This is a genomic window from Agromyces mediolanus (assembly GCF_044917495.1).
Taxonomy (GTDB): domain Bacteria; phylum Actinomycetota; class Actinomycetes; order Actinomycetales; family Microbacteriaceae; genus Agromyces; species Agromyces mediolanus_B.
Genome location: NZ_JAVSSI010000003.1, coordinates 1 through 114,012, shown reverse-complemented (window position 1 = coordinate 114,012; position 114,012 = coordinate 1). Strand labels below are relative to the sequence as shown.

The 114,012-nt window shown below is 71.8% G+C and carries 102 protein-coding genes, 1 tRNA gene and 1 rRNA gene (1 of these 104 only partly in view); 32 read left to right on the top strand and 72 right to left on the bottom strand.

The window, feature by feature from the left end:
• Nucleotides 1–12, top strand: the 3' end of a protein-coding gene (locus ROT00_RS05860; protein WP_404773113.1) for an App1 family protein. It extends 1,074 nt beyond the left edge of the window; 12 of the gene's 1,086 nt are visible here — the last part of the coding sequence; its start codon lies off the left edge, out of view; its stop codon occupies nt 10–12.
• 30 nt (nt 13–42) lie between these two features.
• Here ROT00_RS05860 and ROT00_RS05855 read toward each other — a convergent pair whose 3' ends face one another.
• From ROT00_RS05855 to ROT00_RS05740, 24 genes are all read right to left on the bottom strand, one after another.
• Nucleotides 43–1,101 (bottom strand): quinone-dependent dihydroorotate dehydrogenase, encoded by a 1,059-nt coding sequence (locus ROT00_RS05855; RefSeq protein WP_404773112.1) that lies wholly within the window; start codon nt 1,099–1,101, stop codon nt 43–45.
• Nucleotides 1,102–1,169: 68 nt separating this feature from the next.
• Nucleotides 1,170–1,643 carry a transcriptional regulator NrdR gene (gene nrdR, locus ROT00_RS05850; protein WP_189086504.1) on the bottom strand — a complete coding sequence of 158 codons (474 nt, stop codon included), beginning with the start codon at nt 1,641–1,643 and terminating at the stop codon, nt 1,170–1,172.
• A 75-nt stretch (nt 1,644–1,718) separates the two neighbouring features.
• Nucleotides 1,719–3,032, bottom strand: coding sequence for a histidinol dehydrogenase (gene hisD, locus ROT00_RS05845; RefSeq protein ID WP_404773110.1), 1,314 nt, complete (start codon nt 3,030–3,032; stop codon nt 1,719–1,721).
• 55 nt (nt 3,033–3,087) lie between these two features.
• On the bottom strand, nt 3,088–6,558 hold the full coding sequence (gene dnaE / locus ROT00_RS05840; protein ID WP_404773496.1) for a DNA polymerase III subunit alpha: 3,471 nt from the start codon (nt 6,556–6,558) through the stop codon (nt 3,088–3,090).
• A gap of 146 nt (nt 6,559–6,704) precedes the next feature.
• Nucleotides 6,705–7,625: an RluA family pseudouridine synthase gene (locus tag ROT00_RS05835; protein WP_404773109.1), complete on the bottom strand. Its 921-nt coding sequence runs from the start codon at nt 7,623–7,625 to the stop codon at nt 6,705–6,707.
• Nucleotides 7,625–8,278 carry a signal peptidase II gene (lspA, locus tag ROT00_RS05830; protein ID WP_404773107.1) on the bottom strand — a complete coding sequence of 218 codons (654 nt, stop codon included), beginning with the start codon at nt 8,276–8,278 and terminating at the stop codon, nt 7,625–7,627. Before lspA ends, ROT00_RS05835 begins: the two co-directional genes overlap by 1 nt.
• On the bottom strand, nt 8,268–8,954 hold the full coding sequence (locus ROT00_RS05825; protein ID WP_404773105.1) for a DivIVA domain-containing protein: 687 nt from the start codon (nt 8,952–8,954) through the stop codon (nt 8,268–8,270). The genes lspA and ROT00_RS05825 overlap by 11 nt, the downstream gene beginning before the upstream one ends.
• A 124-nt stretch (nt 8,955–9,078) precedes the next feature.
• A complete protein-coding gene (locus tag ROT00_RS05820; protein ID WP_404773104.1) occupies nt 9,079–9,396 on the bottom strand; it encodes a YggT family protein in 318 nt (105 codons plus the stop codon).
• Nucleotides 9,397–9,402: 6 nt separating this feature from the next.
• On the bottom strand, nt 9,403–9,885 hold the full coding sequence (locus ROT00_RS05815; RefSeq protein WP_404773102.1) for a cell division protein SepF: 483 nt from the start codon (nt 9,883–9,885) through the stop codon (nt 9,403–9,405).
• Nucleotides 9,886–9,918: 33 nt separating this feature from the next.
• Nucleotides 9,919–10,590 (bottom strand): YggS family pyridoxal phosphate-dependent enzyme, encoded by a 672-nt coding sequence (locus ROT00_RS05810; RefSeq protein WP_404773100.1) that lies wholly within the window; start codon nt 10,588–10,590, stop codon nt 9,919–9,921.
• Nucleotides 10,587–11,795 carry a cell division protein FtsZ gene (gene ftsZ / locus ROT00_RS05805; RefSeq protein WP_404773099.1) on the bottom strand — a complete coding sequence of 403 codons (1,209 nt, stop codon included), beginning with the start codon at nt 11,793–11,795 and terminating at the stop codon, nt 10,587–10,589. Before ftsZ ends, ROT00_RS05810 begins: the two co-directional genes overlap by 4 nt.
• 194 nt (nt 11,796–11,989) lie before the next feature.
• The gene (locus tag ROT00_RS05800) at nt 11,990–12,934 is read right to left on the bottom strand and encodes a cell division protein FtsQ/DivIB (protein WP_404773098.1); all 945 of its coding nucleotides are present in this window, start codon (nt 12,932–12,934) and stop codon (nt 11,990–11,992) included.
• A 163-nt stretch (nt 12,935–13,097) separates the two neighbouring features.
• Complete coding sequence (gene murC / locus ROT00_RS05795) at nt 13,098–14,495, bottom strand: UDP-N-acetylmuramate--L-alanine ligase (RefSeq protein WP_404773494.1); 1,398 nt, start codon at nt 14,493–14,495, stop codon at nt 13,098–13,100.
• A gap of 93 nt (nt 14,496–14,588) precedes the next feature.
• Nucleotides 14,589–15,671: a UDP-N-acetylglucosamine--N-acetylmuramyl-(pentapeptide) pyrophosphoryl-undecaprenol N-acetylglucosamine transferase gene (locus tag ROT00_RS05790; protein WP_404773096.1), complete on the bottom strand. Its 1,083-nt coding sequence runs from the start codon at nt 15,669–15,671 to the stop codon at nt 14,589–14,591.
• Nucleotides 15,668–16,927 carry a putative lipid II flippase FtsW gene (gene ftsW / locus ROT00_RS05785; RefSeq protein ID WP_404773094.1) on the bottom strand — a complete coding sequence of 420 codons (1,260 nt, stop codon included), beginning with the start codon at nt 16,925–16,927 and terminating at the stop codon, nt 15,668–15,670. Before ftsW ends, ROT00_RS05790 begins: the two co-directional genes overlap by 4 nt.
• Nucleotides 16,890–18,425: a UDP-N-acetylmuramoyl-L-alanine--D-glutamate ligase gene (murD, locus tag ROT00_RS05780; RefSeq protein WP_404773092.1), complete on the bottom strand. Its 1,536-nt coding sequence runs from the start codon at nt 18,423–18,425 to the stop codon at nt 16,890–16,892. The genes ftsW and murD overlap by 38 nt, the downstream gene beginning before the upstream one ends.
• Nucleotides 18,425–19,519, bottom strand: a complete 1,095-nt coding sequence (mraY, locus tag ROT00_RS05775) for a phospho-N-acetylmuramoyl-pentapeptide-transferase (protein WP_404773090.1) — start codon at nt 19,517–19,519, stop codon at nt 18,425–18,427. Before mraY ends, murD begins: the two co-directional genes overlap by 1 nt.
• Nucleotides 19,516–20,922: a UDP-N-acetylmuramoyl-tripeptide--D-alanyl-D-alanine ligase gene (locus ROT00_RS05770; RefSeq protein WP_404773088.1), complete on the bottom strand. Its 1,407-nt coding sequence runs from the start codon at nt 20,920–20,922 to the stop codon at nt 19,516–19,518. Before ROT00_RS05770 ends, mraY begins: the two co-directional genes overlap by 4 nt.
• Nucleotides 20,919–22,463 carry a Mur ligase family protein gene (locus ROT00_RS05765; protein WP_404773086.1) on the bottom strand — a complete coding sequence of 515 codons (1,545 nt, stop codon included), beginning with the start codon at nt 22,461–22,463 and terminating at the stop codon, nt 20,919–20,921. The genes ROT00_RS05770 and ROT00_RS05765 overlap by 4 nt, the downstream gene beginning before the upstream one ends.
• A 13-nt stretch (nt 22,464–22,476) precedes the next feature.
• Nucleotides 22,477–24,246: a peptidoglycan D,D-transpeptidase FtsI family protein gene (locus ROT00_RS05760; RefSeq protein WP_404773084.1), complete on the bottom strand. Its 1,770-nt coding sequence runs from the start codon at nt 24,244–24,246 to the stop codon at nt 22,477–22,479.
• Between the two features lie 22 nt (nt 24,247–24,268).
• Nucleotides 24,269–24,844: a cell division protein FtsL gene (gene ftsL, locus ROT00_RS05755; protein WP_404773083.1), complete on the bottom strand. Its 576-nt coding sequence runs from the start codon at nt 24,842–24,844 to the stop codon at nt 24,269–24,271.
• Nucleotides 24,841–25,794 carry a 16S rRNA (cytosine(1402)-N(4))-methyltransferase RsmH gene (gene rsmH / locus ROT00_RS05750; protein ID WP_404773081.1) on the bottom strand — a complete coding sequence of 318 codons (954 nt, stop codon included), beginning with the start codon at nt 25,792–25,794 and terminating at the stop codon, nt 24,841–24,843. Before rsmH ends, ftsL begins: the two co-directional genes overlap by 4 nt.
• 104 nt (nt 25,795–25,898) lie before the next feature.
• Nucleotides 25,899–26,330: a division/cell wall cluster transcriptional repressor MraZ gene (mraZ, locus tag ROT00_RS05745; protein WP_404773079.1), complete on the bottom strand. Its 432-nt coding sequence runs from the start codon at nt 26,328–26,330 to the stop codon at nt 25,899–25,901.
• A gap of 355 nt (nt 26,331–26,685) precedes the next feature.
• Nucleotides 26,686–27,075: a DUF3040 domain-containing protein gene (locus ROT00_RS05740; RefSeq protein WP_404773492.1), complete on the bottom strand. Its 390-nt coding sequence runs from the start codon at nt 27,073–27,075 to the stop codon at nt 26,686–26,688.
• A gap of 73 nt (nt 27,076–27,148) precedes the next feature.
• Between ROT00_RS05740 and ROT00_RS05735 the strand changes: the two genes are divergently transcribed.
• On the top strand, nt 27,149–28,261 hold the full coding sequence (locus ROT00_RS05735; RefSeq protein ID WP_404773078.1) for a polyprenyl synthetase family protein: 1,113 nt from the start codon (nt 27,149–27,151) through the stop codon (nt 28,259–28,261).
• A 56-nt stretch (nt 28,262–28,317) separates the two neighbouring features.
• On the opposite strand, the gene ROT00_RS05730 is transcribed toward ROT00_RS05735, so the two are convergent.
• The gene (locus tag ROT00_RS05730) at nt 28,318–28,656 is read right to left on the bottom strand and encodes an Rv2175c family DNA-binding protein (RefSeq protein WP_404773077.1); all 339 of its coding nucleotides are present in this window, start codon (nt 28,654–28,656) and stop codon (nt 28,318–28,320) included.
• 242 nt (nt 28,657–28,898) lie between these two features.
• On the opposite strand from ROT00_RS05730, the gene ROT00_RS05725 reads away from it, so the two are divergent.
• Together ROT00_RS05725 and pknB are read left to right on the top strand one after the other, a co-directional pair.
• Nucleotides 28,899–30,017 carry a LysM peptidoglycan-binding domain-containing protein gene (locus ROT00_RS05725; protein WP_404773075.1) on the top strand — a complete coding sequence of 373 codons (1,119 nt, stop codon included), beginning with the start codon at nt 28,899–28,901 and terminating at the stop codon, nt 30,015–30,017.
• Nucleotides 30,018–30,106: 89 nt separating this feature from the next.
• On the top strand, nt 30,107–32,011 hold the full coding sequence (gene pknB, locus ROT00_RS05720; protein WP_404773073.1) for a Stk1 family PASTA domain-containing Ser/Thr kinase: 1,905 nt from the start codon (nt 30,107–30,109) through the stop codon (nt 32,009–32,011).
• Nucleotides 32,012–32,281: 270 nt separating this feature from the next.
• On the opposite strand, the gene ROT00_RS05715 is transcribed toward pknB, so the two are convergent.
• The 3 genes from ROT00_RS05715 to ROT00_RS05705 form a co-directional block, all read right to left on the bottom strand.
• Entirely contained in the window at nt 32,282–33,610 is a 1,329-nt protein-coding gene (locus ROT00_RS05715; protein ID WP_404773490.1) for a class II 3-deoxy-7-phosphoheptulonate synthase, read from the bottom strand.
• A 121-nt stretch (nt 33,611–33,731) separates the two neighbouring features.
• A complete protein-coding gene (locus ROT00_RS05710) occupies nt 33,732–34,421 on the bottom strand; it encodes a lysophospholipid acyltransferase family protein (RefSeq protein ID WP_404773072.1) in 690 nt (229 codons plus the stop codon).
• A 55-nt stretch (nt 34,422–34,476) separates the two neighbouring features.
• Nucleotides 34,477–35,442 carry an ROK family glucokinase gene (locus ROT00_RS05705; RefSeq protein ID WP_404773070.1) on the bottom strand — a complete coding sequence of 322 codons (966 nt, stop codon included), beginning with the start codon at nt 35,440–35,442 and terminating at the stop codon, nt 34,477–34,479.
• Between the two features lie 149 nt (nt 35,443–35,591).
• Here ROT00_RS05705 and ROT00_RS05700 point away from each other — a divergent pair, with 149 nt between their 5' ends.
• Entirely contained in the window at nt 35,592–37,424 is a 1,833-nt protein-coding gene (locus ROT00_RS05700) for an AMP-dependent synthetase/ligase (protein WP_404773069.1), read from the top strand.
• 79 nt (nt 37,425–37,503) lie between these two features.
• Here ROT00_RS05700 and def read toward each other — a convergent pair whose 3' ends face one another.
• Both def and ROT00_RS05690 read right to left on the bottom strand, forming a co-directional pair.
• A complete protein-coding gene (gene def, locus ROT00_RS05695; protein WP_404773067.1) occupies nt 37,504–37,995 on the bottom strand; it encodes a peptide deformylase in 492 nt (163 codons plus the stop codon).
• Between the two features lie 73 nt (nt 37,996–38,068).
• Nucleotides 38,069–41,473, bottom strand: a complete 3,405-nt coding sequence (locus ROT00_RS05690; protein WP_404773065.1) for a pyruvate carboxylase — start codon at nt 41,471–41,473, stop codon at nt 38,069–38,071.
• 83 nt (nt 41,474–41,556) lie between these two features.
• Between ROT00_RS05690 and ROT00_RS05685 the strand changes: the two genes are divergently transcribed.
• Complete coding sequence (locus tag ROT00_RS05685) at nt 41,557–42,429, top strand: ParA family protein (protein ID WP_404773063.1); 873 nt, start codon at nt 41,557–41,559, stop codon at nt 42,427–42,429.
• A 111-nt stretch (nt 42,430–42,540) separates the two neighbouring features.
• Here the strand turns inward: ROT00_RS05685 and ROT00_RS05680 are convergent, their stop codons facing one another.
• The 5 genes from ROT00_RS05680 to ROT00_RS05660 all read right to left on the bottom strand — a co-directional run bounded on the left by ROT00_RS05680 (nt 42,541) and on the right by ROT00_RS05660 (nt 45,535).
• Nucleotides 42,541–43,095 carry a MerR family transcriptional regulator gene (locus ROT00_RS05680; RefSeq protein ID WP_404773061.1) on the bottom strand — a complete coding sequence of 185 codons (555 nt, stop codon included), beginning with the start codon at nt 43,093–43,095 and terminating at the stop codon, nt 42,541–42,543.
• Between the two features lie 109 nt (nt 43,096–43,204).
• On the bottom strand, nt 43,205–43,897 hold the full coding sequence (ftsR, locus tag ROT00_RS05675) for a transcriptional regulator FtsR (RefSeq protein ID WP_404773060.1): 693 nt from the start codon (nt 43,895–43,897) through the stop codon (nt 43,205–43,207).
• Complete coding sequence (locus ROT00_RS05670) at nt 43,894–44,307, bottom strand: FHA domain-containing protein (RefSeq protein ID WP_404773488.1); 414 nt, start codon at nt 44,305–44,307, stop codon at nt 43,894–43,896. The genes ftsR and ROT00_RS05670 overlap by 4 nt, the downstream gene beginning before the upstream one ends.
• Nucleotides 44,308–44,420: 113 nt before the next feature.
• The gene (locus ROT00_RS05665) at nt 44,421–45,017 is read right to left on the bottom strand and encodes a CDP-alcohol phosphatidyltransferase family protein (RefSeq protein ID WP_404773059.1); all 597 of its coding nucleotides are present in this window, start codon (nt 45,015–45,017) and stop codon (nt 44,421–44,423) included.
• Nucleotides 45,018–45,085: 68 nt separating this feature from the next.
• Nucleotides 45,086–45,535, bottom strand: a complete 450-nt coding sequence (locus ROT00_RS05660; RefSeq protein ID WP_404773058.1) for an NUDIX domain-containing protein — start codon at nt 45,533–45,535, stop codon at nt 45,086–45,088.
• 49 nt (nt 45,536–45,584) lie between these two features.
• Here ROT00_RS05660 and ROT00_RS05655 point away from each other — a divergent pair, with 49 nt between their 5' ends.
• A complete protein-coding gene (locus ROT00_RS05655; RefSeq protein ID WP_404773056.1) occupies nt 45,585–45,968 on the top strand; it encodes an RNA-binding S4 domain-containing protein in 384 nt (127 codons plus the stop codon).
• Nucleotides 45,969–46,020: 52 nt separating this feature from the next.
• A complete protein-coding gene (locus ROT00_RS05650; protein WP_404773055.1) occupies nt 46,021–46,314 on the top strand; it encodes a GNAT family N-acetyltransferase in 294 nt (97 codons plus the stop codon).
• A 58-nt stretch (nt 46,315–46,372) separates the two neighbouring features.
• On the opposite strand, the gene ROT00_RS05645 is transcribed toward ROT00_RS05650, so the two are convergent.
• Nucleotides 46,373–47,206, bottom strand: a complete 834-nt coding sequence (locus tag ROT00_RS05645; protein WP_404773054.1) for an aggregation-promoting factor C-terminal-like domain-containing protein — start codon at nt 47,204–47,206, stop codon at nt 46,373–46,375.
• 140 nt (nt 47,207–47,346) lie between these two features.
• On the opposite strand from ROT00_RS05645, the gene ROT00_RS05640 reads away from it, so the two are divergent.
• Both ROT00_RS05640 and ROT00_RS05635 read left to right on the top strand, forming a co-directional pair.
• Nucleotides 47,347–47,757 carry a YchJ family protein gene (locus ROT00_RS05640; protein WP_404773052.1) on the top strand — a complete coding sequence of 137 codons (411 nt, stop codon included), beginning with the start codon at nt 47,347–47,349 and terminating at the stop codon, nt 47,755–47,757.
• Nucleotides 47,758–48,000: 243 nt separating this feature from the next.
• A complete protein-coding gene (locus tag ROT00_RS05635) occupies nt 48,001–48,648 on the top strand; it encodes a GTP pyrophosphokinase (protein ID WP_404773486.1) in 648 nt (215 codons plus the stop codon).
• Between the two features lie 7 nt (nt 48,649–48,655).
• On the opposite strand, the gene ligD is transcribed toward ROT00_RS05635, so the two are convergent.
• From ligD to ROT00_RS05620, 3 genes are all read right to left on the bottom strand, one after another.
• Complete coding sequence (ligD, locus tag ROT00_RS05630) at nt 48,656–49,687, bottom strand: non-homologous end-joining DNA ligase (RefSeq protein ID WP_404773051.1); 1,032 nt, start codon at nt 49,685–49,687, stop codon at nt 48,656–48,658.
• Nucleotides 49,688–49,697: 10 nt separating this feature from the next.
• Complete coding sequence (locus tag ROT00_RS05625) at nt 49,698–50,183, bottom strand: nitroreductase/quinone reductase family protein (protein WP_404773049.1); 486 nt, start codon at nt 50,181–50,183, stop codon at nt 49,698–49,700.
• Between the two features lie 73 nt (nt 50,184–50,256).
• Nucleotides 50,257–51,165, bottom strand: coding sequence for an aggregation-promoting factor C-terminal-like domain-containing protein (locus tag ROT00_RS05620; RefSeq protein WP_404773048.1), 909 nt, complete (start codon nt 51,163–51,165; stop codon nt 50,257–50,259).
• 276 nt (nt 51,166–51,441) lie between these two features.
• Between ROT00_RS05620 and ROT00_RS05615 the strand changes: the two genes are divergently transcribed.
• The 6 genes from ROT00_RS05615 to ROT00_RS05590 are packed head-to-tail and all read left to right on the top strand — an operon-like array spanning nt 51,442 to nt 59,142.
• Nucleotides 51,442–52,779, top strand: a complete 1,338-nt coding sequence (locus ROT00_RS05615; RefSeq protein ID WP_404773046.1) for a purine-cytosine permease family protein — start codon at nt 51,442–51,444, stop codon at nt 52,777–52,779.
• 43 nt (nt 52,780–52,822) lie between these two features.
• A complete protein-coding gene (locus ROT00_RS05610; RefSeq protein ID WP_404773044.1) occupies nt 52,823–54,370 on the top strand; it encodes a hydantoinase/oxoprolinase N-terminal domain-containing protein in 1,548 nt (515 codons plus the stop codon).
• A gap of 1 nt (nt 54,371) precedes the next feature.
• Nucleotides 54,372–55,487, top strand: a complete 1,116-nt coding sequence (locus ROT00_RS05605; protein ID WP_404773043.1) for a DUF917 domain-containing protein — start codon at nt 54,372–54,374, stop codon at nt 55,485–55,487.
• Nucleotides 55,484–56,590 (top strand): DUF917 domain-containing protein, encoded by a 1,107-nt coding sequence (locus ROT00_RS05600; RefSeq protein WP_404773042.1) that lies wholly within the window; start codon nt 55,484–55,486, stop codon nt 56,588–56,590. The genes ROT00_RS05605 and ROT00_RS05600 overlap by 4 nt, the downstream gene beginning before the upstream one ends.
• 9 nt (nt 56,591–56,599) lie before the next feature.
• The gene (locus ROT00_RS05595) at nt 56,600–57,634 is read left to right on the top strand and encodes an S-methyl thiohydantoin desulfurase domain-containing protein (protein WP_404773040.1); all 1,035 of its coding nucleotides are present in this window, start codon (nt 56,600–56,602) and stop codon (nt 57,632–57,634) included.
• Nucleotides 57,631–59,142, top strand: coding sequence for a PucR family transcriptional regulator (locus ROT00_RS05590; RefSeq protein WP_404773039.1), 1,512 nt, complete (start codon nt 57,631–57,633; stop codon nt 59,140–59,142). Before ROT00_RS05595 ends, ROT00_RS05590 begins: the two co-directional genes overlap by 4 nt.
• Before the next feature lie 67 nt (nt 59,143–59,209).
• On the opposite strand, the gene soxR is transcribed toward ROT00_RS05590, so the two are convergent.
• Nucleotides 59,210–59,746, bottom strand: a complete 537-nt coding sequence (gene soxR, locus ROT00_RS05585) for a redox-sensitive transcriptional activator SoxR (RefSeq protein ID WP_404773037.1) — start codon at nt 59,744–59,746, stop codon at nt 59,210–59,212.
• Nucleotides 59,747–59,803: 57 nt separating this feature from the next.
• Between soxR and fdxA the strand changes: the two genes are divergently transcribed.
• Together fdxA and ROT00_RS05575 are read left to right on the top strand one after the other, a co-directional pair.
• Nucleotides 59,804–60,127, top strand: coding sequence for a ferredoxin (gene fdxA / locus ROT00_RS05580; RefSeq protein WP_189086672.1), 324 nt, complete (start codon nt 59,804–59,806; stop codon nt 60,125–60,127).
• Nucleotides 60,124–60,627: a flavin reductase family protein gene (locus tag ROT00_RS05575; protein ID WP_404773035.1), complete on the top strand. Its 504-nt coding sequence runs from the start codon at nt 60,124–60,126 to the stop codon at nt 60,625–60,627. The genes fdxA and ROT00_RS05575 overlap by 4 nt, the downstream gene beginning before the upstream one ends.
• A 165-nt stretch (nt 60,628–60,792) precedes the next feature.
• Here the strand turns inward: ROT00_RS05575 and rlmN are convergent, their stop codons facing one another.
• The gene (gene rlmN, locus ROT00_RS05570; RefSeq protein ID WP_404773484.1) at nt 60,793–61,986 is read right to left on the bottom strand and encodes a dual-specificity RNA methyltransferase RlmN; all 1,194 of its coding nucleotides are present in this window, start codon (nt 61,984–61,986) and stop codon (nt 60,793–60,795) included.
• 230 nt (nt 61,987–62,216) lie between these two features.
• Between rlmN and cofG the strand changes: the two genes are divergently transcribed.
• Together cofG and ROT00_RS05560 are read left to right on the top strand one after the other, a co-directional pair.
• The gene (gene cofG, locus ROT00_RS05565; protein ID WP_404773033.1) at nt 62,217–64,487 is read left to right on the top strand and encodes a 7,8-didemethyl-8-hydroxy-5-deazariboflavin synthase CofG; all 2,271 of its coding nucleotides are present in this window, start codon (nt 62,217–62,219) and stop codon (nt 64,485–64,487) included.
• Nucleotides 64,484–65,929, top strand: coding sequence for a flavin-containing monooxygenase (locus ROT00_RS05560; RefSeq protein WP_404773032.1), 1,446 nt, complete (start codon nt 64,484–64,486; stop codon nt 65,927–65,929). The genes cofG and ROT00_RS05560 overlap by 4 nt, the downstream gene beginning before the upstream one ends.
• 25 nt (nt 65,930–65,954) lie before the next feature.
• On the opposite strand, the gene ROT00_RS05555 is transcribed toward ROT00_RS05560, so the two are convergent.
• Nucleotides 65,955–66,746, bottom strand: coding sequence for an ABC transporter ATP-binding protein (locus ROT00_RS05555; protein ID WP_404773031.1), 792 nt, complete (start codon nt 66,744–66,746; stop codon nt 65,955–65,957).
• On the bottom strand, nt 66,743–67,411 hold the full coding sequence (locus tag ROT00_RS05550; protein ID WP_404773029.1) for a FadR/GntR family transcriptional regulator: 669 nt from the start codon (nt 67,409–67,411) through the stop codon (nt 66,743–66,745). The genes ROT00_RS05555 and ROT00_RS05550 overlap by 4 nt, the downstream gene beginning before the upstream one ends.
• 161 nt (nt 67,412–67,572) lie before the next feature.
• Here ROT00_RS05550 and ROT00_RS05545 point away from each other — a divergent pair, with 161 nt between their 5' ends.
• Nucleotides 67,573–69,147 carry a 2-isopropylmalate synthase gene (locus ROT00_RS05545; protein WP_404773028.1) on the top strand — a complete coding sequence of 525 codons (1,575 nt, stop codon included), beginning with the start codon at nt 67,573–67,575 and terminating at the stop codon, nt 69,145–69,147.
• Nucleotides 69,148–69,239: 92 nt separating this feature from the next.
• Here the strand turns inward: ROT00_RS05545 and ROT00_RS05540 are convergent, their stop codons facing one another.
• From ROT00_RS05540 to ROT00_RS05530, 3 genes are all read right to left on the bottom strand, one after another.
• Complete coding sequence (locus ROT00_RS05540) at nt 69,240–70,013, bottom strand: SDR family oxidoreductase (protein WP_404773026.1); 774 nt, start codon at nt 70,011–70,013, stop codon at nt 69,240–69,242.
• A 129-nt stretch (nt 70,014–70,142) separates the two neighbouring features.
• Entirely contained in the window at nt 70,143–70,601 is a 459-nt protein-coding gene (locus tag ROT00_RS05535) for a DoxX family protein (RefSeq protein ID WP_404773025.1), read from the bottom strand.
• A gap of 178 nt (nt 70,602–70,779) precedes the next feature.
• The gene (locus ROT00_RS05530; RefSeq protein ID WP_404773023.1) at nt 70,780–72,273 is read right to left on the bottom strand and encodes an MDR family MFS transporter; all 1,494 of its coding nucleotides are present in this window, start codon (nt 72,271–72,273) and stop codon (nt 70,780–70,782) included.
• Between the two features lie 76 nt (nt 72,274–72,349).
• On the opposite strand from ROT00_RS05530, the gene ROT00_RS05525 reads away from it, so the two are divergent.
• On the top strand, nt 72,350–72,982 hold the full coding sequence (locus tag ROT00_RS05525) for a TetR family transcriptional regulator (protein WP_404773022.1): 633 nt from the start codon (nt 72,350–72,352) through the stop codon (nt 72,980–72,982).
• A gap of 27 nt (nt 72,983–73,009) precedes the next feature.
• Here ROT00_RS05525 and ROT00_RS05520 read toward each other — a convergent pair whose 3' ends face one another.
• Nucleotides 73,010–73,654, bottom strand: a complete 645-nt coding sequence (locus ROT00_RS05520; RefSeq protein ID WP_404773020.1) for a CueP family metal-binding protein — start codon at nt 73,652–73,654, stop codon at nt 73,010–73,012.
• A 225-nt stretch (nt 73,655–73,879) separates the two neighbouring features.
• Here ROT00_RS05520 and ROT00_RS05515 point away from each other — a divergent pair, with 225 nt between their 5' ends.
• Both ROT00_RS05515 and ROT00_RS05510 read left to right on the top strand, forming a co-directional pair.
• Nucleotides 73,880–81,892 carry a DUF7927 domain-containing protein gene (locus ROT00_RS05515; protein ID WP_404773019.1) on the top strand — a complete coding sequence of 2,671 codons (8,013 nt, stop codon included), beginning with the start codon at nt 73,880–73,882 and terminating at the stop codon, nt 81,890–81,892.
• A gap of 62 nt (nt 81,893–81,954) precedes the next feature.
• On the top strand, nt 81,955–83,280 hold the full coding sequence (locus tag ROT00_RS05510) for a flavin monoamine oxidase family protein (RefSeq protein WP_404773483.1): 1,326 nt from the start codon (nt 81,955–81,957) through the stop codon (nt 83,278–83,280).
• Nucleotides 83,281–83,289: 9 nt separating this feature from the next.
• On the opposite strand, the gene ROT00_RS05505 is transcribed toward ROT00_RS05510, so the two are convergent.
• A complete protein-coding gene (locus ROT00_RS05505) occupies nt 83,290–83,712 on the bottom strand; it encodes a winged helix-turn-helix transcriptional regulator (protein WP_404773017.1) in 423 nt (140 codons plus the stop codon).
• Nucleotides 83,713–83,854: 142 nt separating this feature from the next.
• Here ROT00_RS05505 and ROT00_RS05500 point away from each other — a divergent pair, with 142 nt between their 5' ends.
• Nucleotides 83,855–84,214: a DoxX family protein gene (locus ROT00_RS05500; protein WP_404773015.1), complete on the top strand. Its 360-nt coding sequence runs from the start codon at nt 83,855–83,857 to the stop codon at nt 84,212–84,214.
• A gap of 170 nt (nt 84,215–84,384) precedes the next feature.
• Entirely contained in the window at nt 84,385–84,933 is a 549-nt protein-coding gene (locus ROT00_RS05495; RefSeq protein WP_404773014.1) for a type 1 glutamine amidotransferase domain-containing protein, read from the top strand.
• A 52-nt stretch (nt 84,934–84,985) separates the two neighbouring features.
• Here ROT00_RS05495 and ROT00_RS05490 read toward each other — a convergent pair whose 3' ends face one another.
• Entirely contained in the window at nt 84,986–85,468 is a 483-nt protein-coding gene (locus tag ROT00_RS05490; RefSeq protein ID WP_404773012.1) for an SRPBCC domain-containing protein, read from the bottom strand.
• Nucleotides 85,469–85,484: 16 nt separating this feature from the next.
• On the opposite strand from ROT00_RS05490, the gene ROT00_RS05485 reads away from it, so the two are divergent.
• The 3 genes from ROT00_RS05485 to ROT00_RS05475 all read left to right on the top strand — a co-directional run bounded on the left by ROT00_RS05485 (nt 85,485) and on the right by ROT00_RS05475 (nt 87,358).
• On the top strand, nt 85,485–85,847 hold the full coding sequence (locus ROT00_RS05485) for an ArsR/SmtB family transcription factor (RefSeq protein WP_404773010.1): 363 nt from the start codon (nt 85,485–85,487) through the stop codon (nt 85,845–85,847).
• The gene (locus ROT00_RS05480; protein ID WP_404773009.1) at nt 85,840–86,379 is read left to right on the top strand and encodes an AAA family ATPase; all 540 of its coding nucleotides are present in this window, start codon (nt 85,840–85,842) and stop codon (nt 86,377–86,379) included. Before ROT00_RS05485 ends, ROT00_RS05480 begins: the two co-directional genes overlap by 8 nt.
• Before the next feature lie 169 nt (nt 86,380–86,548).
• On the top strand, nt 86,549–87,358 hold the full coding sequence (locus tag ROT00_RS05475) for a TrmH family RNA methyltransferase (protein WP_404773008.1): 810 nt from the start codon (nt 86,549–86,551) through the stop codon (nt 87,356–87,358).
• Here the strand turns inward: ROT00_RS05475 and ROT00_RS05470 are convergent.
• Both ROT00_RS05470 and ROT00_RS05465 read right to left on the bottom strand, forming a co-directional pair.
• A complete protein-coding gene (locus ROT00_RS05470; RefSeq protein WP_404773006.1) occupies nt 87,355–87,954 on the bottom strand; it encodes a class I SAM-dependent methyltransferase in 600 nt (199 codons plus the stop codon). The genes ROT00_RS05475 and ROT00_RS05470 overlap by 4 nt on opposite strands.
• A gap of 276 nt (nt 87,955–88,230) precedes the next feature.
• Nucleotides 88,231–91,827, bottom strand: coding sequence for a hypothetical protein (locus ROT00_RS05465; RefSeq protein WP_404773004.1), 3,597 nt, complete (start codon nt 91,825–91,827; stop codon nt 88,231–88,233).
• A gap of 311 nt (nt 91,828–92,138) precedes the next feature.
• On the opposite strand from ROT00_RS05465, the gene ROT00_RS05460 reads away from it, so the two are divergent.
• Nucleotides 92,139–92,657, top strand: coding sequence for a tyrosine-type recombinase/integrase (locus ROT00_RS05460; RefSeq protein ID WP_404773481.1), 519 nt, complete (start codon nt 92,139–92,141; stop codon nt 92,655–92,657).
• Between the two features lie 178 nt (nt 92,658–92,835).
• On the opposite strand, the gene ROT00_RS05455 is transcribed toward ROT00_RS05460, so the two are convergent.
• Nucleotides 92,836–92,912, bottom strand: a tRNA-Pro gene (locus ROT00_RS05455).
• 134 nt (nt 92,913–93,046) lie between these two features.
• Between ROT00_RS05455 and ROT00_RS05450 the strand changes: the two genes are divergently transcribed.
• Nucleotides 93,047–93,658 (top strand): GNAT family N-acetyltransferase, encoded by a 612-nt coding sequence (locus ROT00_RS05450; protein ID WP_404773003.1) that lies wholly within the window; start codon nt 93,047–93,049, stop codon nt 93,656–93,658.
• Between the two features lie 99 nt (nt 93,659–93,757).
• On the opposite strand, the gene ROT00_RS05445 is transcribed toward ROT00_RS05450, so the two are convergent.
• From ROT00_RS05445 to ROT00_RS05430, 4 genes are all read right to left on the bottom strand, one after another.
• Nucleotides 93,758–93,994, bottom strand: a complete 237-nt coding sequence (locus tag ROT00_RS05445; protein ID WP_404773001.1) for a DUF167 domain-containing protein — start codon at nt 93,992–93,994, stop codon at nt 93,758–93,760.
• A 52-nt stretch (nt 93,995–94,046) separates the two neighbouring features.
• A complete protein-coding gene (gene der / locus ROT00_RS05440) occupies nt 94,047–95,558 on the bottom strand; it encodes a ribosome biogenesis GTPase Der (protein ID WP_404773000.1) in 1,512 nt (503 codons plus the stop codon).
• Nucleotides 95,559–95,662: 104 nt separating this feature from the next.
• Complete coding sequence (locus ROT00_RS05435; protein WP_404772999.1) at nt 95,663–96,370, bottom strand: response regulator transcription factor; 708 nt, start codon at nt 96,368–96,370, stop codon at nt 95,663–95,665.
• Nucleotides 96,367–97,560 (bottom strand): sensor histidine kinase, encoded by a 1,194-nt coding sequence (locus ROT00_RS05430; RefSeq protein ID WP_404772998.1) that lies wholly within the window; start codon nt 97,558–97,560, stop codon nt 96,367–96,369. Before ROT00_RS05430 ends, ROT00_RS05435 begins: the two co-directional genes overlap by 4 nt.
• Before the next feature lie 118 nt (nt 97,561–97,678).
• Here ROT00_RS05430 and ROT00_RS05425 point away from each other — a divergent pair, with 118 nt between their 5' ends.
• The gene (locus ROT00_RS05425; RefSeq protein ID WP_404772996.1) at nt 97,679–98,518 is read left to right on the top strand and encodes a GAP family protein; all 840 of its coding nucleotides are present in this window, start codon (nt 97,679–97,681) and stop codon (nt 98,516–98,518) included.
• Nucleotides 98,519–98,566: 48 nt separating this feature from the next.
• On the opposite strand, the gene cmk is transcribed toward ROT00_RS05425, so the two are convergent.
• From cmk to rrf, 16 genes are all read right to left on the bottom strand, one after another.
• On the bottom strand, nt 98,567–99,232 hold the full coding sequence (gene cmk, locus ROT00_RS05420; protein ID WP_404772995.1) for a (d)CMP kinase: 666 nt from the start codon (nt 99,230–99,232) through the stop codon (nt 98,567–98,569).
• 50 nt (nt 99,233–99,282) lie between these two features.
• Nucleotides 99,283–100,365: a prephenate dehydrogenase gene (locus ROT00_RS05415; protein ID WP_404772994.1), complete on the bottom strand. Its 1,083-nt coding sequence runs from the start codon at nt 100,363–100,365 to the stop codon at nt 99,283–99,285.
• A 1-nt stretch (nt 100,366) separates the two neighbouring features.
• The gene (locus tag ROT00_RS05410; RefSeq protein ID WP_404772992.1) at nt 100,367–101,173 is read right to left on the bottom strand and encodes a pseudouridine synthase; all 807 of its coding nucleotides are present in this window, start codon (nt 101,171–101,173) and stop codon (nt 100,367–100,369) included.
• A complete protein-coding gene (scpB, locus tag ROT00_RS05405) occupies nt 101,166–101,927 on the bottom strand; it encodes an SMC-Scp complex subunit ScpB (protein ID WP_404772990.1) in 762 nt (253 codons plus the stop codon). The genes ROT00_RS05410 and scpB overlap by 8 nt, the downstream gene beginning before the upstream one ends.
• Nucleotides 101,917–102,768 (bottom strand): segregation and condensation protein A, encoded by an 852-nt coding sequence (locus ROT00_RS05400; RefSeq protein ID WP_404772988.1) that lies wholly within the window; start codon nt 102,766–102,768, stop codon nt 101,917–101,919. The genes scpB and ROT00_RS05400 overlap by 11 nt, the downstream gene beginning before the upstream one ends.
• Nucleotides 102,752–103,639 carry a ParA family protein gene (locus ROT00_RS05395; RefSeq protein ID WP_404772986.1) on the bottom strand — a complete coding sequence of 296 codons (888 nt, stop codon included), beginning with the start codon at nt 103,637–103,639 and terminating at the stop codon, nt 102,752–102,754. The genes ROT00_RS05400 and ROT00_RS05395 overlap by 17 nt, the downstream gene beginning before the upstream one ends.
• Before the next feature lie 53 nt (nt 103,640–103,692).
• Entirely contained in the window at nt 103,693–104,595 is a 903-nt protein-coding gene (gene xerD / locus ROT00_RS05390; protein ID WP_404772984.1) for a site-specific tyrosine recombinase XerD, read from the bottom strand.
• Complete coding sequence (locus tag ROT00_RS05385) at nt 104,592–105,269, bottom strand: NUDIX domain-containing protein (protein WP_404772983.1); 678 nt, start codon at nt 105,267–105,269, stop codon at nt 104,592–104,594. The genes xerD and ROT00_RS05385 overlap by 4 nt, the downstream gene beginning before the upstream one ends.
• Entirely contained in the window at nt 105,262–107,031 is a 1,770-nt protein-coding gene (locus ROT00_RS05380; protein WP_404772982.1) for a CTP synthase, read from the bottom strand. Before ROT00_RS05380 ends, ROT00_RS05385 begins: the two co-directional genes overlap by 8 nt.
• A gap of 17 nt (nt 107,032–107,048) precedes the next feature.
• The gene (gene recN / locus ROT00_RS05375) at nt 107,049–108,746 is read right to left on the bottom strand and encodes a DNA repair protein RecN (protein ID WP_404772980.1); all 1,698 of its coding nucleotides are present in this window, start codon (nt 108,744–108,746) and stop codon (nt 107,049–107,051) included.
• An 18-nt stretch (nt 108,747–108,764) separates the two neighbouring features.
• Nucleotides 108,765–109,679 carry an NAD kinase gene (locus tag ROT00_RS05370; protein WP_404772978.1) on the bottom strand — a complete coding sequence of 305 codons (915 nt, stop codon included), beginning with the start codon at nt 109,677–109,679 and terminating at the stop codon, nt 108,765–108,767.
• A complete protein-coding gene (locus ROT00_RS05365; RefSeq protein WP_404772977.1) occupies nt 109,676–110,485 on the bottom strand; it encodes a TlyA family RNA methyltransferase in 810 nt (269 codons plus the stop codon). Before ROT00_RS05365 ends, ROT00_RS05370 begins: the two co-directional genes overlap by 4 nt.
• A gap of 2 nt (nt 110,486–110,487) precedes the next feature.
• Nucleotides 110,488–110,658 (bottom strand): hypothetical protein, encoded by a 171-nt coding sequence (locus ROT00_RS05360; RefSeq protein ID WP_404772976.1) that lies wholly within the window; start codon nt 110,656–110,658, stop codon nt 110,488–110,490.
• Between the two features lie 81 nt (nt 110,659–110,739).
• Nucleotides 110,740–111,771 (bottom strand): HAD-IIA family hydrolase, encoded by a 1,032-nt coding sequence (locus tag ROT00_RS05355; RefSeq protein WP_404772974.1) that lies wholly within the window; start codon nt 111,769–111,771, stop codon nt 110,740–110,742.
• Nucleotides 111,746–113,572, bottom strand: coding sequence for a primosomal protein (locus ROT00_RS05350; protein ID WP_404772973.1), 1,827 nt, complete (start codon nt 113,570–113,572; stop codon nt 111,746–111,748). Before ROT00_RS05350 ends, ROT00_RS05355 begins: the two co-directional genes overlap by 26 nt.
• Nucleotides 113,573–113,688: 116 nt before the next feature.
• Nucleotides 113,689–113,805: ribosomal RNA gene (rrf, locus tag ROT00_RS05345) — 5S ribosomal RNA — on the bottom strand.
• Nucleotides 113,806–114,012 lie beyond the last annotated feature (207 nt).

Below are 114,012 nucleotides of genomic sequence, written 5' to 3'. Positions count from 1 at the left end.
TCCGCCGACTGAGCGAGCGCAGTGCGGCCGCGGCGCCGCGCCTCAGCCGCGCCGCGCGCCGGACTGCGCGCGCGAGCGCCGGAATCGCAGCAGCCCGCGGTTGACCTGCCGGGCCCAGAACGGACCGCGATAGATGAACGCCGAGTAGCCCTGCACGAGGGTCGCCCCCGCGTCGAGGCGATCCTGCACGTCGGCGGCGGTCTCGACCCCGCCCACGGACACCACGCAGAGCTCGGCCGGCACCTCGGCGCGGATGATCCGCAGCACCTCGAGCGAGCGAGCGGCGAGCGGCGCGCCGGACAGTCCGCCGGCACCCTTGGCCTCGACCTCGTCGGCGGGCGTCTTCAGGCCCTGCCGGGAGATCGTCGTGTTCGTCGCGATGATGCCGTCGAGGCCGAGTCGCAGCACGAGCGCGCAGATGCGGCGCACCTCCTCGTCGGCGAGGTCGGGCGCGATCTTCACGAGGAGCGGGGTCGAGCCCGCAGCCGCGCGCACGGCCTCGAGGAGCGGCGCGAGCGCGTCGAGCTCCTGGAGACCGCGGAGCCCCGGGGTGTTCGGCGAGCTGACGTTCACGACGAGGTAGTCGGCGAAGGGGGCGAGCACGCTCGCGCTCCGCTCGTAGTCGGCGACCGCGTCCTCGACCGCCGTGACGCGGCTCTTGCCGATGTTGACCCCGAGCACCGGGCGGTGCGTGCGCCGGGAGAGGCGGGAGAGGCGACCGGCCGCGGCATCCGCCCCGCCGTTGTTGAAGCCCATCCGGTTGATCAGCGCACGGTCGGCGACCAACCGGAACAGTCGGGGCCGCTCGTTGCCGGGCTGGGCGATCGCCGTGATGGTGCCGACCTCCACGTGGCCGAAGCCGAGGTTGCCGAGGCCGCGCACCGCGTAGCCGTCCTTGTCGAACCCGGCCGCGACGCCGAACGGCGAGGGGAAGCGCAGCCCGAGCGCCTCCACCGCGAGCGAGGGGTCGGGGCCCGTGAAGCGTTCGACGAGCCGTCCGACGCCGAGCGTCGGGAGCGCGCGGATCACGCGGAAGGCGAGGTGGTGCGCGTCTTCGGGGTCGAGCTTCGACAGGAAGAGCGAGAAGAGGAGTCGATACATGCCGGAGCCAGGCTACCGGAGGCGGCGCGCCGGCACGTGCCGTCGGCGGCGCACGCCCGCCGCGCGCCTCACTCCACCGGGCGGGCGGGCAGGCGCCCGTGCTCCTCGCGGAGCTGCGCGATCGCGGCGTCGAAGTCGTCGAGCGACTCGAACGCCTGGTAGACGCTCGCGAAGCGCAGGTACGCGACCTCGTCGAGCTCGCGGAGCGGCGGCAGGATGGCGAGGCCGATGTCGTTCGCCTCGATCTGCGAGGCGCCCGTGGACCGGATCGTCTCCTCGACCTTCTGCGCGAGCACGGCGAGGTCCGAGTCGGTCACCGGTCGGCCCTGGCAGGCCTTCCGCACGCCGAGGACGACCTTCTCGCGGCTGAACGGCTCGACGACGCCGGAGCGCTTGATGACGACGAGGCTCGCCGTCTCCGTGGTGGAGAAGCGTCGCCCGCACTCGGGGCACTGCCGACGGCGTCGGATGGACAGGCCGTCGTCGCTCGTACGGGAGTCGATGACGCGCGAATCTGGGTGGCGGCAGAACGGGCAGTACATGGTGTGCCCAGCCTACCCTCCGCTTCAGGACCGGATGCGGCACGGGCGCGTCGCCCGGCAGGCGCCGGCGGCCGCTCAGCCCTCGCCGGGGAAGCGCGCCGTGACGGCCTCGCCGTGGGCGGGGAGGTCCTCCTCGGCGGAGAGCGCCGCGATCACCGGGGCGACCTCGCGCAGGGCCGCCTCGTCGTAGCGCACGAGCTGCTGGGGGCGGAGGAACGTCGCCGCAGAGAGCCCCGAGGAGTGGCGCGCCTGTCCCCCGGTCGGCAGCACGTGGTTCGAGCCGGCCGCGTAGTCGCCGAGGCTCACCGGCGAGTACGGGCCGAGGAAGATCGCCCCGGCGTTCTCGATCCCGGCGAGCACGGCGTCGGCGTCGCGCACCTGGATCTCGAGGTGCTCGGGCCCGAAGGCGTTCGCGAAGACGGCGGCCTGCGCGAGGTCGTCGACGAGCACGACGGCGGACTGGGCGCCGCCGAGCGCGGCCCGCACGCGCTCGCGGTGCTTCGTGGCCTCGGCCCGGACCCCGAGCCGCTCGAGCACCCGCCCGGCGAACTCCTCGGAATCGGTGACGAGCACCGAGGCGGCGAGTTCGTCGTGCTCGGCCTGGCTGATGAGGTCGGCGGCGACGAAGTCGGCGTCGGCCGCGTCGTCGGCGATCACGAGGATGTCGGTGGGCCCCGCTTCCGCGTCGATGCCGGTCACGGCGGCGACGACCCGCTTCGCGGCGGCGACGTAGACGTTGCCGGGACCGGTGACCCGCTGCACCGGGTCGAGGCCGAGTTCGTCGACCCCGTACGCGAAGGCGCCGATCGCGCCGGCGCCGCCCATCGCGTAGACCTCGGTGACGCCGAGGAGCGCCGCGACGGCGGCGACCGTCGGGTGGATCCGCCCGCCGTGGGCGGCCTGGGGCGGGGAGGCGAGCGCGATCGACGCGACACCGGCGGCCTGCGCGGGAACGACGTTCATCACGACGCTCGAGGGGTAGACGGCCTTGCCGCCGGGCACGTACAGGCCGACCCGGGCGACCGGCTGCCAGCGCTGCTCGACCACCGCGCCGTCGCCGAGCACCGTGCGAGTGGGCGCCGGCACCTGGGCGGCGCTCGCGGCCCGCACCCGCTCGATCGTCGACTCCACCGCGCGACGGACCTCGGGATCGAGCGCGTCGAGCGCCTCGCGGAGCTCGGCCTCGGGCACGCGGATGGCCGGCGGGCGCACCCGGTCGAGCCGCTCCGCCTGCTCGAGGAGCGCCGTCGCACCGTGCTCGCGGACCTCCTCCACGAGCGCCCGAGCCGTGTCGAGCGCCGCCGACACGTCGGTGCCGGCGCGGGGAACGAGCGCGAGCAGCTCGCGCTGGGTCGGACGGGTTCCGCGGAGATCGATCGTTCGCAGCATCAGGGCTCCAGCCTAGCGAGGCCGGGGCGCGCGCCGCGCCGGCAGGACGGGCGGCTCAGCTCAAGCAGTTGGGGCCGAGCAGGCTCTTCAGCTCGCCGTAGAAGTCCGCGGTCACCCGCACCGGGTGCGGCACCTCGAACACGCGCGCGGTGCCGCCCTTCACGAGCCGGAGCCGCACCTCGGTGTCGCCGCGATGCCGCGCGAGCACTTCGCCGAGGGCGGTGATCGTGTCGGTCGTCGCCCGCACGTCCTGGAGGGAGATCATGACGGGACCGCTCTCGTCGCCCTGGCCGAGGTCGGGCGTGAACACGCTGAACGCGTGCAGGTTCATGCCGTCGTCGCGCATGCTCACCCGGCCCCGGACGACCGCGATCGAGTCGGCCTGCAGCCCGGGCGCGAACTCCTGGTACGCCTTTCCCATGAACATGACCGTGATCTCGCCCGAGAAGTCCTCGACCTGGATCATGCCGTACTGGTTGCCCGAGGACTTCGCGATGCGGTGCTGCACGCTCGTGACGAGGCCCGCGACCACGACGGTGTCGCCGTCCTGCGTGTGCTCCGAGCTCGTGAGATCTGCGATCGACGTGGAGGCGTGCTTCGCGAGCGGCACCTCGAGGCCGGCGAGCGGATGGTCGGAGACGTAGAGCCCGAGCATCTCGCGCTCGAAGGCGAGCTTCGTGCTCTTCGGCCACTCGGGACGGGGCGGCACCTGCGAGGTCACCTCCGACTGCTCGCCCTCGTCGAAGAGGTCGTCGAAGTTGAAGCCCGCCTGACCGGTCGCCTCGACCCGCTTGGTCGCCACCGCGCCGTCGACGGCGGATTCGTGGGTCTCCACCAGCGCTCGCCTGGTGTCGCCGAGCGAGTCGAACGCACCGGCCTTGATCAACGACTCGACGGTGCGCTTGTTGGCGACCTGCAGCGGCGACTTCTTCAGGAAGTCGTGGAACGACTCGAAGCGTCCCTTCTCGTCTCGTGCGGCGCGGATCGCGTCGACCACGTTGAAGCCGACGTTGCGGACAGCGCCGAGACCGAAGCGGATGTCGTCGCCGACGGCGGCGAAGAAGCCGATCGACTCGTTGACGTCGGGCGGGAGCACCTTGATGCCCATGCGTCGGCACTCGTTCAGGTAGAGGGCGAGCTTGTCGCGCGCATCGCCGACGCTCGTGAGGAGCGCCGCCATGTACTCGGCCGGGTAGTGGGCCTTCAGGTACGCGGTCCAGTAGCTGAGCACGCCGTAGGCGGCCGAGTGCGCTTTGTTGAAGGCGTAGTCGGAGAAGGGCAGCAGGATGTCCCAGAGCATCTTGATCGCGCCCTCGGAGTAGCCGTTGTCGATCATGCCCTGCGAGAAGCCCTCGTACTGCTTGTCGAGCTCCGACTTCTTCTTCTTGCCCATCGCGCGGCGGAGGATGTCGGCCTGACCGAGCGAGAAGCCGGCCACCCGCTGCGCGATCGCCATCACCTGCTCCTGGTAGATGATGAGACCGTAGCTCGTGTCGAGGATGTCCTTCAGCGGCTCGGCGAGCTCGGGGTGGATCGGCGTGATCTCCTGCAGCCCGTTCTTGCGCAGCGCGTAGTTCGTGTGCGAGTTCGCACCCATCGGGCCCGGACGGTACAGGGCGATGACGGCCGAGATGTCCTCGAAATTGTCGGGCTTCATGAGCCGGAGCAGCGACCGCATCGGCCCGCCGTCGAGCTGGAACACGCCGAGCGTGTCGCCGCGCGACAGCAGGTCGTAGGCCGGCTGGTCGTCGAGCGCGAGCTCCTCGAGCACCGGGCGGAACCCGCGGTTCGCCTCGATGTTGTCGAGCGCGTCGTCGATGATCGTGAGGTTGCGCAGCCCGAGGAAGTCCATCTTGATGAGCCCGAGGGACTCGCACGCGGGATAGTCGAACTGCGTGACGATCTGGCCGTCCTGCTCCCGCTTCATGATCGGGATGATGTCGATGAGCGGATCGCTCGACATGATCACGCCGGCGGCGTGCACGCCCCACTGGCGCTTCAGGTTCTCCAGGCCGAGCGCCGTGTCGAAGACCGTGCGGGCTTCGGCATCCGTCTCGATGATCGCCCGGATGTCGCCCGCCTCCTTGTAGCGGGGGTGGTCCTTGTCGACGATGCCCGAGAGCGGGATGTCCTTGCCCATGACCGCGGGCGGCATCGCCTTCGTCAGCTTCTCGCCCATCGAGAAGGGGAACCCGAGCACGCGGCCCGAGTCCTTCAGCGCCTGCTTGGCCTTGATCGTGCCGTAGGTGACGATCTGCGCGACGCGCTCCTCGCCGTACTTCTCGGTGACGTACTTGATCACCTCGCCGCGCCGGCGCTCGTCGAAGTCGACGTCGAAGTCGGGCATGGAGACGCGGTCGGGGTTCAGGAAGCGCTCGAAGATGAGCCCGTGCTGCAGGGGGTCGAGGTCGGTGATCTTCATCGCGTAGGCCGCCATCGAGCCTGCGCCGGAGCCACGGCCCGGCCCGACCCGGATGCCGTTCTCCTTCGACCAGTTGATGAAGTCGGCGACGACGAGGAAGTAGCCGGGGAAGCCCATCTGGCTGATCACGCCGACCTCGTAGTCGGCCTGCTTGCGGACGTCTTCGGGGATGCCGCCCGGGTACCGGAGGTGCAGCCCCTTCTCGACCTCCTTCACGAACCAGCTCTCCTCGTTCTCCCCCGCCGGGACGGGGAAGCGCGGCATGTAGTTCGCGCTGGTGTTGAACTGGACGTCGCAGCGCTCGGCGATCGCGAGCGTGTTGTCGCAGGCCTCGGGGTGATCGCGGAAGAGGTGCCGCATCTCGGCGGCGGACTTCAGGTAGAACTCGTCGGCGTCGAACTTGAAGCGGTTCGGGTCGTCGAGCGTGGAGCCGGACTGCACGCAGAGGAGGGCGGCGTGGCTCTTCGCGTCGTGCGCGTGCGTGTAGTGCAGGTCGTTGGTCGCGACGAGCGGCAGCCCGAGGTCCTTCGCGAGACGGAACAGGTCGTCCATGATGCGCTTCTCGATGCCGAGACCGTGGTCCATGATCTCGCAGAAGAAGTTCTCGCGGCCGAAGATGTCGCGGAACTCCGCCGCGGCCTTCACCGCCTCGTCGTACTGGCCGAGCCGCAGGCGCGTCTGCACCTCGCCCGAGGGGCAGCCGGTGGTCGCGATGAGCCCCTTCGAGTAGGTCTGCAGGAGCTCGCGGTCCATGCGGGGCTTGAAGTAGTAGCCCTCGATGGAGGCGCGACTCGAGAGTCGGAAGAGGTTGTGCATGCCCTCCGTCGTCTCGGAGAGGAGCGTCATGTGCGTGTAGGCGCCCGAGCCCGAGACGTCGTCGCCGCCGCCGTCGCCCCACCGCACGCGGGTCTTGTCGCGCCGATCGGTGCGCGGAGTGAGGTACGCCTCGGTGCCGATGATGGGCTTGATGCCGGCGTCGGTCGCCTGCTTCCAGAAGTCGTAGGCGCCGAACACGTTGCCGTGGTCGGTGACCGCGACGGCCGGCATCTCCTGGCCTTGCGCGGCCTTGATGAGCTCCCCGATTCTCGCGGCGCCGTCGAGCATCGAGTACTCGGAGTGCACGTGCAGATGAACGAAGGAATCGGCGGCCACGGGGCTCCTCTTCGGATGGTGCTGGTGGTGGATCTGGGGTGTCTGAGAGTCTACGGCGAGCCGCCCACACTCGGCCCGGCCGCACGCCGCGGCGGGCGTCAGTCGGCCCGCAGCACCTCGAGGGCGTGCGCGAGATCCGCCGGATACTCCGACTGGTAGGTGGCCCACTCCCCCGAACCCGGGTGCACGAAGGCCAGCTGCTTCGCGTGCAGCCACTGGCGCTCGAGCCCGAGCCGGGCCGAGATGGTCGGGTCGGCCCCGTACATCGCGTCGCCCACGCACGGATGCCGCTGCGCCGCCATGTGGACGCGGATCTGGTGCGTCCGGCCGGTCTCGAGGTGGACCTCGAGCAGGGAGGCCGACGGGAACGCCTCGATCGTCTCGTAGTGGGTGACGGCGTGCTTGCCGTCGGCGACGACGGCGAACTTCCACTCGGACCGCGGATGGCGTCCGACCGGCGCGTCGATCGTGCCCGCGAGCGGATCCGGATGCCCCTGCACGACCGTGTGATAGATCTTCTCGACCTCGCGGTCGTGGAAGGCGCGCTTCAGCGCGGTGTACGCGCGCTCCGACTTCGCGACGACCATCAGGCCGCTCGTGCCCGCGTCGAGCCGGTGCACGACGCCCTGACGCTCGGGGGCGCCCGAGGTGGAGATGCGGAACCCGGCCGCCGCGAGCGCGCCGACCACCGTGGGGCCGTGCCAGCCGAGCGAGGGATGCGCGGCGACCCCGGCGGGCTTGTCGACGACGACGATCTCGTCGCCGTCGTGGACGATGCCGAGGTCGGGCACCTCGATGGCCTCGACCTCGAGGGTGCGCGGCGGCTCCCAGCTCACCTCGAGCCAGGCGCCCGCCCGGAGCCGGTCGGACTTGCCGGCGGGCGATCCGTCGAGGAGCACTCCACCTGCGGCGGCGACATCGGCCGCCTGGGTGCGCGAGAAGCCGAGGAGCTTCGCGAGGCCCTGGTCGACGCGGACGCCCTCGAGCCCGTCGGGGACGGGCAGGGAGCGGTGCTCCATCAGGACTCGCTCGGCCGCGGCGACGCCGTGCTCGCGCGGGAGCCGGTCTCGGCGTCGCCGCCCGCGGACTCCGACCCGGCCGGCGTCTGCGCCTCGGCATCCGCCGCCTCGCCGGCCTCGGACTGCTTGGTCGGACGGACCTCGCGCGAGCCGTCCAGGCCGATACCGCGGATCGTCAGGATCATGAACAGGGCCATGCTCGACACGATCGAGATGTCGGCGACGTTGTAGATCGCCGGCAGCATCCAGGGCGTCGAGATGAAGTCGATCACGTGCCCGAGCCCGAAGCTCGGCTCGCGGAACAGCCGATCGGTCAGATTGCCGAGGACGCCGCCGAGGAGCAGACCGAACACCATGGCCCACGCGACGGACTTGATGCGCCGGGCGAACCAGATGATGAAGGTGATGACGCCGGCCGCGAGGATCGTGAAGATCCAGGTCATCCCGCTCGCGAGCGAGAACGCCGCACCTGGGTTCCGGACGAACTGGAACTCGAGCACCTGCCCGAGCACCTGGACCGTCTCGCCCTCGGTGAGGTTCGAGACGACCAGGTACTTGGTCAGCTGGTCGAGACCGTACGCCACCACGGCGGCGCCGGCGAGAACCAGAAGTGCGGTGGTGGTGCCGACCTTCGCGCTGCGCTCAGGCGCCAAAGCCCTGGAAGGTGGGCGTCGACTGCTCACCCTGCGCCGAGGCGCTCACGGGGGCCGAGAACCCCTGGTTGCCCGAGACCTGCACCGGCGTCGCGGTGTCGAGCTCGCGCAGCTGGCCCTCGATGTAGCTCTTCAGCTTCTGGCGGTACTCCCGCTCGAAGACCCGCAGCTCGTCGACCCGCTTCTCGAGCGCGACGCGCTCCTGGTCGAGGATGCCGATCTGCTGACGCTGCTTGGCTTCCGCCTCGGCGACGAGGCGGGCCGCGGTCGCGTGACCCTCGGCGATCAGCGCGTCGCGCTTCTCGACGCCCTCGCGGACGTGCTCCTCGTGGAGGCGGCGCGCGAGCTGGAGGAGGTTCGTCGTGGAGGCCTGCTCGTCGAGCTCCGACTGGGGCGTCGGCTGCTGCGTCGGCACGGCGACCGTGGCCGGCTGCGCGGCCGGCTCGGTGAACGCGGCGGGCGCCGGCGCGGCCGGGGCCGCGGCGACGGGCTGGTCGCCGGAGCGGGCCTCCGCGGCGGCGAGGCGCTGACGCAGCTCCTCGTTCTCCTGGTTCAGTCGGCGCAGCTCGACGACGACCTCGTCGAGGAAGTCGTCGACCTCGTCCTGGTCATAGCCCTCACGGAACTTCGTCGCCTGGAAGCGCTTGTTGACCACATCTTCCGGAGTTAGCGCCATGGCTGCTCACCCTCAAATCTGTCGAAACTATCGAACTGTCGGATCACGTTCAGGTTACGGTACCACCCGGGTTCGGGCGACCGCAGGGCCGATCGTCTCGGCCCGCAATGCTCGCAGGAGATCGTCAGCCTGCGAGCGCGGTGACCTGCGAGAGCCAGGACACCACCGTCATCGCGACGATGACGACGAGCATGGCCAGGCTCCACGCGAGATCGAGCGCCACGGGACCGAGGCGCAACGGCGGCACGAGCCGCCGGAAGAACTTGATGAGCGGATCGGTGATCGTGTACACGACCTCCACCACCACGAGCCAGCCGCCGCGCGGCCGCCAGCTGCGGTTGAAGGTGCGCACGAGATCGAGGACGAACCGCCCCCACATCACGAAGAAGTAGATGAGCAGCAGCGTCGAGAGGATGCTCCAGACGACGGAGAGAGCGCCCACCGCCGGCTACGCGCGAGTGAAGAACGACGCATCCACGTCGTCATCGGCCTCGCCGCTCTCGCCCGAGATGACGACGTGCGCCGGCGAGAGGAGGAACACCTTGCTCGTGACCCGCTCGATCTTGCCGGAGAGGCCCTGGGAGAGCCCGCTCGCGAAGTCGATGAGGCGGCGCGCATCGTTGTCGGACATCTGCGACAGGTTGATGATCACCGGCACGCCCTCGCGGAACGACTCGGCGATCACCTGGGCGTCGCGGTACTGGCGCGGGTGCACCGTCAGGATCTCGTTCATCTCCACCTGGGGGGCGACCGGCTGGACGTGCTGCTTGCGCAGCGGCGTCACCGGCGCCTGCTTGGGGGCGGCAGCCGCGACGGGCGCGGCCTGGACGGGTGCGGCCTGCGCCGGAGCCTGCTGCTGGGGAGCGTCGGTCTCGAGCTCCTCGTCGGCGAGGCCGAGGTAGACCATGGTCTTCTTGAGCGGGTTCGACATCGCTGCCCTCCGGTGTTCTTCGTCTCTTCGAGGTTAACCGCGGTCCGGGCGATTCCCGGTGATTGCGGTGCCGATCCGCAGGTGTGTCGCACCCTCGGCGATCGCGTCGGCGTAGTCGTGCGACATCCCCATCGACAGTGCGCGAGCCTCCGGCGCGATCCGCCGGAGGCGCTCCGAGAGCTCCCGCACCCGGGCGAACGCGGGGCGCGCCGGCTCGTCGAGCGGCGCCACGGCCATGAGGCCGAGCAGTCGGAGGCCCGGGGTCTCGAGGACGTGCTCCGCGAGCGCCTCGAGCTCGGACGGCGCGACCCCGCCGCGACCGGGGTCGTCGGTGAGGTTGACCTGGACGAAGCAGTCGACGCTCGTCTCCTCGGATCGCAGCACGTCCACGAGCGCCGGCCGGTCGATCGAGTGGATGACCGAGGCGTACGCGCGCACCTGCTTCGCCTTCTTGCTCTGCAGCTGCCCGACGAAGTGCCAGCGGAGGTCGAGCCCGGCGAGCTCGGCCGCCTTCGCCTGCGCCTCCTGATGGCGGTTCTCCCCCACGTCGTGCACCCCGAGCGTCTCCAGTTCGCGGACGAGGGACGCCGGATGGAACTTCGTCACGACGATGGTGGTGAGTTCGTCCGGGGATCGCCCCGCGGCGGTCGCGGCGTCGGCGATGCCGGCGCGGACCGTCGCGAGCCGATCGGCGAGCGGGCTCACTTCAGGAAGTCGGGGATGTCGAGGTCGTCGCCGTCGTCGTCGAAGGCCGGGTCGGAGACGATCTGGTCGCCCGTGCTCGCGGTCGGCTCGGCGGAGCCCCAGCTCGCCGTCTCGACGAGCTCGTCGATGTCGATCTCGGCGATCGGGTCGCCGGGCTCGCCGGACCCGAGGACCCCGGCTACGCCCACCGCCGCACCGACCGCCGCCGGGACGGCGGCCGCCTGCTGGCGCGCCTCGACGGCCTGCTTCTGCTGCGGCTCGCCGCCGTCGAAGCCGGCCGCGATGACCGTGACGCGCACCTCGTCGCCGAGCGTGTCGTCGATGACCGCGCCGAAGATGATGTTGGCCTCCGGGTGGACGGCCTCCTGCACGAGGCGCGCGGCGTCGTTGATCTCGAAGATGCCGAGGTTCGAACCGCCCTGGATCGAGAGCAGCACCCCGTGCGCTCCGTCGATCGACGCTTCGAGGAGCGGGCTCGCGACCGCGAGCTCGGCGGCCTTGATCGCCCGATCGGCCCCTCTCGAGGATCCGATGCCCATGAGCGCGGAGCCCGCGCCCTGCATGACGCTCTTGACGTCGGCGAAGTCGAGGTTGATGAGGCCGGGGGTCGTGATGAGGTCGGTGATGCCCTGCACACCGGCGAGCAGCACCTGGTCGGCCGTCGAGAAGGCCTCGAGCATCGAGATGCCGCGGTCGCTGATCTCCAGCAGACGGTCGTTCGGCACGACGATGAGGGTGTCGACCTCTTCCTTCAGGCGCGCGACGCCCTGCTCGGCCTGCGTCTGCCGGCGCTTGCCCTCGAAGCTGAACGGCTTCGTGACGACACCGATCGTCAGGGCGCCGATCGACTTGGCGATGCGCGCGACCACGGGCGCGCCGCCGGTGCCGGTTCCACCGCCCTCGCCCGCGGTGACGAAGACCATGTCGGCGCCGGCGAGCGCTTCCTCGATCTCCTCGGCGTGGTCCTCGGCGGCGCGTCGGCCGACCTCGGGGTCGGCGCCGGCGCCGAGTCCCCGGGTGAGGTCGCGGCCGACGTCGAGCTTGACGTCCGCGTCGCTCAGCAGCAGCGCCTGGGCATCGGTGTTGATCGCGATGAACTCGACGCCGCGGAGGCCGAGCTCGATCATGCGGTTGACGGCGTTGACACCGCCACCGCCGATGCCGACGACCTTGATGACGGCGAGGTAGTTCTGGTTTGTCGACATGTCCGGCCTTCCGTGGAAACCTTGAACCTCTAGTCGAAGGTTAAAGTTTTGCTGCGTATGCAATTCCTGAACACGACGGTAGGTCCCCGCCCGCGCGGACGCCGCGATGACGCCCCGCGTGTCGCGAACGGACCCCAGGAATCATCCCTCGGACGCCGCTCCGCCCCCGGCGGGCCGGACGCGCACGGGGCGAATCACTCGGTGACGGGGCTCGTCGGGGCGGAGACATCGTACTGGCCGACCGAGTCCGGCGGCGCGTTCTTCATCAGCCCGGCGAGCACCACGGCCTTCAACGCCGAGTCGTCAGCGCTTCCCCAGACGACCGCGGCGCCGCTCGAGAGCTCGAGCCGCACGTCGTCCGCGGTCTCCGCGGTCACCCGGACCAGCTGGCCGCGGATGTCGTCCGGCAGCGCCCGGACGACCCCGGCGGCCGCACGGAACCCCGCGCCGTTCGTGGCTCCGGCTTCGATGAGCGGCTGGCCCTCCGGCCGCTCGGCCGGACGGTCGATGACCACGCCCGCGGCATCGACGAGCTCCAGCCCGTTCGCGCCCTGCACGACGCCGACCGGGGTGCGCTCGGTGATCCGGACGATGAGCGTGCCCGGCGGGACCAGCTCCGTCGAATAGGTCTCGATGAGCGGGAACGCCCGCAGGGCGGTGTTCACCTCCCCCGAGCCGATGAGCGGCAGGGGCGTGCCGAGCTCGCCGGCGAACGCCGCCTGGATCTGCTCGGGCGGGATGCGCGAGGCCCCCTCGACCCGCACCTCGCGGAGCGCCATCGCCGGCGAGTACGCGATCGCCAGGACGCCGCCCACGAACAGCGCCGCCGCACCGATGCCGATGAGCCACGCCCGCCGGCGCCGGCGCGAATGCGCGGTGAAGCGGCGCACCTCCCGCCGCTCGTAGCGGCGTCGCGCGCGCTCCGCCGCGGCCAGCGCCTTCCGCGCCGCTCTGGGATCGCTGACCGGCCGCTCCGGCCCCGCAGCGCCCCCGGGCGTCGCCGCACCGGCGGGTGCGGACTCCGCGGCCGCTCCCCCCGCGGCATCCCCCCGCCTGGCCGGGGCGAGGAGCGGGGCGACGCCGAGCGGCACCGTCGCATTCGGATCGAGCTCCTCGATCACCGGAACCGGAGCGGTCACCGCATCCGGCTCCGTGCGAGTCGGGAGCCCGCCCCGCTGCAGGGAGACGCGCGCCTCGGTCGGCTCCGAAGCCGGCCCCGGCGGCGTCGCCGGGCGCGCACGACCGGGCCGCGCGGCGCGCGGCCCGTCGAAGCCCTGAGGCCGCTTCACGCGCGCCCCGAGCTCACCCGCGCTCCCGCTCGAGCGAGGCGAGGAGCTGCGGGACGATGCGGTACACGTCGCCGCAGCCGAGCGTGATCACGAAGTCGCCGTCGCGGGCGATCTGCGCCGTGTGATCGGCGGCCGCCTGCCAATCGGCGATGAAGGCGACGCGCTCGGCGTCGTCGAAGCGCTCGCTGACGAGCGCACCGGTGACGCCGGGCACCGGATCCTCGCGGGCGCCGTAGACGTCGAGCACGACGGTCTCGTCGGCGTACTGCTCCAGCACCTCCGCGAACTCCTTCGCGAACGCCTGGGTGCGGCTGTAGGTGTGCGGCTGGTGGACGGCGATGATCCGGCCCGCGCCGACGACGGTTCGCGCCGCCGCCAGCGCCGCGGCGACCTCCGTCGGGTGGTGCGCGTAGTCGTCGTAGACGCTCACGCCGCCGACCACGCCGTGCAGCTCGAACCGGCGGCCGGTGCCGGCGAACCCGGCGATGCCGTCGAGGGCGAGCTGCGGGTCGAAGCCGAGCCCGACGAGCACCGCGAAGGCGCCCGCGGCGTTGATCGCGTTGTGCCGGCCGGGGACCCGCAGCCGCGCCCGGTACTCCGAGCCCGCGTAACTGAGGGCGAACGCGACCGGGCCGTCGGTCTCGATGTCGTGCACGCGCACGGTCGCACCCTCGGCCTCGCCGAAGGTGACCACGTTCGCGTGCGCGAGCCGCTCCGTCACGCGGAGCGCGCCCGCATCGTCGGAGGAGATCACGACGAGCTCGCGGGCGCGGTCGGCGAAGTCGACGAAGGCCTGCTCGAACGCCTCCCGCGAGCCGTAGTGGTCGAGGTGGTCCGGGTCGACGTTCGTGATGAGGGCGACCGAGGTGTCGTAGAGCAGGAAGGAGCCGTCGGACTCGTCGGCCTCGACGACGAAGAGCTCCCCGTCGCCCGCGGCCGCGCTCACGCCGAGCCCCTCGATGACGCCGCCGTTCACGAAGTTCGGCCGGGCGCCGAGGGCGAGCAGGCCGGTGACGATCATGCCGGTCGAGGTGGTCTTGCCGTGCGCGCCCGCCACGGAGACGAGGCGCCGTCCGCCGATGAGCGCCGCGAGCGCCTGCGAGCGGTGCAGCACGGGGACGCCGCGCTCGAGGGCGAGCTGGTACTCCGGGTTGTCCTGCCACAGCGCGCCGGTCACGACGACCGTGTCGACGTCGTCTCGGAGGTTCGCCGCGTCGTGCCCGATCGCGATGTCGGCGCCGAGCTCGCGGAGGGCCTGCACGTTGGCCGAGTCGCGCACGTCGGAGCCGGTCACGCGGTGCCCGTCGCCGAGCATGAGGCGCGCGATGCCGCTCATGCCGGAGCCGCCGATGCCGACGAAGTGCACGTTGCCGAGCTCGGCGGGGATCTCGGTGGAGGGGTCGGGCTTGATCGTCACGTCGGGTGGCTCTTCCTCGCTGGTCGGTGTCTGCTCGGGAGCACGATGCTCCCCTCCCACGTTACGCGCCTTCCGGCGCGTCCCGGCTCAGGCGGGCGGATCGCCGAGCGCCTCGTCGACGAGCGCGACGAACCGCTCGGTGCCGTCGCGGAAGCCGGTGCCGAGCGCGCGACGCCCCATCTCCTCGATGCGGGCGCGGTCCCCGAGGAGCGGCAGCACGGTCGAGGCGAACCACTCGGGGGTGAACTGCGCGTCGTCGACGAGGATGCCGCCGCCCGCCTCGACCACGCCGGCGGCGTTGAAGCGCTGCTCGCCGTTGCCGACGGGGTACGGCACGTACACCGCCGGGATGCCGAGCGCCGAGAGCTCGCTCACGGTCGCCGCGCCCGCGCGGGAGACGGTGAAGTCCGCGAGCGCGAGGGCGAGGTCCATCCGGTCGGCGTACGGGACGAAGCGGTAGCCGTCCACGCCCGGATCGCTCGCCTCCGCCGTGCTGCCGGCGATGTGGAGCACCTGCCAGCCGGCGGCGACGATGCCGTCGGCCGAGGCGATCATCGTGCCGTTGATGCGCCTGGCGCCGAGCGAGCCGCCCGTCGCGAGCAGCACCGGGCGCGTGGCGTCGAGGCCGAAGAACGCGGCGCCCTCCTCGCGGGTGCCCGCACGGTCGAGCGTCTCGATCTCGCGGCGGAGCGGCATCCCGACGACCCGTGCGCCGCGGAGCGGCGTGCCCGGGAAGGCGACGCCGACGCCGGCGGCCCAGCGGGCGCCGAGCCGGTTGGCGAGCCCGGGTCGCGCGTTCGCCTCGTGGATGACGACCGGGACGCCCGCCCGGCGTGCGGCGAGGTAGGCGGGCGTGGACACGTATCCGCCGAAGCCGATGACGACGTCGACGCCGTGCTCCGCGATGAGCTCCCGGACGATGCCGATCGAACGGCTGAACGCCTTCGGGAACCGGAGCGCGGCCCCGTTCGGTCGGCGCGGGAACGGCACCTTCGGGATCGTGAGCAGCCGGTAGCCGCGCTGCGGCACGAGCCGGGACTCGAGCCCTTCGGCGGTGCCGAGCACGAGCACCACGGCATCCGGTTCGCGCTCGCGGAGGCGGTCGGCGACGGCGAGCAGGGGGTTCACGTGGCCGGCGGTGCCGCCGCCGGCGAGGAGGTAGACGGTCATCGCGCGGCGCCCGCCGTCATCGGGGCCGCAGCGCCGCCTCGGAGCCAGCGCCCGCTCCCGCCGCCGTCGGGGTTCCGTGCGACCGACAGCACGATGCCGATCGCGAAGAGCGTCGTGAGGAGGGCGGTGCCTCCTGCGGAGACGAGCGGAAGGGGGACGCCGAGGACCGGGAAGACGCGGAGCACGACACCGATATTGACACACGCCTGCACGATGACCCACACCATGACCGCCGCGGTCGCCGCCTTGCCGAACGGCGTCCGGGCGCCGCGGAGCACTCGAGCGAACGCGATCGCGAGCAGCACGAACATCGCGATCACCACGATCGCGCCGATGAGTCCGAGCTCCTCGCCGATGATCGCGAAGATGAAGTCGTTCGCCGCAGCCGGCAGCCACGACCACTTCGCCGCGGAGTTGCCGAGGCCGACACCGAAGATCCCGCCGTTCGCGAGGGCGAAGGTGCCGTGCTGGATCTGCCAGCACGCGTCGACGTCGACCTTGGTGCAGCTCTCCTGCACGAAGCTCATGATGCGCTTCATCCGGTTCTCGCTCGAGAACGCCACGATGACGAAGAGGAGGCCGGCCACGAGGACGGGCCCGATCAGCAGCCGGATCCGGATGCCGACGAGGAACAGCGCGCCGATCAGCATCGCGCCCATGATCATCACGGTGCCGAGGTCGCCGCCGAGGAGCACGAGGCCGATCGAGCCGCCGCCGACGAGGAGGATCGGCAGCACGCCGTGCACGAAGTCGCCGAGCTGCGCCTGCTTCTTCGTCACGATGAGGCCGAGCCACATCACCATCGAGACCTTGATCATCTCGGACGGCTGGAACTGGAAGCCCGCGATCGAGATCCAGTTCGTGTTGCCGCCGACCTCGACGCCGAGCGGGGTGGCGACGACGAGCAGCTGCATGAGGCAGGAGACGGCCAGGGCGGGCCAGGCGAGCAGCATCCAGACCCGTTGCGGCATCCGGCTCGCGAGCAGCATCACCGGCACGCCCACCGCGGCGAAGGCGGCCTGGCGCCCGATCTGGACGAAGGCGCCGCCGTCCTCGATGCGCGACTCCACCACCGAGGACGAGAGCACCATGACGAGCCCGAAGACGACGAGGAAGAGCGTGGTGCCGAGGAGCAGGTAGAAGTCCCCCGACTCCACCTTCAGGACCCGGCCGAAGCGGATCCGGGCGGCGGCCATGCCGCGCGGCTCGGCCTGCGCGTCAGTCGCGACCGGTTCGGGGGTCGGCTGCGGTGCCATCGGCATCCGCCTCACCTCCCAGCATCGATCTGACCGCCTCGTGGAACCTGCGGCCTCGATCCGCGTAGTCGGTGAACTGGTCCATCGACGCGGCGGCCGGAGCCAGCAGGACGGTATCGCCCTGCTCGGCCACCGAGGCCGCCAGCGCGACCGCCTCGGGCATCACGTTCTCAGTGTCGGGCGCGATCACCTCGAAGAGCGGCAGTTCGGGCGCGTGTCGGCGGAACGCGGCGACGAGCTCCGCACGGTCGACGCCGATCACGATCGCGGCGCGCAGCCGTCCGACGTGCGCGGCGACCAGCGAGTCCGCGTCGACCCCCTTCAGGAGGCCGCCCACGATCCACACCACCCGGCCGAACGCCTGCAGCGAGGCCTGCGCCGCGTGCGGGTTCGTCGCCTTCGAGTCGTCGATCCAGCGCACGCCGCCGGCGACGGCGACGGTCTCGATGCGGTGCGCGTCGAGCCGGAACTCCCCCAGCGCGTCGTGGATGATCCCGACGGGCACGCCCGCCGCCCGGGCGAGCGCCGCGGCGGCGAGGATGTTCTGCACGATGTGCGGCGCATCGAGGCCGCGGGGTTCGAGCTCGGCGAGGGTGATGATCTCGAGCGCGGTGCGATGGCGGTCGTCGAGGAACGCACGATCGCAGAGGATGCCCTCGACCACGCCGAAGTCGCTCGGTCCCGGGACGTCGAGGCCGAAGCCGATGGCGCGCGCGCCCTCCTCGACCTCGGCGTCCTCGACCATGCGGCGCGTCGCCTCGTCGGCCCGGTTGTAGACGCAGGCGAGCTTCGTGTTCGCGTAGACCTTGGCCTTCGCGTCGCGATAGCCCGCGAAGGAGCCGTGCCAGTCGAGGTGGTCGTCGGCGAGGTTCAGGCAGACGCTCGCGAGCGGATGCAGCGCACCCGGCCCGCTCGTCGGGACGTGGTGCAGCTGGTAGCTCGAGAGCTCGACGACGAGCACGTCGAAGCCCTGCGGATCGCGGACGGCGTCGAGCACCGGCACCCCGATGTTCCCGCACGGTGCGGCACGGAGGCCGTTCGCCGCGAGGAACGTCGCCGCGAGCTGCGTCGTCGTCGTCTTGCCGTTCGTGCCCGTCACGAGAACCCACTCGGCGGACTCGACCTTGTCGCGGACGCGCCAGGCCAGCTCGATGTCGCCCCAGACCGGGACGCCCTCGGCCGCAGCCCACTCGAGCACCGGATGGTCCGGGTGGAACCCGGGCGAGGCGATGAGGAGCTCCGGCGCGAATGCGGACAGCTCGGCGGGCACCTCCACCAGCGGGTCGGTGACGAGCCGCGCGCCGATCACCTCGAGGATCCGGGCGCGGTCGTCGTCTCGCGCCGGGGCGAGCACGAGCACCTCGGCGCCGAGCTCGGTGAGCGTGTCGGCGACGGCGAAGCCGGTGACGCCGAGGCCGAGCACCGCCACGCGGAGCCCCGTCCAATCGGCGTGCCAGCTGGTGAGGCCGTCGAGCCGCTCTGCGGAACCGTCGGTCATCAGCTCTGGAGCCATTCGAGGTAGAAGCTGCCGACGCCGGCGGCGACGAGGAGGCCGCCGATGATCCAGAACCGCACCACGATCGTGACCTCGGCCCAGCCCTTCAACTCGAAGTGGTGGTGGATCGGGCTCATCAGGAAGATCCGCTTGCCGTGGGTGAGCTTGAAGTACGCCCGCTGCACGATCACCGAGCCCGTCTCGATCACGAACAGCCCGCCGATCAGCACCAGGAGCAGCTCCGTGCGGCTCACGATCGCGAGCGCCGCGAGCGCCCCGCCGAGGGCCAACGACCCCGTGTCGCCCATGTAGATCTTCGCCGGGTTCGTGTTCCACCACAGGAACCCGATCAACCCGCCGACGATCGCCGTCGCGACGATCGCGAGATCCAGCGGGTCACGCACCTCGTAGCAGCGGTAGGCATCCGCCTGGTTCAGGTTCGGATTCGCGCAGGCCTGGTTGAACTGCCAGAACCCGATGACCACGAACGAGCCGATCGCGAGGATCGACGCCCCGCCGGCGAGGCCGTCGAGCCCGTCGGTGACGTTCACCCCGTTCGACGCCGCCGTCGAGATGAGGCAGATCCAGATCACGTACAGGATCGTGCCGGCGATCGTGCCGAACACCATGAAGTCCAGCGGCAGATCCCGGATGAACGAGATCTTCGTATCCGCCGGCGTCGTGCCCTGCGCGTTCGGGAACTGCAGCGCCAGCAGCGCGAACGTCCCCGCGACCACGACCTGCCCGGCGACCTTCGCCCAGCCGCCGAGCCCCAGGCTCTGCTTCTTCCGCGTCTTCAGGAAGTCGTCGATGAACCCGACCACGCCGAGCCCGACCATCATGAACAGCACCAGCAGCGCCGACGCCGTCGCGCCCTCACCGCTCAGCAACGTCGCGCCGAAGTACCCGAACAGCGTGCCCAGGATGAAGATGATCCCACCCATCGTGGGCGTCCCGCGCTTCACATGATGCGACTGCGGCCCATCATCACGGATGAACTGCCCCCACCCCAAGCGGACGAACACCCGGATGAACACCGGCGTCAGGAACAGCGTGAAGGCGAGCGACAACGCTCCGGCAGTCAGCAGTGCTCTCACGAGAACCATTCTCCCAGTCGGTCGCCGAGGTGACGAAGCCCCGCCGAGTTCGAAGATTTCACGAGGATCGTGTCCCCGGGGCGCGCCTGCGCGGTGACGAGCTCGAAGGCCTCGTCCTGCGTCTCGACGAAGGCGGACTCCCCGTCCCACGAACCCTCGTTGATGGCCGAGATGTGCAGGCGCCTCGCGCCCGTGCCGACGACGACGAGCTGGGAGATGCCGAGCCGTACGGCGAGCAGGCCGATGCGATCGTGCTCGTCGCCGGAGAACTCGCCGAGCTCGCTCATCTCGCCGAGCACGGCGAAGGTGCGGGCGCCGTCCCGCTTCACCTGGGCGAGCGTCTTCAGTGCGGCGGCCATCGAGTCGGGGCTGGCGTTGTAGGCGTCGTTGATGACCGTGATGTCGTCGCGGCCGCCGAGCACCTCCATCCGGCCGTGCTCGGCGAGGGTCACGGACTCGAGCGCCTCGACGATGCCGGCGAGCGGCACGCCGAGCTCGCGCGCGGCCGCGACGGCAGCGAGGGCGTTCATGATGTGGTGCTCTCCGAGCACGCCGAACGCGAGGCGGGCGGACTCGCCGCCCGGCACGGTCACCGTGAAGTCGGTGCCGCGGCTGTGCACGCGGATGTCCGTCGCCCGCACCTCGGCGTCGTCGCCGAGGCCGAACCGCACGACGCGGGCACGGGTGAGCGCCGCCATCGGGGCGACCCGCGGGTCGTCCGCGTTCAGCACCGCGACGTCGGTCTCGAGGAGATCGGTGACCATCTCGCTCTTCGCCCGCACGGTCTGCTCGATGCCGCCGAACTCGCCGGCGTGCGCGAGCCCGACCTTCAGCACGATGCCGATGTCCGGACGAGCCATCCGCACGAGTCGCGCGATCTCGCCGACGCCGGAGGCGCCCATCTCGGCGACGAGGAACTCCGTCGACTCGGTGAGCTCGAGCATCGTGATCGGGGCCCCGACCTCGTTGTTGAAGGACTTCCGCGCGGCGACCGTCTCGCCGACCCGCTCGAGCACGGTGCGCAGCAGGTTCTTCGTCGTCGTCTTGCCGTTCGAGCCCGTGACGCCGACGATGCGGAGCCGGCCGAGGGCGCGCACGCGGGCGACCACCTCGGTGGCGAGCCGGCCGAGCGCGTCGACCGAGTCGTCGACGACGATCTGCGGCACGTCGAGCGCCAGCGGCTCCTCGACGATGAGCAGGGCGGCCCCGGCCTCGGCAGCACCTCCGGCGAAGCGGTGGCCGTCGTCGAACTCGCCGCGCTTGGCGACGAAGAGGCCGCCTCGGACGACCTCTCGGGAGTCGGTCGTGACCGGCCCGTCGACGCGGACTTCGGGATCGGCCCCGGCGGGGTGGAGCTCGCCGCCGACCGCGTCGGCGATCTCGGCGAGCGTCAGCGCGATCATGCGGGCCACCCGGCTTCGCGGAGCGCGGCACGGGCATCGTCTCTGGCGGAGTACGGGATCTTCTCGCCCTTCACTTCGTGGTAGTCCTCGTGCCCGGGTCCGGCGTAGAGGATGGCGTCGCCCTCGCCCGCGAGGTCCAGCGCCGCGCGGAACGCGGCCCGCGGGTCGGCGACCTCGTGGATCTCGCGCTCGGGGACGGCGGCGACCGCGCCGGCGATGAGGCTCGCTCGGATGGCTGCCGGGTCTTCCCAGCGGGGATGGAAGTCGGTGATGATGAGCGCGTCGGCCCCGCGGGCGGCGATGGCCCCCATCTCGGCGCGCTTCGTGGTGTCGCGGTCGCCGTCGGCGCCGAAGACCATGATGAGCCGGCCGGGGGTGAACCGCCGGATGGCGCCGAGCGTCTGCAGGAAGGCATCCGGGCTGTGCCCGTAGTCGATGTAGACGAGCGGGCCGCCATCGCCGGAGATCCGCTCGGCGCGCCCGGGGATGTACGCGCGGATGCCGCCGTCGCGCTCGAGCGCGGACGAGATCCGGTCGAGCTCGTAGCCGGCTTCGACGAGCATGACGATCGCGAGCGCCGCGTTCGCCGCCATGTACCAGCCGACGATCGGCACGGACGTCTCGAGGCGGCCGGCCGGGCCCTCGAGCACGAAGGAGGTGCTCGCGGCGAGCTCGGCGCCGATCGTCATCCGCCACTCGGCCGCGACGTCCGGGCGGGTGGTGAGGGTCGTGACCGGGATGCCGGAGTCAGCGGCGAGGCGGCGTCCCCACTCCGAGTCGACCGTGACGACGCCGCGGCGCGCCCGGTCGGGCTGGAACAGGGCGAGCTTCGCCTCGAAGTACTCGTCCATCGAGGCGTAGTCGTCGAGGTGGTCGTGGCTGAGGTTCGTGAAGCCGACGACGTCGAAGACGATCCCGTCGACCCGGTGCCGGCTGAGGGCCTGCGCGGAGACCTCGATGCCGAAGGCGCGGGCGTCGAGCTCGCGGGCGCGCGCGAGGAGCGCGTGCAGTTCGTTCGCCTCCGGGGTGGTGAGCGAGCTCGTGACCGCCTCGTCGCCGATGCGGCGCTCCGCGGTCGAGGTGAGGCCGGCGACCACGCCGAGCTGGCGGAGGATGCCGTCGAGGAGGTACACGACGCTCGTCTTGCCGTTCGTCCCCGTGACGCCGAAGAGCGTCGCGGGGTTGTCGGCGGTGCCGTGGATCCACGCCGCCACGTCGCCGAGCGCCGCACGGGCGTCGTCGACGAGCAGGACCGGCAGCCCGGATCCGGCCGCGCGCTCGGCGCCGTCCGCGTCCGTGAGGATCGCGACCGCGCCGTTCTTCGCGGCCTCGACGGCGAAATCGGCGCCGTGGGCGTTGCGCCCGGGCAGGCCGACGTAGAGATCGCCGGGCCGCACCGCGCGGCTCGACAGCGCGGCGCCCGTCACCTCGAGCCCGTCGAGATCGCCGCGCACCACCAGATCGAACTCCCCCGCGAGCTCGCGGAGCGATCTGGGATTCGGTTGCTGCGGCCGGAGTGCCGTGGGAGGCGTGCCGGTCACGAATCCAACTTTCTCACCAGCTTGCTGGCAGTTCGGGCGCCGGGGCGCCGGATGGAACGGTCCGATACTTCTTCAGCACCTGGCTCATCACATCTCGGAAGACGGGAGCGGATGCGGCGGACGAGTTCATCTTAACGGCATCGAAGATGCTGACCGAAACGACGTACTGCGGATCGTCGGCCGGCGCGTACCCCGACACCGACACCAGGTACTCGCTGCGGTAGCCGCCCTGCCCGTCCGCGACCTGCGCGGTCCCGGTCTTCGCCGCGACCCGGTATCCGGGGATGTTCCACTGCTCGGCCAGCCAGCCCTCGAGGTACACCCGCTCGAGCATCGCCGTGGTCTCGTCGGCCGCAGTGGCCGAGACGACCTCCCGCGGCGTCCGGTCGGGCTTCCCCGTCACGGTGCCGTCGGCGCGCTCGCAGCCCTGCACGAGCTGCACCGGCATCCGGACGCCGTGGTTCGCGAGCGTCTGGTAGGCGCTCGCGATCTGGATCGCGGTCGTCGTGAGGCCCTGACCGAACATCGTGGCGTACTTCGTCTGGTCGTCGGTGGCCCAGTAGTCCGGGCCGCCATGGAGGTCGCCCGGTTCTTCGGCCGGGAAGCCGACCTCGCTCTCGGCGCCGAGGCCGAAGTCGAGCATGTCCTGGTAGCGCTGCGCGTCGCTCACCCGCTCGCCGAACTGCGACATGCCCGTGTTCGAGGAGTCGATGAGCACGCCGGTCAGCGTGAGGCGCTCATCGTCGTGGTAGTCGGAGTCGTTGATGTCGGCGTTGCCGGGGGTGATCCGGTACGGGGCGACGACCCCGCTCGTGGGATCGGCCTGTCCCGCGTCGATGACCGACGCCGCCGTGAGCGCCTTGAAGGTCGAGCCGGGCTCGAAGGGCGCCGTGAACGAGCGCGAACCCCGGTCCTCCACATCGGTCGCGGAGGGGTCGTTCGGGTCGACCGTCGGCACATCCGCGACGGCCAGCAGCTCGCCGGTCTTCGCGTTCATCACTGTGACCATGCCCCACTCGGCACCGACCTCCTCGACCCGGGCGGCGAGGATCCGCTGCACCTCCCACTGGAGGTCCGCGTCGATGGTCAGCTTCAGCGTGCCGCCCGGCTCGGCCTCCTTCACGGTGCGCTCGGTGCCCGGGATGTCGACCCAGTCCTTCAGCGAGTGCAGCGACGTCTCCTCGCCGTCGACGCCGGCGAGGCACTGGTCCTGCGCCGCCTCGAGGCCGCCGGCCGGTTCGCCGTCGTCGTTGATCCAGCCGAGGAGGTTGCCGGCGACGGCGCCGTTCGGATAGATGCGCCCCGGATGCTCCTCCGAGTACACCCACGGCACCTTCAGCGCCATCACGGCGTCGAAGGTCTTCACGTCGACCTGCTTCGCCGCGTAGGCGTAGTCGGAGTCCGGGTTCTCGGCGAGGCTCTGCTCGATGACGGCGACGATCTGCGCGGCCGGGACCCCGAGCGCGGCACCGAGCTCGGTGGCGTTCTTCTCGAGCTGCCCCGGGTCCTCCGCCTCGCGCGCCTTCGCCTGCTTCGGCGAGAGCGTGATGTCGTACCGCATCACCGAGTCGGCCAGCACCGTGCCGTTGGCGTCGACGATGTCGCCCCGCGCCCCGTAGATCGTCTGCGAGGTGCTCCGCACCTGCTCGGCCTCGGCGTTGTACTCCTCGGCCCGCACCACCTGGATCTCGACGAGCTTCACGACGAAGACCGCGACGAAGGCGATGAGCAACGCCCCGGCCACGATCACGCGCCGCATCGGGTACCGGCTCGTCTGCTTCATGCCTCGTGCGCCCCCTGGTGGATCAGTGCGTGTCCGGAGTGGGCAGGGCGCCCGGCGGCACCAGCTGCGCATCGGCCCCCGAGGACGCTCCCGCGCCTGTTCCTCCGCTGGCATTGTCGCTCGGCGTCGGCTGGTTCACGAGCGGCACGTCGGTGATCAGCGAATTCGGGACGAGCGGCCCGGATGCCGCGGCACCGTCGCCGGCAGCCTGCGGCTGGCCGAGCACGGCGCCGTCGGACAGCCGCAGGTAGACGGGCGTCGTGTTCGGCACCATGCCGAGCTCCTCGGCGTTGCGGGCGAGGTTCTGCGGCGACTGCAGCGCGTCGAGCTCCTCGCCGACGATCTGCCGGTCGCGCTCGAGTTTCGTCTGCTGCACCCGCAACGAGTCGAGCTCGTAGGCGCCCTGCGTCATCGCGACGGAGAGCACGAGCTGCGCCGCGGCCACGAGGATGATCGCGCCGAGCGCGATGATCGCGTAGGCGATCCGCGGCTTCCGCCGCCGGACGGCGTCGGGCACCAGGCGGAGCCGGCGGGCCGGGGCCTCGGCGGGTGCGCCGCGCAGCGGGGCGGGCAGCGACTGGGCCGGCACAGCGCTCATGCGGCGCTCCTCACTCGTTCGGCGGCGCGGAGGCGCACCGGCTTGGCACGGGGGTTCTCGGCCTGCTCGGCCTCGCTCGCGAGCTCCGCTCCGCGGACGAGCAGCCGGAACCGGGGCTTGTGCTCGGGCAGCTCCATCGGGAGCCCCGCGGGAGCGGTGGAGCTGGACGCCGCCTGCAGCTCCCGCTTCACGAGGCGGTCCTCGAGCGACTGGTAGGAGAGGACGACGATGCGTCCGCCGACCGCGATCGAGTCGAGCGCGGCCGGAACGGCGGCGGCGAGCACCGAGAGTTCTTCGTTCACCTCGATGCGGAGCGCCTGGAAGACGCGCTTGGCCGGGTGGCCCTGACGCTGGATCGCGACCGGCGTCGCGTCGTGCAGGATCTGCACGAGCTCCCCCGAACGCGTGATCGGCTGCTCGGCCCTCGCCCGGACGATCGCTCGGGCGTACCGGGCCGCGAGCTTCTCCTCGCCGTAGTCGAGGAAGATGCGTCGCAGCTCGTCCTCGTCCGCCTCGGCGATCACGTCCGCCGCGGTGCGTCCGCGCGAGGGGTCCATCCGCATGTCGAGCGGGGCGTCCTTCGCGTAGGCGAAACCGCGCTCCGCCCGGTCGAGCTGGAGCGAGGAGACGCCGAGGTCGAACAGGACGCCCTGCACCTCGTCGTACCCCTCGCCGCGGATCGCCTCGGCGATGCCGTCGTAGACCGTGTGCACGAAGCGGGCGCGGTCGCCGAAGCCGGCGAGCCGCTCCTTCGCGATCGCGAGCGCCTCGAGGTCGCGGTCGAGCCCGATGACCGTGAGGCCGGGGAACCGCTCCAGGAACGCCCGGCTGTGCCCGCCCATGCCGAGCGTGGCGTCGACGAGGACGGCGCCCGGCGCCTCGAGGGCGGGGGCGAGGAGCTCGACCGTGCGGTCGAGCATGACTGGGGTGTGGATGCGATCGAGGTCCATGTTCCTTCTCCGATCCCGAGTGCCTCGGGTCCTGATCCCCATCCGTGACCCTGATGCGGGGAAGTGCACCAGGTGCGACGGCTGGGAGTCAGCGCCCGAGGAGCTCAGAAGAGCCCCGGGATCACCTCCTCCGCGGTCTCGGCGAACGCCGCTTCCTGCTCGGCGAGGTAGTGCTGCCACGCTTCGGCGTCCCAGATCTCGACCCGGCTGCCCGCGCCGATGACGGCGAGGTCGCGGTCGAGCCCGGCGTAGCCGCGGAGCGTGGCGGGGATCGTCACCCGGTGCTGCTTGTCGGGCGTCTCGGCGGATGCCCCGGACAGGAAGACGCGCATGTAATCGCGCGCCTGCTTGCTGGTGACGGGCGCCTGGCGGATCTTGTCGCTCATCTGCTCGAACTCGCGAGCGCTGAAGACGTAGATGCAGCGCTCCTGGCCGCGCGTGAGGACGAGGCCGCTGGAGAGCTCCTCCCGGAACTTCGCGGGCAGGATGATGCGCCCCTTCTCGTCGAGCTTCGGCTCGTACGTACCGAGAAACATCCCCCACCCCCTTTCCTCCGGCCAGGATCCAGGTGGCCCCACTTTACTCCACTCTCATCCCCCAATCAATGAAACTCCCCGGAGTTGCGAGTGTTTGGCGCCAGAGAAGTCCGGAATTCCGCGGATTTTCAGCGTGGTGGGAAGTGGAGGGAAATCACGGGAGAGGGAGGAAAACCGGGCGCGCCGCGGCATCCGCTCGTGCGACGGGGCACGCGAGCACCGCGTCAGCGCTGGCGGCGACGCACCGATCGGCGGGAATCCGGGCACGTGCGGGCACGAAAAAGCGGGCCGATCGAATCGATCGGCCCGCGGGTGGTGCGAAGTGGAGGAGTGCGGTGGAGGGATGCCCCCTGGGTCAGCCCTGTCCGTCCTGCCGGCGGTCCCAGCGGTCGTTCAGACGATCCATGAACCCCGCCTTCGGGCGCTGCTGGCGCTGACCCCGCGCAGCGTCGACGGGATCGACGGGCGACGGCTGGCCGGCCCCGCGCCGCGAGCGGGTCATCGAGAAGAGGACGCCGGCGAACATCGCGGCGAAGCCGAGGATGCCGACGACGGGGATCTGCAGTGCCACGCCTGCGATGAGCGCACCGATGCCGACGAGGGCGATCAGCACGCCGATGACCAGGCGTCGGTAGTCCACCCCGCCTCGTCGTCCGCCGACCGCCTGAACGAAATCGGCGTCGTTGCGGTAGAGATTGCGCTCCATCTCTTCGAGAAGGCGCTGCTCCTGCTCTGAAAGCGGCATCTCATTCCCCTCTTTCGGGATCAACGCATCCTACGTCGATTCTAACGCCGCTGCGCCTCGCTAGGCTAGGCGGGTGGCACACGGTTCCCGACTGGTCGACCTGGTTCACGATCGAATCGAGGATTTCCTCAGCGACCGTACCTCTATTCTCGATGCCGTATCGGGCGACCTCGCCCCACTCGGCGCATTCTCGAAGCGCTTTCTCAGCGGAGGCAAACGCTTCCGCGCGCTGTTCTGCTACTGGGGCTGGGAGGCGGCCACAGGCGGGTCGTTCGACCCGTTCGACGGGCCCGACTCGCGCGATCGCTCCCCCGTGATCGCGGCCGCCGCCGCGCTCGAACTCTTCCACGCCGCGGCGCTCGTGCACGACGACCTCATCGACAACTCGGACACGCGCCGTTCCGCCCCGAGCGCGCACCGGCTGTTCGAGCGCCTGCACGGCGAGTCCGGCTGGGTCGGTGACGGCGAGCAGTTCGGCCGCTCCGCGGCGATCCTGCTCGGCGACCTCCTGCTCGGCTGGAGCGACGAGCTCCTCGACGAGGGGCTGGAGCTGCTCGAGCAGCGCGCCGACGCGCGCGCCGCCCGCGTCGAGTTCATGCGGATGCGCACCGAGGTCACCGCCGGCCAGTACCTCGACGTCCTCGAGGAGCACGCCTGGATCGCGCAGCCCGACGAGGAGCAGCAGCTGCGGGCCGAGCGGGTCATCGTCTACAAGGCGGCGAAGTACAGCGTCGAGGCGCCGCTCGCCATCGGCGCGGCCATCGGCGGCGCGAGCCCGGCGCAGGCGGCGGCCCTCCGCGCCTTCGGGCTCCCGCTGGGGATCGCCTACCAGCTCCGCGACGACCTGCTCGGCGTGTTCGGCGACCCCGAGCTCACCGGCAAGCCCGCGGGCGACGACCTCCGCGAGGGGAAGCGCACGATGCTGATCGCGATGGCGCGCGAGCGCCTCGCCCCGGGCACCCGCCGTCTGCTCGACGAGCTGCTCGGCGACCCCGAGCTCGACGCGGAGCAGGTGCGGATGCTGCAGCAGACGCTGAACGACTGCGGCGCGGTCGACGAGATCGAGGCGCTCATCACCCGGCAGCTGCAGTCGGCGACGGCCGCACTCGCGGATGCACCGATCAGCGAGCACGCGCGCGCCGAGCTCGGCGCCCTCGCGCGCTCGGTCGCGAAGCGGGTCAGCTAGTCGGCGAGACCGCGCCGCATCGGCGCGGTCGGATCCGGGATGCCCCGGCTCGTCGATCAGGCGAGCGCCTGAGCCACCCGGCGAACCTCGGCCTTGCGTCCGGCGCGGAGCGCTGCGATCGGCGTGGTGCCGAGGCTGTCCTCCTCGCCGATCAGCCAGTCGAGCGCTTCGGCGTCGCTGAAGCCCGCATCGTGCAGGACGACCGCGGTGCCGTGCAGCTCGGGCATGGGCGCACCGTCGCGGAGGAAGTCGGCCGGCACCTTCAGCACCCCGTCGATGCGCCGGGCGAGCAGGTGGCGATCATCGATCAGTCGCCGGACGCGCCCGGGCGAGAGCTCGAGCAGCTCGACGAGGTCGGGGACGGTCAGCCACTCGGTCGCAGTTGGTTCACTCACGGACACCAGCCTGCCATGCCGGTGCCCGCTCGCGGGAGTGGCCGGTCCCGCGCCACGCGGGCGAGGGGTTTGACTCGCCCCCTCCCCTGTGCGACCGTGACGAACAGCCGGTGATCCATGCCGACGAGGGGAACCAGATGACGACACGGCCCGATCCCGAATTCGAGCGACGGCCGGATGCGGGAGCCCAGGCATCGCGGCCGAGCCTCCGGTCCCGAGCGATCGCCCTCCCCATCGCCGTGATGAGCTCGATCGCCGTGGCGCTCGGCTTCGCGCAGCCCGCGGACGCCGCGCCGCAGCCGCTCAAACGCCAGGCGAAGGCGAAGACCACCGCGAACGGCGCCGGCGCGGTCCGCTCCGTCGCGGGCGCGGTCCCCGCCGAGGTCACCGTGGCCGACGGCGACACGGTGAGCGGGATCGCCGAGCGCTACGGACTCTCCACCGCCGAACTCCTCGCGGCGAACGGCCTCGGCTGGTCCAGCCTGATCTTCCCCGGCCAGCGCCTCGTCCTCCCCGGCGGCTCGACGCCGCGCCCGAGCGACCGCGCACCCGAGATCGCCCGGCACACGGTGGTCGCCGGCGACACGATGGGCGGGATCGCCGACCGGTACGGCGTCGACCTCGACCAGCTGCTGAGCGCCAACGGCCTCGGTCGCGAGAGCCTCATCTTCCCCGGCCAGCAGGTCGTGCTCCCGATCGCGGGCTCGGTGAGCGACGCCCCCGCCGCGCCGGTGGCCGATGTCCCGAGCCCGGAGACCGCCGCGGGCGGCACGCCCGAACAGGTCACCGTCGCCGACGGCGACACCGCCTGGGACCTCGCCGACCGGCTCGGCGTGGACCTCGACCAGTTCCTCGCGGCCAACCGGCTCGGTGCGGACCCGGTGCTCCAGCCCGGCCAGGTGCTGACGGTCCCGCGCCCGGCATCCGTCGCCGTCGTCTCGGCCGTGAACGTCGTGCTCACCGAGGAGATGCGCGGGAACGCGCAGCTCATCGTCGACATCGGCCGTGCGCTCGGCGTCCCCGATCGCGGCATCGTCGTCGCGCTGGCGGCCGCCGCACAGGAGTCGGGACTTCGCAACCTCGATCACGGCGACCGCGACTCGCTCGGCCTCTTCCAGCAGCGACCGAGCCAGGGCTGGGGCACCGCCGAACAGGTGCTCGATCCGGTCCGCTCCACGACGGCGTTCTACGGCGGAGCCGGCAACCCGAACCCGGGTGTGACCCGGGGCCTCCTCGACATTCCCGGCTGGGAATCCCTGAGTGTGACCGACGCGGCCCAGGCGGTCCAGCTGAGCGCCTACCCGAACCACTACGCGAAGTGGGAGGCGCAGGCGGCGGCCTGGCTCTCCGAGCTCGGCTGACCCCCCGAGCGGGTCACGAAGGGGTTTCGATCCGTGTCGTTCCGGCGGTTCGAACCGGAACGGCATACGCCGCTTCGTAGACTTCTACGGTGACCACTGCGCCCGTCGACCCGATGCTCGGCCGTCTCATCGACGGCCGGTACCAGGTGCGCTCGCGGATCGCCCGCGGCGGCATGGCGACCGTGTATCTCGCGACCGATCTTCGGCTCGAACGCCGGGTCGCGATCAAGATCATGCACGGCCACCTCGCCGACGACAACACCTTCAAGACCCGCTTCGTGCAGGAGGCCCGCTCGGCCGCCCGCCTCGCGCACCCGAACGTGGTGAACGTGTTCGATCAGGGCCAGGACGCCGACATGGCGTACCTCGTCATGGAGTACCTGCCGGGCATCACCCTGCGCGACCTCCTGAAGGACTACCAGCGGCTCACCCCCGAGCAGACCGTCGACATCATGGACGCCGTCCTCGCCGGCCTCGCGGCCGCGCACAAGGCGGGCATCGTGCATCGCGACCTGAAGCCCGAGAACGTGCTGCTCGCCGACGACGGCCGCATCAAGCTCGGCGACTTCGGGCTCGCCCGCGCCGCGAGCGCGAACACCGCGACGGGGCAGGCGCTCCTCGGCACGATCGCGTACCTCTCCCCCGAACTCGTCACTCGCGGCGTCGCCGATGCCCGGAGCGACATCTACGCCGTCGGCATCATGATGTACGAGATGCTCACCGGCGAGCAGCCGTACGTCGGCGAAGCGCCGATGCAGATCGCGTACCAGCACGCGAACGACCAGGTGCCGACGCCGAGCTCGAAGTTCTCCGGCGTCCCGCCCGAGCTCGACGAGCTGGTGCTCTGGGCCACGGCCCGCGACCCCGAGCAGCGTCCGGCGGACGCCCGCGTCATGCTCGACCGGCTGCGCGAGGTCGAGGGCGCCATCCGCGGTGTCGCAGGACCGGTCACCGAGCTCTACCAGCCCACCATGGTCCTCGGGGACGCCGTGGCCACCGCGGAGACGAGCGTGCTGCAGCCGCCGTCCGCGCCGGTGCCCACGACCGTCGCCCCGCTCGACGAGCAGGGCGAGGAATCCGCGGCGCTCGCCGCGCGAGCCGCCCGGCGGAAGCGGAAGGGCTACTGGCTGTTCGCCCTCGTCCTGCTGCTCGCGGGCCTCGCCGGCGGCACCGGGTGGTACTTCGGCGCCGGCCCCGGCTCGCTCGTCGCGATCCCGAAGACGGTGGGTCTCGAGCCCGCCGCCGCGCAAGGGGCGCTCGAGGACGCCGGCTTCCAGGTCGAGCCGGGCGAGCGCAACGATCCGGAGATCGCCGCGGGCCTCGTTTCCGGCACCGACCCCGGCCTGGGCGCGCAGGCCAGGCGCGGCTCCGTCGTCACGATGTTCGTCTCGCTCGGGCCGCGCATCCTCGACGTCCCCGATGTGATCGGCCTGCCGCAGGCCGATGCGCGAACCGCGCTCTCCGAGTTCGCGGTCGCCGACGACGTCGCCCAGCAGTTCAACGGCGACATCGAGGCCGGAGCGGTCATCGCGCTCCTCGACGGCGACGGCAACGCCCTGCCCGCGAGCTACCCGGAGCGCGGGGCGATCACGCTCGTCGTCTCCCTCGGCGCGGTGCCCGATGTGACCGGCATGTCGATCGGCGACGCCGAGGCGACGCTCGCCGAGGTGAATCTCGAGCTCGTCCAGGGCGACCCGCAGTTCAGCGACGAGGTCGCCGCCGACGTCGTGATCAGCGCGGAGGCCCAGAGCGATCCGATGCGACCGGGCGACAGCGTCCTCGTCATCGTCTCGAAGGGCCCCGATCTCGTCGAGGTGCCGAACGTCATCACGGGGCAGACCGTCGCCGAGGCGCGCGCGCAGCTCGAGGCGCTCGACTTCACGGTGACGTCGAACGTGCCCGAGTTCCTCGAAGGCGCCGTCGTCGCGGCGAAGCAGAGCGTGGCCGCGGGCGATCGCATCAAGCGCGGCAGCGAGATCTCCGTCAACTTCTGAGCGGCCGCTTCCGAGCGGCTGCCACCGCTGAGCCGCCGTGCCTGGTCGCACGGCCGCCGCGCTTGCTCGCACTGCGGCTGCGCGCCATCCGGTCGCTCCGCGGCGGAGGAGATTCGCGCCGTGGGAGGCGCTCCCGCAGGGGTTTCGCCTCCGCGCGCGCCGAACTCCTCCCGAGACGAACCGTCGAACCCCGAGACGCCGGAAGAAGAGACCGCTCGGAAACGCGGAACGGCGGCGCCCGCAGTGCGGGCGCCGCCGTTCAGATGGCGATCAGCGGGCGGCGAGCTCCTCCGCCACGAGGAACGCGAGCTCGAGCGACTGCATGTGGTTCAGCCGCGGGTCGCACAGCGACTCGTAGCGCGTCGAGAGCGTCGCCTCATCGATGTGCTCGGAACCACCGAGGCACTCGGTCACGTCGTCGCCGGTGAGCTCGACGTGGATGCCGCCGGGGTGCGTTCCCGCCGCGCGGTGCGCCTCGAAGAAGCCCTTCACCTCGTCGACCACGTCGTCGAAGCGACGGGTCTTGTAGCCGGTGGGGGTCGTGATGCCGTTGCCGTGCATCGGGTCGGTCACCCAGAGCGGCTGCGCGTCGGACCGCTTGATGGCCTCGAGCAGCGGCGGCAGCGCCTCCCGGATGCGGCCGGCGCCCATGCGCGTGATGAACGTCAGGCGCCCCGGCTCGCGGTTCGGGTCGAGCTTCTCGACGAGCTCCAGCATCGTCTCGGGCGTCGTCGTCGGGCCGAGCTTCACCCCGATCGGGTTGCGGACGCGCGAGAGGAAGTCGACGTGCGCACCGTCGAGCTCACGGGTGCGCTCGCCGATCCAGATGAAGTGCGCCGAGGTGTTGTACGGGGTGCCGGTGCGCGAGTCGATTCGGGTCATCGGACGCTCGTAGTCCATCAGCAGGCCCTCGTGGCCCGTGTAGAACTCCGTGCGCTTCAGCTCCTCGAAGTCGGCTCCGCACGCGTCCATGAACTTCACGGCGCGGTCGATCTCGCGGGCGAGCTTCTCGTACCTGGCGTTCGCCGGGTTGGCGGCGAAGCCCTGGTTCCACTGGTGCACCTGGCGCAGGTCGGCGAAGCCGCCCTGCGTGAACGCGCGGATGAGGTTCAGCGTCGACGCCGCCATGTGGTAGCCCTGCAGCAGGCGCCGGGGGTCGGCGGCACGGGACTCCGGAGTGAAGTCGTAACCGTTCACGATGTCGCCCCGGTAGGCCGGCAGCGTCACGTCGCCGCGGGTCTCGGTGTCGCTCGAGCGCGGCTTCGCGAACTGACCCGCCATGCGGCCCATCTTCACGACCGGCATCGAGGCGCCGTAGGTGAGCACGACCGCCATCTGCAGCAGGGTCTTCACCCGGTTGCGGATCTGGTCGGCCGTGGCGCCGGCGAAGGTCTCGGCGCAGTCGCCGCCCTGCAGCAGGAACGCCTCGCCGCGCGACGCCGACGCCAGCCGCTCGCGCAGCATGTCGACCTCGCCCGCGAAGACCAGCGGGGGCAGCGTGGCGAGCTCGGCCGACGCCGCAGCCGCGGCCTCGGCGTCGGGCCACTGGGGCTGCTGCTTGATCGGCAGCTCGCGCCAATAGTCGAGGCCCGCGATCACATCGGGATCTGCGTTCACGAAGGGCTCGACGAGCTGTTGCACTGGATGTCCTGGAGGGTCGGGCGCGCGATCGCGCGCGGGTACGAAACGACGCCGCGCTCCGCGGCGTCGTAGAACGAGCCTACCGCGCCTCGGAGGCCCGTCGTTCCTTCACAGAACTGGCGTAGACGTCCACGTATTCCTGGCCGCTCAGCTCCCGCAGTTCGTACACCAGCTCGTCGGTGACGCTGCGGAGCACGAAACGATCGCTCTCCAGTCCGTGGAAGCGCGAGAAGTCGAGCGGCTCGCCGATCACGATGCCGATGCGACGCACCTTCGGCAGCCGGGTGCCGATCGGCATCACCTCGGCCGTGCCGATCATCGCGACCGGCACCACGGGGGCGCCCGACTCGAGCACCATGCGGGCGACGCCCGTGCGCCCTCGGTAGAGCTTCGCGTCGGGGCTGCGGGTGCCCTCGGGGTAGATGCCGAGGATGCGCCCCTCGCTCAGGACCCGGAGCCCCGTGTTGAGCGACGCCTCGGACGCCTTGCCCCCGCTGCGGTCGATCGGCAGCTGACCGGTGGCCTGGAAGAAGAGCTTCGTCGCCCACCCCTTGAGCCCGCGCCCGGTGAAGTACTCGCTCTTCGCGAGGAACACGACGGGGCGGTCGACGATGAGGGGCAGGAAGATCGAGTCGATGAAGGAGAGGTGGTTGGACGCGAGGATGACGGGACCCTCGGCCGGGATCTTCTCGAGCCCGACCACCCAGGGGCGGAAGATCGCGAGGAGCACCGGCCCCACCACGATGTGCTTCATGATCCAGTAGAACACCCGAGCTCCCCGTCTCGTCCGTCGCGCCCGCCCCGGGCGGAGTCCAGCCTAGCGATCAGGCGTGCTGCTCGACCCACCCCCGGGCGAGGTCGGCGGCGCCGACCACGCCGGCGTCGTTCACGAGCTCGGCGATGACGAAGTCGGGCTCGGGGTGGTAGCCCCGCGCCGGGAGGTGGTCGAGGTAGGCCTCGCGGATCGGCTGGAGCAGGAGCTCCCCCGCGACCGCGACGCCGCCGCCGAAGACGAAGCGCTGCGGGTCGAGCACCGCGGACAGGCTCGCCGCGGCCTGCCCGAGCCACTGCCCGAGCTGGCGGAGCGCCGCCACCGCCCCGGGGTCGCCCGCCTCGATGAGTGCGCCGACGAGGGTGCCGTCGAGGCGGCCGTGCTCGGCGCGAGTGCGGGCGAGCGCCTGACCGATGCCGCCGGCGTCGGCGATCTCTCCCGCCATGCGCAGGAGCGCCCGGCCGGAGCCGTACTGCTCGAGGCATCCGTGCTGTCCGCAGCCGCAGGCGATCCCGCCGGGGACGAGCCGGAGATGCCCGAGCTCCGCCCCGGCGCCGAAGCCGCCGCGGAAGAGCCGGTCGCTCGCGACGATCGCGCCGCCCACCCCGGTGCCGATCGTCAGCATCACCATGTCGCTCACGAGGCGGCCCGCGCCGAAGCGGAACTCCGCCCAGCCCGCCGCGTTCGCGTCGTTGTCGACGACGACGGTGCCGCCCACGCGGGCCTCGAGCTTCTCGCGGAACGGCTCGTTGCGCCAGTCGATGTTCGGCGCGTAGTAGACGGTCGACTGGGCCGCGTCGATGAAGCCCGCCGCGGCCACACCCACCGCCTCGATCCCGCCCGCAGCCTGCGGGTCGGACCGGAGCCGCTCGATCATCGTGACGACCGCGTCCTCGACGGCGCCGGCGTCGCCGGCCTGGGTCGGGACCCGGTCGTGGACGAGGATCGTGCCGAGCTCGTCGACGATCGCGCCCGCGATCTTCGTACCGCCGATGTCGATGCCGATCGCGTGCGCCACGAGGCCGCCTTTCAGGGGGAACGGGAAGGTTCGCGCCGCCGCCGACGCCTGGGCGCGCGCGGGCAACGACTAGAGTGTAGTCAACCCAACGCCGAGGCCCGAGACGTGCGTCGAAGCGCGAAGGCCTCCCCGGTGCCGAAGGAGCTGCCGTGACCGAATTCGCAACGCCCGCCGTTGTCGCCGCCGACCCGCATGCGAACACGACCGATCTGCTCGTGGAACGCGTGCGCGCAACCCCCGACGCCGCGTTGTTCTCGCTGCCGACCGCCGATGGGGGCTGGTCGCCGGTGACGGCGAAGGAGTTCCACGCCCAGGTGATCGCCCTCGCGAAGGGCCTCGCCGCCGCAGGCATCCAGCCCGGCGACAAGATCGGCCTGATGTGCAAGACCCGCTACGAGTGGACGCTGATCGACTTCGCCGTCTGGTTCGCCGGCGCCGTGCTCGTCCCCGTGTACGAGACCAGCTCGCCCGCGCAGGTGCGCTGGAACCTGAGCGACTCGGGAGCGATCGCCATGATCGTCGAGACGCCCGACCACTTCAGCCGCTTCGACGAGGTCCACCCCGAGCTGCCCGCCGTGCAGCACGTCTGGCAGGTCGACCTCGGCGACCTCGACAAGCTCGCGGCATCCGGCGGCGAGGTGTCCGACGAGGAGATCGAGCGGCGCCGCTCGATCGCGAACGCCGACGACATCGCGACGCTCATCTACACCTCAGGGTCCACCGGCAAGCCGAAGGGCTGCGTGCTCACCCACGCGAACTTCGTCGAGCTGTCCCGCAACTCCGCGGTCGCGCTCGACGAGGTCGTGCTCGACCCGAACGGCGCGTCGACGGTGCTCTTCATCACCCTCGCGCACGTCTTCGCCCGATTCATCGCCGTGCTCTGCGTGCACGCCGGCGTGCGCGTCGGACACCAGCCGGACACGAAGCAGCTGCTGCCCGCGCTGTCGAGCTTCAAGCCGACCTTCCTCCTCGCGGTGCCCCGCGTCTTCGAGAAGGTGTACAACGTCTCCGAGCAGAAGGCGGAGACCGGCGGCAAGGGCAAGATCTTCCGCGCCGCCGCCGAGACGGCCGTCGCGTACTCGACCGCGCTCGAACAGGGCTCGGTGCCGCTCGGCCTGAAGCTGCGCTTCCGGCTCTTCGATGCCCTCGTGTTCAAGAAGCTCCGCGCCGCGCTCGGCGGCAACGTGAAGTACGCGGTCTCGGGCTCGGCGCCGCTCGGTGCCCGTCTCGGCCACTTCTACCACGCGCTCGGCATCGCGATCCTCGAGGGCTACGGCCTCACGGAGACCACGGCGCCCGCGACCGTGAACCTGCCGAAGCGCTCGAAGATCGGCACGGTCGGCCCCGCGCTGCCCGGAGTCGCGCTCCGCCTCGCCGACGACGGCGAGATCCAGGTCAAGGGCATCAACGTCTTCAAGGAGTACTGGAAGAACCCCGAGGCGACCGCGGAGGCGTTCGACGGCGACTGGTTCAAGACCGGCGACATCGGCTCCTTCGACGATGAGGGCTTCCTCACGATCACCGGCCGCAAGAAGGAGATCATCGTGACCGCGGGCGGCAAGAACGTCGCTCCCGCGGCGCTCGAGGACCCGATCCGGGCGAACCCGCTCGTCGGCCAGGTCGTGGTCGTGGGCGACAAGAAGCCCTTCATCTCGGCGCTCGTCACGCTCGACCCCGAGATGCTGCCCGTCTGGCTGAACAACAACGGCGAGGACGCCGGGATGAGCCTCGACGAAGCCGCCGCGAACGAGGCGGTGCACGCCGAGGTGCAGCGGGCGATCGACGCCGCGAACGAGCTCGTCTCGCGCGCCGAGTCGATCCGCAAGTTCACGGTGCTCCCCCTCGAGCTCACCGAGGCGAGCGGTCACCTGACGCCGAAGCTCAGCATCAAGCGCAACGTCATCCTGGAGGACTTCGCCGGCGAGATCGAAGCGATGTACGCGGGGACGCCGGCGACCGAGGGCATGTCGGCGATCAGCTGACCTCGCCGCCAGGTCGACGGAACGCACGAAGGGGCGCCGCGGAATCGCGGCCCCCCTTCGTCGTCGGCCGTGCCGACGATCAGAACCAGTCGGACTCGCGCACCTCGCGCATCGCCACCCGGCGCTCAGCCGGCTCGAGCCGGTCGAGGTAGAGGATGCCGTCGAGGTGGTCGGTCTCGTGCTGCAGGGCCTGCGCGAGCACCCCGGTGCCCTCGACCACGATCTCCTGGCCGTCGAGGTCGATGCCGCGCACGCGCGCGTACGGGTGCCGCGGCGTGTCGTGCCAGAGCCCCGGGACGGAAAGGCAGCCCTCGCCCGTCGGCTCCTTCTCGCCGCGCACCTCGACGAGCTCCGGGTTCAGCACGTACCCGATGCGGCCGTCCACGTTGTAGCTGAACGCCCGCAGGTTGACGCCGATCTGGGGGGCGGCGACGCCGGCTCGGCCCGGCAGCTTCACCGAGTCGAGCAGGTCCGCGACGAGCGCCCGCACGCCGTCGTCGATCGTCTCGATCGGGGCGGACGGGGCCTTCAGCACGGGGTCGCCGAAGACGCGGATGGGACGTTCAGGCACGGAGAGCTCCATTCCGGGCCCGCGATCGGCGGGCTGCGAGCGGTTCAGGGGGGCGGCGACAGCGTATCGCGACTCAGGCGGGGCGGACGACGACGAGGAGGTCCCCCGCCTCGACCTGCTGCGTCTTCGGGATCGCGACCCGCTCGACGATGCCGGCGACCGGCGAGGTGATCGCCGCCTCCATCTTCATGGCCTCGATGGAGGCCACCGCCTGACCGGCCTGGATCTCGGCGCCCGGCTCGACCTGCAGGGTCACGACTCCGGAGAACGGCGCGGCGACGTGGCCCGGCTGCGAGGTGTCCGCCTTCTCCGCGGCCCGCGTGTCCACCGTGATGGAGCGGTCGCGCACGAAGACGGGGCGCAGCTGCCCGTTCAGGATGGTCATGACGGTGCGCATGCCCTTGTCGTCGGCCTCGCCGATCGCCTCGAGGCCGGCGTAGAGCCGCACGCCCTTGTCGATCTCGATGACGTGCTCGGCGCCGGAGCGGAGGCCGTACAGGTAGTCGGCGGTGTCGACGACGGACAGGTCGCCGAACAGCTCGCGGATCTGCTCGAACTGGCGGGTCGGCGCCGGGAAGAGGAGCGTGTTCAGCATCTGGCGCCGCGCGGTGGAGTCGCCCTCGAGCGCCGCGCGCTGCGCCTCGTCGAGCTCGGCGACGCCGATGCGGACGTCGCGACCGGCGAGCACCTTGGTGCGGAACGGTTCCGGCCAGCCGCCCGGGAGGTCGCCGAGCTCGCCCGCCATGAATCCGACGACCGAGTCGGGGATGTCGTACTTCTCGGGGTTCGCGGCGAAGTCGGCCGGGTCGGCCTTCACGGCGGCGAGGTGCAGCGCGAGGTCGCCGACGACCTTCGACGACGGGGTCACCTTCGGCACCCGACCGAGGATCTCGTTCGCCGCGGCGTACATGTCCTCGATGAGCTCGAAGTCGTCGGCGAGGCCGAGCGCGATGGCCTGCTGGCGCAGGTTCGAGAGCTGGCCGCCGGGGATCTCGTGGTGGTAGACCCGCCCGGTGGGGCCGGGCAGCCCCGACTCGAAGGGGCGGTAGAGCCGGCGCACGGCCTCCCAGTACGGCTCGAGGTCGGAGACCGCGTCGAGCGAGATACCGGTGTCGCGCTCGGTGTGCGCGAGCGCCGCGACGAGCGACGACGCGGAGGGCTGGCTCGTGGTGCCGGCCATCGGCGCGCTGGCGACGTCGACCGCGTCGACGCCGGCCTCGGAGGCCGCGAGGAGCGTCGCGAGCTGGCCGCCCGCGGTGTCGTGGGTGTGCAGGTGCACCGGCACGTCGAAGCGCTCGCGGAGGGAGCGGACGAGCTTCGCGGCCGCCGCGGGACGCAGCAGGCCCGCCATGTCCTTGATCGCGAGCACGTGCGCGCCGGCACCGACGATCTCGTCGGCGAGGCGCAGGTAGTAGTCGAGGGTGTAGAGGTCCTCCGCAGGGTCGAGGAGGTCGCCGGTGTAGCAGAGCGCGACCTCGGCGACGGAGTGGCCCGTCTCGAGCACGGCGTCGATCGCCGGCCGCATCTGGGCCACGTCGTTCAGCGCGTCGAAGATGCGGAAGACGTCGACGCCCGTCGACGCGGCCTCGCGGACGAAGGCGTCGGTCACCTCGGTCGGGTACGGCGTGTAGCCGACGGTGTTGCGCCCGCGGAGGAGCATCTGGATGGCGACGTTCGGCAGCGACTCCCGGAGCGACGCGAGCCGCTCCCACGGGTCCTCGCCGAGGAAGCGCAGCGCGACGTCGTAGGTCGCCCCGCCCCAGGCCTCGACGGAGAGGAGCTCGGGGGTGAGCCGGGCCACGTAGGGCGCGACGGCGATGAGGTCCTTGGTGCGCACGCGGGTGGCGAGCAGCGACTGGTGTGCGTCGCGGAACGTCGTCTCGGTGACCGCGAGCGGCGTCTGCGCGCGGAGGGCCGCGGCGAAGCCGGCCGGGCCGAGCTCGAGCAGCCGCTGGCGCGAGCCGTCGGGCGCGGGCTGCGAGAGGTCGATCTTCGGCAGCTTGTCGACCGGGCGGACGGAGATCGGTGCCGCCCCGTTCGGCTGGTTCACCGTGACGTCGGCGAGCCAGTTCAGGATCTTCGTGCCGCGGTCCTTCGAGACCCGGCCGCGGAGCAGCTGCGGCCGCTCGTCGATGAAGGAGGTGCTGAGGTCGCCGGCGACGAAGGCCGGGTCGTCGAGCACCGCCTGGAGGAAGGGGATGTTCGTGGAGACGCCGCGGATGCGGAACTCCGCGAGGGCGCGCTTCGCGCGGGCGACGGCCGCCGTGTAGTCGCGCCCGCGGCAGGTGAGCTTCGCGAGCATCGAGTCGAAGTGCGGGCTGATCTGCGCACCGGGGTTCACGGTGCCGCCGTCGAGACGGATGCCGGCGCCGCCCGGCGAACGGTAGGTCGTGATCTTGCCGGTGTCGGGGCGGAATCCGGACGTCGGGTCCTCGGTCGTGATGCGGCACTGGAGCGCGGCTCCGCGGAGCCGGATCTCGTCCTGTCGGAGGCCGAGCTCGGCGAGGGTCTCCCCCGCAGCGATGCGCATCTGCGCGACAACGAGGTCGACGTCGGTGACCTCCTCGGTCACGGTGTGCTCGACCTGGATGCGCGGGTTCATCTCGATGAAGACGTGCTCGCCGGCGCGCTCGCCCGCGGTGTCCAGGAGGAACTCGACGGTGCCCGCGTTCACGTAGCCGATCGAGCGGGCGAACGCGATCGCGTCGCGGTAGAGCGACTGGCGGACCTCGTCGGAGAGGTTCGGCGCCGGGGCGATCTCGATGACCTTCTGGTGGCGCCGCTGCACCGAGCAGTCGCGCTCGAACAGGTGCACGGTCTCGCCGCTCGCGTCGGCGAGCACCTGCACCTCGATGTGGCGGGGCCGCAGCACGGCCTGCTCGAGGAACATCGTCGGGTCGCCGAACGCGCTGTCGGCCTCGCGCATCGCCTCTTCGAGCGCCGGCCGGAGCTCGTCGGGCGTGTTCACCCGGCGCATCCCTCGTCCGCCGCCGCCGGCGACGGCCTTCGCGAAGATCGGGAAGCCGATCCCCTCGGCCTGCCCGACGAGCCAGTCGAGGTCGCGCGACGGCGGCGTCGACTTCAGCACCGGGACGCCCGCGGCGATCGCGTGCTCCTTGGCCGTGACCTTGTTGCCGGCCATCTCGAGGACCTGCTTCGGCGGCCCGATGAAGGCGATGCCCGCCTCGGCGGCGGCCTGGGCGAGCTCCGGGTTCTCGGAGAGGAAGCCGTAGCCCGGGTAGATGGCGTCGGCGCCCGATTCCTTCGCCACCCGGATGATCTCGGAGATGTCGAGGTAGGCCCGGACGGGATGACCCGGCTCACCGATCTGGTACGCCTCGTCGGCCTTCAGACGATGCAGCGAATTGCGATCTTCGTAGGGGTAGACCGCGACGGTCTTCGCACCCACTTCGTTCGCCGCACGGAACGCGCGGATGGCGATCTCGCCACGATTCGCAACCAGGATCTTCGTGAACATGCAGGCCTCTCGGTCAGCGGGCTGCGGACGCGCACAGCGAACGCTGAGCAATCCATCGAGTCCTAACGGTAACGTATCTGTTCGTGCACGTTCTCTCGGTGAGCTCCCTCAAAGGCGGCGTCGGAAAGACGACGGTCACGCTCGGTCTCGCCTCCGCGGCGTTCGCCCGAGGCGTCAAGACCCTCGTCGTCGACCTCGACCCGCAGTCCGACGTGTCCACGGGCATGGATATCCAGGTCGCGGGGCACCTGAACGTCGCCGACGTCCTCGCCTCGCCCAAGGAGAAGATCGTCCGTTCGGCGATCGCTCCGAGCGGCTGGGCGCGCCAGAACCCGCAGTCCACGATCGATGTGATGATCGGCAGCCCGTCGGCGATCAACTTCGACGGCCCGCACCCCTCGATCCGCGACATCTGGAAGCTCGAGGAGGCCCTCGCGAACGTCGAGGCCGACTACGACCTCGTGCTCATCGACTGCGCCCCGTCCCTCAACGCGCTCACGCGAACCGCGTGGGCGGCGAGCGACCGCGTCGCCGTCGTCACCGAGCCCGGGCTCTTCTCGGTCGCTGCGGCCGATCGCGCGCTCCGCGCCATCGAGGAGATCCGCCGCGGCCTCTCCCCCCGTCTCCAGCCGCTCGGCATCATCGTGAACCGCGCGCGGGTGCAGTCGCTCGAGCACCAGTTCCGCATCAAGGAGCTGCGCGACATGTTCGGGCCGCTCGTGCTGAGCCCCCAGCTGCCGGAGCGCACCTCGCTGCAGCAGGCCCAGGGCGCGGCGAAGCCGCTGCACATGTGGCCCGGCGAGAGCGCCGAGGAGATGTCGGCGAACTTCGACCAGCTGCTCGACCGCGTGCTGCGCGCCGCGCGCATCGGCGATACCGGCGCCCCCGAGTCGCAGGCGACGCCGATCGCGACCGGCGCGGTTCCGCAGGCCGAGCTCGAGGCCCCGACGGCCTGACCCGGGGCGGCCAGCCGACACGCGCGCGGTGTCGAATCGACGCGCGCAGACGTCAGCTCCTCCCACGGAGGGCGCCGGCCGGATCGCGAGGCGGCGTGACGCCGACCGCGATCAGGAGATCTTGCGGGTCTTCGCTCCCCGACGGGCGGCGAGCTCGTCCATGGGATCGGCGGGCTGCGTGTCGAGCTCGACCAGCGTCGACTCCACCTCGCGGAGCACCTTGCCCACCGCGATGCCGAACACGCCCTGCCCGCGGTTCACGAGGTCGATGACCTCGTCGTCCGAGGTGCAGAGGTAGACGCTCGCGCCATCGCTCATCAACGTCGTCTGCGCGAGGTCGTGCACGCCGGACTCGCGCAACTGCGTCACGGCCGTGCGGATCTGCTGGAGCGAGATGCCGGTGTCGAGCAGCCGCTTCACGAGCTTGAGCACGAGGATGTCGCGGAATCCGTACAGCCGCTGCGACCCGGAGCCCGCGGCGCCGCGGACGGTCGGCTCGACGAGCTGCGTGCGGGCCCAGTAGTCGAGCTGGCGATAGCTGATGCCGGCCGCGCGGGCGGCGATCGCCCCGCGGTACCCGGTGCCCTCGTCGTGCTCGGGGAGTCCGTCGGTGAACAGCAGGCCGAGGTCGTACCGTGCGCGTTCGCTCCGATCGAGCTCGCTCATCCGTCACCCCTCACTCTGGCCGTTCCACGGCCGGACGACTCCCACGCTACCGATCCCGGAGGTCGCCGCCAAACACATCGGGCCGAACGTCACGGCGTGTCGCGGAGGGTTACTGCGGAAGCCGCGCGACGGCGGCGCGCAATGCCAGGTTGTGGATGGTTTCGAGCTCACCGGCGAGCTCCCGGGCGCGTTCGCCGGAACGCGCCTTGCCGGCCGGATCGCTGCGTCGCGCCGGGGCGATCGCCCGTTCGATGAGGGCCGCCTCGCGCTCGGCCGCGACCCGCAGACCGCGGAGGTGCCTCGGCTCGATGCCCACCGTGCGGAGCGCGACGAGCGAGCGGAGCAGCGTCAGCGCGTCGTCGCCGTAGACCTCCGCCGGGACGATCAGCGAGGCGGCGATCGCCTCGTCGAGCAGCTGCCGCGTCGCGCCCGCGGCCTCGATGAGCTCGCGCCGACTGAGTCGCCGCGCGCCGCCGAGATGGACCGCCGCGCTCGTCGCACCGGGCAGCGCCGGGGTCTCACCGCGGTCGATCGCGTCGAGGTGCTCGCGGATCACCTTGAGCGGGAGGTACTGGTCGCGCTGCAGGGACAGCACCACGGTGATGCGCTCCACGTCGCTCTCGGCGAACTTGCGGTAGCCGGCCGCCGTGCGGGCGGGCGTCACGAGCCCCCGCTCCTCGAGGAAGCGGAGCTTCGACGGGGTCAGCTCGGGGAACTCCGGCTGCAGTCGGGCGAGAACCTGCCCGATGCCGAGGAGCGGCGCACGGCCGCTCGCACCCGCGGATGCCGCGGAGGGGGTCACTCGCCGCCCGTCGGCGCCAGGTCGCGGCGGGAGGCGTAGAAGGTGAGCCGGAACTTGCCGATCTGGACCTCGGCACCGTCGGCCAGCAGGGCCGTCTCGATGCGGACGCCGTCGTAGTAGGTGCCGTTCAGCGAGCTCAGGTCCTTGACCTCGAAGGCCGTGCGGTGCCGGACGAACTCGGCGTGCTTGCGCGAGACCGTGACGTCGTCGAGGAAGATGTCGGCGTCGGGGTGACGGCCGACGGTCGTCACCTCGGTGTCGAGGAGGAACCGCGCACCGCTGTTCGGCCCGCGGCGCACGATGAGCAGCGCCGACCCGGACGGGAGCGCGTTGATCGCCTCCTGCTCCTCCGCGGTCACGTCGGTGTCGACGGCCGCGAGTTGCGCGGCTGCCTCCCGACTGAACCCGATGGTCGTGTCGTTCGCGTTGCCGAGCTCGTTCGACGAGGTGTTGGTCGTCGGCTCCGAGCCCGGCGAGTTGTCGTTGTCCGCCACGGCGTACCTCCCGCATCCAGCGTATCGGATCAGGGCCGCGGCGCCACCCGCGCGGCGCGCACCGCCCGCGCGGTCTCGATCGCGTAGATGATGCCCGCCCACCAGTAGAGGAACGCGCCCCACAGCGTGATCGCCCAGCCGATCGGCTCGCTGACGGGCTGGACGGGCGGGAACGCGAGCCCCAGCATGATCACCGGCAGCCCGAAGAAGAGCGCGAAGGTGGCGACCTTGCCGAGCTGATGCACGGGCAGCGGCCCGTAGCCGTGGCTCGCGAGGACCACCCCGAGGACGAGGAGGAAGACGTCGCGGGAGACGATCACCACCACGATCCACCACGGCACGAGACCGCCCGCGGCGAGCCCGAGGAGCGCGGCGAAGATGTAGAGCCGGTCGGCGGCCGGATCGAGCAGCTGCCCGAGCCGGGTCACCTGGTTCAGGCGCCGGGCGAGGTAGCCGTCGGCGAGATCGCTGAGGCTCGCGACGACGAGCACGATCAGCGCGCCGATGTACTCGCCCATCACGAGCAGCACGAGGAAGACCGGGACGAGGGCGAGGCGGAGCATGCTGAGCACGTTCGGGATCGTCCAGACCCGCGTGCTCACCTGTCCCTCGCGCTCCCCCGCCACGCGTCCGATCCTAGCGACGGCCGGCGACGTCGCCCGACGAGGAGCCAGCGCGGCGCGAAGCCGGGGGCTCAGAGCCGTTCGGCGAGTCCCGGCCAGGCTTCCGCGAACCGCGGGTGCAGCGGCAGCTCCGCGACCTCGGCGATCGCCACCCAGCGCAGCTCGAGGCTCTCGGGGTCGGCGATCACCGGCTCGAAGCGCCGGGTCGCCGAGGCGACGACGGTCGTGTACGACCAGTAGCCGAGATCGAGGACCGAGGTGAACCTGACCTCGACGAGCGCGCGGGGCACGCCCGCCTCCTCGCCGGCCTCTCGGACGGCGGCGTCGACGGCCGACTCGTGCTCGTGCCGCGCTCCGCCCGGGATCCCCCAGGTGCCGCCGAAGTGGCTCCACTCCACGCGGTGCTGCAGCAGGACCTCCCGCTGCGGGCTCGTGATCAGGAGGCCGGCCGCGCCGTACCTGCCCCAGTACCTCGCCCCGTCGGGGCCCTCCACCCAGGCGTCGCCGCTCGTTCCGCTCACCCGTCCAGCATCTCGCACTCCGCGGGATGCGGCGACGTAGGCTGGGCGGGTGCCCCCCTCGGAGACCGCTCGCATCGACGCCTGGCTGTGGGCCGTGCGGCAGTTCAAGACCCGTTCGGCCGCGACCGCGGCCTGCCGCGCCGGCCACGTGCGGCTGAACGGCGAGCGCGCCAAGGCCGCGCAAGCGGTGCGGCCCGGCGATGAGATCCGCGTGCGCGTCGACGGCTTCGACCGCATCCTCGTGGTGCGGGGCATCCTGGTGAAACGGGTGAGCGCGCCGCTCGCCGCCGCGGCCCTCGAGGATCGCACTCCGGCCCGCCCGCCGCGCGAGCTCGTGGCCCAACTGCCGGTGCGCGACCGCGGCGCCGGCCGCCCGACGAAGCGCGACCGCCGCGAGCTCGAGCGGCTCCGGGGCGAGCAGCGCCAGCACTGAACCGATCGACGTCACCGGACGTCGCCGCCCCGCCGCGGCGTAGCCTGGAGGCATGACGAGCGAGATCCTGCACGAGCCCGAGGCGAACCGGTACGTGCTGCGCGTGGACGGCGAGATCGCGAGCGTGCTCGACTACCGCCGGCTCGGCGACTCGATCGCCTTCGTCCGGACGTTCACGAATCCGCCGTACCGCGGCTCCGGGCTCGCGGGCGAGGTCGTCGGCTTCGCGGTCGACGACGTCGAGGCGACGAGCACCGCGCGGATCGTTCCGAGCTGCTGGTACGTCGAGGAGTGGTTCGACCGGCACCCCGATCGCCGCCACCTGCTCGAGGCGCGCGCGAGCTGAGCCCGCACGCCGCTGCTCGAGGCGCGCGCGAGCTGAGCCCGCACGCCGCCTGGGCCGCTCAGTACCAGTTCATCGACTGCGAGTGCCCCCAGGCCGAGCACGGCGAACCGTAGGCGCGCTGGATGTAGTCGAGCCCCCAGGCGATCTGGGTGGCCGCGTTCGTCTCCCAGTCGCTTCCGGCGCTCGCCATCTTGCTGCCGGGCAGCGCCTGCGGGATGCCGGTGGCACCGCTCGAGTCGTTGTAGGCCGTGTACGACCAGCCGGATTCCTTCTGCCAGAGATTCGACAGGCACTGGAACTCGCCGTCGCCCCAGCCGTACTGGGAGGCGGCGAGCCCGCGCGCCGTGGCGCGCGCGCCGTCGGGGGTGTTCGCCCGAGCGAGGGCGGCGGCCTCCTCGGCGAGGACGCGATCGTGCTCGGCGGCCAGCGCTCGAGTCTTCTCGGCCTCGGCGCGGGTCTGCGCGGTGAGGTCGACGACCTCGTCGATCGGCAGCGCCTCGTAGTCGCCGAGCGAGGCGACCGCCGCGGCGAGCCCGGCGGTGTCGACCTTGCCATCGGCGGCGGCAAGGGCTTCGTTCGCGACGGCGAGCGTGTCCTTGGCGCTGCCCTGGGCCCGGGCCTTCGCGACGCCGGCGTAGGCGCCGAGCTGGCTCGAGTCGAGCGAGTTCTGCGCGCCGAGCGCCGCGGTGGCCTCGATCCGCTGCTGGCTCTCGGCCGCGCTCTGCACGGCGAGGCCGGTGCCGGCCACGAGGCCGGCGGCGACGATCGCGCCGGCGATCGCGACCGCACGGCGGCGGCCGGTGCGGCGGGAGCGCAGCGAGCGGCGCGTCGGGCGGGGCTCGGGAAGGTCGGGGGCGTTCTGGGCGTGGGGGTTCTCAGGAGTGTTTCGCATAGGAGTCCGCGCCGGCCGGTCGGTGTTCGGGGGATCCCGGGGCCGGGCACAAGTCAGACACTCTGCACGCCGTTTCTGAAGAGTTCCTCAGCTCTTCCTGGGCAGACGGTGTGCGCGCCGCCACCGGCGATACTGGGGGGATGCCGGATCAGGCCCCCCTCCGCCCCTCGCCGAACGCCCCCTGCCCCTGCGGCGGCGGCGAATACGCCGCCTGCTGCGGTCCGGCCCTCGACGGCGCGACCCCGCCCCCGACCGCCGCCGCGCTCATGCGCTCCCGGTACACCGCGTTCGCTCTCAGCGATACGCGGTACCTGCTCGAGAGCTGGGCCGCCGCGACGAGACCGCGGGAGTTGAGCCTCGATCCGGGCACCGACTGGCGGCGGCTCGTGGTCATCGACGTCGTCGACGGCGGCGCCGACGACCCCACCGGGATCGTCGAGTTCCGCGCCGTCTTCCGCGACGCCGACGGTCGCGGCGAGCTGCACGAGCGGAGCCGCTTCGTGCGCGAGGACGGACGGTGGCGGTACCTCGACGGAGCGCACCGCGACTGACCGCCGCAGCACGGGCCGCGCCGGGACGCACAGCAGGGTCAAAGCGGATCCCGAGGTTCGCTGCCTAGGGTGGGGCTCGTGACGTCGCCCGAGAGCTCCCCGTTCGACACCGCCCCGGTCCCGTTGCCGGTCCCGATCGCGGCATCCGCGGCGCCGCCGGCGACCACGACGCCCGAGTCGCCGATGCTCACGGACCGCGCGCAGCGGGCCCTCGACACGATCGACGGGCAGACGCTCGACGAGATGCGCGCGCTCCGCGACGAGACCGAACGATTCATGCAGCGCTACAAGTTCGGCATGGACGAGGTCATCACGAAGCTCTCCATCCTCCGGGAGGAGTTCAACCAGGCTCACGACTATAACCCGATCGAGCACATCTCCAGCCGGTTGAAGTCGCTCGACAGCGTCATCGAGAAGATGGCCCGGAAGGGCATCGAGCCGAGCTTCGAGTCGATCAGCCGGACGATCACCGACATCGCCGGCGTCCGGGTGACGTGCAGCTTCGTGTCCGACGCCTACCGCATCTACGAGCTCCTCGTCGCGCAGCGGGACATCCGCGTCCTCCAGGTGAAGGACTACATCGCCGCGCCGAAGCCGAACGGCTACCAGAGCCTCCACGTCATCGTCGAGGTGCCCGTCTTCCTCTCGACGGGCGCGCATCCGGTCGTCGTCGAGGTGCAGATCCGCACGATCGCGATGGACTTCTGGGCGAGCCTCGAGCACAAGATCTACTACAAGTACGACCGGCAGGTGCCCCAGGAGCTCCTCGACGGGCTCACCGACGCCGCGCGGACCGCCTCGGAGCTCGACACCCGCATGGAGCGCCTGCACCGCGAGGTCCACGGCGACCCGCGCGCGAAGGCGCGGCTCCGCCGGAGCTCGATCGCCTGAGCGCGGGTTACTCCCCCAGCTCGGGCTTGCGGGCGCGGCTCGGCTGCACCCTGGGCGGCTCGCCCGGCATCTTCGGGAAGTCGGGCGGGAAGGGCAGCTCGCCGAGCCCGTCGTCGAGGTCGCGCCGCCACCACTCGAGGAGCGGGGCGAGGTCGCCGGGCGCCTCGTGCATCCCGGCCCAGGGGTCGCCGACCGTCCGCAGCCGTTCGGGCACCGTGCGCACGGTGAGGGAGGCCGGGTCGACGTGCTCGAGCTCGTCCCACTCGAGCGGGCAGGACACGGCGGCGTGCGGCAGGGCCCGCGCACTGTACGCGCCGGCCATCGTGCGATCGCGGTTCGCCTGATTGAAGTCGATGAAGACCCGCTCGCCGCGCTCCTCCTTCCACCACGCGGTGGTGAGCTGCTCCGGCATCCGCCGTTCGAGCTCGCGCGCGAGCGCGATCACCGCGTGGCGGACCTCGAGGAACTCGTGCTCGGGACGGATCGGGGCGAAGACGTGGATGCCTCGGTTGCCGCTCGTCTTCACGAAGCCGGTGAGGCCGATCTCCGCGAGGAGCTCGCGCAGCGCGAGCGCCGCGGGCACCGCCTCCGCGAAGCCCGTGCCGGGCTGCGGGTCGAGGTCGATGCGCAGCTGGTCGGGATGATCGCTGTCCTCCGCGCGCGAGGCCCACGGGTGGAACACGATCGTGTTCATCTGCGCCGCCCAGACGGCGGCCGCGGGTTCGTCGATCACGAGCTGCGGGTGGCTCCGGCCGCTCGGATAGGTGACGGGCACTGCACGCACCCACTCGGGCGCGCCCTTCGGCGGGTTCTTCGAGTAGAACTGCTCGCCGTCGACGCCATCGGGGAAGCGCTGGAGCGATACCGGGCGGTCGCCGTTCGCCGCGACGAACGCCTCGCCGACGGCGACGAGGTACTCGGCGAGCTCCAGCTTCGTGATGCCCGGTTCCGGCCAGAGGACGCGGCCCGGGCTGGAGATCCGCACGTCGCGATCGCCGTGCGGGCCGGGGACGGTGAGGACGACGGCGTCGGAGGCCATGTCTGCGACGCTACCGCACGGGCTGGAGCCGGAACAGTCGCACGACCCGGCCGGACTCGCGTTCGTAGCCGCGGTACCCCGGCCACTGCCGTTCGATGAGCGCCCACGCGGCCTCGCGGTCGGCGTCGGCGAGGAGCACCGCGCGCACGCGCATCGCCCGGCCGCGCACGAGGATCTCCGCGTCGGGGTGCGCGAGCAGGTTGTAGGTCCAGGCGGGATGCCGCTCCCGGGCGAAGCTCGTCCCGGCGACGATCGCCCGGCCGTGCCCGTCGGGCGTGTACATGAGCTCGGTCTCGCGGAGGGCGCCGCTGCGCGCTCCGGTCGTCCGCAGCACGAGCGAGGGCACCAGCAGGGCGCTGAGCTGCACGCGGCGACCGGTGAGGACGGCGAGGACGCGCTCCACGCGCGGCAGCACGACGGGCGCGACCGCCCGGAACAGGGGCGTGCGGGTCAGCGGGGCGACGATGGCCCGGACGAGGTCGACGGTGCGCGGCACGCCCTCATTCTGCCCGGGAACGCGGACGGGCCGGGGCGTTCGGCCCCGGCCCGCGTGTCGCGTCGCTGGACGCTCAGTACCAGCCCTGCGCGTTGAAGGAGTCCCACGCACCGCACGGCGTGCCGTAGCGGCCGGAGATGTACGAGAGGCCCCAGCGGATCTGCGTGGCGGGGTTCGTCTCCCAGTCGGCGCCGAAGGCCGACATCTTGCTGCCGGGGAGCGCCTGCGGGATGCCGTACGCGCCGCTCGGGTTCGCGGCGTCGGTGCGCCAGCCCGACTCGTGGTTCCAGAGCTCGACGAGGCAGCCGAACTGGTCGGCGCCCCAGCCGTGCTCGGACGCCATGATGTCGCGGGCGATCGCCTGCGCCTCGCTCGGGTTCGACGGGGCGGAGGGGCGCGAGGACTCGCTCGAGCCGGACTCGGCGGCGGCGGCCTCCTCGGCAGCTGCGGCCTCGGCGGCCGCCTTCGCCGCCGCCTCGGCGGCGGCCTTCTCGGCGGCGACGCGGTCGAACTCGGCGACCTTGCCCTTCACGTCCGTCGCGACGGCGTTCGTCTCCGCGGCGAGCTCGAAGACCCGCTCGGGCGCGAGCAGCTCGTACTGGCCGAGGCTCGCGGCCGAGGCGTTGAGCGCGGCCGCATCGACCTTGCCGTCGGCGGAGGAGATGGTCGAGTGCGCGACCGAGAGCGTGTCCTTGGCCGTCTTCACCGCACGGGCGGACAGGATGCCGGCGTGCGAGCTGAGCTGGGTCACGTCGAGGTTCGCGGCCTCGGCGAGGGCCGCGGTCTCCGCCACCCGGTCGCTCTGCGCGGCGAATGCGGACTGCACGGCGAAGCCGGTGCCCACCATCGCGCCGACGGCGACCACGGCGCCCGCGGCCAGGAAGTAGCGGGTGCGGTGCGTGCGGTTCCGGCGGCGCTCGGCGCGGCTCGGCAGCGGCTCTGAAGTTGTCGTGGGGGTGTTCTCGCGGTTCTGGTTCTGCATATCTTTCACGCGCGCCCTGAGTGGTGCTGCCCACCGCGGCGCGAATCATCGTCTCGGGTACAGGGGGGTCGCCGGAGCGAAGTCGTCAGTTTGGCGAGGTTTACTCCACGACTCCTCCAGTTTCCCTGGGAAAGTCATGTGAGCGACACCTCCACCGGGGGCACCGATCGTGCATCCCGCACATCCGATGAACCATTCTCAGCACAACGCACATTGGCGTCGGAGCGCCGCCTGCATACTCTCGACGAATCTCATCCCCCTGGCAGAAGGACGCTCATGGCCCGCACCGCCCACGCAGACGACTTCGCGCTCTCCCGCGTCACCCCCGAGGCCCGGAAGCCCTGGTTCGGCATCGCCGTCCAGCGCTTCGGACAGGTCTCCGCCCTCTCGCAGTTCCTCCTCGGCGCGACCCTCGGCTACAGCATGACCTTCGGAGACGCGTTCCTCGCGTTCCTCTTCGGGTCGATCATCCTCGAGGTGATCATGTGCATCGTCGGCTTCATCGGGCAGAAGGAGGGCCTCAACACGGCGCTCCTCGCCCGCTGGACCGGATTCGGCGAGGTCGGCGCCTCGCTCGTCGGCCTCGCCATCGGCATCAGCCTCATCGGCTGGTTCGGCATCCAGTCCGCGATCTCCGCCCAGTCGCTCGACGTGCTCATGCCCGGCGCCCTCCCGATCTGGCTCTGGAGCCTCGTGTTCGGCCTCGCCGTCACGGCGATCGTCGCGTTCGGCTTCGTCGGCATGCAGTGGCTCGCGAACATCACGGTGCCGCTCTTCCTGATCCTCGTCGGCTGGTCGGTGATCTCCGAGCTCACCCGCCACGACCTCGTCGAGCTCGTCACCGGCCCGCCGCCCGGACCGACCATGAGCGTGTGGGCGGGCACCGGCATCGTCGCCGGCGGCCTCATCGTCGGCGCCATCATCACGGGCGACATGACGCGCTTCAACCGCTCCCGGGCGGACGTCGTGAAGCAGACGGTCGTCGGGGTGAGCCTCGGCGAGTTCGTCATCGGCCTCGCCGGCGTCCTCCTCGCCCACGCCGCGGCGACCGGCGACATCGTCGCGATCGTCACCTCTTCGATCGGCTTCGTGGGGCTCCTGATCGTGCTCACCGGCACCCTGAAGATCAACGACTGGAACCTGTACTCCTCCACGCTCGGCCTCGTGAACTTCGTGTCGACCGCGTTCGGCAAGAACCTGAACCGGGTGACCACGACGATCGTCCTCGGCGTCGTCGGGTCCGTGCTCGCGGCCGTCGGCATCCTCGGCCAGTTCACGCAGTTCCTCATCGTGCTGAGCGTCGCCTTCCCGCCCATCGCCGGGATCATGGTCGCCGAGTACTTCGTCGTGAAGCGGTGGCGCCCCGAGCTCGACGCGACCCGCGAGCAGGGCACGCTGCCCGCCACCGCGCCGCGCCTCGTCCCGGCGACGATCGTGATCTGGCTCGTCTCGGCCCTCGTCGGCTACTTCGTCACCTGGGGCATCCCCTCGCTCCTCAGCCTCTTCCTCTCGATGGCGCTCTACATCGCCGCCGGCAAGCTCGGACTCGTCCGAGGTGTCGGCGAAGCGCCGACGAAGCTCCCCGAAGCCGCTCCGGCCGGCTCCGACGCCTGATCCCCCGCCACCACCCAGCAGACCACCGCAGAAAGCGAGCGACATGCACATCGGCATCGACGTCGGCGGCACCAACACCGACGCAGTGCTCATGGAGGGCACCACCACCCTGGCCGGGGTGAAGCACTCGACGACGCCCGACGTCACGAGCGGCATCGTCCAGGCCATCGAGGACCTCCGCCGCGGCCGCCACTTCGACGGGGCCGAGATCGACGCCGTCATGATCGGCACGACCCACTTCATCAACGCGCTGGTCCAGGCGCGCCGACTCGCCCCCACCGCGGCGCTCCGGCTCGGCCTGCCCGCAACGAAGGCGCTCCCCCCGCTCGTCGACTGGCCCGAGCCGCTCATGGAGGCGATCCGGGCGCGCAGCTACCTCGCCCACGGCGGCTACGAGTTCGACGGCCGGCCGATCTCGCCGCTCGACCCCGACGAGCTCCGCGCCCACGCCGAGGACATGCGCGCCCACGGCATCCGCTCCGTCGCGATCTCCTCCGTCTTCAGCCCGGTGAACCACGACCTCGAGACCCGCGCGGCCGAGATCGTCGCGGAGGTGCTCGGCGCCGACGTCGCGATCTCGCTCTCGCACGAGATCGGCCGAATCGGGCTGCTCGAACGGGAGAACGCGACCATCATCAACGCCGCGCTCCGCGAGCTCGCCTCCGAGATCGTCGACGGGCTCACCACCGCGGTGCGCGCCCAGGGCATCGAGGCGCCGATCTTCCTCAGCCAGAACGACGGCACGCTCATGGACGAGGACTTCGTCCGCCGCTACCCGGTCGCGACGTTCGCATCCGGCCCCACCAACTCGATGCGCGGCGCCGCCGCGACGAGCGGGCTCGAGAGCTGCGCGGTCATCGACGTCGGCGGCACGACGGCCGACGTCGGGCTCCTCGTGAACGGCTTCCCGCGCGAGACGGCGAACGAGGTGAAGGTCGCCGGCATCCGCACGAACTTCCGGATGCCCGACGTCCTCTCCCTCGGGATCGGCGGCGGCAGCGTCGTCGACCCGGAGACCGCCGAGGTCGGGCCGGAATCCGTCGGCTACCGCCTCACGGAGGAAGCGCTCGTCTTCGGCGGATCGACGCTCACCGCCACCGACATCGCTGTGGCCGCGGGCCGCGCCGAGGTCGGCGACCCCGCCAAGGTCGCCCACCTCGATCCGGCCTTCGTCGCCCGCGTGCTCGACCGCATCGCCGAACGCGTCGCGGAGGCGGTGGACCGGATGCGCACCTCCCCCGAGCCCATCGCCGTCGTCGCGGTCGGCGGCGGATCCATCCTCCTGCCCGACGAGCTGCCCCCGTTCGGCCCGGTGCACCGCCCGGAGAACTACGCCGTGGCGAATGCGATCGGCGCCTCCATCGCCCAGGTCGGCGGAGAGATCGACAAGGTCTACGCGATCGAGCCCGGCCGCCGCGAGGAGACGCTCGAGGCGGTCCGCGCCGAAGCGGTCGACAAGGCGATCGCCGCCGGAGCGAAGCCCTCGACGGTGGCGATCGTCGACTTCGACGAGGTGCCGATCCCGTATCTCCCGGGCAACGCCACCCGCATCCGGGCGAAGGCCGTCGGCGACCTCGCGATGGGGGTGTGACATGAGCTGGATCCTCTCCGCGGCGCAGATCCCCGACCTCGCCCGCGGCGCCGCCGTGCTCGGCACGGGCGGCGGCGGCGACCCGTACATCGGCTCGCTCCTCGCGGCGCAGGCGCTCGGCACGGGCACCGTCGAGGTCGTCGCGCCGGACGAGCTGCCGGACGACGCGCTCGTCCTGACCGTCGCGATGATGGGCGCCCCGACCGTCATGGTCGAGAAGCTGCCGAGCCTCGACGAGGTCGTCGCCCCCGTGCACGCGCTCGGCACCTACCTGGGTCGGCCGGTCACGCACATCGCCTGCGCCGAGGTCGGCGGGGTGAACTCCACCATCCCGATCGCCGCGGCCGCCGCGCTCGGGCTCCCGCTGCTCGATGCGGACGGCATGGGCCGGGCGTTCCCCGAGCTCCAGATGGTGCTGCCGACCCTCTCCGGGATCACGGCGTCCCCGCTCGCCTTCAGCGACGAGAAGGGCAACGTCGGCGTGCTGCAGACCGTCGACAACGGCTGGACCGAGCGCATCGCACGGGTCGCCTGCGTCGAGATGGGCTGCTCGGTGATGATCTCCGGATTCTCGATGAGCGGCGCCGAGGCGAAGGCCTCGCTCGTCGCCGGCTCCCTCTCGCGCTGCATCGAGATCGGCCGCGGCATCGGCACCGCCCGCGAGGAGAAGCGCGACGCGGTCGCCGCGACCGTCGAGCTGCTCGGCGGCCGCGAACTCTTCGCCGGCAAGGTCGTCGACGTGCAGCGGGCGACGTCGACGGGGTTCGCCCGCGGGCGTGCGCGCGTCGACGGAGCGGCCGGCGCCGCGCTCGTGCTGCAGTTCCAGAACGAGCACCTCGTAGCCGAGTCGGCCGGCACGGTGCTCGCCACCACGCCCGACCTCATCATGGTGCTCGAAGCCGACTCGGGCGAGCCGATCACGACCGAAGGGCTCCGCTACGGCCAGCGGGTGCGGGTGATCGCCGCTCCCGCAGACGAACGCTGGCACGCGGCAGCCGCCCTCGCGATGGTCGGCCCCGGCTACTTCGGCTACGGGATGCCGGCGCACCGCTTCGACGGCAGCGTCTCCGCCGCCGATCCCACGCTCACGGCCGCGGGCAGCGGGGCCGCGGCATGAGCTGGCAGCTGACCGCGGCCGATCTGCCCGATCTCGCCCGCGGGGCGACGCTCCTCGGCACCGGCGGCGGCGGCGACCCGTACATCGGCAAGATGCTCGTCGAGCGCGTGCTCGGCGACCGGGCGATCACCGTCCTCGATCCGGAGGAGCTCGCGGACGAGCTCTTCGTCATCCCGACGGCGCAGATGGGCGCACCCACGGTGATGGTCGAGAAGATCCCGGCGGGCACCGAGCCGACGCTCGCGCTCCGCACCCTCGAGGAGCACCTCGGCCGACGCGCGGATGCCACGATGCCGATCGAGTGCGGCGGCATCAACTCGATGATCCCGCTCATCGTGGCCGCCGAGACCGGGCTCCCCGTCGTGGACGCCGACGGCATGGGCCGCGCCTTCCCCGAGCTCTCGATGGAGACCTTCGCCGTCTACGGCGTGCACGGCTCCCCCCTCGCGCCCGCCGCCCCCCGCGGCGAGCGGGTCGTCATCGACACCGGCGACGACGACCGGCAGATGGAGTGGCTCGCCCGCGGCATCACCATCCGGCTCGGCGGGGTCGGGCACATCGCCGAGTACGCGATGAGCGGTGCGGACGTCCGGCGCACGGCGGTCCCCCGCACGATCTCCATGGCGCTCGCCCTCGGCCGGGCCATCCGGCTCGCGCGGGAGGCGAAGCGCTCCCCCTTCGAGGCGATCGCCGAGACGCTCGCGCCGACGGGGTACTCCCACGTCCGCGAGCTCTTCGTCGGCAAGGTGGTCGACGTCGAGCGCCGCACCACGGAGGGGTTCGCGAAGGGCCGGGCCGTCATCTCCGCGCTGGACGGCGGCACGGAGCCGCTCGAGATCTCGTTCCAGAACGAGAACCTCGTCGCCCGCCACGGTGGCGCGGTCGTCGCGATCGTCCCCGACCTCATCTGCGTCGTCGACCACGAGACGGCGGAGCCCATCACGACGGAGGGGCTGCGCTACGGCCAGCGCGTCCGGGTGCTCGGCATCTCGACGCCCGAGATGATGCGCACCCCGGAGGCGCTCGCGGCCTTCGGTCCGAGCGCGTTCGGCCTTTCGGAGGAGTTCACCCCCGTCGAGGACCGGAGCCGGGCGCTCACCTAGGCTGTCCGCATGACGATGGTGCTCGAGCGCTCCGACGTGCCGGAACTCGCGCGCGGCTTCTCGTTGCTCGGCTCCGGGGGCGGAGGTGCGACGACGATGCTCGAGCTGATGCTGGCCCGGCGCGACGCCTGGCCGATCGAACTCCAGGGCGTCGGCGAGCTCGATCCCGCCACGCCGTGCCTGGGTGCCGCCTTCGCCGGATCGACGATTCTCCTGAACGAGCGGCTGCCCGGCGAGGCGCCGTTCGATCGTCTGGTGGACGCCGTCGAACGGTACCTCGGCACACCGGTGGACGCCGTCTGCTCGCTCGAGGGCGGCGGGATGAACGGCTTGACGCCGCTGCTGCTCGCCGGCCGGCGCACCGTCGTCGACGCGGACCTCACGGGTCGCGCGGTGCCCGGTCTCGATCAGATGTCCCTCCTCGTCGACGGGGTGGGCGGCATCGTCGCCGCGGGCGAGACGGGATCCGGCGGCGTCGCGCTCGTGCAGTCCGACCGCCCGGCCGACCTCGAGCAGCTGATGCGGGCCGCCATCATCCAGGCGGGCGGCAGCGGCGCCGTGGTCTTCGGCGGGTTCACGGTCGGCGACCTCGCCGAGCACGCGATCCACGGCGGCACGGCGCGGGCGCTCGCGCTCGGGCGGGCGTTCGAGCGGGCGCGCTTCGCCCCGGCCGCGGAGCTCGCCGCGGCGCTCGGGGGCCGGGCGCTCGCGGAGGGGCGGATCACCGCCCTCGAGGGCGATCGGCGCGATCCGCACGTCGCATCGGTCGAGCTCATCGCCCACGACGGCGCCGTGCACCGACTGGTGGCGCGCTCCGAGTTCCTCGCCCTCGTCACCGACGGGAGGGTGGAGTCCGCCGCTCCGGCGGTGATCGTCGTCCTCGACGCGGTGTCGCGCGAGGTGCTCGAGGTCACCGAGCTCGACGCCGGGCGCACGGTCTGCGTGCTCGAGGTGCCGGCCCCCGCCTGGTGGCGACCGCCGCACCGCGCGGCCAGGATCGCGCCGTCGGCGTATGGGCTCGAGGGTCTGGACGTCGTCGCGTGAGCCGGCCGCTCGAGCTCGCGGCGCTGCTCGCGATGCCGGACAACGGCGAGGTGACCCGGGTCGCCGGACCGCTCGCCGCCGCCTGGGACGGGGTCGTCATCGAGGCCGACGAGGCCTCGCTCCCGAGCGAGGGCGCGTCGCGTCTCGCGGTGCTCACGCAGCGGGCGCCGGAGACCCCGTGGCAGCGGGACGCACTCGTGCGCCGGCTCGGGGACCGCGGCTACCTGGGACTCGCGGTGCCCGGCGCCGACGGGTTCAGCCAGGGCACCCGGCGGCTCGCCGACCGGCTCGGGCTCTCGCTCCTCGACGTCGAGCGCCCGCTCCGTCTCGCCCGGGCGTGCTGGATGCTGCTCGAGTCCCGCGACGCGCTCACGCTCTCCGCGGTCCGGAAGACCGCCCAGGCGTTCGAGTATCCGGCGCAGGACCTCCCCGATCTCCTCCGCCATCTGGCCGCGAACCTCGGCTACGGGCTCGCGCTCCTCGATCCCGGCGGCGTGCTGCACGAGGCGGGCGGCCACGTGTCCGACGAGCTCCGCTCGCTCATCGACTTCGGCCCGTGGATCGACGTCGCCCGCACCGCGGGGCAGTCGGCCGCTTCGGTGAAGGTGGATGCGCCGGGCCGACCCGGGCTCCGTCTCGCCGCGTTCGGCGACGGGCTCGGCGACCCCCAGCTCGCCTCGCTCGCCGTCGCGGTCGAGGTCGCGATGCCCGCGGTGGCGGCGCGGATCCTGATCGACGAGGTCGCCGCGGTGAACGACGCCGCGGTGTCGTCGGGGCTCCTCCGCGACTTCCTGGATCTGCGCGGTGCGCCGGATCCCGAGGTGGAGCGCCGGATGGCGGAGCGCGGCTGGCGCACCTCCGGCCATCATCTCGGCATCCGCTTCATCGGCCGCTCCCGCCTCGACCCGCTGGAACTCCTCCGCTCCGTGACGCGCGAGCTCGGCACGATCGCGGCCGACACCCATGCCACCACGAGCGGCCGCGGCGTCGCGGCCTGGCTCGCGTTCGCGACGCGCCCGACCCCGGCCGAGGCCGCGCGGCTCGTCTCCGGGCTCCGTCAGGCGCACCTCTCGCTCCGCCGAACCTTCAACATCGCCACGGGCGTCGGCTCGCTCGCCGACGGGGCCGCCGGACTCGCCTCGACGCTGAGCGAGGCCGCCGACGCCGCCCGCGTCGCGAGCAACCGTTCGGGGACGGGCTGGTTCGTCCGCGTCGACGGGCTCGGCGTCGAGCAGCTCCTCCTCGCGTGGACGGAGACCGACACCTTCGTCCCGGCCGCGCAGTCGCTGCTCGCCCCGCTCCGCGAGGAGTCCGGCGATCTCCTGCGCACGCTCTCCGCCTACCTCGACCACGAGTCGGGGATCGCGGCGACCGCCGCCGCGCTCGGGGTGCACCGGAACACCGTCGCCGCGCGGATGCACCGGGTGCAGGAGCTCCTCGGCGTCGATCTGGAGGACCCCGAGGCTCGGCTCGCCCTCCACCTCGCCTGTCGCGCCGTGCTGAACTGAGCCGACGGACTCCCGGCTGAGCTCACGCCTGCGGCGCCCTCCCGCCCGGGCCGGCTCTCGCCGCGGCTCAGGACGCGGGCGACCCGGACTCCGCCGCCCTGCTCCCGTCGTCGCCCTCGAGTTCGGGCTCGAGCCGCCGCGGGCCCGCGCCGTCCTCGCCCAGCGCGTCGTCCGGGTTCAGCAGCGCGCAGGCCTTCATCGAGAGGCAGCCGCAGCCGATGCATCCGGTCAGTTCGCGCTCGAGCTGCTCGAGTCCGCGGCGACGCTCGACGAGCCGGCGCTTCCACTGCCGCGACGCGCGCTGCCACTCCTCGTGGCTCGGCGTGCGGTCGAGCGGCACGTCGCCGAAGCCGTCCTGCACGTCGGAGAGCGGCAGGCCGAGCCGCTTCGCGACCGCGATCAAGGAGACTCGACGCAGCATGTGCCTGGGGTACCGGCGCTGGTTGCCGGTGGTCCGGACGGAGGCGATGAGGCCGAGCTCCTCGTAGAAGCGCAGCGCGGATGCCGCGACGCCCGTGCGCCGGCTCATCTCGCCGATCGTGAGGAGCTCGTCGGGCTCGTGGTGCACGAGCGGTTCCGCGCCGCTCGTCTCGCGCTCCGCCATCTGCATCTCCCGCGTCCGTTTTGACTTCAAGCGTACTTGAAGTCTTACGGTGGAGGCATGACGTACGTGATCGCCCTGCCCTGTGTCGATGTCAAGGACAAGGCGTGCATCGACGAATGCCCGGTCGACTGCATCTACGAGGGCGAGCGGTCGCTGTACATCCACCCCGACGAGTGCGTCGACTGCGGTGCCTGCGAGCCGGTGTGCCCCGTCGAGGCGATCTACTACGAAGACGACCTGCCCGACGAGTGGGCCGACTACTACAAGGCGAACGTCGAGTTCTTCGACGAGATCGGCTCCCCCGGCGGCGCCGCCAAGGTCGGCATGATCGCCTACGATCACCCTGTGGTCGCAGCACTCCCGCCGCAGGCGCACGAATGAGCGAGGCGCTCGGACTCGTCGACGCCTACAAGCTCGCGTTCCGGCACCATCCCGCGGGCGTGGCGCTCATCACCGCGGCCAGCGCCACCGGCCCCGTCGGGCTCACCGCCTCGTCGGTCGCCTCGGTCGCGATCGACCCCACCGTGCTGTCGTTCTCCGTCACCCGGGCGACCGGTTCCGCGGGCGCCCTCCTCGGCACCGAGCACGTCGCGGTGCACCTCCTCGGGGAGCACCAGGCCGGACTCGCCGAGGTCTTCGCGCGCTCCGGTGCGCCCCGCTTCACCACCGAGCAGGGCTGGTCGCGCTTCGACGGCGGCGAGCCCTGGCTGCCGGATGCCCCGGCCGCGCTCCGCTGCCGGATCGTGGAGCGCACGCCGGTCGGCAGCTCGACCCTGGTGCTCGCCGAGGTCGTCGAGGTGCGGCTCGGCCCGCCGGCGACGCCGCTCGTCTACCGCGACCGCACCTTCTTCAGCCTGCTCGGCGCGACGCCGCTGCCATGAGCGAGACGCCGAACCCCCCGAAGCCGCGCCGACGGCGACGACGCCCCATGTCGACCGCACGTCTCGCCGTCGTGGCACGTCGCTGGGGCCTTCTCGCGCTCATCGTGCTGACGGCGATCGGCGCCCTCGTGCAGTTCCTGCTGCGCTGAACGCGGGCCTCGGGCCTCAGCCGTCGGCGGCGGCGAGCTGCCCGCAGGCGCCGTCGATCTCCTTGCCGCGGGTGTCGCGGATCGTCGTCGGGATGCCGCCCGCCTCGAGCCGGCGCACGAACTCCTGCTGCACGGCCGGCTCCGAGGCCGTCCAGATCGAACCCGGCGTGGGGTTCAGCGGAATCGGGTTCACGTGCACCCAGCCTCGGCCGCGCTCGTTGAGCTTCTCGGCGAGGAGGTCGGCCCGCCAGCCGTGGTCGTTCATGTCCTTGATCAGGGCGTACTCGATCGACACGCGGCGCCCGGTCTTGTCGAAGTACTCGCGGGCGGCGTCGAGCGCCTCGTCGACCTTCCAGCGCGAGTTGACCGGGATGAGCTCGTCGCGCAGCTGGTCGTCGGGGGCGTGCAGGCTCAGCGCGAACGTCACCGGCAGATCTTCCGCGGCCAGCTTGCGGATCGCCGGGACGAGGCCGACCGTCGACACCGTGATGCCGCGCGCCGACATGCCGAGCCCGTCGGGGGCCGGGGCGAGCATGGTGCGCACCGCCTGCATGAGCCGCGCGTAGTTCGCGAGCGGCTCCCCCATGCCCATGAACACGATGTTCGAGACGCGGTCGGGCGTGTGGTCGCCGTGCTTGCGCCCGCCGAGCTCGCCGCGGGCGAGCGCGGCGTTGGCGAGCACGACCTGCTCGACGATCTCCGCCGCCGACATGTTGCGGGTGAGCCCCGCCTGACCGGTGGCGCAGAACGGGCAGTTCATGCCGCAGCCGGCCTGGCTCGAGACGCAGAGCGTGATGCGGCCCGGGTAGCGCATGAGCACCGACTCGACCAGGGCGCCGTCGTGGAGCTTCCAGAGGAACTTGATCGTGTCGCCGTTGTCCGTCGTGAACCGGCGCACCTCGGTGAGGAGCGGCGGCAGCACCGTCGCGACGAGCTCCTCGCGGCTCGCGGCCGGCAGGTCGGTCATCTCGGCGGGGTCGTTCGTGTGGTGCACGAAGTAGTGCGTGGCGAGCTGCGCGGCGCGGTAGCCGGGGAAGCCGAGCTCGGCGACGTGCGCCTTCCGGTCGGCCGGGGCGATGTCGGCGAGGTGCACGGGCGGCTTGCCGCGCTTGGGCGACGCGAACTGGAGCATCGGGCGCCCATCAGGGCCCTTCTTCTGCTCCCAGCCCTCGGTCGCCGGGCGGACCTGCGGTCGGCGCACGGGAGTCATGGTCGCATCGTTCGAGTTCGTCACCCTCCAAGGGTACGCGGCCCCGCCCCGGACGGCGGCACGACGCACGCCTCGGCTATGCTGCCCGGGAGACGTACTCCGGCCCGGAGCTGGGCCGCCGGGACACGTCCGCCGGGTTGGCGGACGCGCGGCCCGTCCGATTCGCATCGGGCGAGGCCCGCCCGTGCGCCAGCAGCCGCGCCCGCGGCGAGACCGGAGGTCCCGTGTCGATGTCCCTGCAACTCCCGCGCCCGGCCACGCGCTCCACCGAACTCGACCGCGCCCTCGAGCGCTTGGATCCCGCGCGCACCCCCAGCCGCACCGACGCCGAGACGCTGCTCGCCGCCCGGGGCGACGATCTCGACCGTCTGCTCGCGGTCGCCGGGGCGGTGCGCGACCTCGGACTGGCCGACGCCGGGCGTCCCGGGGTCGTCACCTACTCCCGGAAGCTGTTCGTCCCGCTCACGCGGCTGTGCCGGGACCGGTGCCACTACTGCGTCTTCGTCATGACCCCGCGTCAGCTCGCACGCGCCGGGGAGACGATGTTCCTCGACGAGGAGCGCGTCCTCGAGATCGCCCGCGCCGGGGCCGAGCTCGGCTGCAAGGAGGCGCTGCTGACGCTCGGCGATCGACCCGAGGATCGCTGGCCCGAGGCGCGCGAGTGGCTGGACGCGCACGGATACGCCTCCACCCTCGACTACGTCGCGTCGATCGCGCGCCGGATCCTCGACGAGACGGGACTCCTCCCGCATCTGAACCCCGGGGTCATGAGCTGGGCGGAGCTGCAGCGGCTCCGGGCCGTCGCGCCGTCCATGGGGATGATGCTGGAGACGACCTCGCGCCGGCTCTGGGAGACCCGCGGAGCGGCGCACTTCGGATCGCCCGACAAGGATCCCGCACTGCGACTCCGGGTGATCGAGGATGCCGGGCGGGCGCGCATCCCGTTCACCACGGGCGTGCTCCTCGGCATCGGCGAGACGCCGTCGGAGCGGATCGACGCGGTGCTCGCCCTCCGATCGCTGCACGATCGCTTCGGGCACATCCAGGAGGTGATCGTGCAGAACTTCCGCGCGAAGCCCGCGACCGCGATGCGCGACACCGCGGACCTCGCCACCCAGGAGTACGCCGCCGCGGTCGCGGTGACGCGCCTGCTGCTCGGGCCATCCGCGCGCCTGCAGGCCCCGCCCAACCTGACGGACGAATCCGAGCTCGCGCTGCTGCTCAGGGCTGGGGTCGACGACTGGGGCGGGGTCAGCCCGCTCACCCCGGATCATGTGAACCCGGAGCGCCCGTGGCCGCAGATCGAGGAGCTCGCGCGCCTCACCGCGAGGGCGGGCTTCGTGCTGCGCGAGCGTCTCACCGCCCACCCGGAGTTCGTGCGCGCCGGTGGGACCGCCCCGCGGCCGAGCGATCGGTCCTCCGACGACTGGATCGACGATCGTCTCGCGCCCGTGGTGCACCGCGCCGCGACCGCCTCGGGTCTGGCTCGGCGCGACGCCTGGCTCGACGCGGTGCTCCGGCGAGCGCGGACCGATCCGGCCGGGCTCGAGGACGCCGACTATCTGGCGCTGCTGCATGCGGAGGGGGACGACCTCGATGCGCTCGCCGAGCTCGCCGACGAGGTGCGCCGCGCCGCGGTCGGGACGGAGGTGAGCTACGTCGTGAACCAGAACCTCGCGCCGGACGCCCCCTGGAGCGCGGAGGGGCTGAGCCGCGCGGTCTCGGACGCCGTCGCGAACGGGGTGACCGAGGTCTGCGCGCAGGGGGTCGTCGCCGGCGGCGACGAGGAGTGGTTCGTGCGTGCGGTGAAGCGCGGCGGCCCGGTGCATCTCCATGCGTTCCGCCCGGGCGAGCTCGTCGACGGGGCGCGACGGGCGGGGGTCGGCACGGAGACGTGGGTGCGCCGCTTGCAGCAGGCCGGTCTCGACACGGTCCCGGGAACGGGGGCGCTCATCCTGGACGACGGCGTGCGCTCCGCCCTGAGCGGGGGGCGCGCGATCCCCTCGGCGGAGTGGGAGCGCGTCGTGCGCACCGCCCACGGCGTCGGGCTGCGGTCGACTGCGACCATGGTGTTCGGCCACCTCGAGAGCCCGGCGCAGCAGCTCGCCCATCTCCGCCGGATCGCCGCGATCCAGCGGGACACCGGCGGGTTCACCGAGTTCATCCCGATGCCGTGGGTTCCGGCGGACTCGCCGGTCGAGGTGCCGGGCGCCCGTCCCGGCCCGACGGGACGCGAGGTGCGGGCGGTCGTGGCCGTCTCGCGCCTGGTGCTCGCGGGCTCCATCGATCATGTGCAGGCAGCGTGGCCGAAGCTCGGGTTCCGCTGGACGCAGCAGGTGCTCGCGGGCGGGGCCGACGATCTCGGCGGCCTGCTCGTGCCCGGGGCGTCCCGATCCGCACCGGAGACGGGACGCGCGCTGACGGTCGACGACGCGCGAGCCCTCGCCGCGGGCGTCGGTCGCACGCTCCGGGAGCGCCGGACGGACTACTCCCCGCGATGACCGCCCGGACGGAGCCGACCGATGAGGTCGTGATCGTCGGCGCAGGCATCGCCGGGATCGGCATGGCGGCGACCCTCCGCCGCGCGGGGATCCACGGGTTCCGTGTGCTCGAGCGGGCCGACGACATCGGGGGGACCTGGCGGGACAACGTCTATCCAGGTGTCGCCTGTGACATCCCGAGCCACCTGTACGAGTTCTCGTTCCGTCCGAAGCCGGATTGGTCGAGGCGGTTCGCGCCGGGGGCGGAGCTGCTGGAGTACCTGCGTGCGACGGTCGTCGCGGAAGGCGTCGACGAGCACGTGCGGCTCGGGACGGCGATGGAGGACGCCGAGTGGCTGGAGGATGACGGCTGCTGGCGGCTGCGCACGTCGAGCGGCCCCGTCCGCGCCCGGGTGCTCGTCATGGCGGCGGGACGATTGAGCGAACCGCGGGCTCCCGAGGTGGCCGGATTGGACGGGTTCATCGGGCCGCTCGTGCACTCGGCGCGCTGGAACGGTCACCGCCTGCGCGGGCTCCGTGTCGGGGTGGTCGGCACCGGCGCGAGCGCGGCGCAGCTGATCCCGGAGCTCGCCGCGGAGGCGGCGCGGCTCGTCGTCTTCCAGCGGACGCCGGCGTGGGTGCTGCCGCGCGAGGATCACAGCTACGCGCCGGACGACCCTCGCCCCGCGCGGCGCGAGCTCGCGGCCCAGGCGGATGCGCTCTTCGCCGCCCGGCTGAGCGGCTCGCCGGCGGCCCGGCGGCTCGAACGGCGGGCGCTCGCGCACCTCCGGGATCAGATCCACGACGAGGAGCTCCGACGGCGGCTGACGCCGAGCTCGGAGATCGGATGCAAGCGGGCGGTCTTCAGCGATCGGTACTATCCGGCGCTCGCCCAGCCCTGGGTCCGGTTGGAGCCGAGCGCGCTCGCGCGCATCGAGTCCGACGGACGGACCGCCGTCGCGGCATCCGGGGCGCGGTACGAGCTCGACGCCATGATCCTCGCGTCCGGCTTCGAGACCGTTCGTCCACCGTTCGCCCGGCTCATCCGCGGGCGGCGGGCTTCGCTGGACGAGCACTGGGCCGCCGGCATGACGAGCTACGCCTCGGTGGCGGTGTCCGGATTCCCGAACCTCTTCGTGCTCGACGGGCCGAACGCCGCGCTCGGGCATCACTCGGCGTTCGAGGTGATCGAGGCGCAGTCCGCGTACGTGCTCGGGGCGGTCGAGCATCTCCGGGATCACGGGGGCGTCCTCGAGGTCTCCGCCGCGGCGGAGCGCGCCTACACCGCCATGATCGACCGCATGGCGGCCGGCACGGTCTGGACGGGCGAGTGCGGGAACCGCTACGTGGACTCCGTCTCCGGCCGATTGACCGTGCTGTGGCCGGCGCGCGCCGAGCAGTACCGCAGGATCAACGGGCGCTTCGCACCGGAGCCGTACCTCGACCCCGCGACGGCGCGCTGAGAGACCGAGCGCAGCCGGAGAGCGGTCAGCGCGAGCGCGCCGCCCGCGCCGACCAGCGTCCGCCGTCGTGCCCCACGACGATCGGATGCTCGAAGGCGCGCGAGATCACCTCGGTCGTGACCACCTCGGCCACGGGCCCGGACGCCACGGTCGTCCCGTGCGAGATCGCGATCGCGTGGGTCGTCGTCTCCGGCAGCTCCTCGAGGTGATGGGTGACGAGGATCGTCGCGAGTTCGGGCTCGCGCGCGGCGAGGGCGTCGACCGTCTCGAGGAACTGCTCGCGGGCGGCGACGTCGAGACCGGTCGTCGGCTCGTCGAGGAGCAGGAGGCTCGGTTCGGCGATGAGCGCACGGGCGATGAGGGCACGGCCGCGCTCCCCCTGGGACAGCGTCGGCCAGCTCGCGTCGCGCCGGTGGTCGAGGCCAAGCTCCGAGATCACCCGACGGGCCGCGTCGAGCTGCTGCGGTTCCGGCAGCCACCGCATCGGCGTCTCGATGGTGCCGGTGAGGCCGGTGAGCACCACCTGCGTGACGGTGAGCGGCGAGCGGAGCGGATGCCTCGGGTTCACGTGCCCGATGTGCCGCCGCAGCTCCTGCAGCTCCACCCGGCCGAGCCGGGCCCCCAGCACGTCGACGGTGCCGCTGCTCGGGAACGTGACGGCGCCGCAGAAGCCGAGGATGGTGCTCTTGCCGGCGCCGTTCGGCCCGAGCAGCGCCCAGCGCTCCCCCGCCTCCACACGCAGGTCGATCCCGTCGAGGATCTGCCGCCCGTCGCGCCGGAACGTCACCTGCGCGAGTTCGAGGATCGGCGCGCTCACGCGAGCGCGGCCTTCATCGCGCCGAGGTGGGTGCGGCTCTCGAGGGCGGCGCCCGCACCGTCGCGCGCGGCGACGCGCTCGGCGAGCCGCTCGTGCGCCCCGTGGTCGGCGGCATCGCCGAACTCCCCGCGGAGCCGCAGCATCTCCACCATCGCCTGGCGCATCCGCGGCGTGAAGCCGTCGAAGAGCTCGGCGAGCACCGGATTGTGCGCCGCGACGACGATGCTGCGATGGAAGCGGGTGTCTGCGTCGACGTGGGTCTCGATCTCGCTGCGGTGCTCGGCACGCTCGTCGAGGGCGCGGCGGATGGCTCGGAGGTCGCTCGGGGTGCGGCGCTCCGCGGCGAGCGCGGCGGCTTCCGCCTCGATCGCGATCCGCGCCTCGATGACCGAGACGAGGTCGGCTCGGCGGAGCACCGCGTCCCATTCCTCGGGCGCGTCGAGCGCGGTGACGAACACGCCGGCGCCCTGCCGGGAGGCGAGCACTCCGCGGCCGGCCAGCTGGCGGATGGCTTCGCGCACCGTGGAGCGGCCGACGCCGAGCTGCGGGGCGAGCGTCGTCTCGCCGGGGAGCTTCTGGCCGAGTTCCCACTCGCCCGCACGGATGCGCTCGAGCAGGAGCTCGGCGGCCTGATCGGCGAGCGGAGACCGCTTGACCTGATGCATCGACTCACCTCTCTACTTGTCTGAGGAGCCGTGCTACAGTCTAGCCATGTTCGCGCGCGGCCTCCTCCTTCGCCGCCACGTCGGGGCCTAGCCTGGCCGGCTCCCCGACGTGGAGCCGATCCGTGCGCCGGTCATCCGTTCCGACCCCAGAAGGACCCGCCATGACCGGCACCACCGCGACCCCGACCACTCCCACCGCACCGACCCGGTTCGGCCGGCTCGACTCCCCCCGCGGGGCCGTCCCCGACGATGCGCCGCACTGGAACCGCCAGCGGCGCTCCCAGATGCCGTCGCACCGATACCGCGACGTCACGCAGCGCGTCGAGCTCCCCCTCCGCGACCGGGCGTGGCCGAGTCGGCAGCTAACCGCCGCGCCGCTCTGGGTCCCCGTCGACCTCCGCGACGGCAATCAGGCGCTCGCCGAGCCGATGGACCCGGCGCGCAAGCGCCGCTTCTTCGAACTCATGGTGGCGATGGGGTACACGGAGATCGAGGTCGGCTACCCCTCCGCCTCGCAGACGGACTACGACTTCGTGCGGCTGATCGCCGAGGCCGGCCTCGCCCCCGAGCACGTGACGGTCGTCGTGTTCACCCCGGCCAGGCGCGACCTCATCGAGCGCACAGTCGAGTCGATCCGGGGCATCCGCAATCCCGTCGTGATCCACCTGTACACCGCGACCGCCCCGATCTGGCGCGACCTCGTGCTGGGGCGCGACCGGGCCGGGCTGCTGGAGTTGATCCTCGCCGGCGGCCGCGATGTGCTCGAGCTCGCCGGCGGACTGCCGAACGTGCGCTTCGAGTTCTCCCCGGAGGTGTTCAACCTGACGGAGCCCGACTACGCCCTCGAGGTGTGCGACGCGATCACCGAGCTGTGGGACGCGAGCCCCGAACGGCCGGTGATCCTGAACCTCCCGGCGACGGTCGAGATCGCGACGCCGAACGTCTACGCCGATCAGATCGAGTACATGCACCGCCATCTCGCCCGGCGCGACGGGGTCATCCTCTCCGTGCACCCGCACAACGACCGCGGGACCGGCGTCGCGTGCGCGGAGCTCGCCGTGCTCGCCGGCGCGCAGCGGGTGGAGGGATGCCTCTTCGGCAACGGCGAGCGCACCGGCAACGTCGACCTCGTCACGCTCGCGCTCAACCTGCACGCGCAGGGCGTCGATCCGATGATCGACTTCTCCGACATCGATGAGGTCCGCCGCACGGTCGAGCACTGCAACCGCATCGAGGTGCACCCGCGGCACCCGTACGCCGGCGAGCTCGTGCACACCGCGTTCAGCGGCACCCACCAGGACGCGATCCGCAAGGGCTTCGCCGAGCACCGCGCCCGCGCCGACGCCGAAGGCCGTCCGGAGCGGGAGATCGCCTGGCGGGTGCCCTACCTGCCGATCGACCCGGCCGACCTCGGCCGGAGCTACGACGCGGTGATCCGGGTGAACTCCCAATCGGGCAAGGGCGGGGCCGCGTACCTGCTGGAGCGCGAACTCGGCGTCGAGCTGCCGCGCCGGCTGCAGATCGACTTCGCCCGGCACGTGCAGCGCCTCGCCGATGAGACGGGCGACGAGCTCGACACGGCCGCGCTCTGGGCGCTGTTCCGCTCGATCTACGTCGCCGACGACCCCGAGCTGCCGACCGGGCGGGCGGGGACGGGCGCCGGAGCGCCGGGCACCGGCACCGACCCCGGCATCGCTGCGGTCATCGCGGCGGCGGAGGCGAGCCTCCTCGGATGATCATCGCCCCGGGGCCGCGTGCAACGCGCCCCGGGGCGAGGACCCGGACCGGACGGCGATCTGCAGGCATCGGCACCGACCGGTCCCGTCGCTCAGAGCCGGAAGCCCAGTGCGAGCGACGCGCCGGACGGGCCGGCGGTGTGCCCGCCGTCGACGATCAGCTCGGCGCCGGTCGTGTAGCTCGCCCGATCGCTGAGCAGGTAGACCACGGCGCCGACGAGTTCTTCGGGTTCGCCCACCCGGCCGATCGCGGCGGGCGGGTAGCCGCCCTCGCCGACCGTGACGCCGGTCGGCGCCGTCATGGGCGTGAAGATGACCCCGGGATGCACCGAGTTCACCCGGATCCGTTCGGCGGCCAGCTCCACCGCGGCGACCTTCGACAGCCCCCGCACCGCCCACTTCGCGGCGCCGTACGACCCCGAGGCGGCCATGCCGACGATGCCGGCGATCGAGGAGATGTTGACGATCGAGCCGCCGCCCGCGCGCCGCAGCGCCGGGACGGCGTGCTGCATGCCGAGCTGGACCCCGACGAGGTTCGTCTCGATGACCCGGCGGAACGACTCGAGCGACTCCTCGACGGCGGGGACGCCCGGTGCGGAGATGCCGGCGTTGTTCACGAGCCCGTGCAGCGCGCCGTACTCCGACTCGGCCACGGCGACGGCGTTCACCCACGACGCCGGCTCGGTGACGTCGAGTCGGACGAAGTGCGCCCGCTCACCGAGCTCCGCGGCGACCGCGCGCCCCTCGTCCTCGAGGAGGTCGCCGATCACGACGCTCCCGCCCTCCCTGACGATCCCGCGCGCATAGACCGCGCCCAGGCCTCGGGCGCCGCCGCTCACGATGACGACCTTCGATTCGAGTTCCAACTCGCTGCTCCTTCGTTCCTGCGGACGCCCGGATCGGACCCCGCGCACTTCGCCGCCCCGGTCGGACGGACGTCTCGCACCCGGACTCGGCGCCGCGGCGTGCACGCTGCGGACGCCGGAGGGCGCCGGTCAGCCGAGGATCGCGGCGGCCCGCTCGGGGAGCACGACGCGCGAGAGCCCGTAGCGCCCGGGGCCCGCGATCGCGATCGCCGCCGCCGCCGCCGCGAGCACCGCGACGTATTCGAATCCGCCCTCGTCGACCCAGAATCCGGCACCGAGGTGGGCGAACGCCGCTGCGCCGACCATGCTCACGGCGAGGAACGCGGCGACCGGCCGGGAGAGCACGCCGAGGACGATGAGGCCGCCGCCGACGAGTTCGACGATGGCGAGCGACGGCGCGACGACCCCCGCGAGCGGAACGCCCATCTCGGTGAACGCCGCCGTCGTCCCCGGGACCGTGAAGAGGAAGAGCTTCTGGAACCCGTGCGCGAAGAAGACCGCACCGGCCACGACCCGGAGCACGAGCAGGGCGAGGTCCGGGTTCGTGGACCTCCACCGGTCGGGACGTTCGTGACGCTGCTCGCTCACCTGGGACTCCTTCGCTCTGCTGACGTTGCACCGATGGCATCCGCATCGGGATGCCATCGAAGGCGAAGCTAGTCGACCATCCTGACGCCGCCATGGAGGGACGCTTGGTATAGCGCACGCATTCTGGAATACCAGCGAGATCCGGCCGTCGAGGCATCCGCGGCCGCCGCGGAGGCGGTCATTCCGCCGAGGGAGCGCTCCTCTGCGGGCCCGCAGCCCGCCGCGGCACCAGGAAGGCGAGCGCCACGGCGACGAGGGAGGCGAGCGCCGCGACCACGAAGGCGAGGTGGATGCCGCTCGCGGCGGCCGCGGTCGCCGTCGCCCCGCCGGCGGCCGCCGATGCTGCACCGAGGGACATCACGGTCACGAAGATCGCCGTGCCGGCCGCTCCCGCCAGCTGCTGCATCGTGCTCACGATGGCGCTGCCGTGGGAGTACAGCTCCGGCGCGAGCGAGCCGAGCGCGCTCGTCATGAGCGGAGTCATCAGCATCGCCAACCCGAGGTCGAGCACCAGCGTGGCGACCACGAGGTACCAGATCGGGCTTTCGTCACCGAGGAAGGCGAGCATCGCGAGCGACGCTGCGACGACGAAGACCCCGGGGATCACCAGCGGGCGGGCGCCCACCCGGTCGAAGATCGCGCCGACGACCGGTGCGGCGAGTCCCATCAGGAGCCCGCCGGGCAGCACGACCAGCCCCGTCACCAGGGCGGAGAGGCCGAGCACGTTCTGCATGTAAAGCGGGAGGAGGATGAGGGCGCCGAACATCGAGCACATGGCGACGGCGAGCAGCACCACTCCGACCCAGAACGGGCGCGAGCGGAAGGGGCGGAGATCGAGGAACGCCGCGTCGCGCCGCTGCAGCGCGAGCTGGCGCCAGACGAACGCGCCGAGCGCGAGCAGTCCGACTGCGATCGGCACCGCGGGCGGCATGAGCGCGTGCCCGCCGACCGCCTCGCCGATGCTGCCGAGCCCGAACACGATGCCGCCGAAGGCGAGCACGGAGAGGGCCGCCGAGCCGAGGTCGAAGCGAACCGCGGAGGTCTCCCCCCGGCCGCGAATGAGCACCGAGCCGACGACGAGGACGGCGATCGCGATCGGCAGCACGACGAGGAACACCGACCGCCAGCCGAACGCGGTGATGAGCAGTCCCGAGAAGCTCGGGCCGAGTGCGGGTGCGACCGACATCACGATGGCGATGAGCCCCATCGTGCGCCCGCGCCGCTCGGCCGGCACGTGCGTGAGGATCGTCGTGGTGAGCAGCGGCATGATGATCGCCGTGCCAGCGGCCTGCGCGATGCGGGCGCCGACGAGCACCGGGAACCACGGGGCGAACGCGGCCGCCGCGGTGCCGACGCTGAACAGCAGGAGCGCCGCCACGAAGATGGCCCGGGGCGAGAACCGCTGCAGGAGGAATCCCGTCATCGGGATGAGCACGGCCATCACCAGCATGTACGCGGTGGTGAGCCACTGCCCCGCCGCAGCGGTGATGTCGAACTCCCGCATGACGGCGGGCAGCGCGACGCCCATCACCGTCTCGTTCAGGATCATGACGAACGCCCCGGCGAGGAGCACCGCGATGAGCGCCCCGGCGCGCATGGGCGCCCGCTCCGGACCAGCCTCGGGCTGGACGCGGATCTCCGGATGACTGCCGGTCTTCATGGTCGAACTCATCGCATCCCCTCGATCATCTGTCAGTGACTGCCATTTCTGTCACTCTATGACGTCAGGGCCTCGATATCCTGTGAGGATGCCGGAAAGCACGCTCAGGGAGATCTCCCGTCGGGCCGCGCGAGCGCGGATCAGCGAGATCGCCGAACGACTCTTCCTGGCGCGCGGCTACGACGAGACCACCGTCGAGGAGATCGCGAACGAGGCCGGCATCTCGGAGCGCACGTTCTTCCGATACTTCGCGACCAAGGACGAGGTGCTCTTCGGTCGCTTCGAGACCGAGCTGCAGGGGCTCGTGGAGGCGATCCGCGCCCGGCCCGCCGGCGAAGCGCCGTGGACGACGCTGCAGCACGCACTCGATCGCACCTTCGACGAGCTCGACGAGCGTGCCGCCGAGGAGCGCGCCGCGCTGTTCAAGCAGATCATCGACTCCTCGCCGCACCTGCTCGCCGGCCACCTCGCGCGGATCGAGCTGTTCCAGCGGACGCTCGCGGACACGCTCTGGGATCGCTGGCGGGCGGCCCACGACGACGACGAGGCGAACGAGTCGGATCTGCGCCTCATCCTGCGCGCACTGGTCGGGAGCTTCCTCGCGGTCGTGAACGAGGTGACGCTGTCCGCCGAGGATCAGCCGATCCCCGCGCGACGCCGCATCATCGCCTCCGCCCTCGACGCGGTCCGTCCGGCGCGGAGCGACCTCGGCGGCGCGTGAGCGCGCCACCGCTCGCCGTGCGTCGACTCAGCCGAGGCGCATCGAGGTGACGCAGGTCGCGGAGTCCAGTGCCGCGGTGTCGATCGACGACACGGCGGAGCGGCCCGCGGCATCGGTGATCGAGACGTCGACCTCGGTTCCGCGCGGCAACCAGAGCCCGAGGAAGCCGTTGTCGCCGCTCGTCCGCGCCTCGTCGAGCACGACCGCTCCGGTCGCGGCATCCGTTGCGACGACCCGGAACTCCTCGTTCTGCAGCTCCCCGAGGCAGGTCGTCAGACTGTGGAAGACGCAGTCGTGGGTCTCCGCCAGGTACGGCGCGATCGAGACGTAGAACTCGTCGGGCATCGGCAAGGCGAGCTCGCGGCCGTCATCGGAGAGCACGAGCACGTCGGGGCGGACCGAGGCGATCAGTCCGGTCGGGCGCTCGGCGACGGGGGTCGCCTCCAGCCGATCGACGATCGTGCGGGCATCCAGGCCGTCGAGGCCGTAGTCGGCGAGGAGCGCATCGGCGGAGGGCACGCTCGCCGACCCCTCCCCGGTCGCCCCGGCGCCGGTCCGCTCCGCCCCGCCCGCGGAGCAGGCGGCGAGCGCCAGGGCGGAGGCCAGGGCGAGGGCGGCAACCGACAGGATGCGGGTGCGGCGCGAGCGTGCGGAACGGGGAACGAGATGCATTGCGGGTCCTTCGAAGCGGTGCGGCACGGAGCCGCCGTCGGACTCTCCAGCCTACGGACCCGGCCCGATGCCACCGGTCCACGCGCGCTCGGGCGACCATAGTGGCGCGTCATGCGGGCGCGGTACGGCCGATTTCTCGCGGTTCATTCGATCGGTGTACTCCGCTTCCATTCTGAGGATACGATGTTGGGATTCCAATATCGGCGCGAGGGGAACGAGGCAGCCGTGCAACAGGGGTGGACCACGCGGACACTGGCGGTGCTCACCGTCGGCGTCGTCGCACTCACGGGGCTGATCGCCCCGCAGCTCGCCGCGCCGGCGGATCCCGCGTTCGCCGCAGAGGAGAACGGGTACGTCATCAACGACCCGTGGCAGCTGGTGAACCCGGGGTCCGCGAGCACGGCGAACACCCCGGAGTTCCATCGCGCCGCCGCGACGATGCGCGCCACCACGAATCTGCAGACCCGCACCGGTGACATCGGCGTCACCGCGACGATGACCGCCCCGGGGCAGGTCGCCGGCACCAATGTGCTCACCAATCGGAACTCGCAGGGCTGGAGCGGCCACGGCGCCACGTCGTCGATGTTCCTCGGCAACCCGACGCCGTCGAACGTGCCGGGGCTCGGCATCGTGACGAACGCCTCCGTCTGCGACGGTCCGCTCGGCAGCGCCGGGCACCAGAACTTCCGCGGTCTGTGCCCGATCACCTCGACCGTCACGCTGACGTTCGATCGCACGGTGACCGACCCCGTGCTCGATCTCGGCGGCATCGGCGGCTGGGCGAACTACACCTGGACCGACGACGACCCGGCCCGCACCCAGTACGGCAAGGGCTCCTTCAACTCCCAGGAGTGGGTCATCCGCACCCCGGGCGTCACGATGTCGCTCGAGGGCGACGCTCCCACGAACCTCGCCGTGACCGGCAGCCGGCTCCACACGATCTCCGACAACACCTCCGGCAGCTGCGGCTTCGCCGAGAAGGCCGGCGCGAACACGCGCTGGGAAACGCCGAACATGTCGTTCGCCGGCTGCGGCTCGCTGCAGCTGCACGGCACCTTCGACGAGGTCACCTTCGAACTCGACACGTTCATCTCCCGCTTCAGCCAGTGGCCGACCGCGGAGTACCGCACCGGATCGAACTACTTCCGCAACGACTCGAACATCTTCGCCGACGGTCAGAACGGGCTCAACGTGGTCTGGGGCGAGCGGATGCGCATCCCCACCGCGCCCACCGACGGCTTCCAGTCCGACTACTCGCTCCTCTCCGTCCGCCTGCCGCAGGACGCACGGCTCGGCGACCGGGTCTGGGTCGACGAGAACGAGAACGGCCTGCAGGATCTCGGCGAGCCCGGCGTCGCCGGGGTGACGGCTGAGCTCCTCGACGCTGCGGGTGCGCCCGTCCTCGGAGCGGACGGCACGCCGATCACGACGACGACGGATGACTCGGGGCAGTACCTCTTCACCGACCTCGCGTACGGCGAGTACCGCGTGCGCTTCTCGGGCATCCCGAACGGCTGGCTGTTCACGGCGCAGAACGCCGGGGCCCCGGCTGTCTCCTCGGCGGCCGACCCGAGCACCGGCACGACGGGCGCCGTGCTGCTGGACGCCGGGAGCCACGAGAACCTCGATCGCGACGCCGGGCTCCTCCGGCGCGACCCCGGATTCGAGCTCTCGAAGACGTCCGACCCCGCCTCCGGCACCACGGTCGACCCGGGGCAGACGATCACGTACTCCGTCGTCGGCGCCAACACGGGCGACCTCCGACTCGACCCGGTCGAGATCACCGACGACCTCTCCGACGTCCTCGGCAACGCCACGATCGCCGGCACGCCGAGCGCCACGATCGACGGCGAGCCGGCCACCGCGCCGGTACTCGACGGCACGACGCTGCGGTGGACCGGATCGCTCGAGCCGGAAGAGCGCGTGACGATCCGCTACGCCGTCACCGTCGACGACGGCGCGGAAGGCGAGACGCTGACGAACCGGGCGACCGCGTCGGCGACGCCGCCGGGTGGCACCGCGCTCGTGCCCGACGAGGTGACGACGAGTCATCCGGTGCCGCAACCGGGCTTCGAGGTGACGAAGTCCGCCGATCCCGCGTCGGGCACCGCCGTGCACCCCGGCCAGGAGGTCCGATACACCGTGGTCGGCTCGAACACGGGCGAGACCCGACTCGATCCGGTCACCGTGACCGACGACCTCTCGGGTGTGCTCGACGACGCGGAGCTCGTGGGCGAGCCCACCGCCATGGTCGCCGGGCAGCCGGCCGCGCCGCCGACGCTCGACGGCACCACCCTCCGCTGGACCGGCGCCCTCGCCGCGGAGCAGACGGTGACGATCGTGTACACCGTGCGGGTCGCCGAGGGGTCCGAGGGCGGAAGGCTCAGGAACACGGCGGACGGCCGAGCCGTGCCCCCCGCGGGGCCGCCGCTGGAGGCCGCCGACGTGAGCACCTCCCACCCGATCCCGACCCCCGGGTTCGAGCTCCGCAAGGACAGCGTCGTCTCGACGGGCGGCGATCTCTTCGCCGCGGGTCTCCGCGCGGCCGCGGCCGTGGTCTCCCCCTTCGCCGCGCGGAGCGCCGACCCCGGCGACCGGATCGACTACCAGATCACGGGCCGCAACACCGGCGGCACGGTGCTCGATCCGGTGACGATCACCGACGACCTCTCCGACGTGCTCGACGACGCCAGCATCGTCGTCGGTCCGGCCGCGTGGATCGACGGGGTGCGCGCGAGCGATCCCGTCATCGACGGCACGACCCTCCGGTGGAGCGGACGCCTCGAGCCCGAGCAGACCGTGGAGATCACCTACACCGTCCTCGTCGATGCGGATGCCGCGGGCCAGGTGCTGCGGAACACCGCGAGCGGCGTCGCGCAGCCGCCCGGTTCCGCGCCGATCCGTGAGGAGTCGTCGGTCGTGACCCCGATCCGCACGGCCGGCTTCACCTTCGACAAGCAGTCGGTGCCGGCGAGCGGCAGCACGGTCAGCCCCGGCGACGAGATCACCTACACCCTGAGCGCACGGAACACCGGCGAGGCGCCGCTCGACCCGGTGACGATCAGCGACGAGCTCGACGACGTGCTCGACGACGCCTCCCTCACCGGCCCGCCCGTCGCCACGATCGACGGCGAGCCGACGACGGATCCCGTCCTCGACGGAACCACACTCCGCTGGACCGGCCCGCTGAACGCGGGCGAGCGCCTCACGATCCGGTACACCGTGACGGTCCACGACGATGCCGCCGGGGTGACGGTCGCGAACGCGGCGACCGCGACCGCGAGCCCGCCGAGCGGGTTCCCGCCGCTGGAGCCCGTCGAGCGCTCGACGACCCATCCGGTCCCCGCGCCCGGATTCGTGCTCGAGAAGACCGCAGTGCCCGCATCCGGTTCGACGGTCGACCCGGGACAGGAGATCCGCTACACCGTCACCGGCAGGAACACGGGCGCGACGGCGCTCGACCCGGTGAGCATCACCGACGACCTGACCGAGGTGCTCGACGCCGCCGCCGTCGTCGGGCAGCCCGTCGCCACGATCGACGGCGAAGCCGCCGACGCGCCGGTGCTCGACGGCAACCGGCTCCGGTGGAGCGGCGCGCTGCCGGTCGGATCGTCGGTGACGATCGAGTACACGGTGCGAGTGGACGACGGCGCCGCGGGCGCCGAGTTCCGCAATCACGCCACGGCGTCGGCGCAGCCGCCGGGTTCGGCCACGGCGATCGTGCCGCCCGCGGTGGAGACCGATCACCAGGTGCCGCGGCCGGCGTTCGACCTCGCGAAGGGCGCGACCCCGGCGTCCGGCTCCTCGGTCGATCCCGGCCAGACGATCTCCTACGTCGTCACCGGCACGAACAGCGGCGAGACCGAGCTCGCCGTCGCGCTGCGCGACGACCTGTCGAACGTGCTCGCTCACGCGACGCTCAGCGCCGGCCCCTCGGCGACCATCGACGGGGCGCCCGCGGCGGACCCGGTGCTCGACGGCACGACGCTCACCTGGTCCGGCACGCTGCAGCCCGAGCAGGTGGTGCGGCTGAGCTACACCGTGACGGTGAACCAGGATGCCGCAGGAGTGGAGCTCGAGAACCTCGCGACGGGCAGCGCCCGGCCGCCCGGCAGCGGCCCCGCGATCGATCCCGGCGAGCACGAGACGAGCCACGCGGTCCCCGTGCCCGGGTTCGAGCTCGCGAAGTCGGCCGATCCGGCCTCGGGCACCGAGGTGCACCCCGGCGGGACCATCACGTACACCGTGACCGGTGAGAACACCGGGCAGACGCGACTCGACCCGGTCGACGTCGTCGACGATCTCGGGGCGGTCCTCGACCACGCGACGATGGCCGGCGCTCCGACCGCGCGGATCGACGGCACGCCGGCGACGGCACCGACCCTCGACGGCACTGCGCTGCGCTGGCGAGGTGCGCTCGAACCCGGGCAGACCGTGACCATCACCTACTCGGTCACGGTGAGCGCCGACGCCGCGGGCGAGCGGCTCGAGAACCGGGCGAGCGGCACGGCCGCTCCCCCGGGCGGACCGACGCTGACGGCGCCCGAGGTGCAGACCTTCCACCCCGTGCCCGAGCCCGCCTTCGAGCTGCGCAAGCGCGCGACGCCGCCGAGCGGGTCGACGGTCGCCCCGGGCGGGCAGATCGCCTACGTCGTCGCGGCGGAGAACACCGGCGAGACCGTGCTCGACCCCGTCACGATCCTCGACGATCTGAGCGACGTCCTGAACTCGGCCGAGCTCACGGGCACGCCGAGCGCGGAGATCGACGGCGCACCGGCGGCGGCGCCCACGCTCGACGGCGACACCCTGCGCTGGACCGGCCGACTCGAACGCGGGCAGACGGTCACGCTCCGGTACACGGTCACCGTGTCCCCCGAGGCCGCAGGAGCGACGCTGCGCAACGCGGTCACGGCGACGGCGCAACCGCCGGGCACCGGCGCCGCGCTCGAATCGGGTCCGCGCGAGACCACCCACCGGGTGCCGACGCCGTCCTACGAGTTCGCCAAGACCGCCCGGCCCGCGAGCGGCAGCACGGTGGACCCGGGCGGGCGGATCGAGTACGTCCTCACCGGCCGGAACACGGGCGAGACCCGACTCGACCCCGTCGTCGTCACCGACGATCTGGCGGAGGTCCTCGCGAACGCCACGATCACGAGCGATCCGATCGCGACGATCGACGGCGAGCCGACCGCGATGCCGACCGTGGAGGGCACGACCCTGCGCTGGTCGGGCGATCTCGACCCCGACCAGACCGTCGAGATCCGCTTCACCGTCACCGTGCACGACGACGCCGTCGGGACGACGCTCCGCAACCGTGCGACGAGCACGGCCCAGCCGCCCGGCACGGGCCCCGCGCTGGTCCCGCCGGCGCAGGAGACGACGCACGAGGTGCCGACGCCGTCGTACGAGTTCACGAAGTCCGCCGACCCGGTCTCCGGAACGAGCGTGAACCCCGGCGACGAGCTCGAGTACACCCTCACCGGCCGGAACACCGGCGAGACCGGGCTCCAAGTCGTCATCGAGGACGAGCTCGCGGAGGTCCTCGCGCACGCGACGATCTCCGAAGCGCCGATCGCGACGATCGACGGCGAGCCCGCTGCCGCGCCGACGGTCCAGGGCACGACGCTGCGCTGGTCGGGCGCGCTCCGACCCGAGCAGACGGTCGAGATCCGCTACACCGTCACCGTGCACGACGACGCCGCCGGGGCGACCCTCCGCAACCGCGCGACGAGCACGGCCCAGCCGCCCGGCACCGGACCGGCGCTCGCCCCCGAGCCGCGGGAGACGACGCATCCGGTACCCACCCCGGGCTACACCTTCGGGAAGCGCGCCGAGCCGGCGTCCGGAACGAGCGTGAACCCCGGCGACGAGATCGAGTACACCCTCACCGGCCGGAACACGGGCGAGACCCCGCTCGACCCCGTCGCGATCACCGACGAGCTCGCCGAGGTCCTCGCCGACGCCACGATCACGAGCGACCCGATCGCGACGATCGACGGCGAGCCGGCGGCGGCGCCGACCGTCGACGGCACGACCCTGCGCTGGTCGGGCGCACTCCGACCCGAGCAGACCGTCGAGATCCGCTACACCGTCACCGTGCACGACGACGCCGCCGGAGCGACGCTCCGCAACCACGCCCGGTCGACGGCCCGGCCGCCCGGCACCGGGCCCGCGCTCAGCCCGCCGCCGCAGGAGACCACGCACCCCGTGCCGGTCCCCGGCTTCACCCTCGGGAAGGTCGCCGACCCGGCCTCGGGATCGGCCGTGCACCCCGGCGAGCGCATCAGCTACACGATCACCGGACGCAACACCGGGGCGACCCCGCTCGACCCGGTGCGCATCTCCGACGAGCTCGGCGGCGTGCTCGGCAACGCCGCGCTCGATGGCGCTCCGCTCGCCACGGTCGACGGAGAACCGGCCGCCGCTCCCGTGGTCGACGGCTCGACGCTCAGTTGGACGGGGTCCCTCCAGCGCGGCGAGGTCGTGACGATCCGCTACACGGTCACCGTCGCCGAGGACGCCGCGGGCTCGAGTCTGCGCAACCTCGTCACCGGCACGGCGCAGCCGCCCGGCACCGGTCCGGCCGTCGACGGCGGGCGGCACGAGACCGTCCACGCGGTCCCGGTGCCCGGCTTCGAGCTGTCGAAGGCCGCCGACCCGGCATCCGGCAGCGTGGTGCACCCGGGCCAGACCGTCACGTACACCCTCACCGGCGAGAACAGCGGCGAGACCGCGCTCGATCCGGTGGCGATCCGCGACGAGCTGGGCGAGGTGCTCGCGCACGGCGCGCTGCGGGGAAGTCCCGTCGCCACCGTCGACGGGGAGGACGCCCCGGCGCCGACCCTCGACGGCACGGTGCTGAACTGGTCGGGAGCGCTGCGCGCAGGCCAGACCGTGACGATCCGCTACACCGTCGCGGTCGACCAGGACGCCGCGGGAGTCACCCTCCGGAACTCGGCGAGCGGCACCGCGACGCCGCCGGGCGGGCCCGCGCTCGATGCGCCCGAGGTCGCCACGTCCCACGAGGTGCCGGTCTCCGGATACGCCTTCACGAAGTCCGCGACCCCGGCTGACGGCTCGGTCGTCTCGCCGGGCGAGCAGGTGCGGTACACGCTCACCGGCGTGAACACGGGCGAGACGCTGCTCGATCCGGTCGAGATCCGCGACGACCTCTCGGAGGTCCTCGCGGACGCCGAGCTCAGCGGCGAGCCGACGGCGACGATCGACGGCGCACCGGCGCCGGCGCCGCGAGTCGAGGGCGCGCAGCTCAGCTGGTCGGGCGCACTCGCCCCGGGTCAGCGCGTCGAGGTCGGGTACACCGTGACCGTCGCCCCCGACGCCGCAGGCCGTCTGCACAACACGGCGAGCTCGACGGCGGCGCCGCCCGGCGGTCCGCGCATCGAGCCCGACGAGCAGTCGACCACGCACCCGATCCCGGGCATCGCGCTCGAGAAGCGGGCCGAGCTGTCGGGCACCGGTCGCGCCGGTGACACGATCACGTACCGGTTCACGATCACGAACACCGGCGGAACGCCGCTGAGCGAGGTCGAGCTCCGAGACCCGCTCCCGGGGCTCGGCGAGCTGGCGTACACCTGGCCGGACGCCGACGCGCCGGGCGTCCTCGACATCGGGGAGTCCGCGACGGCGACCGCCGCGTACACGCTCACCCAGGCCGATGTCGATGCCGGTGCCGTGCACAACTCCGCGACGGTCTCCGGCCGTCCGCCCGGCGACGTGCCGCTCGTCGCGGCCGCCGACGGCACATCGACCCCGACGGAGCAGCGCGCCGGCATCACGCTGGAGAAGGCGGGCAGCGCCCGGGGCGACCGGGTGGGCGACCTCGTCGAGTTCCGCTTCCTCGTGACCAACACGGGCACGGTCACGCTCCGCGGGGTGACGATCGACGATCCGCTGCCCGGCCTCTCGCCGATCGACATCGCCTGGCCGGACCCGTCCGCGCCCGGTGTGCTCGCCCCCGGCGAGTCGGCGAGCGCGACGGCGGAGTACCGCCTCACCGCCGCCGACGTCGAGCGCGGGTCCGTCCGGAACGCGGCGACGGCGAGCGGCATCCCGCCGGGCTCGTTGCTGCCGCCGACCGCGCACGACGAGACCACGGTCAGTGTCGGCGGGCTCGCCGCGACGGGCGTCTCCCTGGGGTTCGGCGTCCTCGCGATGCTGCTCCTCCTCGCCGGCGCGATGCTCGCGCTGCGCAGGCGGCGCACGCACGACTCGCCATGATCGACCCGGTGCCGGTAGCGTCGAGATGCGCCGGCACCGGGCGGGCGACGAGGAGGTCGATGATGGAGCGGTGCGACACGATCGTGGTGGGTGCCGGCGTGGCCGGGCTCACCGCGGCGCGGCTTCTGCAGCGCGCGGGCCGGCGGGTGCTCGTGCTCGAGGCCCGGGACCGGATCGGCGGCCGGGTCCGGACCGACCGCGCCGACGGCATCAGCACCGACCTCGGCGCGTCATGGATCCACGGCGTCACCGGCAGCCCCGTCGCCGAAGCCGCCGAGGCGTTCGGCATGCGCACGGTGGAGTTCACCGTCGGCGGCTACCAGCCCGACAGTCGGCCGATCGCCTACTACGGGCCGGACGGGCGGCGCCTCGGCGATGATGCGGCGCGGGCGTTCGCCGACGACATCCGGGCGGTCGACGCCGCCCTCCTCGGAACGATCGCCGCCTCGGCGCCGCAGGCCTCGTACCGCGACGTCGCCGAGGCGGCGATCGCCGCGCAGAACTGGGATGAGCCGCGCGCAGCCCGCGTCCGCGAGTACCTGGAGCACCGCAGCGAGGAGCAGTACGGCGCGTGGATCGAGGACCTCGCCGCGCACGGGCTCGACGACGACGCGATCGACGGCGACGAGGTCGTCTTCCCCGACGGCTACGACGTGCTGCCCGCCCGCCTGGCCGCGGGGCTCGACGTGCGTCTCGAGCACGTGGTGACGCACGTCGGCTGGGGCAAGGGCGGCGTGGTGGTGCGGTGCGGCGACGCGAGCTTCGCCGCGGATACCGCCGTCGTGACCGTCCCCGTCGGGGTGCTGAAGTCCGACGAGTTCCGCATCGAGCCGCCGCTCCCCCACCCGGTCGCCGGCGCCCTCGCCCAGCTCGAGATGAACGCCTTCGAGAAGCTCTTCCTGAGCTTCCCGACGAAGTTCTGGGACGACGGCGTCTACGCGATCCGCCAGCAGGGACCCGAGTCGCGCTGGTGGCACTCCTGGTACGACCTCACGCCACTCCACGGCATCCCGACCCTGCTCACCTTCGCCGCGGGACCCGCCGCCGAGGCGACCCGCACCTGGAGCGACGAGCGGCTCGTCGAGGACGTGCTCGCCCAGCTCCGTCGGCTCTACGGCGACCGCGTCGGGCAGCCGACCGGCGTGCACCGCACGGCCTGGCAGGACGATCCCTTCGCTCGCGGCTCCTACGCGTACATGACGCTCGGCTCGACGACGGCCGACCACGACGCGCTCGCCACGCCCGTCGGCGGGGTGCTGCACCTCGCGGGCGAGGCGACGTGGACGGATGACCCGGCGACCGTCCCCGCGGCGATGCACTCCGGCCACCGGGCCGCCGAGCGGGTGCTCGGCCGGACGATCCCGATCTCCGAGGCCTGGGCGGACTGAACGCGGTAGCTACTCGTCGCCGTCGAACTCCGCCCGCGCGTCGAGGATGTCACGGTGGTGCTCCGCGGCCCAGACGGCGAGCGCGATCGCGGGTTCGGACAGCGAGCGGCCGAGCGGCGTGACGGCGTACTCGACGCGCGGCGGGATCTCGGCGTAGCTCGTGCGCGAGACGAGTCCGTCGCGCTGCAGGCTGCGGAGGGTCTGAGTGAGCATGCGGTGCGAGATGCCGTCGACGCGGCGCTGGATCTCGGTGAACCGCAGCGGCCCGTCGTGCAGCAGGCCGATGACGAGCAGACTCCACTTGTCGCCCACGCGGGCGAGGATCTCACGGATGACCCCGCTCGCGGGGTGGTCGGTGCTGCAGGAGGCGGCGCCCTCGCCGTCTCCGGGCAGCGGCGGGAGGCGCAGTGCCCGCGGCTCCGTCGTGCTCATGCTCCACCCTTCCTCGCCCGCGCCCCCTGAGTCCATTACGCACCTCGAGGTGCGTGACGCACGGAGAAGTGCCGGGGACGTACTCGCTATAGTACCTGATCGTGCGTTACACACGATCAGTAACTATTAGGGAGTCCCTCGCATGATCATCGCCCTCTGGATCATCACCGGCCTGCTCGCCGCGCTCTTCGCCATGGCCGGCTCGATGAAGGCGGTGACCCCGTACGAGCGCGTCCACGAGCGCATGGCCTGGGTCGAGGACGTCACCGCGCCGCAGCTGAAGACCATCGGCATCCTCGAGGTGATCGGCGCGATCGGCCTGATCCTCCCCGCCGCGACCGGCATCGCACCGTGGCTCACCCCCGTCGCCGCGTTCGCCCTCGCGATCATGATGGTCGTCGCCGTCGCGCTGCACGTGCGGCGCCGCGAGCCGTTCACGCCGAGCCTCGTGCTCGGCATCGCGGCCCTCCTCGTCGGCATCGGCTGGGTCGCCTTCGGCTGAGCCCGGGTCACAGCACCCGGTATTCGCCATCCGGCATCCGACATCCGGCATCCGGTGCCCCGTAGCATCCTCGGCCCGCATCGGCCACCCCCTCGCCTCTGCCGACCGTCCGTCGGAGAGTGGAGTCATCCCCCCAGTGGGACTGTGACCACCACCGAAAGGACGGACGGATGACGCACCTCAGCGGACAGCGCGTGGCTTTCCTGGCCACCGACGGATTCGAGGACAGCGAGCTGACGAGCCCGTGGCAGGCGGTGACGGACGCCGGGGCGACCGCGACGATGGTCGCGCCGGATGCCTCGGAGATCACTGGCAAGAAGGGGCACGTGCAGCGGGTCGACCTGCAGGCCGGTGCCGCGAACGCCGAGGAGTTCGACGCGCTCGTGCTGCCGGGCGGCGTGGTGAACGCCGACCACCTGCGGCTCGACCGGGACTCGATCGGCTTCGCACGCGCCTTCTTCGAGCAGCACAAGCCGGTCGGCGTGATCTGCCACGGCGCCTGGATCCTCATCGAGGCGGGCGTCGTCGACGGACGCACGATCACGAGCTATCCGAGCCTCGCCACCGACCTCAGGAACGCCGGCGCGAACTGGGTCGACGAGGAGGTCGTCGTGGACCAGGGCCTGGTGTCGAGCCGCACTCCCGACGATCTGCCCGCCTTCAACGCGAAGGTCGTCGAGGAGATCGGCGAGGGCACCCACGCCGGCCAGACGGCCTGAGCTGCAGCACGGACGCCCCGGTGGATCCTCGATCCAGCGGGGCGTCCGCGTGTCAGCGATAGAAGCCCTCGCGTAGGGTGATGCCGTGCTCGACCCAGGCCTTCAGGGCGGAGAGCATGCCGGTCCAGCCCTCGCAGTTGCCGAAGGCGTGCTTCGCGCCGCCCTCGGTGAGCTTCCACGCCGCCTCGCTGATCGTCACGAGCGTGCGGGTGTCGTCGTCGATGGGCTCGAACTCGAAGGTCGTGCGCGTCGCGGTGGCGTCACCATCGGCCGTGCCCGGCGCGGCATCCCACTCGATCATGATGCGCCGCGGCGGATCGGCCTCGACGACGCGAACCGGGAACCGGCCGGGGAAGTCTGCGAAGTCCCAGCTGACCTCGGCGCCGGCGTCGAGCCGGCCGCGGGCGCCGCCGGTCGTGAAGTAGCGGGAGAGCTGCTCGGGGTCGGCGACCGCCTCGTAGACCTCGGCGCATGGTCTCGCGACCCGGCCGGACACGGTGAAGGCGAGTCGGTGCAGCGCAGCATCCTCATTCATGTTGTATTTTTATCACATGATGCAGCAGGTCGGAACCCCCGCCGAGGACGACGACGCCGTCTTCAAGGCGCTCGCGGCCCCCGTGCGGCGGCGCATGCTCGACGCGCTGCGCGAGGCGCCGCTCACGACCGGGACCTTGTGCGCACACTTCCCCGAGCTCGACCGCACGACCGTGCTGCAGCACCTGCGGGTGCTCGAGGACGCGGGGCTCGTCACGGGGCGCAAGGTCGGCCGGGAGCGCCATCTCGCGCTCGCTCCCCTGCCGATCAAACGCATCCACGACCGCTGGATCAGCGACTACATGCAGGCCGCGGTCGACCTGCTCGAGCGGCTGCAGCCGCTCGACCCCGCCACGAACGAACGGAGCACGCATGACTGAGCTCATCATCCTGAGCGGCTCGCCCGGCTCGGGCAAGTCGACCGTGGCGAGGCTCCTCACCGCACGCTACGAGCGCTGCGTCCACCTGCACACCGACGACTTCTGGCACTTCATCGTGCGCGGCGCGATCCCTGCGTACTTGCCGGAGTCCGACGCGCAGAACCAGACCGTGGTCGGCGCGATCGCGGCCGCGGCGTTCGAGTACGCCGCGGGCGGGTTCCCGACGATCGTCGACGGCATCGTCGGGCCGTGGATGCTCCCCCACTACCGGCGCGAGGCGGCGCGGCATCCCGGCGTCGCCGTGCACTACCTCGTGCTCCGCCCGGATCGCGAGACCGCGCTGCGGCGAGCGCAGCAGCGCACCGCACCCGACGCACTCGTGGACGCCGAACCGATCCTCGGCCTCTGGGAGCAGTTCGCCGAGCTCGGCGAGCTGCAGGGGCACGCGCTCGACACCTCCCGGATGGCTGCCGAGGCGACCGCCGAGGAGGTGCACGCGCTCGTGGAATCGGGGCGGATGCGACTCGGCTGAAGGCGGGTCTCCGCGGCAGGCACCTACCGATCGACGATCGAATCGGTCGCCGAATGTCGGGTGCCGACGGCCGATGCCGTCCACGCTGGAGACGGAGGGCGCCCGCGCCCGCAACGCGAAGGGAAGCAGGGTGCGCACTCGCCACACCGATCGTCCGTCCCATCCCCCGGTGCGGATCTCACGTCCGAACGCGCGATTCCAGCAGTGGGAGGCGCTGCTTCGGAACCGGAGCAAGCGGCAGCGAGCCGGCGAGTTCCTCGTTCAGGGCGTGCGTCCGATCAGCCTGGCGCTCGAGCGCGGCTGGCCGATCCGTGCCGTCCTCTACGATCCGGATCGGCCGCGCTCGCGCTGGGGCGCGCAGGTGCTCGGCCGGGCAGACGCCGAACGCGTGGCGATCGCGCCCGAACTGCTGCGCCGGTTGAGCGAGAAGGAGCAGGACGAGCCCGAACTGGTGGCGGTCGTCGGGATGCCGGACGACCGGCTGTCCCGCATCGTCGTCGACCCGTCGTTCCTCGGAATGGCGTTCGATCGCCCGGCCATGCCCGGGAACATCGGCACCGTGATCCGCTCGCTCGACGCGTTCGGCGGTGCGGGTCTCATCGTCACCGGACACGGCGCGGACCCGTACGACCCCAAGTCGGTCCGCGCTTCCACCGGATCCGTGTTCGCCGTCCCGGTCGTCCGGGCGCCGTCGCATCAGCCCGTGATCGCCTGGGTGGAGGCGCAGCGCGCCGCCGGCACCCCGCTGACCGTCGTCGGGACGGATGAGCACGGCGCGGTCGAGCTCGCCGAGCTCGACCTGAGCGGACCGACGCTGCTCGTGATCGGCAACGAGACGGCGGGATTGAGCAGCGGATGGCGTGAAGCCTGCGACGTCATCGCGCGGATCCCCATCGGCGGTGCGGCCAGCTCATTGAATGCGGCGAACGCCGCGACGGTCGCGCTCTACGAGGCCACCAGGCAGCGCCGGCGCGGTTAACTGAGCGAGGCGAGGATGATGCCTTGCCTCCGGACGCCCGGATCGGTGCGAGCACGGGCGTCCACGATCGTGAACCCCGCCGCCTCGACGCGGGCGGCGAGCTCAGTGATCGGCCAATAGTGGGCGGTCGTGACCGCGTGCGGGAACGGTTCGAGCGCGGGCCCCTCGAAGAAGCCGAGCGCGAGCGCACCTCCGGGCCGCAGCGCCCGCGCGAACTCCGCGAAGGCGAGATCGATCAGTGCAGGGTCGGTATGGATGAGGGAGAACCACGACAGGATGCCCCCGAGCGCACCGTCGTCGACGTCGAGTGCTTCCGCGCGGCCGAGCCGGAACCGATGGGCCGGGTAGTGCTGCTGCGCCGCAGCGACGAACTCCAGCGTGGGGTCGATGCCCTCGATGTCGAGCCCGTGCCCGGCGAGGAACGCGGTCCACTGCCCCGGCCCGCAGCCGACGTCGATGACGGACCCGGTCACCGTCTTCGACCAGGCGAGGAGGGCGTCGCGATCGGCTTCCGCCGCTGCATCGATGCTGCCGAAGAGCTCGATGTACTCGGCCGCGCGCGCCCCGTAGGCGGCGGGCACCTCGTCTTCGACCATGGGGGTTCATGGTAGTCGCAGGCACGGCCGCGCGAGGGAATGCACTCAGCGCGAACCGCCCAGCCCAACGAGTGAAGCCCTGGTGAAACGGATCGTTCCACCAGGGCTTCGTCGGTCGGGCTGACAGGATTTGAACCTGCGACCCCTTGACCCCGGGTGGGCGGATCGGTCAGTTTCGGCAGGATTCTGCGGATTCGCTGTTTCATACGTTGCAGGGCGCATCACGGTTTGCATGCGTTGCAGGGATGTTGACCACTAGATTGGCCCACTTTCACGTCAAGTTGACCTCGCTTGCGCGGTGGCCTCGCCGGTCCCGCCAAGAATGGCGACGAGCTGCGACGCCGTGAGCACCTCGTATGGGCGTGAGACCCAGTAGCCGGCTGGCGTTAGATGGCGAGTAACGAATCGTGTCTGAAGCACGTAGGCGCCCTGACCTGGCAATGGATCCAGGCCGAGCTTCTTCGCTATGTCTTCAGCGTACGGCTTCAGTTCTGCTTCCTTGCGCGCGAGTTGAGTGGCATAGCAAGGCTTAGCCCTGCCCTTGTTCTCCGAGTCGCTGTAGAAGGTCCGCATCTGGCGCGCTGTCTCCGCAAAACCGTAGACAGATGCGGGGTCCTTCGCCTCGATCAGCCAGATGTTCGGGTCGCCGCTACGCCCACACACAAGATCCACTTCTGTTGTCAGCTCCGGGACGCCCAGGCGAGCGTGGTCGCCAGGCTTCACCCGCGCGATGGTCTTGAACCCAACTTCTTGAAGCTGTCGCTCAAGTGTTCGCTCGAATGCCTTGTTCCGCCCCGATCGTCTCTCAGCAAGCGCCTTGGATACCTTGTCCGGCACCTCGCCCGTCCAGGGAAGAACGCCTTGTGTCAGGTGATTGTTGTAGACGCTCAAGGTTGTCAGGAGATACTGCGGCGCGATCAGGATGGTGCCATCCGGGCGCCTTACAAGCGGTTGAACAAGCAGACGATGTCTCCGGGTCCGTGTTTGCCACGGCTCCCAACTACTGGATCGCAGGATGCCTGAAGACACTGTGAGCATTTGGAATGCGTGCCGGAGACGCGACCGCTGTTCTTCTTCGGGATCACCGGCTGCTTCAAAGACCCAGTCGAGAGCCTCGCCCTCTGAGGCAAATGTGATGCTTCTGCCGTCGTTGAAAGAATCCCATTGAGCGAGCGCCATCAAGACTATGAAGAGATCGGAAGTGGACGCGCCGAAAGATTCCAGCATCGCTGGGTCAACGGTGTCCTCAATTCCTCCTGCACCTGCCTCATCGTCGTCGAGTGCCGGGCCAAGGCGGATGGTGGCTGCCGCCGTGTTGAGAGATCCACCTTCCAGTACCCATGAATCATCAGTCACGCGCTCGTCGTCTTTGAATGTGAGCTCGTATGCAGAACTGATCTCGATGACCGCAGGGGCAACCCGGTGATGCAGCCGCTCGCTCAACGTCGTCATAGTGCGATATGCATCCGCGGCAGCTAGGAGCGCACTCCAGCTCTGAGCCGTCACAGGCTGTTGACCCTCAACATCCGGGTCCAGTCTCAACGCCGCTTCGACGATGATCTCGTTGCACTGCCGCAATTCGAGCGTCTCGCTGGCGAGCTCGGCCATGCGCGCCACTGGATCCCACTCCGTGCTCAGATTCTGGGCAACGCGGGTTAGGTTTCCTTGCTCGTTCTGGAGGTGGTCATAGACACGATTGAGTTGCTCCATACCCGTGGCGACGATGGCATCGGTGTCATGTAGTGCGATTCGGTCGTTGAGCTGTTCCAGGGCTGCGGGCGCGAGATGCGTTCTGACCAGCGCATTGGCTTCGGCCCCGCGGTACTCGCCGGGTTGTGTGCCCGTCGTGTGCAAGCGACGGGCGAAGGATGCAGTTTCCGCTGATTCGTCGGACGGGCTCAGTTGCCAGGGCCTCGGCAGATGGTTCAGTGTGGTTCGTGCGGTCTTCGTCTCGAGTATCAGAAATGGTCGGCAGGTGAGCCATTCGCGTGCAGTCTCCTGCGCGACACCCGCAGCGACGCCGCCGCATACAAGAAGCTGTTCGAGGGCGTTGGCGGTGAGCGCATTGGCTGCGAAGGGTTTGCCGTCCGCCGCCTGCACGAACTCCTCCAGGTTGAAACTCCAGAGAGCCGCGCGCGGAGCACCTTCCGGTCGAGTCCGCGGACATGAGAACTCGACCACTTCATCGCTTCGTTTAACCGTCCGAAGCCAGAGCCGGTATCCGGGAGTTCCGAGGTCTTCGTGGGCGCGTCGCCACGACTCACTGATTGCGTCGAAGGCGAAGATGAGGCCTCCGCACACGTCGAACAAGAACCGATAGTCCTGGCCGTCCGTCCAGTCCGGGTCGGACCTGACGATTGCGATCGCAGGCGTGATTAGGGGCAGGGACCAGCCGATGCGATTGGGGGCATGGTGGGTTCCTTGTCGATAATCGTATTCGCTCTCGGGACCAAGGAACGATACCGACGCGACGTTGCCGGATGAGATTTCAGCCATCTCTGCGTGCCGCAGCGGCGGTAGCCCTGTTCCATGAAGCGCGACTTCTAGACGCGAGAGAGCGACCGCGCGTTCCCACTCGGCTTCTCCTGCGTGCGCCTCAAAGTACATGTGTGTTGGGCTGATCCCGCCTTTGAAGAAGGTCTTGTCATTCGTCCTCCATGGTTCCCAGTAGTTGATTGCTTCCCAGCCGAAGCTGGATGGGAACTCTGGTGAGCTCAAGTCGCGGGCGAATCGATACAGGTCGTCGTCGTCTGTTGCTGTCTCCGCAATCCAGGTGAGGTCTTCCAGTGCGAGGGTTGCTTGGCCAGGCACCTGAGGTGCCATCAGATGGGATGTGCCTGCGAAGACGACAAGTGGAACGACGCTTGCGCCGGGGAGCAACTTGATAGTGCCACCACCGGAGACCTGTGCCGAGATCGGGCCATCGGACGGGTCATGGTCTCGGACGCGGTCTGCCAGCGCAACGCACGCTGGCGACGACGGCCCTGTTCTAGGAAGGTCTTCTGTGAAGAGGATCGATACCGCGATGAAGTTTGGCCCGTCGACCGGAACGAGCCACTGGATTTCGTTTCCCGTCAGTGGGGGCGTCTCATCTGGTGCTTTGGGCGGCGCCTCGATCAAGGTACTCGAAAACCGCCAGAGTGCGCCGCGGATCGCATCAATGCAGGAAGCCCGGAGTGCTCGCCTGGCGTGGCTATCACGTTCAAGGCCATCGACAAGTTCCGTGACCGCGTGAGCAAGCACCTCGGGGACATAGGTCGGTGGCAGCCATCGATAATGCGGGTCAGCGGTTGAAAGGCGATAACGCAGAGTCCGCCCGAAAGGACTCGTCGGACTTTCGTGGTTGTACTTTGCCGAGACCGCCGGGGAGGTCATCCATTCAAGCGCGAGCAGATCCGCTTGGTCGAATTGGAGCGACTCAAGCGGGTCAGCGGAAACGAGCCTGCTGGCGGCGTCCAGCTCGTTGACTGGAAGGTCGATTTCGTCGCCGAGTTCGATGTCTGGAGCTGGCTGCCACTCCGGCAACAGAGTGTTCAGGCAGTAGTCCACATACCTGATCGCTACTCGAACAACGTTGGCGATCCCAAACTTGTGCCGCCGTACGAGTCGGTCGTCTACCGCGTCGGCAAGTCGCAGAGCCCGGGAAAGGTCGGCTATCGGTCTCTCAACCAAGCCTGGCACGTAGCGCAGCAATTGGTCATCGACTCGGACAGTAGCGACATTGGTGGGATCGGTCGAGATGTAGTCCTCGTGCATGACGCCGATGCCGTTGGACTCAGCCGCCGTGTCAACCAGCTCCTGTACGTCAGGGAGAGGCTTTCTTGAACGCTCGTTGGAAACGGAACTCGCGCGGAGGCTGCCGGCGAGCGCCACGCCGATTGATGTGGCCCGGTGACGTGCGGACGGGGACGAGGCTGCCGCGAACAATGTGGCCCACAGCTGGTCATGGTCAAACCGACAATAGATTCGTGCAAGTTCGTCGGGTGCGGGTGCCGTAGGCCTTGTTGCGGCGCGCTTCGGCTTTCTCGTTTTGCTCCGGCCCATGCCAACCTCCAGGTTCATATGCAAGATACGACTCCTGAAGACGGGAAGTCGGGCTCACGCCATCACACTATGAGAGACCACCGACAACGCCGAAAACTCACGATAGACCGCGACGTCGCCTCTCCCCCGGGAGGCTCTCGATCAGCGCCATCGGGAGAGACATCGACTGGAACAATCGGATCGTGACGATCGAACGGCAGACCTACCCCGGCAAAGGGGGACTGGTCACGAAGGAGACGAAAGGTCGCGCCACCCGCTGCGTGCCGATCCTCGATGCACTCGAACCAATCCTCGTCCGCCTCACTGCTGGTAGGAACCCGGAGGACCCGCTGCTCCGCGGGCCGCGCGGCGGAGTGCTCACGACGGCCACGGTGCGAGATGCGACCAAGTGGGATCAGCTCGTCACGGGGCTCGGGCTCGAGAACCTCAAACGACACGGACTCCGGCATACTGGCGCGACCTGGCTCGCCGATTCGGGTGTCCCGTTGCACGTGCTGCAGCGCATCCTCGGTCATGCCTCAATCGAGACAACCAAGGGCTACCTGCATCCGGACCACCGGCATCTGAGTGAGGCGGCGAAGCTCGCCAACCAGTTCCTCGCCAGCCCAACGCAGACACGCAAAAAGGGGACTCCTAGAGGACCCGCCCCTCAGCTCTGATCCGGCACGCCAACCCCGGCTCTCCGAGGAGGCGGGCATGCTGCTGTCCGAAAATTGGTCCACTAGATTTCCACTTTTTGGCCCACTAGATTCCTTCAGCGAACGAGCAGTCCCATAAGCACTGTCCCAGAAGGACGAGAAAAGCCTTGATGAGAAGCTACTTCTCATCAAGGCTTTCTGGTCGGGCTGACAGGATTTGAACCTGCGACCCCTTGACCCCCAGTCAAGTGCGCTACCAAGCTGCGCCACAGCCCGATGCTCCGGCGATTCCGCCGAGGCAACTTGACCATCATAGCGGGTTCCGGAGGCCCCTTCGTGCACACCCGGCCGAGGCATCCGCATCGCCCGTCGCATCGCCGGCCGTCGGCCCCACCCGCTAGCGTGACGACATGGCCACCGTGATTCCGACGACGCATCCGAGCCTTACCGTCATCCCCGCCGACGAGGCGCCCTTCGCCGATGTCGAGGCGGTGTTCGGCACCCGGGGCGACCCGGCCAGCTGCTGGTGCCAGTGGTACAAGATCCCGGGCCGCGACTGGCGCGAGGTCGGCGCGGAGACGCTCCACGACCGGCTCGAGGCGCAGCTCGCGGCCGACGGGCCGGGGCCCGGGCTGCTCGCCTACGACGGCGATACCCCGGTCGGCTGGTGCGCGGTCGAACCGCGTCCGGCGCTCTCCCGCGTCGCCCGCAGCACGCTCGTGCGCACCGGCACGGCCCAGCCTGAACTCGCCGACGAGAGCGTGTGGGCGGTCAGCTGCTTCGTCGTCCCCCGAGCGCATCGCCGGCGCGGCGTCGGCGCGGCCCTCGCCGAAGCGGCGGTCGTCTACGCGCGCGAGCACGGCGCCCGGGTGCTCGAGGCCTACGCGGTCGATCCGGCGGCGAAGCCGAAGGTGTCCGCCGCCGAACTCTTCCACGGCACGGTGTCGATGTTCGCCGGGGCCGGCTTCGCCGAGGTGGGCCGCCCGTCGCCGACGCGGGCGGTCATGCAGCTCGAGTTCTGAGCGAGCGCAGGCAGCGCAGTCAGGCAATCACGCGAGCAAGCAGCGCAGTCCGGCAAGCAGGGAACGCAGTCAGGCGAGCGCAGACAGCGCACCGCCCCGTCACCGCCCCTCGATCCGCACTCGCTTGATGCGCGACGTCTCGCCGCGCACGATCGCGACGTCGCGTCGCGGCACCTCGAAGTGCGCCGCGAGCGCCTGGATCACGCCGGCGTTCGCCGCGCCGTCGACCGCCCGCTCGCGCACGAAGACCGTGAGCGCCGCCGCCGGGTCGTCCGGCGACGGCTCCACGAGCGGGCCCTTGCGGCTCCCGGGCTTCACCCGGACGGTGAGTTCCATCGGCGCGACGGTCCTACGAAGTCTGGGCAGCGACTACGGGCAGCGCAGCGGCTCAGCGCCGCTGGCGCTTCTCCCGCACGCGCATGTTGACGACGATCGGGCTGCCCTCGAAGCCGTAGATCTCGCGCAGGCGCCGCTGGATGAACCGGCGGTAGCCCGGGTCGAGGAACCCGGTCGTGAACAGCACGAAGGTCGGCGGCCGCGTCGACACCTGCGTGCCGAACAGGATGCGGGGCTGCTTGCCGCCGCGCACCGGGTGCGGGTGCTCCTGCGTGAGCTCGGTGAGGAAGGCGTTGAACTTTCCCGTCGGGATGCGGGTGTCCCACGACTCGAGCGCGGTCTCGAGGGCGGGCACGAGCTTCTCCAGGTGCCGGCCGGTGCGCGCCGAGATGTTGACGCGGGGCGCCCACGCGACGTGGTGCAGGTCCTGCTCGATCTCGCGCTCGAGGTAGCGGCGGCGGTCGTCGTCGAGCAGGTCCCACTTGTTGTAGGCGAGCACGAGCGCGCGGCCCGACTCGAGCACGAGGTCGATGATGCGCACGTCCTGCTCCGAGATCGGCTGCGAGACGTCGAGGACGACGATCGCGACCTCGGCCTTCTCGAGCGCGGCCTGCGTGCGGAGCGAGGCGTAGAAGTCGGCGCCCTGCTGCAGGTGCACGCGACGGCGGATGCCGGCGGTGTCGACGAAGCGCCAGACCTTGCCGGCGAGCTCGATCTGCTCGTCGACCGGGTCACGCGTGGTGCCCGCGAGCTCGTTCACGACGACGCGCTCCTCGCGGGCGGTCTTGTTCAGGAGGCTCGACTTGCCGACGTTCGGACGACCGACGATCGCGACGCGGCGGGGCCCGCCGATCTCCTGCTTCGCGACGGCCGAGACCTCGGGCAGCACCTTGAACACGGCTTCGAGGAGGTCGGCGACGCCGCGGCCGTGCAGGGCCGAGACCGGGTGCGGCTCGCCGAGGCCGAGGTTCCACAGCGCGGCGGCCTCGGGCTCCTGACGGGCGTCGTCGACCTTGTTCGCGACGAGGAAGACGGGCTTCTTCGTCTTGCGCAGCAGCCGCACGACGTGCTCGTCGGTCGAGGTGGCGCCCACGGTCGCGTCGACGACGAAGAGCACGACGTCGCAGAGGTCGATGGCGACCTCGGCCTGCGCGGCGACGGAGGCGTCGATGCCGCGGGCGTCGGGCTCCCAGCCGCCGGTGTCGACGAGGGTGAAGCGGCGGTCGAGCCACTCGCCCTTGTACGACACGCGGTCGCGGGTGACGCCGGGCGTGTCCTCGACGACGGCCTCGCGGCGGCCGAGGATGCGGTTCACGAGCGCCGACTTGCCGACGTTCGGGCGGCCGACGATCGCGATGACCGGCAGCGCCGGGAGGTAGGTGACCCCCTCCTCGCCCTCCTCGGAGAGGTCGAGCAGGTCGAGGTCCTCCTCGTCGAGCTCGTAGTCGTCGAGGCCGCTGCGGAGGGCGGCGGCCCGCTGCTCGGCAAGGTCGTCGTCGACGTCTGCGAGGCGCTCGGCGAGGTCGTCGTCGTGGGCCTCGAACTCGTCGTCGTGGTCGCTCATGGGGTCTCCTGGAAACGTCGTGGGCGCGATCGCGCGCCCTCTAGTCTGCCGTACCCGAGCTGGGAAGGCCGGATGCCCCGTCGGAACCGGTGCCGGAGCACCGCTCACCGGCCGTCCTCGAGCCCGCGCGCGATGGCCACGGCGTGGCTCCGGCTGCGCGCCCCGAGCTTCGCGAGCACGTTCGACACGTGCGTCTTCACGGTCGGCACGGAGATGCCGAGCGACTCGGCGAGCTCGGCGTTCGAGCGGCCGAGCGCCATCCCGTCGAGCACGTCGCGCTCCCGGCCGGTGAGGCGAGCGGCGGCCGGGATGCCTCGAGCGGCCGTCGCCGCATCGTCCCGTTCCTCGTCGCGACGGCCTCCGGCCACGGCATCCCCCGTCCCCGCTCCGGCGAGCGCGGCGAGCGCACGCCTGGTGACGCGCGGATCGAGCATGCCCTCCCCCGCCGAAACCCGGCGCACCGCGTCGACGAGGGTCGCGGCATCCACCGTCTTCAGCAGGAACCCGGCGGCACCCGCGCGGATCGCGCCGAAGACGAGCTCGTCCTCGTCGAAGCTCGTGAGCACGAGGACGTCGGCGAGTCCGCGGGCGCGGATCTCCCGGGTCGCGGCGACCCCGTCCATGCCGGGCATCCGGAGGTCCATGAGCACGACGTCGGGGCGGAGCGCGGCGGCGTTCCGCACGGCGGTCTCGCCGTCGGCGGCCTCGCCGACGACGGCGAGCCCGTGCGACTCGAGCATGATGCGCAGCGCCTCCCGGATCGCCCCGTGATCGTCGACGAGGAGCACGCGCGGCGCGCCGGGCGCGCTCATGCCGCGGGCTCCGCAGGCAGGGCGGCGCGCACCGACCAGCCGGCGCCGACCGGTCCGGCGTCGAAGCGGCCGCCGAGGGCGCGCACCCGCTCGGCGAGCGTCGCGAGGCCCGTGCCGTTGCCGGGAAGGCTCGGGCGTTCGAGCGGACGCCCGTCCCGCGAGTCGACGCGCACGAGGAGTCCGCCCTCGTCGGACTCGATCGAGACGGCGACCCGCCCGCCCGCCGCGTGCCGCACGCAGTTCGCGAGGCCCTCCTGGACGACGCGGGCGGCGAGATGCTCCACGGGGGCTGAGAGGCCGTCCGTCGCGACGGCGTCGAAGTGCACCTCGAGCCCGGCGCGGCGCGCGGCCGCCACGAAGTCGGGGACCCGGTCGAGGCGGGGCGGCACCGCGAGCTCGCCGCCGCCCGCGCGGAGCACCGCGATCATCGAACGGAGCGCCTCGTGCGCCTCGAGGCTCGAGTCGCGCACCGCCCGGAGCGCGGCGCGGTCTCCCCCGGCGTCGGGCGGGCTCGAGAGCGCCGCCTCGGCGCGGATCGCCATGGCCGAGACGTGCCCCGCGACGAGGTCGTGCAGTTCCCGCGCCATGGCGTCGCGCTCGTGCTGCAGGGCGGTGTCGCGCTGCCGTTCGGCGTCCGCGACGACCTCGGCGGCCTCGCGGCGGTGCAGCTCGGCCAGCTCGTTCGCCTGGGCGACGGCGGTCGCCCACCAGTAGTCGGTGCCGAGGAGCGCGCCGAGCTGCAGGCCGACGAGCACGGCGATGCGGAGATCGGCGGTGACGGCGAGGGTGAGGGCGGTGAGGGCGGCGGTCGCGGCCGCGCAGCCGAGCAGGATGCGTCGGCGGGCGACGGGCGACGCGGTGAGCGTGACGATCCACAGCAGGTCGAGCAGCGCGAGGAAGGCGCCGAGCCCGCCCACCGTGAACAGCGAGACGACGGTGATCGTCGCGGTCACGGCGAGCCCCGTGCGGGGCATCCGCCGCTTCAGCGCCACCGCGACGAACGCGGGCACCGACACGACGACGCCCCACCAGGGCGAGACGGGCTCCGGGATGACGCTCAGCGCGTCCCAGACCTGGTTCAGGCCGATCGCCGCGGCGAGCACGCTGATCGCGGCGATGCCGAGCGCGTCGACGAGCGGCCGATGCGCGCGCACCCACCGCAGCAGTGCTCCGCCGCGCTCCTCGCTCATGGTCTCCATCGAAGCACGTCGACCGCACCGGGGCCTCCTCCGAAAGGACGAGGGCGCATCACCGGGCCTCCGTCGTCCGCCCGATCCGCTCCCGCGTCGCGGCGAGCAGGCTGGCGGGATGGATCTCCTCTCCGACGCGCCGCTCAGCATCACGCTCGCGGTGCTCGCCCTCGTCGACGGGCTCAGCATCGGAACGCTGCTCATCCCCGTGTTCCTGCTGCTCGCGCCGCGGCTTCGGGGCAGCCGCGTGCTGCTCTACCTCGTGACGATCGCGGTGTTCTACCTCCTCGTCGGCATCCTGTTCACGCTGGGGCTCGTGAACCTCGTCGATGTGGCGCAGGACTTCCTGAGCTCGACGACCGGACTCTGGGTCCGCCTCCTGCTGGGCGCCGGCCTCCTCATCGCCGCCTTCGCGATGCCGTCGAACGAGCAGGCGAGGAAGCGGCGCGAAGCTGCGGCCGCCGAACGCGTCACGAGCGCCGCCGGCGGTGGTGCAGTGGACGCCCCGGCGGCGCCGGACGCGGCGGATGCCCCGCCCGGGAGCGGGTCGGGCGGGCGGATCGCGCGCTGGCGCGACCGCCTCCTCGCCGATGGCACCTCTCCCGTCACCGTCATGGCGGTCGCCCTCGGCGCCGGGCTCATCGAGGTCGCGACGATGCTGCCGTATCTCGTGGCGATGGGCATGCTCGCCGAGGCGGAGCTCAGCATGCCGCTGCGGTTCGGCGCCCTCGCCGGCTACTGCCTGCTGATGATCCTGCCGGCGCTCGTGCTGCTCGTCCTGCGGATCGTCGCGGCCCCGCTCGTGCAGGCGCCGCTCGAGCGCCTCGCCGCGTGGCTCGAACGCACGGCGAGCGAGAACACGGCGTGGATCCTCGGCATCGTCGGTTTCATCGTTGCCCGCAGCGCCGCCTCGGAGCTCGGCCTGTTCGAGCTGCTCTCGACGTTCACCGAGCGCTGAGCGGCGGCCGGCGGCACCGCGACACGATCGCCTCCCCCGGTGTCGCCGCTATCCGGCGGCGCGGATGACCGAGATGACCGCGTCGATCGTCTGGCCGAAGTCGAGCTCGGTCGAGTCGACGACCGTCACCCCGTCGGCCGCGTTCATGAAGTCCACGACCTTCGAGTCCGCCTGATCACGGGCACGCAGCTGAGCGCCCGTGGCCGCGGCGTCGTGCCCGGCGAGCTCGGCGGCGCGCCGGGACATCCGCACCTCCTCGCTCGCGGTGAGGAGGATGCGCACCGGGGCGTCGGGAGCGACGACCGTCGTGATGTCGCGACCCTCGACGACGATGCCCGGCCGGCGCTCCGCCGCGATGCTCGCGCGGAACAGTCCGATGAGGTGGGCCCGCACCTCGGGCACCCGTGCCACGGCGCTCACGATGCCGGAGATCTCCGGCTCGCGGATCGCCTCGGTGACGTCGTGCTCGCCGACCCTCACCCGGTAGCCGTCGGGGTCCGTTCCGATGCCGTAGTCGAAGCCGCGCAGCGAGCCGACGACGGCCGAGGCGTCCTCCGGGTCGACCCCCGAGTGCGCGACGTGCCACGCGAGCGCGCGGTACGCGGCGCCGGTGTCGAGGAAGCCGAAGCCGAGACGGCGGGCGACCGCCTTCGAGACGCTCGACTTGCCGCTGCCGGCCGGTCCGTCGACGGCGACGACGAGGGGGTGCTGCACGGGGATGCCTCCAGGGTTCGTGTGCGTGGGGGGCGAAGCCGGTCCGCGGCTCAGCCGGCGATGCGCCAGCCGCGCGCGGCGAGCTCGTCGGTGAGCCGCTCGGCGGCCTCGGGGACGACCTGCACCTCGGCCAGGCCGACCTGACGTCCGGGCGAGTGCTCGAGCCGCAGATCCTCGAGGTTCACGCCGATCTCGCCGATCTCCGCGAGGAGGCGGGCGAGTTCGCCCGCACGGTCGTCGACCATGACGATGACCGTCGTGAACCGCTTGTCGGTGCCGTGCTTGCCGGGCAGGCGCGAGACGCCGGTGTTGCCCGCCGCGAGCTCCTCGGCGACGCGGCGGCGCGCACCCGGCGCGGCCGGCTCCTCGAGTGCCTCGATGAAGCGGTCGAGGTCGTCGCGCACGGCGACGAGGATGTCGTGCACGGGCTCGGCGTTCGCGCCGAGGATCTGCACCCAGAGGTCGGGGTCGCTCGCCGCGATGCGGGTGACGTCGCGCACGCCCTGCCCCGCGAGGCCGAGCGCCGCGTTCGGGGCGTCGATGAAGCGGCGGGCCATGACGCTCGACACGACCTGCGGCACGTGCGAGATGAGGGCGACGCCGCGGTCGTGCTCCTCGGGCGTCATCTCGACGAGCGTCGCACCGAGATCGAGGATGAGGTCGTCGATCGCGCCCGCGCGCTGGTAGCTGATGCCGTCGTGTGCGGCGACCACCCAGGGGCGGCCGACGAAGAGGTCGGCGCGCGCCGACAGCGGGCCGCCGCGCTCCCGTCCGGCGAGCGGGTGCGAGCCGATGTACCTGGAGACGTCGGCGCCGCGCTCGACGAGCTCGGCCAGGATGCCGGCCTTGACGCTCGCCACGTCGGTGACGATCGCTTCGGGATGCGCCTCGAGCTCCGCGGCGACGACGCGCGCGGTGACGTCGGGCGGCACGGCGACCACGACGAGCTGGGGGGTGTCGCCGGCGGCAGCGGGGCGACCCGCGCCGAGGTCGGCGGCGATCGCGACGTGCGTCGGCGAGGCGTCGTCGAGGATCACCTCGATGCCGCGCGCACGGAGCCCGAGCGCGACGCTCGTCCCGAGCAGCCCCGCGCCGACGACCCGGACCGGGCCGGTCAGTCGTGACTCGACCACGTCAGTCCTCCTTCACGCCGGCGGGTCCCCGCGCCGCCTCGGCCTGGCGGGCGATCGTGAGGAGCGCCCCGCGCTCCGCCTTCGTGAGCTCCCGCAGCTGGCCGGACCTGAGTGTACCAAGGTGCAGCGGGCCGAACTGGCGGCGGACGAGCTCCACGACGGGGTGCCCGACCTCCTTCAGCATGCGTCGCACGATGCGGTTGCGCCCCGAGTGCAGGGTGAGCTCGACGATGCTGTGCTTCGCGTCGCCCTGCGCCTGCAGGAGCTTCGCCCGGTCGGCCCGGATGGGGCCGTCGTCGAGCTCGACGCCCTGCTTCAGCCGCTGCAGCGTCTGCGGCGTCACCCGCCCGCGCACCTTCGCGATGTACGTCTTCTCGACGCCGAACGAGGGGTGGGCGAGCACGTGGGCGAGCTCGCCGTCGTTCGTGAGGAGCAGCAGGCCGCTCGTCTCCGCGTCGAGCCGGCCGACGTTGTAGACCCGGTCGTCGAGCTCGTCGGTGAAGCGGCGCAGATCCGGGCGGCCCTGCTCGTCCTTCATCGAGGAGACCACCCCGGTGGGCTTGTTCAGCACGTAGTACCGCTTCGCGGTGTCGAGCTGCACGGCGACGCCGTCGACGGAGACGTGGTCGACGGCGGGATCGACCCGGGTGCCGAGCTCGGTCACGACCTGCCCGTTCACCTCGATGCGCCCCTGCACGAGGTAGTCCTCGATGACGCGGCGGGAGGCGACGCCGGCGGCCGACAGCACCTTCTGCAGACGCTGCGGGCCGTTCGACGCGGGTTCCGTGGGCGTGGCCTGGTCAGCCATCGAGATCGAATCCTTCCTGGCCGTCCTCGAGGAGCGGCGAGATGTGCGGCAGCTCGTCGAGCGAGTTGATGCCGAGGTGGACGAGCAGCTGCTCGGTCGTGCCGTACAGGATCGCCCCGGTCTCCGGGTCGGTGTCGACCTCGGTGACGAGGCCGCGCCCGAGGAGCGTCCGCACGACCGAGTCGACGTTCACCGCGCGGATCGAGGCGACCTGCGAGCGCGAGATCGGCTGCTTGTACGCGATCACGGCGAGCGTCTCGAGCGCCGCTTGCGAGAGCTTCGTCGAGGTCTGGGTGAGCACGAAGCCGGCGACGAGGGCGTCGTACTCCTGGCGGACGTAGAAGCGCCAGCCGCCGCCGACCTCGCGGAGCTCGAAGGCGCGCCGCCCGCCGCCCACGAGCGCCGGCGACTCGGCGATGTCGGTGCGGGGCTCGCCCGAGGTGCCGGTGCCGTCGTAGTCGGCGACGAGGCGGGTGATGGCGGCGCGCACCTCGGCGACCGGGCGCGCGACCGTCGCGGCGAGCTGCACGACGCCGAGCGGCTCGTCGGAGATGAAGAGGATCGCCTCGATCGCGCGGTCGAGGTCGAGCCGGTGCTGGCCCGGGACGTCGAGCGGCGTCGCGACGGAGAGCTCCGGCGTCTCCTCGGCGGCGGCATCGCCTGGCGTGGATGCCTCGGCCGGGGCATCCGTCGTCGTGACCTCCTGCCCCTCCGGGTCCACGCCCTGCTCGGGCTGCTCGGTCTCAGTCGTCATAGTCGGCTCCCAGGCTCTCGAGCTTGTCGTCGCTCCACGTATCGGTCGCCCAGCGCAGGGTCAGCTCGCCGAGAGGCTCCAGCTGCTCGAAGCCGATCGCCGCGTGACGGTAGAGCTCGAGCACGGCGATGAAGCGGGCCACCACGACTCCCTGCCGGTCGACGCCGGCGATCAGCTGCCGGAAGGTGACCGGGTCGCCGCGCCGCAGCACGGCGACCACGTGCGCCGCCTGCTCGCGGATCGAGACGACCGGGGCGTGCAGGTGGTCGAGTCCGACCACGGGGATCTCCCGGGGCGTCAGGGCGAGCACCGCGAGGGCGGCGAAGTCCTCCGGCGAGAGGGTCCAGCGCAGCTCCGGGGCGGGCTGGCGGAACCGCTCCTCCAGCCGCACGGTGCGGGCGTGCCGCGAGCCCTCCCGTTCGAGCCCGGCCTGGAACCAGCGCGCCGCCTCCTTGAACGCGCGGTACTGCAGCAGCCGGGCGAAGAGCAGGTCGCGCGCCTCGAGGAGCGCGACGTCCTCCGCGTCGACGAGCTCGCCCTGCGGCAGCAGTCCGGCGATCTTCAGATCGAGCAGGGTCGCAGCCACCACGAGGAACTCGCTCGCCCGGTCGAGCTCCTCCGCCGAGTCGAGCCCGTGCAGGTAGGAGATGAACTCGTCCGTCACCTTCGACAGCGAGACCTCGGTGATGTCGAGCTCGTGCTTCGTGATGAGCGAGAGGAGCAGGTCGAACGGCCCCTCGAAGTTCGTCAGGGCGACGCGGAAGCCCGGGTCGCCCTCCGCCGCGGCGTCCGCCGCGGGCTGCGCTTCGGCCGGGGCGGCCGCCTCAGGCGACCGCGCCACGGAACACCAGCTCGCGGGCGAGCTGCCGGTAGGCCTTCGACGCCTGGTGCTCGGGTGCGAACTCCGTGATGGGCGTCGCCGCGACCGTGGCGTCGGGGAACTTCACCGTGCGGGTGATCACCGTCTCGAGCACGCGGTCGCCGAAGGCGTCGACCACCCGCTCGAGGACCTCGCGGGAGTGCAGGGTACGGGCGTCGTACATGGTCGCGAGGATGCCGTCGAGCGTGATCGCCGGGTTCAACCGGTCGCGCACCTTGTCGATGGTCTCGATCAGGAGGGCGACGCCACGCAGCGCGAAGTACTCGCACTCGAGCGGGATGACGACGCCGTGGCTCGCCGTGAGCGCGTTCACCGTCAGCAGGCCGAGCGAGGGCTGGCAGTCGATGAGGATGACGTCGTAGTCTGCCGAGACCTTGCGCAGCACGCCGGCGAGGATCTGCTCGCGCGCCACCTCGGTGACGAGGTGGACCTCAGCGGCGGAGAGGTCGATGTTCGCCGGGATGACGTCGAAGTTCGCGACGGCGGTGCGCTGGATCGCATCGGCGGGCTCGATGCCGCGCGACAGCAGCAGGTCGTAGATCGTCGGCACGTCGTGGGTCTGCACGCCGAGCCCGGCCGAGAGCGCGCCCTGCGGATCGAAGTCGATCGCCAGCACGCGCCGCCCGTACTCGGCGAGCGTCGCCCCGAGGTTGATCGTCGTCGTCGTCTTGCCGACGCCGCCCTTCTGGTTGCACAGCGCGATGATGCGGGCGGGCCCGTGCTCGCGCAGCTCGGGGGGCGTGGGGAACTCGCGCAGCGGCCGACCGGTCGGACCGAGCTTCGACTCCTGCGGCGCCGTGGTGCTCGCGGGGTCGCGCTTCTGGTCGGTCACGTGGTCTCTCCTCCTGGGCGGGCGCCCTCGGGTCGGGCGATGCTTGGTCGATTCTAGCGAGCGCGCGGGTGGGCGGTCGTGTACATCTCCCGGAGTGTATCGGCCGTGACGAGCGTGTAGATCTGCGTCGTCGCGACGGAGGAGTGCCCGAGGAGCTCCTGCACCACGCGCACGTCGGCGCCGCCCGAGAGCAGATGCGTCGCGAAGGAGTGCCGGAGGGTGTGCGGCGAGACCTCCAGACCGAGCTCGGCGCGGTCGGCGGCATCCGTGATCGCCACCCAGGCCGCCTGCCGGCTGAGCCGCCCCCCGCGGGCGCCGAGGAAGAGCGCCGGTGTGGCTCTGCCCCGGCTCGACAGCAGCGGACGCACGCGGACGAGATACGCCTCGAGGGCGGCCCTGGCGTAGCTGCCGACCGGCACGATCCGCTCCTTGCCGCCCTTGCCGAAGAGCCGCACGACCTCGGCGTCGACGAGGTCGTCGACGTTCAGCCCGACGGCCTCGGAGACGCGTGCGCCCGTGGCGTAGAGCAGCTCGAGGAGCGCCTTGTCGCGGACCCGCATCGGCTCCTCGCCGTCGGTCGCGGCGAGCAGCCGCTCGACCGCCTCGATCGGGATGGCCTTCGGCAGTCGGGCGGGGAGCTTCGGCGGCTTCAGCTCGCGCGCGGCGTCCGTCTCGGTGACGCCCTCCTCCGCGAGGAAGCGGTGCAGGCCCCGCACCGTCGACAGCACCCTCGCCACCGAGGAGCTCGCGAGCGGCGGCTGCCGCTCCGCGCTGAGGTAGCGCTGGAACCCGGCGAGCTCGGTCGCGCCGACGGCCTCCGGGCCCGCGTGACCGGCGGCCTCGAGCCAGCCGGCGTAGATCGCGAGGTCCCGCCGGTACGAGGCCACCGTGTTCCGTGCGAGTCCTCGCTCCACCGCGAGGTGTCGCAGGTAGCCGTCGATCTCGCGGGAGCTCACGCTCCGGCTGCCTCGCGTCCGGGTTTGGACGCCCACGGCGCATCCGCGGGGGCGAGCGTGCTCCAGCCGCGGGCGCGCGACGCCGCCGCCGCCAGGACCGCGACCGCGAGCGGGGCGTTCGAGACGTGCCGGTCGAGCACCGCGTCGACGCAGACGTCGAGCTCGACCCACGAGGTGACGAGCTCGGCCTCCTCCTCCGTGCGCTCGTACCGTTCGGCGGTGCCGCGGAGGTCGCGGGCGAGGTAGATGCGGATGGCCTCGTCGCTGCCGCCCGGGCTCGTGTGGATGTCGGCGAGCACCGCCCACTCCCCGGCCTCGAGGTCGGCCTCCTCGGCGAGCTCGCGCTTCGCCGCCTCGAGCGGATCCTCGCCGGCGACGTCGAGGAGCCCCGCGGGGATCTCCCAGTCGTTCAGGCGCACGGGGTGCCGGTACTGCCGGATGAGCAGCGCGCGGTCCTCCACGTCGAGGGCGAGCACGCCGACGGCCCCCGGGTGGTCCATGAAGTCGCGCGTCACCGGGGCGCCGGCGAACTCGAAGGTCTCGCGGCGGATGTCCCACACGCGGCCCTCGAACGCCAGCTCCGAGGCGAGGATCGCGGGCTCGGCCCGCTCGTCGGCGAGCGACGGGCCGACGGGAGTCCCGCCGACCGTCGGCTCGCCGAAGGGCTCAGCCATTGTCCACGTCGTCGTCGAAGAGCTTCGACGCCGCCTGGCGCTCGAGCGCGGCCGCCACGAGCCCGCGGAACAGCGGGTGCGGCGAGTTCGGCCGGCTGCGGAGTTCCGGGTGCGCCTGGGTCGCCACGTAGAACGGGTGCACCTCGCGGGGCAGCTCGACGTACTCCACGAGGTTGCGGTCGGGCGAGAGGCCCGAGAACGAGAGCCCGGCGTCGGCGATGCGCTCTCGGTAGGCGTTGTTCACCTCGTAGCGGTGGCGGTGCCGCTCGGACACCTCGGTCGATCCGTACAGCTCGGCGACGATCGACCCCTCGGCGAGCGCGGCCGGGTAGAGGCCGAGGCGCATGGTGCCGCCGAGGTCGCCGCCGGAGATGATCTCGACCTGCTCCTCCATGGTTGCGATGACCGGGAACTCGGTGTCGGGGTCGAACTCGCTCGACGAGGCGCCCGGGAGACCGGCGACGTTCCGCGCGTACTCGATCACCATGCACTGCAGGCCGAGGCACAGGCCGAGCGCCGGGATGCCGTTCTCGCGGGCGAAGCGCAGCGCGCCGAGCTTGCCCTCGATGCCGCGGACGCCGAAGCCGCCGGGCACGCAGATGCCGTCGAGGTGCGCGAGGTGCTTCTGGGCGCCCTCCGGGGTCTCGCACTCGTCGGACGGGATCCACTCGATGCGGACCTTCGCGTCGTTGCCGAATCCGCCCGCGCGGAGCGCCTCGGTGACGGAGAGGTAGGCGTCGGGCAGGTCGATGTACTTGCCGACGAGTCCGATGGTGACCTCGTGCTTCGGGTCGTGGACGACCTTCAGCAGCTCGGCCCAGCCCGACCAGTCGACCTCCGCGGCCTTGCCGTCGAGGCCGAGCGCGTCGACGATGTAGGCGTCGAGGCCCTGCGTGTTCAGCATCGTCGGGATGTCGTAGATCGACGGCACGTCGACCGCGTTCACCACGGCGGCCTCGTCGACGTCGCACATCAGGGCGATCTTGCGCTTGTTCGACTCCGTGACGGGCCGGTCGCTGCGCAGCACGAGCGCGTCGGGTTGGATGCCGATGGAGCGCAGCGCCGCGACGGAGTGCTGCGTCGGCTTCGTCTTCTGCTCGCCGGACGCGCCCATGAACGGCACGAGCGAGACGTGCACGAAGAACACGTTCTTGCGACCGAGCTCGTGCCGCACCTGGCGCGCGGACTCGATGAACGGCTGCGACTCGATGTCGCCGACCGTGCCGCCGATCTCGGTGATGATCACGTCCGGCTTCGGGGACTCCGAGGCCTGCAGCCGCATGCGGCGCTTGATCTCGTCGGTGATGTGCGGGATCACCTGCACCGTGTCGCCGAGGTACTCGCCGCGGCGCTCCTTGGCGATGACGGTCGAGTAGATCTGCCCGGTCGTGACGTTCGCCGCCTGCGACAGCTCGATGTCGAGGAACCGCTCGTAGTGGCCGATGTCGAGGTCGGTCTCGGCCCCGTCGTCGGTGACGAACACCTCGCCGTGCTGGAACGGGTTCATCGTGCCCGGGTCGACGTTCAGGTACGGATCGAGCTTCTGCATCACCACCCGCAGCCCGCGAGCCGTGAGCAGGTTGCCGAGACTGGCCGCCGTGAGGCCCTTGCCCAACGAAGAAACGACACCACCAGTCACGAAAATGTGCTTGGTCGTGTCGTCGGAAAAATCAGAGTTCGAGTACTGTGCGCCGCGTTCATCCACCACGGGCTTATAGTCTAACCCACGCTCGGACTCCGAGTGCCCGACATGCCGACCCATGGCTCCCCCTTCGTCCTTCATGCCGCCCGCTCGGCGGCGATCTCGAGGAGTTCGCGCGCATGCGCGAGCCCGCTCTCGGAATCGGCGAGGCCCGACAGCAGCCGCGCCATCTCGGCCTCGCGCTCGGCGCCGAGCAGCTGCCGCACGCTCGAGCTGGTCACCTGCCCGTCGGTGCCCTTCACGACGCTCAGGTGGTTGCCGGCGAAGGCGGCGACCTGCGCGAGGTGCGTCACGACGATGACCTGCGAGCGCTCGGCGAGCTTCGCCAGTCGGCGGCCGATCTCGATCGCCGCGGCCCCGCCGACGCCGGCGTCGACCTCGTCGAAGACGAAGGTCGGCACTGGGTCGACCGCGCCGATGACGACCTCGATCGCGAGCATCACCCGCGACAGCTCGCCGCCCGACGCCCCCTTCGAGACGGAGCGCGGTTCGGCGCCGGGGTGCGGGCGCAACAGGATCTGCACCTGGTCGCGACCGTGGACGGTCGGTTCGTCGAGCGGCTCCACGGAGACGCTCAGCACCGCGTCGGGCATGGCGAGCGCCGAGAGCTCCTCGGTCACCTCGGCCGCGAGGCGTTCGGCCGCGGCGGTGCGGAGCGCGGTCACCTCGCCGGCGAGCCGGTCGAGCTCCTCGCCCAGCCGGTCGACGGATGCCTCGAGCTCGACGATGCGGTCGTCGTCGCCGTCGAGCTCGACGAGGCGGAGCCCGCCCGTTCGCCGGAACTCGATCGCCTCGTCGAGCGAGCCGTGCCGTCGGACGAGGCCGGCGAGGCTCGCTCGGCGCTCCTGCACGAGCTCGAGCTCGCGCGCGCCGTCGGCGTCGAGGGACGCGAGGTAGCCCGACAGCTCCGCCGCGGCATCCGCGAGCAGGAACCCGGCGTTCGTAAGCGCCTCGGCGATGGGCGCGAGCGTCGGATCGAACCCCGCGACCCGTTCGAGCTGCCGCCGCGCGCCCTCGACGAGCCCGACCGCGTCGGGGGCATCGTCGACCGCCTCCTCGGAGGAGACCAGCTCGCGCGCCTGAGCGGCCGCAAGCCGCAGCTCTTCCAGGTTCGTGAGCCGCTCGGAGCGCTCGTGGAGCTCCGCGTCCTCCCCCGGCTGCGGGTCGAGGCGCTCGAGCTCGTCGAGCGCCTCGCGGAGCTCCTCGGCCTCCCGCGCGCGGGCGTCGTGCTCCTCGCGGAGTCGCAGGAGCTCCGCGGCATCCGCCTTCCACGCGTCGAAGCCGGAACGGTACGCGTCGAGCACCGCTGCGAGGGGGGCGCCGCCGAAGCGGTCGAGCGCCTCGCGCTGCGCGGTCGTCGAGCGGAGCCGCTGCTGGTCGGCCTGGCCGTGCACGACGACGAGCTCCTCGCCGAGCTCCGCGAGGACGCCCACCGGGGCGCTGCGGCCGCCGACCACGGCGCGGCTGCGTCCCTCGGCGGACACGGAGCGGCCGAGCAGCAGCTCCCCCGCCTCGATCTCACCGCCGGTCTCGGCGACGCGCTCCGCGATCGGCTCGGGGTCGGCGAGGAGCCAACGGCCCTCGACCCAGGCCTGCTTCGCTCCCGCGCGCACGGCGCCCGCGTCGGACCGGGCGCCGAGGAGCAGCCCGAGCGCAGTCACCACCATCGTCTTGCCCGCGCCGGTCTCGCCCGTCACCGCGGTGAATCCCGGGCCGAGGGGCAGCGTCGCCTCGGCGATCACGCCGAGGTCGCGGATGCCGAGTTCTTCGATCACGTTCGCCTCCGTTCGCGCTCAATCACGGCCGCTCGGCCCCCGCCATCCCGTCACCGGCAGCTGGAACTTGTTCACGAGCCGATCGGTGAATGGCGCCTCGTGCAATCTCGCGAGCCGCACCGGGACCGGGGATCGGCGCACGATCACCCGGGAGCCGGCCGGCAGGTCGAAGGTGCGGCGCCCGTCGCACCAGATCACCGCACTGCTCTCGGTGCGCTGCAGGATCTCGACCGCGAGCGAGGACTCCGGGCCGACGACGAGCGGCCGCGCGAACAGCGCGTGGGCCGACAGCGGCACGAGCAGGAGCGCCTCGAGGCTCGGCCAGACGATCGGGCCGCCGGCCGAGAACGAATAGGCCGTGGACCCGGTCGGAGTCGACATGACGACGCCGTCGCAGCCGAAGGAGGAGAGCGGGCGACGGTCGACCTCGATGACGACCTCGAGCATCCGCTCGCGCTCGGCCTTCTCGACGGTCACCTCGTTCAGCGCCCAGCTCTCGTAGACGACCTCCGCGCCCACCTTCGCCCGGACGGACAGGGTCATCCGCTCCTCGACGACGTAGTCGCGCGCGAGCGCCCGGGTGATGGTGAGACCGAGGTCGTCGCGCTCGCTCTCCGCGAGGAAGCCCACGTGCCCGAGGTTCACGCCGAGCAGCGGTGCGGGATGCGGGCGGACGAGCTCCGCGGCACGCAGGATGGTGCCGTCGCCGCCGAGGACGATGACGAGCTCGATGAGGGCGGGATCGACCGCCTCGAGGCGCAGCGCACGACCGTCGAGCTCGGGCACGACCTCTCGCACGTCGTCCCAGTGCTCCGCGGCGATGACGGGCACCGCGCCCTCGGCGAGCAGCCGTTCGCAGACCTCGACCGTCGCCTCGAGCGCGGCGGCGCGGCCGGTGTGCGACACCACGAGGAAGTGACGTGCTCCGCTCATCGCGCGTCCCCTCTCGCCAGCCGTTCGATGCGACTCGACCATTCTGACGGATCGGAGCCGCCCTCCGCCGTCAGATGCACGAGGAACTCCTGGTTGCCCTGACCCCCGGCGATGGGCGAGGCGGCGACGCCCGCCGCGCGGAGGCCGAGGTCGTGCGCGGCCCAGAGGACGTCGGCGACGGCGTCGGCCCGACGGCCGGGATCGCGGACGATGCCCTCCTTCGTACCGCCCCGGCCGACCTCGAACTGCGGCTTCACGAGGAGGACGAAGTCGGCACCCGGTGCCGCGCTCGCGACGAGCGCCGGCAGCACGGTGACGAGCGAGATGAACGAGAGATCGGCGGTGATGAGCTCCGGACGGTCGGCGACACCGGTGAGCGCGGCGAGCCGCTCGGCGTCGAGGGTGCGCACGTTGCAGCCCTCGACGAGCACGATGCGATCGTGCCCGAGGAGCTCGGGCGCGAGCTGCCCGTGGCCGACGTCGACGGCGAGCACGAGGCGCGCGCCGCGTTCGAGCAGCACCTGCGTGAAGCCGCCGGTGGAGGCGCCCGCGTCGAGCGCGACGCGCCCGGACGCCTCGACCTCGAAGGCATCGAGGGCGGCGATGAGCTTGTGCGCGGCGCGGCTGACGTAGTGGTCGTCTGCCGCGACGACGAGTTCGGCCTCCGGCGCGACCCGGGTCGAGGCCTTCACCACCGGACGGCCGTCGACGGTGACGGCGCCTGCCGCGATCAGCGTCGCCGCGTGCGTGCGCGAGCGCGCGAGACCTCGCTCGGCGAGGGCGGCGTCGAGTCGGGCGTCGGGCATGCTCAGCCCGCGCCGAGGGTCGGGTCGGACTGCTCGAGTTCGGCACGGAGCGCGTCGGCGAGCTGCCGGTACCCGCCGGCGCGCTCCTCGAGCGGGCGCGACTCGAGCTCGTCGAGCGTCTCGCGCGTGGCCTCGCTCAGGTGCCGGGGCTCGGAGTTCGGTTCGTCGCTCACGCCCTCCACGCTACCGGCACCCGGCGACGAACGCGCCATGGTTCCCCAGCTGGTTCCCTGAGCCCGCCGAGGGGAGAGCGCTCAGGCGTAGAGGGCTTCGGGAACGTCCAGGGCGTGGATCGGCGTTCCCGACGCCCAGATCGCCGCGCATGCGGCGCGCAGCAGGTCGATGCCGCCGTCGCCCGCCTCCACGACAAGCACGCGGGCACCGTCGACCTTGACCGACGCGCGACCGACGCGGAGCGCTCCCCCGCGGCGGTGCTCCGTCACGGGGTAGGGCTCGTGCAGACCTCGGAGGTCCTCGAGGATGAAATCGGGCCGGCTGTCCGCCTTCGCGGCGAGCAGCTGCTTCGCGCGGTCGATGCCGGTGAGGACGACGGCCGAGCGGATGCCGGCACGGCGCGCGCCGAGGATGTCGGTGTCGAGCCGGTCGCCGACCATCAGCGGGGCCGTCGCACCGAAGCGGCGCATCGCCTCGTCGAAGATGGCGCGCTCGGGCTTGCCCGCGACGAGCGGGAACCGGCCGACGGCCGTGTGCACCGCGGACACGAGCGTGCCGTTCCCGGGGGCGATCCCCCGGGCGACCGGGATCGTCCAGTCCATGTTGGTGGCGATCCAGGGGATGCCACCCGGGACGTCGGGACCGCCGTGCGCGTTCAACGCGAACGCCGCCTCGGCGAGCTGCGTCCAGCCGACTTCGGGGGCGAAGCCCTGCACGACCGCGTCCGGGCCGTCGTCGGCCGAACGGGTCACCCGGTAGCCGCGCCGCTCGAGCTCGGTGATGATGCCCTCGCCGCCGACGACGAGGACGAGGGCACCAGGCTCCACCTGTTCGCCGAGCAGATGCATGGCCGCCTGGGGCGAGGTCACGACATCGCCGGGCACGACCTGCAGGCCGAGCTCGGCGAGGTGCGCGGCGACGGAGACATCGCTCCGCGACGCGTTGTTGGTGAGATAGCCGACGGCCCGCCCGGCCTTCGCCAGGTTGAGGCTCTCGACCGCGTGCGGGATCGCCCCGTGACCCTGGTAGACGACGCCGTCGAGATCGGCGAACACGGCGTCGGCCCCGTCGAGCGGGGTCGCCCCGTCAGTCTTCGCGCGGAAGAGCGCCATCGTCATCCGTCTCCGCGTGATCCGGCTCAGCGTCGTCAGCCTCTGCGTCGTCAGCCGCTGCGTCGTCAGCCGCTGCGTCGTCAGCCACTGCGTCGTCAGCCACTGCGTCAGTCTCGACATCGGCAACGTCAGCCTCGGCGTTGGTGTCGGCCGCCTCGGCATCGACCGTCGCGTCGGCGAGGTCTTCGGCGTCGGCGGCCGATGCGGCGTCCGCGTCGGTGGCGTCCGCCGCCTCAGCGTCGCCCGCCGCCTCGGCGTCGTCCTGCCCGGCGGCCTGCGCCGGTGCGAACTCATCTTCGTCCTCGTCGAGCACGAAGACCTCGAACACCTCCGACTCGGCCGGCCCAGCCAGTGCGGCTTCGGCGCGCAGCGCACGGGCGCGCCAGTCCGCGGCATCCGCCTCACGGCCGAGCTCGTCGAGCACCTCCGCGTAGGCGAAGAACAGCGCGGGACTGTAGGAGAACGCCCGATCCGGGTCGAGCTGCGGGATCTCGAGCTCCGACAGCGCGAGCTCGGGCTCGCCCTGGTCGAGACGCGCGCCCGACATCGCGATGGCGAGCGAGACCTGGACGCCCGCGGGGAGCGTGGTCCGGTCGACGGAGCGGCCCAGCTCGAGCGCACGGTCGGGCCGGCCGACCCCGCGCTCGCTGTCGACCATCAGCGGGAGCTGCTCGTTGCTCCCCGTGATGCGACGGTAAGTGCGCAGTTCCCGGAGCGCGAGCGGGAAGTCGCCGGTCGCGTACGCGGTGATCGCGAGCGTCTCGCGGACGACGCCGATCCGTCCGCCGCGACGGGATGCCGAGAGCGCGTGCCGGTGCGCCAGTTCCGGGTCGGATTCGAGCAACTCTGCGGCGGCCGCGAGATGCACAGCGACCCAGTCGGCGTTCTCCTTGGTCAGCGTGCGCAGCTCGGACCTGGCGCTCTTCTCGAGCGAGGCCGGTCGGATGTGCTCGGGCACGATGGGATCGTCGTGGCGAGGACGGATCTGCCGCATGGCCGCGCCGTGCGACGGCGCCAGCTCATCGGCGCCGGAGCGGCCGCCGCGGTCACGATCGTCACGCTGCGTCCAGGGCTTGCGCGGGCCACGATCGTCGTCGCGGCGCTGCCCGCCGCGACCGCCGTCGCGCTCCCAGGGCTTCCGGTCGCCGTCGCGACGCGGGCCGGACGCACGGTCCTTCTCCCACGGTTTCCGGTCGCCATCGCGGCGCTCGCTACCGCGGGCGCCGTCGCGCTCCCAGGGCTTCCGGTCGCCATCGCGACGTGGGCCGGAGGCGCGGTCCTTCTCCCACGGCTTCCGGTCACCATCGCGACGCGGGCCGGACGCACGGTCCTTCTCCCACGGCTTCCGGTCACCATCACGGCGCTCGCCACCACGGGCGCCATCGCGCTCCCACGGCTTCCGGTCGCCATCACGGCGCTCGCCACCACGGGTGCCATCGCGCTCCCACGGCTTCCGGTCGCCATCACGGCGCTCGCCACCACGGGTGCCATCGCGCTCCCACGGCTTGCGATCACCATCGCGACGCGGGCCGGACGCACGGTCCTTCTCCCACGGCTTCCGGTCACCTTCACGGCGCTCGCCACGCGGGCCGGACGCACGGTCCTTCTCCCACGGCTTCCGATCCGAGGCACGCCGGTCGCCACCGCGCGGGCCGCTGCTGCGATCCCCACGCGACGCGTCGCCATCACGACGCTGGCCGCCGGCGCGGCCGCCCTCCCGCGAGCCGTACTCGCGCTTCGGGCGTTCTGAGCGTCCCCGGTCGTCGGAGCTCCGCTCCCCATCGTTCCTGGAATCGCTCACGCTCAGCCTGCCGTCTCTTGAAATCTCATCCGCCTCGAGCGTATCGGGCGGGCTCAAATCTAGGTGAAATGCCGAAAGGCCACCCCGGGGTTCGGGGTGGCCTTTCGTGAATGGGTGTCCGGCGGTGTCCTACTCTCCCACAGGGTCCCCCCTGCAGTACCATCGGCGCTGTCAGTCTTAGCTTCCGGGTTCGGAATGTGTCCGGGCGTTTCCCTGACGCTATGGCCGCCGTAACTCTTGCCCCTATCACCGACCCCGGCACAGTGTGCGGGGGTGGTGGGGAAATCGTTCGAGCGTTGCTCTGTTCAATTTGGTTTGGTTCGTCTGTTGGGAACCACACAGTGGACGCGAGTCATCAGGCTCTACATCGTGCCTTTTGCAAACGTGATGTAGATAGTGATTATCAAGTTATCGGCGTATTAGTACCAGTCAGCTGCACA

What these genes read in the sequence shown, in the direction of transcription:
- ROT00_RS05550 (WP_404773029.1), bottom strand. Translation starts at nt 67,411, where the DNA reads ATGCATCAGGTCAAGCGGTCTCCGCTCGCCGATCAGGCCGCCGAGCTC.
- rlmN (WP_404773484.1), bottom strand. Translation starts at nt 61,986, where the DNA reads ATGACTCCCGTGCGCCGACCGCAGGTCCGCCCGGCGACCGAGGGCTGG.
- ROT00_RS05770 (WP_404773088.1), bottom strand. Translation starts at nt 20,922, where the DNA reads ATGATCGCGCTGACGCTCGCCGAGATCGCCGACGCGGTCGGCGGCGAG.
- ROT00_RS05520 (WP_404773020.1), bottom strand. Translation starts at nt 73,654, where the DNA reads ATGCATCTCGTTCCCCGTTCCGCACGCTCGCGCCGCACCCGCATCCTG.
- ftsZ (WP_404773099.1), bottom strand. Translation starts at nt 11,795, where the DNA reads ATGTCGACAAACCAGAACTACCTCGCCGTCATCAAGGTCGTCGGCATC.
- ROT00_RS05525 (WP_404773022.1), top strand. Translation starts at nt 72,350, where the DNA reads ATGCCGGAAAGCACGCTCAGGGAGATCTCCCGTCGGGCCGCGCGAGCG.
- ftsL (WP_404773083.1), bottom strand. Translation starts at nt 24,844, where the DNA reads ATGAGCGCTGTGCCGGCCCAGTCGCTGCCCGCCCCGCTGCGCGGCGCA.
- ROT00_RS05490 (WP_404773012.1), bottom strand. Translation starts at nt 85,468, where the DNA reads ATGAATGAGGATGCTGCGCTGCACCGACTCGCCTTCACCGTGTCCGGC.
- ROT00_RS05600 (WP_404773042.1), top strand. Translation starts at nt 55,484, where the DNA reads ATGAGCTGGCAGCTGACCGCGGCCGATCTGCCCGATCTCGCCCGCGGG.
- ROT00_RS05815 (WP_404773102.1), bottom strand. Translation starts at nt 9,885, where the DNA reads ATGTCGAACCCGCTCAAGAAGACCATGGTCTACCTCGGCCTCGCCGAC.
- ROT00_RS05385 (WP_404772983.1), bottom strand. Translation starts at nt 105,269, where the DNA reads ATGGCTGAGCCCTTCGGCGAGCCGACGGTCGGCGGGACTCCCGTCGGC.
- ROT00_RS05650 (WP_404773055.1), top strand. Translation starts at nt 46,021, where the DNA reads ATGACGAGCGAGATCCTGCACGAGCCCGAGGCGAACCGGTACGTGCTG.
- ROT00_RS05610 (WP_404773044.1), top strand. Translation starts at nt 52,823, where the DNA reads ATGCACATCGGCATCGACGTCGGCGGCACCAACACCGACGCAGTGCTC.
- ROT00_RS05435 (WP_404772999.1), bottom strand. Translation starts at nt 96,370, where the DNA reads ATGAGCGCGCCCGGCGCGCCGCGCGTGCTCCTCGTCGACGATCACGGG.
- fdxA (WP_189086672.1), top strand. Translation starts at nt 59,804, where the DNA reads ATGACGTACGTGATCGCCCTGCCCTGTGTCGATGTCAAGGACAAGGCG.
- ROT00_RS05545 (WP_404773028.1), top strand. Translation starts at nt 67,573, where the DNA reads ATGACCGGCACCACCGCGACCCCGACCACTCCCACCGCACCGACCCGG.
- hisD (WP_404773110.1), bottom strand. Translation starts at nt 3,032, where the DNA reads ATGCTGCGAACGATCGATCTCCGCGGAACCCGTCCGACCCAGCGCGAG.
- ROT00_RS05355 (WP_404772974.1), bottom strand. Translation starts at nt 111,771, where the DNA reads ATGGCGCTCTTCCGCGCGAAGACTGACGGGGCGACCCCGCTCGACGGG.
- ROT00_RS05450 (WP_404773003.1), top strand. Translation starts at nt 93,047, where the DNA reads ATGGCCACCGTGATTCCGACGACGCATCCGAGCCTTACCGTCATCCCC.
- ROT00_RS05470 (WP_404773006.1), bottom strand. Translation starts at nt 87,954, where the DNA reads ATGGTCGAAGACGAGGTGCCCGCCGCCTACGGGGCGCGCGCGGCCGAG.
- ROT00_RS05365 (WP_404772977.1), bottom strand. Translation starts at nt 110,485, where the DNA reads ATGCCCGACGCCCGACTCGACGCCGCCCTCGCCGAGCGAGGTCTCGCG.
- ROT00_RS05760 (WP_404773084.1), bottom strand. Translation starts at nt 24,246, where the DNA reads ATGAAGCAGACGAGCCGGTACCCGATGCGGCGCGTGATCGTGGCCGGG.
- ROT00_RS05740 (WP_404773492.1), bottom strand. Translation starts at nt 27,075, where the DNA reads ATGCCGCTTTCAGAGCAGGAGCAGCGCCTTCTCGAAGAGATGGAGCGC.
- ROT00_RS05560 (WP_404773032.1), top strand. Translation starts at nt 64,484, where the DNA reads ATGACCGCCCGGACGGAGCCGACCGATGAGGTCGTGATCGTCGGCGCA.
- ROT00_RS05835 (WP_404773109.1), bottom strand. Translation starts at nt 7,625, where the DNA reads ATGGAGCACCGCTCCCTGCCCGTCCCCGACGGGCTCGAGGGCGTCCGC.
- ROT00_RS05575 (WP_404773035.1), top strand. Translation starts at nt 60,124, where the DNA reads ATGAGCGAGGCGCTCGGACTCGTCGACGCCTACAAGCTCGCGTTCCGG.
- ROT00_RS05485 (WP_404773010.1), top strand. Translation starts at nt 85,485, where the DNA reads ATGATGCAGCAGGTCGGAACCCCCGCCGAGGACGACGACGCCGTCTTC.
- ROT00_RS05615 (WP_404773046.1), top strand. Translation starts at nt 51,442, where the DNA reads ATGGCCCGCACCGCCCACGCAGACGACTTCGCGCTCTCCCGCGTCACC.
- ROT00_RS05500 (WP_404773015.1), top strand. Translation starts at nt 83,855, where the DNA reads ATGATCATCGCCCTCTGGATCATCACCGGCCTGCTCGCCGCGCTCTTC.
- cofG (WP_404773033.1), top strand. Translation starts at nt 62,217, where the DNA reads ATGTCCCTGCAACTCCCGCGCCCGGCCACGCGCTCCACCGAACTCGAC.
- der (WP_404773000.1), bottom strand. Translation starts at nt 95,558, where the DNA reads ATGAGCGACCACGACGACGAGTTCGAGGCCCACGACGACGACCTCGCC.
- ROT00_RS05595 (WP_404773040.1), top strand. Translation starts at nt 56,600, where the DNA reads ATGACGATGGTGCTCGAGCGCTCCGACGTGCCGGAACTCGCGCGCGGC.
- ROT00_RS05380 (WP_404772982.1), bottom strand. Translation starts at nt 107,031, where the DNA reads ATGGGTCGGCATGTCGGGCACTCGGAGTCCGAGCGTGGGTTAGACTAT.
- ROT00_RS05620 (WP_404773048.1), bottom strand. Translation starts at nt 51,165, where the DNA reads ATGCAGAACCAGAACCGCGAGAACACCCCCACGACAACTTCAGAGCCG.
- ROT00_RS05645 (WP_404773054.1), bottom strand. Translation starts at nt 47,206, where the DNA reads ATGCGAAACACTCCTGAGAACCCCCACGCCCAGAACGCCCCCGACCTT.
- ROT00_RS05690 (WP_404773065.1), bottom strand. Translation starts at nt 41,473, where the DNA reads ATGTTCACGAAGATCCTGGTTGCGAATCGTGGCGAGATCGCCATCCGC.
- soxR (WP_404773037.1), bottom strand. Translation starts at nt 59,746, where the DNA reads ATGGCGGAGCGCGAGACGAGCGGCGCGGAACCGCTCGTGCACCACGAG.
- murD (WP_404773092.1), bottom strand. Translation starts at nt 18,425, where the DNA reads ATGACCGACGGTTCCGCAGAGCGGCTCGACGGCCTCACCAGCTGGCAC.
- ROT00_RS05725 (WP_404773075.1), top strand. Translation starts at nt 28,899, where the DNA reads ATGAGCTCGATCGCCGTGGCGCTCGGCTTCGCGCAGCCCGCGGACGCC.
- ROT00_RS05370 (WP_404772978.1), bottom strand. Translation starts at nt 109,679, where the DNA reads ATGAGCGGAGCACGTCACTTCCTCGTGGTGTCGCACACCGGCCGCGCC.
- ROT00_RS05410 (WP_404772992.1), bottom strand. Translation starts at nt 101,173, where the DNA reads ATGGCTGACCAGGCCACGCCCACGGAACCCGCGTCGAACGGCCCGCAG.
- ROT00_RS05530 (WP_404773023.1), bottom strand. Translation starts at nt 72,273, where the DNA reads ATGAGTTCGACCATGAAGACCGGCAGTCATCCGGAGATCCGCGTCCAG.
- ligD (WP_404773051.1), bottom strand. Translation starts at nt 49,687, where the DNA reads ATGGCCTCCGACGCCGTCGTCCTCACCGTCCCCGGCCCGCACGGCGAT.
- ROT00_RS05445 (WP_404773001.1), bottom strand. Translation starts at nt 93,994, where the DNA reads ATGGAACTCACCGTCCGGGTGAAGCCCGGGAGCCGCAAGGGCCCGCTC.
- ROT00_RS05480 (WP_404773009.1), top strand. Translation starts at nt 85,840, where the DNA reads ATGACTGAGCTCATCATCCTGAGCGGCTCGCCCGGCTCGGGCAAGTCG.
- ROT00_RS05605 (WP_404773043.1), top strand. Translation starts at nt 54,372, where the DNA reads ATGAGCTGGATCCTCTCCGCGGCGCAGATCCCCGACCTCGCCCGCGGC.
- ROT00_RS05430 (WP_404772998.1), bottom strand. Translation starts at nt 97,560, where the DNA reads ATGAGCGAGGAGCGCGGCGGAGCACTGCTGCGGTGGGTGCGCGCGCAT.
- ROT00_RS05855 (WP_404773112.1), bottom strand. Translation starts at nt 1,101, where the DNA reads ATGTATCGACTCCTCTTCTCGCTCTTCCTGTCGAAGCTCGACCCCGAA.
- ROT00_RS05505 (WP_404773017.1), bottom strand. Translation starts at nt 83,712, where the DNA reads ATGAGCACGACGGAGCCGCGGGCACTGCGCCTCCCGCCGCTGCCCGGA.
- ROT00_RS05495 (WP_404773014.1), top strand. Translation starts at nt 84,385, where the DNA reads ATGACGCACCTCAGCGGACAGCGCGTGGCTTTCCTGGCCACCGACGGA.
- rsmH (WP_404773081.1), bottom strand. Translation starts at nt 25,794, where the DNA reads ATGGACCTCGATCGCATCCACACCCCAGTCATGCTCGACCGCACGGTC.
- mraZ (WP_404773079.1), bottom strand. Translation starts at nt 26,330, where the DNA reads ATGTTTCTCGGTACGTACGAGCCGAAGCTCGACGAGAAGGGGCGCATC.
- ROT00_RS05680 (WP_404773061.1), bottom strand. Translation starts at nt 43,095, where the DNA reads ATGAGCGAGCTCGATCGGAGCGAACGCGCACGGTACGACCTCGGCCTG.
- dnaE (WP_404773496.1), bottom strand. Translation starts at nt 6,558, where the DNA reads ATGCTCGACGGCGCCGCGAGAATCGGGGAGCTCATCAAGGCCGCGCAA.
- ftsW (WP_404773094.1), bottom strand. Translation starts at nt 16,927, where the DNA reads ATGGCACCGCAGCCGACCCCCGAACCGGTCGCGACTGACGCGCAGGCC.
- ROT00_RS05790 (WP_404773096.1), bottom strand. Translation starts at nt 15,671, where the DNA reads ATGACCGTCTACCTCCTCGCCGGCGGCGGCACCGCCGGCCACGTGAAC.
- ROT00_RS05825 (WP_404773105.1), bottom strand. Translation starts at nt 8,954, where the DNA reads ATGGCGCTAACTCCGGAAGATGTGGTCAACAAGCGCTTCCAGGCGACG.
- ROT00_RS05635 (WP_404773486.1), top strand. Translation starts at nt 48,001, where the DNA reads ATGCGCGCGCTCCGCGACGAGACCGAACGATTCATGCAGCGCTACAAG.
- ROT00_RS05425 (WP_404772996.1), top strand. Translation starts at nt 97,679, where the DNA reads ATGGATCTCCTCTCCGACGCGCCGCTCAGCATCACGCTCGCGGTGCTC.
- scpB (WP_404772990.1), bottom strand. Translation starts at nt 101,927, where the DNA reads ATGACGACTGAGACCGAGCAGCCCGAGCAGGGCGTGGACCCGGAGGGG.
- nrdR (WP_189086504.1), bottom strand. Translation starts at nt 1,643, where the DNA reads ATGTACTGCCCGTTCTGCCGCCACCCAGATTCGCGCGTCATCGACTCC.
- ROT00_RS05640 (WP_404773052.1), top strand. Translation starts at nt 47,347, where the DNA reads ATGCCGGATCAGGCCCCCCTCCGCCCCTCGCCGAACGCCCCCTGCCCC.
- ROT00_RS05510 (WP_404773483.1), top strand. Translation starts at nt 81,955, where the DNA reads ATGGAGCGGTGCGACACGATCGTGGTGGGTGCCGGCGTGGCCGGGCTC.